This is a genomic window from Gemmatirosa kalamazoonensis (assembly GCF_000522985.1).
Lineage (GTDB): Bacteria > Gemmatimonadota > Gemmatimonadetes > Gemmatimonadales > Gemmatimonadaceae > Gemmatirosa > Gemmatirosa kalamazoonensis.
Genome location: NZ_CP007128.1, coordinates 3,154,606 through 3,267,679, shown reverse-complemented (window position 1 = coordinate 3,267,679; position 113,074 = coordinate 3,154,606). Strand labels below are relative to the sequence as shown.

The 113,074-nt window shown below is 71.4% G+C and carries 112 protein-coding genes, 4 tRNA genes and 2 pseudogenes (2 of these 118 running past the window's edge); 25 read left to right on the top strand and 93 right to left on the bottom strand.

What is annotated here, in order from left to right; genetic code table 11:
- The 5 genes from J421_RS14095 to J421_RS14080 all read right to left on the bottom strand — a co-directional run.
- Positions 1-81, bottom strand: partial view of an SDR family oxidoreductase gene (locus J421_RS14095; RefSeq protein WP_104022616.1) — the start only. It extends 618 nt beyond the left edge of the window; 81 of the gene's 699 nt are visible here — the first part of the coding sequence; it begins with the start codon at positions 79-81; the stop codon falls past the left edge of the window.
- 40 nt (positions 82-121) lie between these two features.
- On the bottom strand, positions 122-646 hold the full coding sequence (locus tag J421_RS14090; RefSeq protein WP_025411821.1) for a hypothetical protein: 525 nt from the start codon (positions 644-646) through the stop codon (positions 122-124).
- A 105-nt stretch (positions 647-751) separates the two neighbouring features.
- Positions 752-2,281 carry a serine/threonine-protein kinase gene (locus J421_RS14085; protein ID WP_025411820.1) on the bottom strand — a complete coding sequence of 510 codons (1,530 nt, stop codon included), beginning with the start codon at positions 2,279-2,281 and terminating at the stop codon, positions 752-754.
- Between the two features lie 70 nt (positions 2,282-2,351).
- Positions 2,352-2,492 carry a hypothetical protein gene (locus tag J421_RS32795; RefSeq protein ID WP_158508794.1) on the bottom strand — a complete coding sequence of 47 codons (141 nt, stop codon included), beginning with the start codon at positions 2,490-2,492 and terminating at the stop codon, positions 2,352-2,354.
- Positions 2,493-2,685: 193 nt separating this feature from the next.
- Positions 2,686-4,056: a glycine--tRNA ligase gene (locus J421_RS14080; RefSeq protein WP_025411819.1), complete on the bottom strand. Its 1,371-nt coding sequence runs from the start codon at positions 4,054-4,056 to the stop codon at positions 2,686-2,688.
- A 340-nt stretch (positions 4,057-4,396) separates the two neighbouring features.
- Here J421_RS14080 and J421_RS14075 point away from each other — a divergent pair, with 340 nt between their 5' ends.
- The gene (locus J421_RS14075) at positions 4,397-5,212 is read left to right on the top strand and encodes a transporter (protein ID WP_025411818.1); all 816 of its coding nucleotides are present in this window, start codon (positions 4,397-4,399) and stop codon (positions 5,210-5,212) included.
- Between the two features lie 73 nt (positions 5,213-5,285).
- Here the strand turns inward: J421_RS14075 and J421_RS14070 are convergent, their stop codons facing one another.
- The 10 genes from J421_RS14070 to trpS all read right to left on the bottom strand — a co-directional run bounded on the left by J421_RS14070 (position 5,286) and on the right by trpS (position 16,424).
- Positions 5,286-6,302 (bottom strand): YpdA family putative bacillithiol disulfide reductase, encoded by a 1,017-nt coding sequence (locus J421_RS14070; protein ID WP_025411817.1) that lies wholly within the window; start codon positions 6,300-6,302, stop codon positions 5,286-5,288.
- A complete protein-coding gene (locus J421_RS14065; RefSeq protein WP_025411816.1) occupies positions 6,302-7,603 on the bottom strand; it encodes an adenylosuccinate synthase in 1,302 nt (433 codons plus the stop codon). Before J421_RS14065 ends, J421_RS14070 begins: the two co-directional genes overlap by 1 nt.
- 128 nt (positions 7,604-7,731) lie before the next feature.
- Positions 7,732-10,035: a sensor histidine kinase gene (locus J421_RS14060; protein ID WP_025411815.1), complete on the bottom strand. Its 2,304-nt coding sequence runs from the start codon at positions 10,033-10,035 to the stop codon at positions 7,732-7,734.
- Between the two features lie 158 nt (positions 10,036-10,193).
- Positions 10,194-11,270 (bottom strand): M28 family peptidase, encoded by a 1,077-nt coding sequence (locus J421_RS14055; RefSeq protein WP_148306316.1) that lies wholly within the window; start codon positions 11,268-11,270, stop codon positions 10,194-10,196.
- A 64-nt stretch (positions 11,271-11,334) separates the two neighbouring features.
- The gene (locus tag J421_RS14050) at positions 11,335-12,255 is read right to left on the bottom strand and encodes a dihydrodipicolinate synthase family protein (RefSeq protein WP_025411813.1); all 921 of its coding nucleotides are present in this window, start codon (positions 12,253-12,255) and stop codon (positions 11,335-11,337) included.
- A gap of 117 nt (positions 12,256-12,372) precedes the next feature.
- Entirely contained in the window at positions 12,373-13,527 is a 1,155-nt protein-coding gene (locus J421_RS14045; RefSeq protein ID WP_025411812.1) for a type IV pilus twitching motility protein PilT, read from the bottom strand.
- Between the two features lie 35 nt (positions 13,528-13,562).
- Positions 13,563-14,687, bottom strand: a complete 1,125-nt coding sequence (locus J421_RS14040; RefSeq protein ID WP_148306315.1) for a D-2-hydroxyacid dehydrogenase — start codon at positions 14,685-14,687, stop codon at positions 13,563-13,565.
- Positions 14,684-15,022, bottom strand: a complete 339-nt coding sequence (locus J421_RS14035) for a hypothetical protein (protein ID WP_025411810.1) — start codon at positions 15,020-15,022, stop codon at positions 14,684-14,686. Before J421_RS14035 ends, J421_RS14040 begins: the two co-directional genes overlap by 4 nt.
- Before the next feature lie 65 nt (positions 15,023-15,087).
- The gene (locus tag J421_RS14030) at positions 15,088-15,438 is read right to left on the bottom strand and encodes a hypothetical protein (RefSeq protein ID WP_025411809.1); all 351 of its coding nucleotides are present in this window, start codon (positions 15,436-15,438) and stop codon (positions 15,088-15,090) included.
- Positions 15,435-16,424, bottom strand: a complete 990-nt coding sequence (trpS, locus tag J421_RS14025) for a tryptophan--tRNA ligase (RefSeq protein WP_025411808.1) — start codon at positions 16,422-16,424, stop codon at positions 15,435-15,437. The genes J421_RS14030 and trpS overlap by 4 nt, the downstream gene beginning before the upstream one ends.
- Between trpS and J421_RS14020 the strand changes: the two genes are divergently transcribed.
- The gene (locus J421_RS14020) at positions 16,418-17,281 is read left to right on the top strand and encodes an inositol monophosphatase family protein (RefSeq protein ID WP_148306314.1); all 864 of its coding nucleotides are present in this window, start codon (positions 16,418-16,420) and stop codon (positions 17,279-17,281) included. The genes trpS and J421_RS14020 overlap by 7 nt on opposite strands.
- A gap of 105 nt (positions 17,282-17,386) precedes the next feature.
- The gene (ftcD, locus tag J421_RS14015) at positions 17,387-18,910 is read left to right on the top strand and encodes a glutamate formimidoyltransferase (protein WP_025411807.1); all 1,524 of its coding nucleotides are present in this window, start codon (positions 17,387-17,389) and stop codon (positions 18,908-18,910) included.
- An 87-nt stretch (positions 18,911-18,997) separates the two neighbouring features.
- Here the strand turns inward: ftcD and map are convergent, their stop codons facing one another.
- The 55 genes and pseudogenes from map to J421_RS13740 form a co-directional block, all read right to left on the bottom strand.
- On the bottom strand, positions 18,998-19,756 hold the full coding sequence (map, locus tag J421_RS14010; protein WP_025411806.1) for a type I methionyl aminopeptidase: 759 nt from the start codon (positions 19,754-19,756) through the stop codon (positions 18,998-19,000).
- 13 nt (positions 19,757-19,769) lie between these two features.
- Positions 19,770-20,411, bottom strand: coding sequence for an adenylate kinase (locus J421_RS14005; RefSeq protein WP_025411805.1), 642 nt, complete (start codon positions 20,409-20,411; stop codon positions 19,770-19,772).
- Positions 20,412-20,499: 88 nt separating this feature from the next.
- Entirely contained in the window at positions 20,500-21,834 is a 1,335-nt protein-coding gene (gene secY, locus J421_RS14000) for a preprotein translocase subunit SecY (RefSeq protein WP_025411804.1), read from the bottom strand.
- Positions 21,835-21,872: 38 nt separating this feature from the next.
- The gene (gene rplO / locus J421_RS13995; protein WP_343123341.1) at positions 21,873-22,340 is read right to left on the bottom strand and encodes a 50S ribosomal protein L15; all 468 of its coding nucleotides are present in this window, start codon (positions 22,338-22,340) and stop codon (positions 21,873-21,875) included.
- Between the two features lie 4 nt (positions 22,341-22,344).
- Positions 22,345-22,599, bottom strand: coding sequence for a 50S ribosomal protein L30 (gene rpmD / locus J421_RS13990; RefSeq protein ID WP_104022614.1), 255 nt, complete (start codon positions 22,597-22,599; stop codon positions 22,345-22,347).
- A 1-nt stretch (position 22,600) separates the two neighbouring features.
- The gene (rpsE, locus tag J421_RS34615) at positions 22,601-23,434 is read right to left on the bottom strand and encodes a 30S ribosomal protein S5 (RefSeq protein WP_104022613.1); all 834 of its coding nucleotides are present in this window, start codon (positions 23,432-23,434) and stop codon (positions 22,601-22,603) included.
- 1 nt (position 23,435) lies between these two features.
- Positions 23,436-23,795: a 50S ribosomal protein L18 gene (gene rplR, locus J421_RS13980; protein WP_025411799.1), complete on the bottom strand. Its 360-nt coding sequence runs from the start codon at positions 23,793-23,795 to the stop codon at positions 23,436-23,438.
- Positions 23,795-24,334 carry a 50S ribosomal protein L6 gene (rplF, locus tag J421_RS13975; RefSeq protein ID WP_025411798.1) on the bottom strand — a complete coding sequence of 180 codons (540 nt, stop codon included), beginning with the start codon at positions 24,332-24,334 and terminating at the stop codon, positions 23,795-23,797. Before rplF ends, rplR begins: the two co-directional genes overlap by 1 nt.
- Positions 24,335-24,348: 14 nt before the next feature.
- Complete coding sequence (gene rpsH / locus J421_RS13970) at positions 24,349-24,750, bottom strand: 30S ribosomal protein S8 (protein WP_025411797.1); 402 nt, start codon at positions 24,748-24,750, stop codon at positions 24,349-24,351.
- Between the two features lie 66 nt (positions 24,751-24,816).
- Positions 24,817-25,122, bottom strand: coding sequence for a 30S ribosomal protein S14 (rpsN, locus tag J421_RS13965; protein WP_025411796.1), 306 nt, complete (start codon positions 25,120-25,122; stop codon positions 24,817-24,819).
- A gap of 14 nt (positions 25,123-25,136) precedes the next feature.
- On the bottom strand, positions 25,137-25,757 hold the full coding sequence (rplE, locus tag J421_RS13960; protein ID WP_343123351.1) for a 50S ribosomal protein L5: 621 nt from the start codon (positions 25,755-25,757) through the stop codon (positions 25,137-25,139).
- 196 nt (positions 25,758-25,953) lie between these two features.
- The gene (rplX, locus tag J421_RS13955) at positions 25,954-26,274 is read right to left on the bottom strand and encodes a 50S ribosomal protein L24 (protein ID WP_025411794.1); all 321 of its coding nucleotides are present in this window, start codon (positions 26,272-26,274) and stop codon (positions 25,954-25,956) included.
- 82 nt (positions 26,275-26,356) lie between these two features.
- Positions 26,357-26,725, bottom strand: coding sequence for a 50S ribosomal protein L14 (gene rplN, locus J421_RS13950; protein ID WP_025411793.1), 369 nt, complete (start codon positions 26,723-26,725; stop codon positions 26,357-26,359).
- A gap of 6 nt (positions 26,726-26,731) precedes the next feature.
- The gene (gene rpsQ, locus J421_RS13945) at positions 26,732-27,040 is read right to left on the bottom strand and encodes a 30S ribosomal protein S17 (RefSeq protein ID WP_104023117.1); all 309 of its coding nucleotides are present in this window, start codon (positions 27,038-27,040) and stop codon (positions 26,732-26,734) included.
- A 159-nt stretch (positions 27,041-27,199) separates the two neighbouring features.
- Positions 27,200-27,412 (bottom strand): annotated as a pseudogene (gene rpmC, locus J421_RS34610) (50S ribosomal protein L29); the annotation flags it as partial.
- The gene (gene rplP, locus J421_RS13935) at positions 27,402-27,830 is read right to left on the bottom strand and encodes a 50S ribosomal protein L16 (RefSeq protein WP_025411790.1); all 429 of its coding nucleotides are present in this window, start codon (positions 27,828-27,830) and stop codon (positions 27,402-27,404) included. The pseudogene rpmC and the gene rplP, both read right to left, overlap by 11 nt.
- 14 nt (positions 27,831-27,844) lie before the next feature.
- Positions 27,845-28,507: a 30S ribosomal protein S3 gene (gene rpsC / locus J421_RS13930; protein WP_025411789.1), complete on the bottom strand. Its 663-nt coding sequence runs from the start codon at positions 28,505-28,507 to the stop codon at positions 27,845-27,847.
- Positions 28,507-28,848 (bottom strand): 50S ribosomal protein L22, encoded by a 342-nt coding sequence (rplV, locus tag J421_RS13925; RefSeq protein ID WP_025411788.1) that lies wholly within the window; start codon positions 28,846-28,848, stop codon positions 28,507-28,509. The genes rpsC and rplV overlap by 1 nt, the downstream gene beginning before the upstream one ends.
- 108 nt (positions 28,849-28,956) lie before the next feature.
- Positions 28,957-29,256, bottom strand: coding sequence for a 30S ribosomal protein S19 (gene rpsS, locus J421_RS13920; RefSeq protein ID WP_025411787.1), 300 nt, complete (start codon positions 29,254-29,256; stop codon positions 28,957-28,959).
- Between the two features lie 19 nt (positions 29,257-29,275).
- The gene (rplB, locus tag J421_RS13915; protein ID WP_025411786.1) at positions 29,276-30,106 is read right to left on the bottom strand and encodes a 50S ribosomal protein L2; all 831 of its coding nucleotides are present in this window, start codon (positions 30,104-30,106) and stop codon (positions 29,276-29,278) included.
- Between the two features lie 5 nt (positions 30,107-30,111).
- Positions 30,112-30,399: a 50S ribosomal protein L23 gene (locus J421_RS13910; protein WP_025411785.1), complete on the bottom strand. Its 288-nt coding sequence runs from the start codon at positions 30,397-30,399 to the stop codon at positions 30,112-30,114.
- Between the two features lie 2 nt (positions 30,400-30,401).
- A complete protein-coding gene (gene rplD / locus J421_RS13905) occupies positions 30,402-31,070 on the bottom strand; it encodes a 50S ribosomal protein L4 (RefSeq protein WP_025411784.1) in 669 nt (222 codons plus the stop codon).
- 4 nt (positions 31,071-31,074) lie between these two features.
- Positions 31,075-31,758 (bottom strand): 50S ribosomal protein L3, encoded by a 684-nt coding sequence (rplC, locus tag J421_RS13900; RefSeq protein WP_025411783.1) that lies wholly within the window; start codon positions 31,756-31,758, stop codon positions 31,075-31,077.
- A 125-nt stretch (positions 31,759-31,883) separates the two neighbouring features.
- Entirely contained in the window at positions 31,884-32,192 is a 309-nt protein-coding gene (gene rpsJ / locus J421_RS13895; RefSeq protein ID WP_025411782.1) for a 30S ribosomal protein S10, read from the bottom strand.
- 94 nt (positions 32,193-32,286) lie between these two features.
- Entirely contained in the window at positions 32,287-33,489 is a 1,203-nt protein-coding gene (gene tuf / locus J421_RS13890; RefSeq protein ID WP_025411781.1) for an elongation factor Tu, read from the bottom strand.
- Between the two features lie 96 nt (positions 33,490-33,585).
- Positions 33,586-35,706, bottom strand: coding sequence for an elongation factor G (fusA, locus tag J421_RS13885; RefSeq protein WP_025411780.1), 2,121 nt, complete (start codon positions 35,704-35,706; stop codon positions 33,586-33,588).
- Between the two features lie 340 nt (positions 35,707-36,046).
- On the bottom strand, positions 36,047-36,517 hold the full coding sequence (rpsG, locus tag J421_RS13880; protein ID WP_025411779.1) for a 30S ribosomal protein S7: 471 nt from the start codon (positions 36,515-36,517) through the stop codon (positions 36,047-36,049).
- Positions 36,514-36,918, bottom strand: coding sequence for a 30S ribosomal protein S12 (rpsL, locus tag J421_RS13875; RefSeq protein ID WP_025411778.1), 405 nt, complete (start codon positions 36,916-36,918; stop codon positions 36,514-36,516). The genes rpsG and rpsL overlap by 4 nt, the downstream gene beginning before the upstream one ends.
- Before the next feature lie 168 nt (positions 36,919-37,086).
- A complete protein-coding gene (rpoC, locus tag J421_RS13870; RefSeq protein ID WP_025411777.1) occupies positions 37,087-41,400 on the bottom strand; it encodes a DNA-directed RNA polymerase subunit beta' in 4,314 nt (1,437 codons plus the stop codon).
- Positions 41,401-41,571: 171 nt separating this feature from the next.
- Positions 41,572-46,104, bottom strand: a pseudogene (gene rpoB, locus J421_RS13865) (DNA-directed RNA polymerase subunit beta); the annotation flags it as partial.
- A 216-nt stretch (positions 46,105-46,320) separates the two neighbouring features.
- The gene (gene rplL, locus J421_RS13860; RefSeq protein WP_025411775.1) at positions 46,321-46,716 is read right to left on the bottom strand and encodes a 50S ribosomal protein L7/L12; all 396 of its coding nucleotides are present in this window, start codon (positions 46,714-46,716) and stop codon (positions 46,321-46,323) included.
- Between the two features lie 74 nt (positions 46,717-46,790).
- Positions 46,791-47,309 (bottom strand): 50S ribosomal protein L10, encoded by a 519-nt coding sequence (gene rplJ / locus J421_RS13855; RefSeq protein ID WP_025411774.1) that lies wholly within the window; start codon positions 47,307-47,309, stop codon positions 46,791-46,793.
- A gap of 15 nt (positions 47,310-47,324) precedes the next feature.
- On the bottom strand, positions 47,325-48,014 hold the full coding sequence (gene rplA, locus J421_RS13850) for a 50S ribosomal protein L1 (protein WP_025411773.1): 690 nt from the start codon (positions 48,012-48,014) through the stop codon (positions 47,325-47,327).
- Entirely contained in the window at positions 48,014-48,436 is a 423-nt protein-coding gene (gene rplK / locus J421_RS13845; protein WP_025411772.1) for a 50S ribosomal protein L11, read from the bottom strand. Before rplK ends, rplA begins: the two co-directional genes overlap by 1 nt.
- A gap of 169 nt (positions 48,437-48,605) precedes the next feature.
- Positions 48,606-49,145 (bottom strand): transcription termination/antitermination protein NusG, encoded by a 540-nt coding sequence (nusG, locus tag J421_RS13840; protein ID WP_025411771.1) that lies wholly within the window; start codon positions 49,143-49,145, stop codon positions 48,606-48,608.
- Positions 49,146-49,159: 14 nt separating this feature from the next.
- Positions 49,160-49,393 carry a preprotein translocase subunit SecE gene (gene secE, locus J421_RS13835; RefSeq protein ID WP_025411770.1) on the bottom strand — a complete coding sequence of 78 codons (234 nt, stop codon included), beginning with the start codon at positions 49,391-49,393 and terminating at the stop codon, positions 49,160-49,162.
- A gap of 2 nt (positions 49,394-49,395) precedes the next feature.
- On the bottom strand, positions 49,396-49,548 hold the full coding sequence (gene rpmG / locus J421_RS13830; RefSeq protein ID WP_025411769.1) for a 50S ribosomal protein L33: 153 nt from the start codon (positions 49,546-49,548) through the stop codon (positions 49,396-49,398).
- Between the two features lie 155 nt (positions 49,549-49,703).
- A tRNA-Thr gene (locus J421_RS13825) sits at positions 49,704-49,776 on the bottom strand.
- Between the two features lie 48 nt (positions 49,777-49,824).
- Positions 49,825-50,451 (bottom strand): hypothetical protein, encoded by a 627-nt coding sequence (locus J421_RS13820; RefSeq protein WP_148306313.1) that lies wholly within the window; start codon positions 50,449-50,451, stop codon positions 49,825-49,827.
- A 100-nt stretch (positions 50,452-50,551) separates the two neighbouring features.
- Complete coding sequence (locus J421_RS13815; protein ID WP_025411767.1) at positions 50,552-51,022, bottom strand: hypothetical protein; 471 nt, start codon at positions 51,020-51,022, stop codon at positions 50,552-50,554.
- 295 nt (positions 51,023-51,317) lie between these two features.
- Positions 51,318-51,390 (bottom strand) — tRNA-Gly (locus J421_RS13810).
- Between the two features lie 52 nt (positions 51,391-51,442).
- Positions 51,443-51,525, bottom strand: a tRNA-Tyr gene (locus J421_RS13805).
- An 81-nt stretch (positions 51,526-51,606) separates the two neighbouring features.
- Positions 51,607-51,679 (bottom strand) — tRNA-Thr (locus tag J421_RS13800).
- A 29-nt stretch (positions 51,680-51,708) separates the two neighbouring features.
- Entirely contained in the window at positions 51,709-53,124 is a 1,416-nt protein-coding gene (gene cysS / locus J421_RS13795) for a cysteine--tRNA ligase (RefSeq protein WP_025411766.1), read from the bottom strand.
- Between the two features lie 39 nt (positions 53,125-53,163).
- On the bottom strand, positions 53,164-54,231 hold the full coding sequence (locus J421_RS13790; RefSeq protein ID WP_158508793.1) for an N-acetyltransferase DgcN family protein: 1,068 nt from the start codon (positions 54,229-54,231) through the stop codon (positions 53,164-53,166).
- 35 nt (positions 54,232-54,266) lie between these two features.
- Positions 54,267-55,451, bottom strand: coding sequence for an AI-2E family transporter (locus J421_RS13785; protein WP_025411764.1), 1,185 nt, complete (start codon positions 55,449-55,451; stop codon positions 54,267-54,269).
- A gap of 53 nt (positions 55,452-55,504) precedes the next feature.
- A complete protein-coding gene (locus J421_RS13780; RefSeq protein ID WP_025411763.1) occupies positions 55,505-56,371 on the bottom strand; it encodes a PspA/IM30 family protein in 867 nt (288 codons plus the stop codon).
- A gap of 2 nt (positions 56,372-56,373) precedes the next feature.
- Complete coding sequence (locus J421_RS13775) at positions 56,374-56,778, bottom strand: YbjN domain-containing protein (protein ID WP_025411762.1); 405 nt, start codon at positions 56,776-56,778, stop codon at positions 56,374-56,376.
- A gap of 147 nt (positions 56,779-56,925) precedes the next feature.
- Entirely contained in the window at positions 56,926-57,807 is an 882-nt protein-coding gene (sdaAA, locus tag J421_RS13770) for an L-serine ammonia-lyase, iron-sulfur-dependent, subunit alpha (protein ID WP_025411761.1), read from the bottom strand.
- Between the two features lies 1 nt (position 57,808).
- The gene (sdaAB, locus tag J421_RS13765; RefSeq protein WP_025411760.1) at positions 57,809-58,483 is read right to left on the bottom strand and encodes an L-serine ammonia-lyase, iron-sulfur-dependent subunit beta; all 675 of its coding nucleotides are present in this window, start codon (positions 58,481-58,483) and stop codon (positions 57,809-57,811) included.
- Between the two features lie 64 nt (positions 58,484-58,547).
- On the bottom strand, positions 58,548-60,428 hold the full coding sequence (locus J421_RS13760; protein WP_025411759.1) for a multicopper oxidase domain-containing protein: 1,881 nt from the start codon (positions 60,426-60,428) through the stop codon (positions 58,548-58,550).
- 75 nt (positions 60,429-60,503) lie between these two features.
- Positions 60,504-61,685, bottom strand: coding sequence for an FAD-dependent monooxygenase (locus J421_RS13755; RefSeq protein ID WP_025411758.1), 1,182 nt, complete (start codon positions 61,683-61,685; stop codon positions 60,504-60,506).
- 75 nt (positions 61,686-61,760) lie between these two features.
- Positions 61,761-64,658: an excinuclease ABC subunit UvrA gene (gene uvrA, locus J421_RS13750; protein ID WP_025411757.1), complete on the bottom strand. Its 2,898-nt coding sequence runs from the start codon at positions 64,656-64,658 to the stop codon at positions 61,761-61,763.
- A 59-nt stretch (positions 64,659-64,717) separates the two neighbouring features.
- Positions 64,718-65,050 (bottom strand): PadR family transcriptional regulator, encoded by a 333-nt coding sequence (locus J421_RS13745; protein WP_025411756.1) that lies wholly within the window; start codon positions 65,048-65,050, stop codon positions 64,718-64,720.
- Between the two features lie 10 nt (positions 65,051-65,060).
- Positions 65,061-67,754: an ADOP family duplicated permease gene (locus tag J421_RS13740; protein WP_025411755.1), complete on the bottom strand. Its 2,694-nt coding sequence runs from the start codon at positions 67,752-67,754 to the stop codon at positions 65,061-65,063.
- Positions 67,755-67,882: 128 nt separating this feature from the next.
- On the opposite strand from J421_RS13740, the gene cutA reads away from it, so the two are divergent.
- On the top strand, positions 67,883-68,233 hold the full coding sequence (gene cutA / locus J421_RS13735) for a divalent-cation tolerance protein CutA (protein WP_025411754.1): 351 nt from the start codon (positions 67,883-67,885) through the stop codon (positions 68,231-68,233).
- Positions 68,234-68,237: 4 nt separating this feature from the next.
- Here cutA and J421_RS13730 read toward each other — a convergent pair whose 3' ends face one another.
- From J421_RS13730 to J421_RS32790, 7 genes are all read right to left on the bottom strand, one after another.
- Positions 68,238-68,780, bottom strand: a complete 543-nt coding sequence (locus tag J421_RS13730) for a zinc ribbon domain-containing protein (protein ID WP_025411753.1) — start codon at positions 68,778-68,780, stop codon at positions 68,238-68,240.
- Positions 68,780-69,394, bottom strand: a complete 615-nt coding sequence (locus J421_RS13725; RefSeq protein ID WP_158508792.1) for a cytochrome c-type biogenesis protein CcmH — start codon at positions 69,392-69,394, stop codon at positions 68,780-68,782. The genes J421_RS13730 and J421_RS13725 overlap by 1 nt, the downstream gene beginning before the upstream one ends.
- Before the next feature lie 14 nt (positions 69,395-69,408).
- Positions 69,409-71,526 (bottom strand): heme lyase CcmF/NrfE family subunit, encoded by a 2,118-nt coding sequence (locus J421_RS13720; RefSeq protein ID WP_104022609.1) that lies wholly within the window; start codon positions 71,524-71,526, stop codon positions 69,409-69,411.
- Positions 71,527-71,529: 3 nt separating this feature from the next.
- The gene (locus tag J421_RS13715) at positions 71,530-72,000 is read right to left on the bottom strand and encodes a cytochrome c maturation protein CcmE (protein ID WP_025411750.1); all 471 of its coding nucleotides are present in this window, start codon (positions 71,998-72,000) and stop codon (positions 71,530-71,532) included.
- A gap of 91 nt (positions 72,001-72,091) precedes the next feature.
- Complete coding sequence (locus J421_RS13710; protein ID WP_025411749.1) at positions 72,092-72,457, bottom strand: YfiM family lipoprotein; 366 nt, start codon at positions 72,455-72,457, stop codon at positions 72,092-72,094.
- A complete protein-coding gene (locus tag J421_RS13705; RefSeq protein ID WP_025411748.1) occupies positions 72,454-73,098 on the bottom strand; it encodes a uracil-DNA glycosylase family protein in 645 nt (214 codons plus the stop codon). Before J421_RS13705 ends, J421_RS13710 begins: the two co-directional genes overlap by 4 nt.
- Before the next feature lie 78 nt (positions 73,099-73,176).
- Positions 73,177-73,323: a hypothetical protein gene (locus J421_RS32790; RefSeq protein ID WP_158508791.1), complete on the bottom strand. Its 147-nt coding sequence runs from the start codon at positions 73,321-73,323 to the stop codon at positions 73,177-73,179.
- A 532-nt stretch (positions 73,324-73,855) separates the two neighbouring features.
- On the opposite strand from J421_RS32790, the gene J421_RS13695 reads away from it, so the two are divergent.
- The 4 genes from J421_RS13695 to J421_RS13680 all read left to right on the top strand — a co-directional run bounded on the left by J421_RS13695 (position 73,856) and on the right by J421_RS13680 (position 78,648).
- Entirely contained in the window at positions 73,856-74,782 is a 927-nt protein-coding gene (locus tag J421_RS13695) for an ABC transporter ATP-binding protein (protein ID WP_025411746.1), read from the top strand.
- A gap of 12 nt (positions 74,783-74,794) precedes the next feature.
- Positions 74,795-77,290: an ABC transporter permease/M1 family aminopeptidase gene (locus J421_RS13690; RefSeq protein ID WP_025411745.1), complete on the top strand. Its 2,496-nt coding sequence runs from the start codon at positions 74,795-74,797 to the stop codon at positions 77,288-77,290.
- A 78-nt stretch (positions 77,291-77,368) separates the two neighbouring features.
- Complete coding sequence (locus J421_RS33625) at positions 77,369-78,229, top strand: lysozyme (protein WP_025411744.1); 861 nt, start codon at positions 77,369-77,371, stop codon at positions 78,227-78,229.
- Positions 78,226-78,648, top strand: a complete 423-nt coding sequence (locus J421_RS13680; protein ID WP_025411743.1) for a lysozyme inhibitor LprI family protein — start codon at positions 78,226-78,228, stop codon at positions 78,646-78,648. Before J421_RS33625 ends, J421_RS13680 begins: the two co-directional genes overlap by 4 nt.
- A gap of 7 nt (positions 78,649-78,655) precedes the next feature.
- Here the strand turns inward: J421_RS13680 and J421_RS13675 are convergent, their stop codons facing one another.
- On the bottom strand, positions 78,656-79,720 hold the full coding sequence (locus J421_RS13675) for a DNA topoisomerase IB (RefSeq protein WP_025411742.1): 1,065 nt from the start codon (positions 79,718-79,720) through the stop codon (positions 78,656-78,658).
- An 87-nt stretch (positions 79,721-79,807) separates the two neighbouring features.
- On the opposite strand from J421_RS13675, the gene J421_RS13670 reads away from it, so the two are divergent.
- Together J421_RS13670 and recF are read left to right on the top strand one after the other, a co-directional pair.
- The gene (locus J421_RS13670) at positions 79,808-80,587 is read left to right on the top strand and encodes an enoyl-CoA hydratase/isomerase family protein (protein WP_025411741.1); all 780 of its coding nucleotides are present in this window, start codon (positions 79,808-79,810) and stop codon (positions 80,585-80,587) included.
- Positions 80,584-81,741, top strand: a complete 1,158-nt coding sequence (gene recF / locus J421_RS13665; RefSeq protein ID WP_104022607.1) for a DNA replication/repair protein RecF — start codon at positions 80,584-80,586, stop codon at positions 81,739-81,741. Before J421_RS13670 ends, recF begins: the two co-directional genes overlap by 4 nt.
- A gap of 66 nt (positions 81,742-81,807) precedes the next feature.
- Here recF and J421_RS13660 read toward each other — a convergent pair whose 3' ends face one another.
- A complete protein-coding gene (locus tag J421_RS13660; protein ID WP_025411739.1) occupies positions 81,808-82,416 on the bottom strand; it encodes a PEP-CTERM sorting domain-containing protein in 609 nt (202 codons plus the stop codon).
- Positions 82,417-82,543: 127 nt separating this feature from the next.
- Here J421_RS13660 and J421_RS13655 point away from each other — a divergent pair, with 127 nt between their 5' ends.
- From J421_RS13655 to J421_RS13645, 3 genes are all read left to right on the top strand, one after another.
- Complete coding sequence (locus J421_RS13655) at positions 82,544-82,852, top strand: DciA family protein (RefSeq protein WP_104022606.1); 309 nt, start codon at positions 82,544-82,546, stop codon at positions 82,850-82,852.
- 171 nt (positions 82,853-83,023) lie between these two features.
- Entirely contained in the window at positions 83,024-84,994 is a 1,971-nt protein-coding gene (gene gyrB, locus J421_RS13650; protein ID WP_025411737.1) for a DNA topoisomerase (ATP-hydrolyzing) subunit B, read from the top strand.
- Positions 84,995-85,282: 288 nt separating this feature from the next.
- On the top strand, positions 85,283-85,723 hold the full coding sequence (locus tag J421_RS13645) for a hypothetical protein (protein ID WP_025411736.1): 441 nt from the start codon (positions 85,283-85,285) through the stop codon (positions 85,721-85,723).
- A 15-nt stretch (positions 85,724-85,738) separates the two neighbouring features.
- On the opposite strand, the gene J421_RS32785 is transcribed toward J421_RS13645, so the two are convergent.
- On the bottom strand, positions 85,739-85,996 hold the full coding sequence (locus J421_RS32785; RefSeq protein ID WP_158508790.1) for an antitoxin Xre/MbcA/ParS toxin-binding domain-containing protein: 258 nt from the start codon (positions 85,994-85,996) through the stop codon (positions 85,739-85,741).
- A gap of 170 nt (positions 85,997-86,166) precedes the next feature.
- A complete protein-coding gene (locus tag J421_RS13635; RefSeq protein WP_025411734.1) occupies positions 86,167-87,903 on the bottom strand; it encodes a pyrroloquinoline quinone-dependent dehydrogenase in 1,737 nt (578 codons plus the stop codon).
- Between the two features lie 220 nt (positions 87,904-88,123).
- Between J421_RS13635 and J421_RS13630 the strand changes: the two genes are divergently transcribed.
- A complete protein-coding gene (locus J421_RS13630; protein WP_104022605.1) occupies positions 88,124-89,422 on the top strand; it encodes a cytochrome P450 in 1,299 nt (432 codons plus the stop codon).
- Here J421_RS13630 and J421_RS13625 read toward each other — a convergent pair.
- The 5 genes from J421_RS13625 to J421_RS13605 form a co-directional block, all read right to left on the bottom strand.
- On the bottom strand, positions 89,311-91,335 hold the full coding sequence (locus tag J421_RS13625) for an outer membrane protein assembly factor BamB family protein (protein ID WP_025411730.1): 2,025 nt from the start codon (positions 91,333-91,335) through the stop codon (positions 89,311-89,313). The genes J421_RS13630 and J421_RS13625 overlap by 112 nt on opposite strands.
- A 104-nt stretch (positions 91,336-91,439) precedes the next feature.
- Complete coding sequence (locus J421_RS13620) at positions 91,440-91,904, bottom strand: OsmC family protein (protein WP_025411729.1); 465 nt, start codon at positions 91,902-91,904, stop codon at positions 91,440-91,442.
- Positions 91,888-94,245, bottom strand: coding sequence for an ATP-binding protein (locus J421_RS13615; protein ID WP_025411728.1), 2,358 nt, complete (start codon positions 94,243-94,245; stop codon positions 91,888-91,890). Before J421_RS13615 ends, J421_RS13620 begins: the two co-directional genes overlap by 17 nt.
- 91 nt (positions 94,246-94,336) lie before the next feature.
- Positions 94,337-94,615, bottom strand: coding sequence for a hypothetical protein (locus tag J421_RS13610; protein WP_148306310.1), 279 nt, complete (start codon positions 94,613-94,615; stop codon positions 94,337-94,339).
- Positions 94,616-94,695: 80 nt separating this feature from the next.
- Complete coding sequence (locus tag J421_RS13605) at positions 94,696-96,027, bottom strand: thymidine phosphorylase (RefSeq protein ID WP_025411726.1); 1,332 nt, start codon at positions 96,025-96,027, stop codon at positions 94,696-94,698.
- Between the two features lie 79 nt (positions 96,028-96,106).
- Between J421_RS13605 and J421_RS13600 the strand changes: the two genes are divergently transcribed.
- Positions 96,107-96,883 (top strand): tetratricopeptide repeat protein, encoded by a 777-nt coding sequence (locus tag J421_RS13600; RefSeq protein ID WP_025411725.1) that lies wholly within the window; start codon positions 96,107-96,109, stop codon positions 96,881-96,883.
- A gap of 13 nt (positions 96,884-96,896) precedes the next feature.
- Here the strand turns inward: J421_RS13600 and J421_RS13595 are convergent, their stop codons facing one another.
- Positions 96,897-97,442: a YtxH domain-containing protein gene (locus J421_RS13595; RefSeq protein WP_104022604.1), complete on the bottom strand. Its 546-nt coding sequence runs from the start codon at positions 97,440-97,442 to the stop codon at positions 96,897-96,899.
- 158 nt (positions 97,443-97,600) lie between these two features.
- Here J421_RS13595 and J421_RS13590 point away from each other — a divergent pair, with 158 nt between their 5' ends.
- The 4 genes from J421_RS13590 (at position 97,601) to J421_RS13575 (ending at position 101,615) form a co-directional block, all read left to right on the top strand.
- Positions 97,601-98,020 carry a response regulator gene (locus tag J421_RS13590; RefSeq protein ID WP_025411723.1) on the top strand — a complete coding sequence of 140 codons (420 nt, stop codon included), beginning with the start codon at positions 97,601-97,603 and terminating at the stop codon, positions 98,018-98,020.
- Positions 98,021-98,086: 66 nt separating this feature from the next.
- Positions 98,087-99,001, top strand: a complete 915-nt coding sequence (locus tag J421_RS13585) for a diguanylate cyclase (protein WP_025411722.1) — start codon at positions 98,087-98,089, stop codon at positions 98,999-99,001.
- A gap of 68 nt (positions 99,002-99,069) precedes the next feature.
- Positions 99,070-101,124, top strand: coding sequence for an NAD-dependent DNA ligase LigA (gene ligA, locus J421_RS13580; protein WP_025411721.1), 2,055 nt, complete (start codon positions 99,070-99,072; stop codon positions 101,122-101,124).
- Positions 101,121-101,615, top strand: coding sequence for a V4R domain-containing protein (locus J421_RS13575; RefSeq protein WP_025411720.1), 495 nt, complete (start codon positions 101,121-101,123; stop codon positions 101,613-101,615). The genes ligA and J421_RS13575 overlap by 4 nt, the downstream gene beginning before the upstream one ends.
- On the opposite strand, the gene J421_RS13570 is transcribed toward J421_RS13575, so the two are convergent.
- Positions 101,584-102,105, bottom strand: a complete 522-nt coding sequence (locus J421_RS13570; RefSeq protein ID WP_025411719.1) for a phosphoribosyltransferase — start codon at positions 102,103-102,105, stop codon at positions 101,584-101,586. The two genes, J421_RS13575 and J421_RS13570, sit on opposite strands and share 32 nt — an antisense overlap.
- Positions 102,106-102,300: 195 nt before the next feature.
- On the opposite strand from J421_RS13570, the gene J421_RS13565 reads away from it, so the two are divergent.
- From J421_RS13565 to J421_RS13545, 5 genes are read left to right on the top strand one after another with little or no spacing between them, the layout of a single operon-like run.
- A complete protein-coding gene (locus tag J421_RS13565; RefSeq protein WP_025411718.1) occupies positions 102,301-102,783 on the top strand; it encodes a tetratricopeptide repeat protein in 483 nt (160 codons plus the stop codon).
- A gap of 23 nt (positions 102,784-102,806) precedes the next feature.
- Complete coding sequence (locus J421_RS13560) at positions 102,807-103,574, top strand: ParA family protein (protein WP_025411717.1); 768 nt, start codon at positions 102,807-102,809, stop codon at positions 103,572-103,574.
- A complete protein-coding gene (locus J421_RS13555) occupies positions 103,571-103,969 on the top strand; it encodes a hypothetical protein (RefSeq protein WP_148306309.1) in 399 nt (132 codons plus the stop codon). The genes J421_RS13560 and J421_RS13555 overlap by 4 nt, the downstream gene beginning before the upstream one ends.
- Positions 103,921-104,532: a hypothetical protein gene (locus J421_RS13550; RefSeq protein ID WP_025411715.1), complete on the top strand. Its 612-nt coding sequence runs from the start codon at positions 103,921-103,923 to the stop codon at positions 104,530-104,532. The genes J421_RS13555 and J421_RS13550 overlap by 49 nt, the downstream gene beginning before the upstream one ends.
- 30 nt (positions 104,533-104,562) lie before the next feature.
- Positions 104,563-106,383, top strand: a complete 1,821-nt coding sequence (locus J421_RS13545; protein ID WP_025411714.1) for an AMP-dependent synthetase/ligase — start codon at positions 104,563-104,565, stop codon at positions 106,381-106,383.
- Here the strand turns inward: J421_RS13545 and J421_RS13540 are convergent.
- The 4 genes from J421_RS13540 to J421_RS13525 form a co-directional block, all read right to left on the bottom strand.
- The gene (locus J421_RS13540) at positions 106,355-106,999 is read right to left on the bottom strand and encodes a hypothetical protein (protein ID WP_025411713.1); all 645 of its coding nucleotides are present in this window, start codon (positions 106,997-106,999) and stop codon (positions 106,355-106,357) included. The two genes, J421_RS13545 and J421_RS13540, sit on opposite strands and share 29 nt — an antisense overlap.
- Before the next feature lie 62 nt (positions 107,000-107,061).
- Positions 107,062-107,790 carry an SDR family oxidoreductase gene (locus J421_RS13535; RefSeq protein ID WP_025411712.1) on the bottom strand — a complete coding sequence of 243 codons (729 nt, stop codon included), beginning with the start codon at positions 107,788-107,790 and terminating at the stop codon, positions 107,062-107,064.
- Positions 107,787-108,422, bottom strand: coding sequence for a GTP cyclohydrolase I FolE (gene folE / locus J421_RS13530; protein WP_025411711.1), 636 nt, complete (start codon positions 108,420-108,422; stop codon positions 107,787-107,789). Before folE ends, J421_RS13535 begins: the two co-directional genes overlap by 4 nt.
- Positions 108,400-108,786, bottom strand: coding sequence for a 6-carboxytetrahydropterin synthase (locus J421_RS13525; protein ID WP_236646248.1), 387 nt, complete (start codon positions 108,784-108,786; stop codon positions 108,400-108,402). Before J421_RS13525 ends, folE begins: the two co-directional genes overlap by 23 nt.
- A gap of 195 nt (positions 108,787-108,981) precedes the next feature.
- On the opposite strand from J421_RS13525, the gene J421_RS13520 reads away from it, so the two are divergent.
- Positions 108,982-109,170 carry a lmo0937 family membrane protein gene (locus J421_RS13520; protein WP_025411709.1) on the top strand — a complete coding sequence of 63 codons (189 nt, stop codon included), beginning with the start codon at positions 108,982-108,984 and terminating at the stop codon, positions 109,168-109,170.
- On the opposite strand, the gene J421_RS13515 is transcribed toward J421_RS13520, so the two are convergent.
- Positions 109,154-113,074, bottom strand: partial view of a diguanylate cyclase gene (locus J421_RS13515; protein ID WP_148306308.1) — the 3' portion only. Its footprint extends 933 nt past the window's final position; only the last 3,921 of its 4,854 coding nucleotides appear in the window; the start codon falls outside the window, past its right edge; its stop codon occupies positions 109,154-109,156. The two genes, J421_RS13520 and J421_RS13515, sit on opposite strands and share 17 nt — an antisense overlap.

The following is a 113,074-nucleotide window of genomic DNA, read 5'->3' as shown; positions in this document are numbered from 1 at the left end:
GTTCGCGAGGCGCAGCGCGATCGCGCGGCCGATGCCGCGGCTCGCGCCGGTCACGAGGGCAGTGGGAAGGGAAGCGGTCATCGGGGGGTGTCGTCGGGCGTACGGAGGCGTCGCGAGGCCTTCAGAGTAACAGCGTTCCCCGCCCCATCAGGAGGTCCGCCACGAGCTGCAGCGCGAGCAGCGCCGCGAGCAGCGCCCACGGGACCGGGCCGCGCGGATCGCGGAGCGAGCGGCGCCACAGCCACCAACCATACGTCACGACCGCCGCCTCGAGCACGAGGTCGCGCCCGGGGAACGCGTACCACATCTCGCCCACCCACGGACCGCCCGGCCACGTCGGCTTGATCCCCGTGAGATAGTCGGCCGGCCAGTGCGACGCGTAGGCCACGGCGGCGAGCAGCGCCGGGGCGCCGGCGCCGCGTCGGCGCGTGATCATCGTCGCGAGCAGTGCGGCGACCGCGGCGCCCGCGGCCACGAGCGGCAGCGAGTGCGGGCTCAGCCCGCCGTCGCCATATCCGACACGCAGGACGCCGCGCACCACGTCGCCCCAGTCGCACCCCTGCGCCGCGAACACCAGGAGCCAGAGCGGCGGCGCCCGACGGTGGGCGCCTAACGCGAGCGCCAGGCCGACGTGTCCGACGTACACGTCAGCGCCGCCGCTGCCACCTGTCGGCGGCGATCGCGGCGAGCGCCGGCAGCAACAGCGCCGCCACGAGCGCGAGGTGGGTGAACCGCTCGATCAGCTCTTCCTTCATGCGAGCACCGCCTCCACCGAGCGTACGACCGGCGCGAACGACAGCGGGATGCCCGCGACGCGCAGCGCCAGCTCGTCGCCGCGCTCCCGCTGTCCCTCGCCCCACAGCTCCGTCACCACGAACGGCCCCGCGCGCGGGTTCCGCCACCAGTCCTCGTCGAACCGCTCGCGCAGCGTGCCGGTGAGCGCCGCCTGCAGCTGCCACGCGCGCAGGTAGCGCGCGGCGTAGAACCGCGGGTCGACGTCCACCAGCGCGTCGGCCTCGCGATACCGCACGCCGGTCGCCGCGCCTAACGTCGTCACGTACAGGTCGGCGAGCGCGTCCCACGAGAGGCCGCCCTCGTAGAGCGCGAGCTCGTAGCGCAGCTTCGCCGCGTAGCGCCGCAGGAAGTGCAGCTCCTCGAACGCCATGGCCCGGCGGAACTCGGCGGTGCGGGCGCGGCCGAGGTCCGTGTAGCGCAGCAGCCACCCGGGGTCGTGCAGCAGGTGGTCGAACAGCATCGCGTACCCTTCCGTCACCGTCGCGTCCCCCGCCCAACGGAACTCGAACGGCAGGTCGGCGCGCGTGTACGCGAAGTGGAGTGTGTGCCCCAGCTCGTGGAGCAGGGTGCGCCAGTCGCCGGCGCCGCCCTGCGGCCGCAGCACGAGATACACCTCGTCGGGCACGCGCACCGGCGCACAGAAGGCGCGCGCGCGCTTCCCCGGGCGCTCGCCCACGTCGAGGATCGCGCGCCCGCCCGCGCTCGGGTCGACGCCCATCGCGTCCACCTGCGTACGCACGGTGGCGACCATCGCGCCGCCCGGGAAGAACGGGTCGAACTCCGGCGCGCGGAACAGCGCCAGCACGTCGGCGCGCGTGAGCTCCGCGGCCGGCACGCCGAGCCGCCGGCGCGCGAACGTGGGCAGCACGTCGTCCCACATCGCCGCCGTATCGCGTAGCAGCGCGTCGCAGTCGGCGGCGAGCGCGCGCACGTCGATGCCCGTCAGGCGCACGAACGCGTCCACGTACGCGCCGAGGCCTAACGACTCCGTGGCATCGCGCTCGCGCGCGATCCGCTCACGGCGGAGCGGCGCGAGGTCGCGCGCGACGAGCGTCGCGCGCGCCTCGTCGAGCGCGAGGCGCTCGGCCCGGTCGGTGGCGTTCGCGATCGCCTGCGCGACGCCGGAGTACTCCACGCGCCGCCCGTCGGGCGTCGTCACCACCGCGGCGTGCTCCCACGCGATCTCCCGCTCGTCGATCGACGCGAGCGCACGCCCCGTCTGCGCCTCCACCTCCCACTCGGCCAGCAGCCGGGCCGAGCGCGCCGCGTCGTCGTGCGGGGTCGTGGTGCTCGCCTCGGATTCGGCGAACGCGCCGAGCGCGACCTCGAGCGCGGCGGGGCTCACGGCGTCGGCGTGGCGCGCGTAGATCGGCGCGAGGTCGGCGCCGGACGCGAGCCCGGCGTGCGCGCGGTGCAGCGCGCGTGCGACGTCCACGGTGAGCGCCTCGCCGGCGCGGCGGAGGTCGTCCAGCGAGGCTACGGACATGGTGGGCGGCCGCGGCGTTCGGGCATCGGACCGGATGCTCGCCAGCGAGCGGCCGCCCGTCAACTCCGCGTCAGGCGCGGTACACCGGGAGGCCGTCGACCGTCACCTGCCGGATCGACGAGTGCTGGGCCGGGATCTCCTCGAACCCGTTCGCCAGCCAGCGCAGCCCGCGCACGCGCTGCGACAGCACATTGTCGTACTCGCGCTTCACGATCGCGTGGAACTCGGTGCACGCCTTCGACTCGCCGAAGCACGCGACGAGGTCGCGCCGAGCTCCGGGTACGCGCTCGCCTCCCCGCCCGCGCGGCTCGCCTGCACGCTGCCCGTGGCGCGGTCCGCCTGCGTCCGCCGCGACTGTCGCTACCGCTGCTCCCGAGCCGACGTTCCCCGACTGGTGCCGGCGCTCACGCCGGCGCCGTCGCCTCCAGCCGCGCGCCGATCACCTCGCGCACGCGGTCCATCGCGATGCGGTCCTGCTGCAGCGTGTCGCGGTCGCGCACGGTGACGGTGCCATCCTCCGCGGTCTGCCCGTCGATCGTGAGGCAGAACGGCGTGCCCACCTCGTCCTGCCGGCGATAGCGCCGGCCGATCGCGCCGGAGTCGTCGTAGAACACCGGGAAGTGGCGGCGCAGGTCGTCGGCGAGGCGGTGCGCGGTCTCCGGCATGCCGTCCTTCTTCACGAGCGGGAACACGCCGGCCTTGATCGGCGCGATCGCCGGCAGCAGCCCGAGCACCACGCGCCCCTCCTGCTCGCCCGGCACCTCCTCCTCGCGGTACGCGTTGACGAGCGTGGCGAGCGTCACGCGGTCCGCGCCGACCGACGTCTCGATGACGTACGGCACGAAGCGCCGGTTCGTCGGCTGGTCGAAGTACTCGAGCTTCTTGCCGGAGTACTCCTGGTGGCGCGTCAGGTCGAAGTCGCCGCGATGGTGCACGCCTTCAATCTCCTGGAAGCCGAGCGTGCCGCCGAAGTCGAACTGGATGTCGAACGCGGCGCGCGCGTAGTGCGCGAGCTCCTCGGCCGTGTGCTGGTGGAAGTGCAGCCTCGCGTCGGCGAGGCCCAACGCGTGGTGCCACCGCATGCGCTCCGCCTTCCAGTACTCGAACCACTGCATGTGGTCCCCGTCCGGATCGACGAAGAACTGCATCTCCATCTGCTCGAACTCGCGCGTGCGGAAGATGAAGTTCCCCGGCGTGATCTCGTTGCGGAACGCCTTGCCGATCTGCGCGATGCCGAACGGGATCTTCTGACGCGTCGACTCCAGCACGAGCTTGTAGTCGACGTAGATCCCCTGCGCGGTCTCCGGGCGCAGGTAGACGACGCTGGCCGAGTCCTCGAGCGCCCCCATGAACGTCTTGAACATGAGGTTGAACTGGCGCGGCTCGGTGAGCTGACACTGCTCGGCCTCGCCGGGGCGCTTGCTCGGCTTCTGCAGGCAGCGCGCGTCCTCGAGCTTGTCGGCGCGGAAGCGGCCGCGGCACGTCTTGCAGTCGACGAGCGGGTCGACGAAGCCGGCGACGTGGCCGGAGGCCTCCCACACGCGCGGGTGCATGAGGATCGCGGCGTCGAGGCCCTCGATGTCGTCGCGCATGCGGACCATGGCGTGCCACCAGCGGTCCTTCACGTTCTTCTTCAGCTCCACGCCTAACGGGCCGTAGTCCCAGACCGAGCCCGTGCCGCCGTAGATCTCGGAGGACTGGAAGATGAAGCCGCGTCGCTTGCACAGCGACACGAGCTTGTCCATGACGTCGGGCTGGGTACTGGCGGGCGGCATGACGGTCTCGGGCAGGGTTCGCGTGAACCGGGAAAGGTAGTCGGCCCGCGGCGTCGGCGGAGGCGGCGCGGGGCGGCCCGGGCCCAGAGCACAGATTCGTGCAGAAATCGCACGATTGCGATGACATCCTGTCGATCGAACCCGTCTAATTCGACGTTGTGTATTTGTACAATTGCGAAATTTACACGAAAGTATTGACACTGCGACGAGAACGGCTATTCATCCCCAGCGAGTCGATCCGGGATCGGTCGCCACGTGCGCGCTCCGGCGCGCCGTCGACGCGTTAGGCACCTGCGCCGCGGTACGTTAGGCCGCGCGCCACCCTCGCCAGGGAGGATCCATGCCGCCCATCGCCAGCCTCGAGGCCCCACGTGCGCCCACGCACCGCCTCGCGGTCGCCCTGCCCCTCGCCGCGCTGCTCCTCGCCGGCTGTGCGGCCGCCGCGTACCACACGCCGCTCACCGGCGCCGATCGGCCCGGCTACACGTTCGGCACCGCGACGGTCCCCGCCGGCGGCCTGCAGGCGGAGCTCGGCTACACCGACACGCGATTGGGATCGCTGACGTACCAGTCGCTCGGCGAGGGACTGCTCCGCGTGGGCGTCGGACCGAGCACCGAGCTGCGCGTGTTCGGCAACTCGTACGCGCTGCGCAGCGACGGCGGGCTGCACGACGACGGCATGGAGGACGCGAAGATCGGGATCAAGCACCGGCTCTGGGCGGGCCGCGCGTCGTCCGGCATCGGCGGCGCCTCGCTCGCCCTGCTCCCCGGCATCTCGGTGCCGATCGGGAGCGCGGGCTTCGGCGCGAAGGCCTGGCAGCCCGAGCTCCTCGTCGCCGGCGCGCTGCCGCTCTCGCCGCGGCTGTCACTCGTGTCGAACGTCGGCGACGCCTACGTGAAGCTGGGCGACGAGCGCGCCCACAAGCTGTTAGGCACCCTCGCCGGCTGGTACACGCTGTCGGCCAAGCTGAGCGCGTTCGCCGAGTACGGCGGCAGCCGACTGGCCGACGACGCGAAGAGCCACATGCAGTACGTCGACGCCGGCATCGCCGTCGTCCCGCTCCCCGCCGTGCAGCTCGACGTGCGCGTCGGCCACGGCATCAACGGCGTCGCGAACGACAACTACGTGGGGCTCGGGATCTCGCGACGCTGGTGACCGGAGAGGGCAGGAGGGCAGGAGGGCAGGAGGGCACGAGAGGCGAAAGCTCGTGCCCTCCTGCCCTCCTGCCCTAGCTGTCCGGATCCGCGCTCACCAGCACCTCGCCCACGCGGCCGCTTCCCGTGAGATGCGCGACGATGCGGTCGCCGTGGAAGCGGCCGTTCTCGATGAAGACCTGGTTCGCGTCGTACCCGGCGACGAGCACGCCGACCATGTAGACGCCGCGCACGTTCGTCTCGAACGTGGCGGGGTCGTGCGCGGGAATCCCCGTCGCCGGGTCGATGCGCACGCCCGTCGACGCGAGCAGGCTCGTGTCGGGCGCGAAGCCGGTGAGCAGGTACACGTGATCGGCCGGCAGCTCCTGCGCGCCGTCGGCGCTCTGGACGATCACGCTCTCCGGGCGGATCTCCGCGACGCGCGAGTTCCAGCACGCGGCGATGCTGCCCTCGTGGATGCGGTTCGTGATGTCGGGGAGCACCCACGGCTTGATGCGCTTGTCCCACGACGGCCCGAAGTGCACCACCGTGACGCGCGCACCCGTGCGGTACAGGTCGAGCGCCGCTTCCGCCGCCGAGTTGCCGCCGCCGACGACCACGACGTCCTGCTCGAACGCCTCGTGCGCCTCGTGGTACGTGTGCGTGACGTGCGGCAGATCCTCGCCCGGCACGCCGATGCGGTTCGGCGTGCCGAAGTAGCCCGTCGCGACGATCACCGCGCGGCAGCGCGTGGTGCGCTCCGTGCCCGAGCGCTTGCGGCTCCGCACCACGAGCTGCGGCGCCTTCCCCTCGATGGCCAGCGCCGTCTCGTACTGCCGTACCGGGATGGCGAAGTGCCTGACGACGCCGCGGTAGTAGGCGAGCGCTTCCTTCCGCGTCGGCTTCGTCTCCGCGAGGATGAACGGCAGCCCGCCGATGGAGAGCTTCTCCGCCGTCGAGAAGAACGTCGCGTACGTCGGGTAGTGCGTGATGGTGCTGCACACCGGCCCCTTGTCGAGCACCGCGACCGACATCCCTGCCCGCATCGCGCTGATCGCCGCCGCCAGCCCGCACGGTCCGGCCCCCACCACCACGACGTCGACGAAGTCCATCACGCCGCCCCGGTCATCGCATCCACACCGATGATCTGGTCGCGCCGCGTGCCGACGCTCACGAACTGGATCGGCGCCTCGACGAGCGCCTCGATGCGGTCGAGGTAGCGGCGCGCCTCCGTCGGCAGATCCTCGAGCCGGCGGGCGTCGGCCGTCGAGCGGCGCCACCCGTCGAACCACTCGTAGACCGGCGCCGCACGCTCCAGCGCGTCGACGTCGCCCGGGAACTCGGTGTACAGCCGGCCGTCCACCTCGTAGCCGGTGCACAGCGCGATGCGGTCGAGCGTGTCGAGCACGTCGAGCTTCGTGACGGCGAGGCCCGTTAGGCCGTTCACGCGCGTCGCGAAGCGCACCACCACCGCGTCGAACCACCCGCACCGCCGTGCGCGTCCGGTCGTCGCGCCGAACTCGTTCCCGAGCCGCCGCACCTCCTCGGCCAGCGTGCCCTCGAGCTCCGTCGGCAGCGGGCCGTTGCCGACGCGCGTCGTGTACGCCTTCACCACGCCGAGCACCGCGTCGATCTCCGTGGGCGCGATGCCGACGCCGATCGCCGCGCCGCCGCTCGTCGTGGAGCTCGACGTCACGTACGGGTACGTGCCGTGGTCGATGTCGAGCAGCGAGCCCTGTGCGCCCTCCAGCAGCACGGCGGCGTCGCCCTTGATCGCGCGGTGGATCGAGAGCCCGACGTCTTCGGCCAGCGGCAGCAGTCGCGGCGCGAGGCGCTCGAGCAGCGCCACCGTCTCGTCGACGTCGGCGCGGCGCTCGGAGCCGAAGCGCGCGAGCTGTCCGTTCGCGTGCGCGGCGCCTGCTTCCACGAGCTCGCGCACGCGCGACGGGTGCCGCAGGTCGAGCACGCGCACGCCGCGCCGCGCGATCTTGTCCTCGTACGCGGGACCGATGCCGCGCCCCGTCGTGCCGATCGCCTTGCTCGCGGCACTCTCCGCGTCCACGAGCTTGTGGTACGGCAGCACGAGGTGCGCGCGCTCGCTGACGTACAACCGCCCCTCCACGTCGACGCCGTCCTGCACCAGCTCGTCGATCTCGTGGAACAGCGTGTCGGGGTCGAGCACCACGCCGTTGCCGATCGCGCATCGCACGCCCGGGTGCAGGATGCCGCTCGGGATCTGGTGCAGCACGAACGACGTCTCGCCGATGTGCACCGTGTGGCCGGCGTTGGCGCCGCCCTGGTAGCGCACGACCCAGTCGGCTCGCTCGGCCAGCACGTCGACGAGCTTGCCCTTCCCCTCGTCGCCCCACTGCGCGCCGACGACGACCAGTGTGCGCGTCTTCGAATCGAACATCGTGACCCTCGGGCCCAGTAGCGACGCCCCTCGTGGGCGTCGAGCAGCCCAGGCACCCGGGCACGAAAAACGCCCCGGGCGGCGGGGCGTTGACAGAATCTACGCCGCCGGACGGCCGGTCGGAAGCGCTACGCCGCCTCCTCCGCCGGGACCGGTGCGTCGTCCGCGGCCGGGAGCGAGACCGAGAACACCGACCCCTCGTCCGGCGCGCTCGACACGCTCACGCGCGCGTCCAGCCGGTCGGCGAGCTTGCGCACGATGGAGAGACCGAGCCCCGTGCCGCCGTACTCGCGAGTGCGCGACTGGTCGAGCTGCCGGAAGTCGTCCCAGATCGCGCCGAGGTCCTCCGTGCGGATGCCGATGCCCGTGTCCGCGACGTCCACGCGCACGCGGTCGGCCTCGCGCCTCGCGCGCACGACGATGCTGCCGTTCGCGGTGAACTTCAGCGCGTTCGACAGCAGGTTGCCGAGCACCTGGCGGAACTTCTCCGGATCCGTGCGCACGACGAGCGGCTCGCCCGGGATCTCGAGCCGGAACTCGAGCCCCTTGCCGCGCGCCAGCGTCTCGGTCTGCATCGTCGCGTCCCGCAGCAGCGGGCCGATCGCCACGCGCTCCAGGCTCACCGCGATCTTCCCCGCCTCGATGCGCGCGAGGTCGAGGATGTCGTTGATGAGGGCGAGCAGGTGCTCCGCCGACGTGTGGATGCGCCGCAGCCCGTCCTCCTGCTTCGGCGTGAGGTCGCCGTACACGTGGTCGCGCAGCAGCGCGGTGTAGCCGATCAGCGCGTTGATCGGTGTGCGCAGCTCGTGCGACACGCTCGCCAGGAACTCGCTCTTCAGCCGATTCGCGCGCTCCAGCTCCTCCGACTGCCACTGCAGCTGCGCGTTCTGCTCGGCGAGATCGGCGGTCGCAGCCCGCACGCGGGCCTCGAGCACGGCGCTGAACCGCTTCAGCTCCTCGTACAGCCGCTCGTTCTCGACGTGCGTGGTGAGGTCGTGCAGCACCGAGACGACGACCGGCGGCTCGCCCTCCGGATCCAGCACCGTGCCGGCGACCACCTCGACGGGCAGCGGGTTTCCCGTCGCCGGCTGCACGAGCGTTAGGCGCGCGCGCGACGTGGCGCCGGCGTCGGGGAGCGCGCGCACGAACGCCGTGAACGCCTGCAGGTTCGCGTCGCGTCGCACGCGCGACTCCTCGTCGTCCCCTTCGGCGGAGGCCCCGGCGAGGAGGAGCTTCTGCGCCTGCTGGTTGCACTCCACGACGTGCCCCGCGTCGTCGGTCACGATGATCGGATCGGCGACGTAGTCGAGGATGCGGTTCAGCCGGTCGCGCTCGCGCGTCGCCTCGCGCTCCGCGGAGCGCGCGCGCTGCACCTGGCGCTGGAGCTGCGCGTCGGCGCCGCGCAGCGCCGTGACGTCGCGCAGCACGAGCAACCGCGCGCCGTTGCGGTCCGGCGCACCGTGCAGCGCGTGGTCGCACAGCTCGAACCGGAGCTCGGCGCCGTTCTCCGGATCGCGCAACGACAGCTCGCGTGCATCGTGCGTCGCGTCCTGGGCCACCGCGGCGCCTAACGCGGCGTTGTTCGCGGCCACGACGCGGCGCCGCTCCTCGGCCGCCGCCTCGTCGATGGGCTCCGTGACGGCGTCGCGCGGCGGCGACGCGTCGAGCAGGCGCGCCGCGCGGCGGTTCTGCACCAGCACGGGCGTCTCGGCCCATGGCCCCGGCGGCGCGAGCACCACCGGATCGGGGAGCGAGTCGATGAGCTGCGCCAGCAGATCGTGCTGCCGATCGAGACGTTCGGCCGTCTCGCGGTACTGCTCCACGGCGAGCCCGCGCGACACGATCGGCCCGGCGAGCGTCGCCGCGGGCAGCAACGCTTCCACCACCTCGCGCGCGTCGCTCGCGTCGGCCAGCTCCAGCGCGGCGACGCCGAGTGGCGCGAGTCCCACGCGCCCGCGCCGTTCCCCGTGCGACGGCATGACCGGACGCCAACCCGTGCTCGCGCGCTCCATCGCGATCTCGACGGGCAGCGGCGGCGACGACCAGCTGAGCCGCGGCTGCGGCAGCGGCACCGCCAGCCACGCGCCGCGCCCGAGCGCCGACGGCTCGGCCGCTTCGTCGCCGGCCATCGGCAACAGGGAGAGCGCCGCGGCGAACAGTGGCTGCGTGGCCGCGTCGTCGCGCACGACGCGAGCGGGCACGCCCTGGGCGTCGTCGCGTCGCGGCGTCGCAGCGAGGAGGCGCAGCGCGCCCTCACCCTCCTCGAGCACGTAGAGCAGCACGCGGCGTACACCGGTCTCCGCGGCGAACGTGTCCGTTAGGCACTGCGCCGCCGCCTGGGCCCCCGGCGCGGCCGCGAGCTCGGCGAGGAACGCCTCCAGCCGGTCGCCGCGCAGCGCGGTGTCGGAGCCGCTCGTCGATGATTCAGCCATCTCGACGGTCGGAGGGGTCGCGCATCGCGTCTCGCATCGGTGAATGCGGGCAACGGCGCTCCGCGACGAGGTCCGCGGGCCGCGCGCCCGGCGTCGTGACCTTAGCCCGCGACGCAGGAGAGGTCAAGCGCTTGGCACTCCACGAGATGCGCGGCGCCTCACGCCCGCGCCGCGAGTCTTCGCACGAGCGCGGCCGCCTCCACGACGCCGATGCCGCGCAGCTCGTCGACCGCGTCGCGCGACGTGTGTATGCGCGACAGCGAACGCACCGTGGCCTTGCTCACCGTGAGCGCGGCGAAGCCGGCGTCGGCGAGCGCGATCGCATCCACGAGCACTCCGGGCGGCAGACGGCGACGTCGCACGTGCGCCTCGTCGTCGAGCGCGCGCTCCAGCGACACCGGCAGCGCCGACGCGCGCATGACGCGCAGCGCACCCTCGTCGTCGACGCTGTCGACGTTGAGCGCGACCGGACGCGTGGGCGCGGAGGACGACACGATGCGCGCGCCTTCCGCCGGTGCGCGCCCCCACGCGCGCGCACCGGCGAGACCGACCTCCTCGGCGCTCGTGACGAGCACGCCGATCCGCTCCGGGAGCGGCGGCCCGAGCGACGGCGCCTCCACGGCGAGCAGCACGGTCGCGACGCCCGACGCGTTGTCGAGCGCGCCCGGCGATGCCGCGCCGATCACACTGCCGATCACCGGCAGCGCCGCGAGCACGCCGACGATCGCGAGCGGCGTCCACGCCGCGTCGGACGCGGCGCCGAGCAGCTGCGCCACCGCGAGCATGACGGCGAGCGCCCACGCGACGAGCGAGCCGCCCACGCCCGCGACGCGCGCCGCCATCGGCACCGGCTGCGACTTCGCGTCGACGTGCGCGACGAGCCACAGGGTCGGTGCGTTCGTGCCGCGCGTCGCGACGAGGTTCACCGCGCGCCGTCGCGCGATGGGCAACCGCGCCACGCCGTCGCCGAGTGCGCGCGGCGCCACGAGCACGAGCAGCGCCCCGAGTGTGACGAGCGTCACGAGCGCGAGCCCCGCGTGCCCGCGCGTACCCGCGCGCGCCGCCCCCACCAGCGTGACCCCGGCCAACGCGCCCGCCGTCGGCATCCCCCACCGACCCGGCGCCGACGAGTACGAGAACGGCACCTCGCGCACGTCGAACCCCGCGGCGCGCAGCACGTTCGCGCAGTGCTCCCGCGCTCGCGCCTCGGCGGCGCTTCCCGCCGGACGCGGCACGCGTGCGATCGCCTCGAGGTGTCGCCGCGCCGCCTCGGGCAACGAGTCCGCGGTGCTCGGCTCGTTAGGCGTAGGCGCCCGCCGCGCGCGCCTCCGGCACGTCGCACTCGGCGAGCACCGCCGCGGTGCGGGCGCGCTCCGCGTCGTCGAGCGGCAGCAGCGGCGAACGCGGCACCCCGCCGTCGAGCCCCACGAGGTCCATCGCCGCCTTCAGCCCCGGCGGTCCCTGCTCGGCGACGATCGTCTTCGCGAGCGGCGTGAGGCGCGCCTGCACCGCGCGCGCGGCTGCGTCGTCGCCCGCACGCATCGCGCGCTCCAGCTCCATCACGAGCGGCGCCGCGAACAGCGCCACGGCGACGATCGCGCCGCTCGCGCCCATCTCCAGCGCGTCGCGGGTCGTCTGGCCGTTGCCGGTGAGCACGCGGAAGCCGTCGCCCTGCGCGCGCAGGTACTCGGCGAGCACCGGCAGGTTGCCCGCGCTGTCCTTCATGCCGATCACGTTCGGATGCTCGGCCAGCGTCGCGACGAGCGACGGCGCCAGCACGAGGTGCGCATACGCCGGCACGTTGTAGAGCAGCACCGGCAGCGGGCTCTCGTCGGCCACGCGGCGGAAGTGCGCCTCGAGCGCGGCGTCGCTCATGCGGCGCTGGTAGTAGTGCGGCGCCACGACGAGCACCGCGTCGGCCCCCGCGCGCGCCGCGTCGTGCGCGCGCCTAACGGTGATGCGCGTCGACTCGCCGCCCACGCCGGCGACGACCCACCGGTCGTCGGGCACCGCCTCGCGCGCCCACGCCACCAGCTGCGCGCGCTCTCCCTCGTCGAGCAGCGCGGACTCGCCGCTCGACCCGGCGACGACGACCCCCGACACGCCGAGGTCGACGTAGTAGCGCACGTGGCGCGCGTAGCGCTCGGGCGCCAGCTCGCCCGTGGTCGCGTCGAACGGGGAGACGAGCGGCACCATCATGCCGCCTAACGTGCGGGGCATCTCGATCCTCGCGGGTGGGAGTGCGCTGCGTAGCTGCGTTGGGCGTGGCTGCGTGCTGCGTGCCCGCGTAAGTCGCGGTGACGCAGCCACGCAGCCACGCAGCCACGCAGCAGTCCGTCACCCGTTCAAGAAGTCGAACCCGCTGCCGCCTTGCAACCCCGCCCCGGCCGTCGCGGCCTCCGGCGCCGGGATCGCGGGTGCGGCCACGCCGCGCTCGAGCACCTTGAACTTCAGCGCGAAGTCCGACGGGCGTGTCGCCGCGCCGAGCGCCACCTCGTAGGTGATGTCGCCCGCGCGCACGAGATCCGCGAGGTGCTGGTCGAACGTCTGCATGCCGTACTGCGTCCGCCCTTCCTCGATGAAGTCGCGGATCTCGCCCACGCGCCCCTCGGAGATGAGATCGCGGATCGCCGCCGTCACGAGCATCACCTCGGCGGCCACCACGCGCCCCTGCCCCGACGCGCGCGGCAGCAGGCGCTGCGACACCACCGCGTGCAGCGACTCCGCGAGACGCAGCCGCACGACCTGCTGCTCCTCGGGCGGGAACATCGCCATCACGCGGAGGATCGTGCTCTGCGCGTCCGGCGTGTGCAGCGTCGACACGAGCAGGTGGCCCGTCTCGGCCGCCTTCATCGCCGTGTCCACCGTCTCCGCGTCGCGCATCTCGCCGATGAGGATGACGTCCGGATCCTGACGCAGCGCGGCGCGCAGCCCCGAGCGGAAGCTCTCCGTGTCGACGCCGATCTCGCGCTGCGTCACGGAACTCTTCGCGTCCGCGTGCAGGAACTCGATCGGGTTCTCGAGCGTCACGATGTGCTTCTCGGTCCGCTCGTTGATGTGGCGGATCATCGCCGCCATCGTGCTCGACTTACCGGACCCGGTGACGCCGGTCACGAGCACCATCCCGCGCTCGGCCCCCGCGATCCCGGCGAGCGCCGGCGGCAGCCGCAGCGACTCGAGCGACGGCACATCGAACGGGATGAGGCGCATCACGATCGACAGCACGCCGCGCTGCCGCATGATGTTCACGCGGAAGCGGCCGAGCCCCGCCGCGGTCCACGAGCAGTCGTGGTCCGTGAGGTCGTCGATGCGTGCCCGGTCGGCCTCCGTCGGGAGCAGCCCGAGCGCGATCGACCGCGTCTGCTCGTGCGTGAGCACCTGCCGCGTGAGCGGCACGAGGCGGCCGTCGATGCGGGCGCGGAACGCGTCGCCCGCCTTGATGTGGAGGTCGGAGGCGCCCCGCTCGACGGCGGCGCGGAGGATCTTTTCCATGGGAGCTCCGTTGCGTCGGAGCTCACCGCTCCGACTCAGTAGCCGGCCGACGCGTCGACCAGGTTCAGCAGCCGCTCGCCCCGCCGATAGCGCCCCCAATTCTCGAGGAAGAGCGCCAGCATGCGGTCCCAGAATCGTGCAGGCGACACCGCCGAGACGTGCGGCGTCGCGAGCACGTTCGGCAGCCTCCAGAGCGGGCTGGCGGCGGGGAGCGGCTCCTGGGTGTAGACGTCGAGCACCGCGCCGCGCAACCGCCCGGCGGCGAGCGCCTCGGCCAGCGCCGTCTCGTCGACGAGCGTGCCGCGCGCCACGTTGACGACGATCGCCCCCGGCTGGAGCAACCCCAGCCGTCGCCCGTCCAGCACCCGCTCGGTGCTCGCCGTGGCCGGCGCCGAGAGCACGACCACGTCGGCCCGGCGCAGCTCGTCGTCCAGCGCCTCGTCCCCCACCACGCGCTCGAACCCGGCCGGGGCGCCGAGCTCCGGCCGCCGGCGCACCCCCACGCAGCACGCGCCGAGCGCCGCGAACCGCCGGGCGACCGCCTGGCCGATCCCTCCGGCGCCGAAGATGAGCACCCGGCAGTCGGCCACCTCGCGGGGCCGTACGTCGACCGCGCCGGCGGCCGGGTTCACCCACGGCTCGCGCACCCACTGCGCCTCGCGTTGCTGGGCGACGGCGACGTCGAACCCGCGCAGGAAGTGGATCACACCGCCGAGCACGAGGTCCGCCATCGGCGCCGCGTGGATCCCCGCCGCGTTCGTGAGCAGGATCCCCTGTTCCGGGAGGCCGAGGCCGAGGAGGCTCTTCACCCCCGCCGCGGCGCTCTGCACCCACCGCAGCTGCTGCGCCGCCGCGAGCAGCGGTGCCGACATCCCGAATCCGAAGTAGACCTCCGCGTCGGCTATCGCGTCGACGACCTCGGGGCTCGGCGCGGGATTCCCGTCCCCATCGCTGATCGTCTCCGCTTCCACGAGGTGGAGCGCCCACCCCTCGGGCACCGCCGCGCGGAGCCTCGCCTCGGCCTCCGGAGTCAGCGTCCAGGCCGGCGCCCGCGCCCGGACGTCGGCGACCACGAGACGGGATTCGGGACTCGGGACTCGGGACTCGGGACTCGACTCCTTCCCGAGTCCCGAGTCCCGAGTCCCGAGTCCCGAGCTCACTGCATCTCCAGGTCGCGCACGTCCTCCGGCGCGGTCTGCGGCGACGCGTCGCCGTACTGGACGGAGCGCGCCTCCTCCTCGAGGTGGGCGATCGTCGCCTCGTCGCGCTCGGTGGGCGTGTCGAACGTGCGGAAGACCGAGCTCCCGCAGCGCGGGCACTTCAGCCCCGCCGGCACGCCGCGCTCGAAGAACTGCTCCGCGCCGCACGTCAGGCACACCATCGTGGTGACCGACGCGATGGTGGGCTTCGCCATCTCGCGCCGCAGCGCGTCGCCGCGCGCTTCCTGCGCCGGCTCAGGCTGCCGCGCGCTGTCGTTGTCCTGTTTCCGGGCCATGTCGTGCTCTCGCCGTGGTTGAGTCGGGGAACCGGGGTGCAAGAGCCATGCGCCGCGCGGCCGCCTCAGCCGCCGCCGACGCGCACCGGCACCGAGCTCGTGAGAGTCTGTCCTTGCACCCTGATCGTCGCGTTCAGCTGCGCCGTGCCGGGGCCCTTCGCGCGCACCCGCGCGGGGTCGTTCAGCCCGACGATCGAGTCCACCGTCACCACGCCCGTGTTGCTGCTCCCCCAGCGCACCGTTCCCTCGGCCGTCGAGTTCACGGTGATGATCGAGCTGTCCCCCTGCACGAGCACGAGGCTCGTCGGGTTGATCGAGAGCCGGAGCCCCCCGTCCGTCGCGGCCGGGTCCGACGACGACGAGCACGCCGAGGCGAGCGCCGCCGCGGCGACGAGGGCGAGCGCTCCACGTCTCATCCGAGCATCCCCATCGCTTCCTTCACCTCGCGCATCGTCTGCCCCGCGATCTCGCGGCACCGCTCGGCGCCCGTCGCGAGAATCTCCGTCACGCGCTCCGGCGCGTCGCGCAGCTCGCTCGCGCGCCGCCGGATCGGCACGAGCTCCGTCTCCATGTGCTCGAACAGCACCTTCTTGCACTCGATGCAGCCCCACCCCGCCGTGCTGCACTTCACGGCGACCTCCTCGACCACCGGCGGCGGGCTGAACGCCTTGTGCAGGTGGTAGATGTTGCACACCTCCGGCGTGCCCGGGTCGGTCTTCCGCACGCGCGCCGGGTCGGTGACGGCGGGACGCAGCTTCGCCCACACGCTGTCGGAGTCCTCGAGCAGTCCGACGGTGTTGCCCATCGACTTCGACATCTTCGCCTGGCCGTCGAGCCCCATGATGCGCCGCGTCGGCGTGAGCAGCGCCTTCGGTTCCGGGAAGTACGGCGCTCCTTCCGGTGAGAACCGCGTGTTCCACTTCCGCGCGATCTCCCGCGAGAGCTCCAGGTGCTGCACCTGGTCCTCGCCGACGGGCACGGCGTCGGCCTTGTACAGCAGGATGTCCGCGGCCTGCAGCACCGGGTAGTTCAGGATGCCCGCGAGCACGCTCTCCTGACGCGACGCTTTGTCCTTGTACTGCGTCTGCCGCTCGAGCTCTCCCACGGGCGTGATCGTGTTGAAGATCCACGCCAGCTCGGTATGTTCCGGCACCGCGCTCTGCACGTACAGCGTGGCGTGCGCGGGGTCGATGCCGGCGGCGAGCAGCGAGACGGCCATGTCGTACGTCCGCTTGCGCAGCGACTGCGGCTCGTAGATGCCGGTGAGGGCGTGATAGTCGACGATGCAGAAGATCGCGCCGGGGTGCTGGGTCTGGAGCTGCACCCAGTTCTTCACCGCACCGAGATAGTTCCCGATGTGCAGTTCCCCCGACGGCTGGATGCCGCTGAAGATCCGTGTCATTCGCGCAAGGTAGAAACGCCCCCGAGGAGCATCAAGGCGACTCCTCCGGCACGGTCGCGCCGACGGCGCTGCTGCCGCACATGCGCGACGCGGCGGAGCGCGCGGCGGAGTTCATTCGTCGCCACGTCACCGGCGTCGGCGAGCTGACGTGGGAGCACAAGGGTCCGGCCGACTTCGTGAGCCTCGTCGACCGCGGGGCCGAGGAGACGATTCGCGAGCGGCTGCTCGGCGCGTTCCCGAACGCGGTGTTCCTCGGTGAGGAGACGTACGACCCTGCGGCCTCGCTCGGCGCCGACCTCGCGTTCGTCGTCGATCCGCTCGACGGGACGACGAACTTCCTGCACGGTTTTCCGTGGTACGCGGTGTCCATCGCGGCGACGCACGCCGGCGAGCCGGTCGCGGGCGTCGTGCTGAACGTCCCGACCGGCGAGGAGTTCTCGGCCGCCGCCGGCGGCGGCGCGTGGCGCGAGGTCGACGGCCGGCGCGAGCACATTCGCGTCTCGGCGAACGACGCCCCCGCGCGCGCGCTCGTCGGCACCGGCTTCCCGTTCAAGGGGATCGACCGCATCGACGAGTACCTGCGGCAGTTCGCGGCGATCACGCGCCAGGCCGCGGGCATCCGCCGTCCCGGCGCCGCGGCGCTCGACCTGTGCGACGTGGCGTGCGGGCGCTTCGATGCGTTCTGGGAGCTCACGCTCGCGCCGTGGGACATCGCCGCGGGCATCGTCATCATTCGAGAGGCCGGCGGCATCGTCACCGACCTCGCCGGCGCGCCCCCGCGCGTGGCGCACACGGGCCTCGTCGCCGGCGGCCCGGCGATGCACGCGTGGCTGATGGACACGCTGCGGAACGCCTAACGGCCGCTGCGTGGCTGCGTGGCTGCGTGAGACCGACGCGCCCACGCAGCCGCGCAGCCACGCAGCCACGCAGCCACGCAGCACGTCACCCTTCGGTCTCGGTTCATGAAACTCGTCGAGTGCGTCCCGAACTTCAGTGAGGGGCGCCGCCCCGAGGTCGTCGCCGCCATCCGCGACGCCATCGCCGCCGTCGACGGCGTCACGATCCTCGATGTCTCGTCCGACGCGTCCCACAACCGCACCGTCGTCACGTTCGTCGTCACCGCGGAGTCGGCCGTCGCCGCGGCGTACGCGGGGATCGCGAAGGCCGCGGAGCTGATCGACCTCACGACGCACCAGGGCGAGCACCCACGCCTCGGCGCCACCGACGTCGTGCCGTTCGTGCCGCTCGAGGCGTGGGGCAGCACCATGCAGGACTGCGTCGCCCTCGCGCGCGAGCTCGGCGAGCGCGTCGCGCGCGAGCTGTCGATCCCCGTGTACCTGTACGAGCGCGCCGCGACGCGTCCGGACCGCGAGAACCTCGCCGACGTCCGTCGCGGCGAGTTCGAGGGGCTGCGCGCCGAGATCGAGACGAACGCGTCGCGTGTGCCCGACTTCGGCGCGCCACGCGTGCATCGAACGGCCGGCGCCACCGTCATCGGCGCGCGTCCGTTCCTCGTCGCGTACAACGTATACCTCGGCCCCGCGACGAACCTGCAGGTCGCGAAGGACGTCGCGAAAGCGGTGCGCGGCTCGTCGGGTGGGCTGCGCTACGTGAAGGCGTTAGGCCTCGAGGTCGACGGGCAGGCGCAGGTGTCGATGAACCTCGTCGACACCGAGCGTACGCCGATGTACCGCGCATACGAGATGGTGCGGAGCGAGGCCGCGGCGCACGGCGTGGCGCCGACGTGGAGCGAGCTGGTGGGACTCGTGCCGGAGCGTGCGCTGCTCGAGGCGGGCGCGCGTCACGTGCAGCTGCGCGGCTTCGGGCCGTCGATGCTGCTCGAGCACAAGGTGCGCGAGGCCGTGCAGGGCGGCACGTCGCTCAGCGGGTTCGTCGCGTCCGTCGCGTCGGCCACCCCCACGCCCGGTGGCGGCTCCGTCGCCGCGCACGCCGGCGCCCTCGCCGCGGCGCTCGCCCAGATGGTCGCCGGCCTCACGGTGGGCAAGAAGAAGTACGCCGCGGTCGACGACGAGATGAAGGAGACCGCGCTGCGCGCCGCGTCGTTAGGCAACCGCCTCGCCGCGCTCGTCGCCGAGGACGCGACGGCGTACGAGCGCGTCAGCGTGGCGTACAAGCTCCCGAAGGACTCCGACGAGCAGTCCGCCGCGCGCGCCGCCGCCGTCGCCGATGCGCTGCTGGGCGCCGCGCGCGTGCCGCTCGAGACCGCGCGTGCCGCCACCGACGTCGCGGAGCTCGCCGCCGCCGTGGCCGAGCGGGGGAACACGAACGCCGTGACCGACGCCGGCGTCGCCGCGCTGCTCGCCGAGGCCGCGTGCCGGGGCGCCGTCTACAACGTCCGCGTCAACGTCGCCGCGCTCGACGACAAGACGCCCGCCGAGCCGCTCGTCACCGAAGCGGCCGCGCTGTTAGGCCGCGCGCAGCGCGCCAGCCAGGTCGCCCAGGCCGCCGTCGAGCGCGCGCTCTGAAAAAGGGCAGGAGGGCAGGAGGGCAGGAGGGCAAGAGAGCTCATGACTCTCCTGCCCTCCTGCCCTCCTGCCCTCCTGCCCTCGCCGTTAGGCGGACAGCGCGGTCAGCACCCGCGGCCCGTCTTCCGTCACGGCGACCGTGTGCTCGAAGTGGGCCGAGCGCTTGCCGTCGATGGTCACGACGGTCCACTTGTCGCCGAGCGTGCGCGTCCCCGGCAGCCCCGCGTTCACCATCGGCTCGATGGCGATCGTGAGCCCGGGGGCGAGCTTGGTCCCGCGCTTCGGCTTGCCGTAGTTCGGCACCTGCGGGTCCTCGTGCGGCCCGACGCCCACGCCGTGGCCCACGAGCTCGCGCACCACGCTGAACCCCGCGCGCTCGACGATCGTCTGCACGGCGAAGCCGATGTCGCCCACGTGGTTGCCGAGCCGCGCCGCGTCGATGCCGGCGGCGAGCGCCTCGCGCGTCACGTCGAGCAGCCGCTGGTGCTCCGGCGCGATCGCGCCGACCGCCACGGTCTCCGCCGCGTCGGTGTAGAAGCCCTCGAACTTCACGCCGACGTCGAGCGACACGATGTCGCCCTCCTCGAGCACCCGCTTGCGCGACGGGATCCCGTGCACGATCTCGTGGTTCACCGACGTGCAGACGCTCCCGGGAAAGCCGTACAGTCCCTTGAACGCCGGCACCGCGCCCGCATGCGAGCGGATGAACTCCTCGCCGATCTTGTCGAGCTCCCCCGTGGAGACGCCCGGGCGCACCTCGCCGCGCAGCAGCGCGAGCGTCGCGGCGAGAATCTTCCCGCCGCGCGCCATCGCGTCGATCTCGCGCGCGCTCTTCAACTGGATCACCGGCACGGGCGGGTCAGGAGAGGCAGCCTAACGCGCGGCGGGTGACGTCGTCCACCGCGCCCACCGCGTCGATCTCGCACACTTTCGCGCCGTGCTGCTCGTACCACGCCAGCACCGGCAGCGTCTGGTCGCGATACACCGACAGGCGGTTGCGGACCGCCTCCGGCTCGTCGTCCTTGCGGCGCACGAGGTGGCCGCCGTCGCGCTCGGGCTTCGGGCACGGCTCGCCCGGCTCGCGCCCCATGAACGGCGTCTGGCAGACGTCGCACACCACGCGTCCGCCGATGCGCCGCACGATCTCGTCGTCCTCGATGTCGAACACGAGCACCGCGTCGAGCCGGCGACCGAGCTCGCACAGCACCCGCTCGAGCCCCTCCGCCTGCGGCACCGTGCGCACCACGCCGTCGAGCACCGCGCCGCCGGCGTACTTCGGCGTCGCGAGCGCCTCCTTCACGATCCCGAGGATCACGTCGTCCGGGACGAGCGCGCCGCGGTCCATGTACGACTTCGCCTGGAGCCCGCGCGTCGTCCCTTCCTTGACCGCCGCACGCAGCACGTCGCCGGTGGCGAGGATCTGTGCGCCGAGCGCCTCCGCGAGGCGCGGCGCCTGGGTCCCCTTGCCCGCGCCGGGCTTGCCGAACAGAACGATGTCCATATGTGAAGAATAGGGCAGGAGGGCAGGAGCGCAGGAGGGCAAGAGAACTCTCCTGCCCTCTCGCGCTCCTGCCCTCCTGCCCTCGCCGTTAGAAGCCGCCCGTCGCCTGACGCCCGCGGAAGCGCACGCGGCCCTTCTTCATGAAGCCGTCGTACTTCCGCAGCAGCAGATGCTGCTGCATCTGCGTCATCGTGTCCAGCGCGACGCCGACCACGATGAGCAGCGAGGTGCCTCCGAACTGGAACGGCACGTTCACGAGCTTCGCGATCGCGATCGGGAGGAGCGCGATGATCGCCAGGAAGACCGCGCCCGGGAACGTGATCCGGGAGATCACCTGGTCGATGTACTCCGCCGTCTTCGCGCCCGGCTTCACGCCCGGCACGAACCCGCCCTGCTTCTTCAGGTTCTCGGCGAGGTCCACCGGGTTGAAGATGATCGCCGTGTAGAAGTACGTGAACACGATGATCAGGATCGTCATCAGCACGTAGTACAGCCACGTGCCCGGCTGCAGGTACTCGGCGACGTCGCGCATCGACTGGATGCCGCTGAACTGCGCGAACGCGCCCGGCACGACGATCACCGACTGGGCGAAGATGATCGGCATCACGCCCGCCGTGTTGATGCGCAGCGGGATGAAGTTCTTCGTCGCCTCGCGCATCCGGCCACGCGCCATCGTGCGCTGCGGGATCTGCACCATCACGCGCCGCGCTGCGACCGTGATCGCGACGACGCCCGCGACGACGCCGACCATCACGATGCCGAGCACCACCAGCGCCAGCGGCGCCACCGCGCCCGTCGACACGAAGCGGATCGTGTCGAGGATGCCCGGCCAGAACCGCTCGATGATCGAGAAGAAGATCAGCAGCGACGCGCCGTTGCCGATGCCGCGCTCCGTGATCTGCTCGCCGAGCCACATCACGAAGATCGCGCCCGTCGTCAGGAAGACGATCTCCTGCATCAGGAAGCCGAACCCGGGGTGCGACACCGCGTTGGGCAGCGACTGCGTGAACAGCGCGAAGCCGTACGCCTGCACCGCGGCCAGTCCGACCGTGATGTAGCGCGTCCACTGGTTGAGCCGTTTCCGGCCCTCCTCGTCCTTCTGCATCTTGTCCACCGTCGGCACCACGGCGCCGGCGATCTGGATGAAGATGCTGGCCGAGATGTACGGCATGATGCCGAGGGCGAAGATCGTCGCCCTCGACAGCCCGCCGCCGACGAACAGGTCGTACAGCCCGAGGAGGCCGCCGCCCCCTCGCTGGCTCGCGAAGTAGTCGGTGAGCGCCTGCACATCGACACCCGGCGCCGTCACGTGCGCGCCGACCCGGTAGATCAGCAGGCAGACGAACGTGAAGACGATCTTCTGCCAGAGCTCCGGTGTGCGATAGATGTTGGCGAGCGCTGCCGCCGGGTTGGACTGGGCCATGGTGCCGTTGAGAGTCGCTGTGCTACGGGTGCGTGCGCTTACTCTTCGACGCGGCCGCCGGCCGCCTCGATCTTCGCCCGCGCGCCGGCGCTGACCTTCAACCCACGAACCGTCAGCGCACGCGACACGTCACCGTTCGAGAGGACCTTGATCGGCCCCTTCGCCCCGTGCGCGAGCCCCGCGGCAACGAGCGCCTCGGTCGTGATCTCGTCGGCGCCGAGCAGCTCCAGATCGCCAAGTCGCACGACCTGGTTCTCGATCCGGAACTGGTTGTTGTTGAAGCCGCGCTTCGGCAGCCGGCGCGCGAGCGGCATCTGACCGCCCTCGAAGCCCGGCTTGCCGCCGCCCGGTCCGCCGTGACCGGCGCGGGCCATGGAGCCCTTGTGCCCCTTGCCCGACGTCTTGCCCTGGCCGGAGCCCGGGCCGCGCCCGAGGCGCTTCCGGTCCCGGTGCGAGCCGGGCGCGGGGCTCAGGTTGTCGAGCCCCAACTTCATGGTCTCGGCCACGATCTCACTCCTCCACGGGCGTCACCTCGACGAGGTGACGCACCTGCTTGAGCTGTCCACGCAGCGACGGCGTGTCCGGCTTGATCACCTCCTGCTGGTGGTGACGCAGGCCGATCGCCTGAAGGGTGCGCCGCATCGCCTCGGGATGCCCGATGGCGCTGCGCACCTGCTTGATCCGGAGCTGCCCCAGCGTCGGCGGGAGCGGCCTCGGGGTCGTCTTCGGCCCCTTTCCAGGGTGCCACACGAACGTCCGCGGCATGTTACACGGCCTCCACGGCGGCGAGCCCCGCACGCGGCGCGCGCTGGCGCACCTCGGCGCGCGAGCGGTACCCGATCGACTCCGCCTCCACACCGCGCTCGCGCGCGATCTGGTCCACCGTCGTGAGCTGCCGCAGCCCGTCGAGCGCCGCGAGCACGAGGTTGTGCGGGTTCGTCGAGCCGAGGCTCTTCGCGATGATGTCCACGATGCCGGCGCACTCCATCACGGCGCGCACCGCCCCGCCGGCGATCACCCCGGCGCCGGGCGCCGCGGGCTTGAGCAGGACGCGACCCGCGCCGTGCTCGCCGATCACCTCGTGCGGGATCGTGCCGCCCGTGAGCGGCACCGGCACCATCTTGCGGCGCGCGGCGTCGACCGCCTTGCGCACCGCCTCCGACACCTCGTTCGCCTTGCCCGTCGCGAAGCCGACACGGCCCTGACCGTCGCCGACCGCCACGAGCGCGTTGAACGAGAAGCGACGGCCGCCCTTCACGACCTTGGCCACGCGGTTGATCGCGATCACGTTCTCGACGAGATCGCTCCCCTCGCGCTCCTGACCGCGGTTGTCGCCGCCACGGCCGCCGTCACGGCCACCGCCGCGCCGATCGCCGCCCTGGCCGCCCGGACCACCGGGCCCACGCCCCTGGCCGCCGGGCCCGCGCCCGCCGCCCGGACCGCCACGCCCGCCGCCCGGACCGCCGCGCCCGCGCCCGCCACCCGGGCCGCCACGACCGCCGCCGCCACCGGGCCCGCGACCGCGGCCGCCGCCCGGGCCGCCGCCGAAGCCGCCGCCGCCGCCGCCGCCCTGCTGTCCACTCGTCTGATTGTCAGCCATGTCAGAACTCCAGACCGCCCTCACGGGCGCCGTCGGCCACCGCCTTCACGCGGCCGTGGTACTTGTAACCGGCGCGGTCGAACACGACGCGCGTGATCCCGGCCTCCTTGGCCCGCTCCGCGACGCGCTTGCCGACGGCGGCCGACTTCTCGGTCTTCTTCCCCTCGCCGACCGAGGCGCTGGTGACCGTGAAGAGGGTGCGCCCCTGCGTGTCGTCCACGAGCTGGGCGGTGATGTGCTTCAGCGACCGGAACACCACGAGGCGCGGACGCTCGGCGGTGCCGGTCAGCGTGTTCCGCACGCGCAGATGGCGCCGCTGGCGCTTCTCCTGGCGCGTCTTCGGAATGGCAATCTTCGGCATTACTTACCTCCCGCCTTGCCCGCCTTGCGGCGGATCGTCTCGCCCTGGTACTTCACGCCCTTCCCCTTGTACGGCTCGGGCTTGCGCAGCTTGCGGATCTCCGCCGCCACGCGCCCGACGACCTCCTTGTCGGCGCCCGCGACGACGACCGTCGTCGGGTTCGGCGCCGTCAGCGAGATCCCGGCCGGTGCGCGCACTTCCACCGGGTGCGAGAAGCCGAGCGCGAACTGGAGGCCGTACGGACGGACCTCCGCCTTGAAGCCGACGCCCGTGATCTCGAGCGTCTTCGAGAAGCCCTTCGTCACGCCCTCCACCATGTTCGCGACGAGCGAACGCGTGAGGCCGTGGAGCGCGCGGTGATTGGGCTCGTCAGAGGGACGCGACACCGTCACGGTGCCGTTCTCCTGCGCCAGCTGCATCTCCGCCGGGAGCGTGCGCGAGAGCTCGCCCTTGGGGCCCTTCACCGTGACGCGGTTGCCGTCGATCGTCACCGTGACGCCGTTGGGCACCGTGATCGGAAGCTTGCCGATACGCGACATTGTCGGGGCCTCCGTTACCAGACCAGGGCGAGGAGCTCGCCGCCGGTGCGGCGCTGCCGCGCCTGCTTGTCGGAGAGCAGCCCCTGCGACGTGCTGAGGATCGCCACGCCGAGGCCGTTGCGCACGCGCGGGATCTCGCCCACGCCGACGTACTTGCGCAGCCCCGGCGTCGAGACGCGGTGCAGCTCGCGGATCACCGGCGTGCCGCCGGCGGCGTACTTCAGGATGACGCGCAGCACCTTGCGCCCTTCCTCGGTCTCGACCACGCGGTAGTCCTGGACGAAGTTCGTCTCCTTCAGGATGCGCGCGATCTCGACCTTCATCTTCGACAGCGGCATGTCCACGCGGCGGTGCTTGCTGACGCAAGCGTTCCGGATCCGCGTGAGCATGTCGGCGATCGGATCGGTCATGCTCATGTAATACCTACGCTCCTATCGTATCCTTGCGGACGTTTAGGAATGGGGGATGGGTTGCGAGCTGGGTTACCAGCTCGCCTTGCGCACGCCGGGGATGAGCCCCTGCAGCGCCATCTCGCGGAACGTGATGCGCGAGAGTCCGAACTGGCGGAGGTACGCGCGGGGACGCCCCGTCATCGAGCACCGGTTGCGGATGCGCGTCTTCGACGAGTCGCGCGGCAGCTTGCGCAGCTTCGCGTACGCCTCCTGCTTCTCGGCGTCGCTCGTCGTCACGCTGTCGATCGTCGCGCGGAGCGCCGCGCGCTTCTCGGCGTAGCGCGCGACGATCTCCTTGCGCTGCTCGTTCTTGACGATCTTGCTCGTCTTGGCCATGGGTCTGCTGTGTGTTAGGCGGCCGCGCCGGCCTCGGTGAGCTGCCCGTCGAGGCGGTCGGGGCGCGGCACCACGGGCTTCTGCTCGCCGCGGAACGGCATGCCGAGCTCCCGCAGCAGCGCCAGCGCGAGGTCGTCGCGCTCCGCCGTCGTCACGATCGTGATGTCCATCCCGTGGACCTGCTCGACCATGTCGTAGTTGATCTCCGGGAAGATCATCTGCTCCTTCACGCCGAGCGAGTAGTTCCCGCGCCCATCGAAGGAGCGCGTGGACAGCCCGCGGAAGTCGCGCACGCGCGGGAGGGCGACCGCGATGAAGCGGTCGAGGAACTCCCACATGCGCGCGCCGCGCAGCGTCACCATCGCGCCGATCTCCTGCCCCTCGCGGAGGCCGAAGTTCGCGATCGACTTCTTCGCCTTGCGGCGCACCGGGCGCTGTCCGGTGATCAGCGCCAGCTCGTCCACGACGGTGTCGAGGACGCGCGGCTGCTTGATCGCCTCGCCCACGCCGCAGTTCACGACGACCTTCTCGAGCGTCGGGATCTGGTGCGGGTTCTCGAGGCCGAACTGCTGCGCGAGGCGCGCACGGACCTGCGTGTCGTAGAACTGCTTGAGCCGCGGCGCGGCCACCGGCAGGCCGGCGCCCGCGTGTCCCTTCGGCTGGAGGGGACCGCGCTTCTCGCCGCCCTTCGCCGCCTTGCCGCCGCCCTGCGGGGCACCCTTGCCGGACGGCTTCGCGGCGGGCTTGCCGCCGCCCTTGGCGCCGCCCTTGCCCGCGGCGCCCTTGCCGCCCTTTGCGTTGTCGTTCTTCGCCATGTCGCTCGTCTCCTGCTCAGCGCGGGGTGGTGATCGGCTCGCCCGTCTTCACGCCCACGCGCTCCTTGGTCCCGTCGGCGTCGATGCGCGACCGCGTCCGCGTCGGCGCACCCGTCTTCGGGTCGAGCAGCATCACGTTCGACGCGTTGACCGGCGCCGGCATCTCGATGATCCCGCTCTGCTCCTCCGGGCGGCGCGCCCGGCGGTGCTTCTTCACGATGTTGACGCCCTCGATGAGGACGCGGCCCGTCTTCGTGTAGACCTTGATGACGCGCCCTTCCTTGCCCTTGTCGTCGCCGCGCATCACCCGCACGGTGTCGCCCTTGCGGACGTGCACCGGCTGGCGCTCGGCCTTCCGCGCGTGACGGCCGGCGCCGAGGCGCTCCTTGTCCGTCGCGCGGTACTTGAGCACGCGCATGTTACAGAACCTCCGGAGCGAGCGACACGATCTTCATGTAGCGCTTCTCGCGGAGCTCGCGCGCCACGGGACCGAAGATGCGCGTCGCGCGCGGCTCGCCGTTGTCGTTGATGATGACGACGGCGTTCTCGTCGAAGCGGATGTAGCTCCCGTCCTTGCGGCGGGTCTCCTTCACGGTGCGCACGACGACCGCCTTCGCGACGTCGCTCTTCTTCACCGTGCCGTTGGGCAGCGCGTCCTTCACCGCGACCACGACCCGGTCACCCAGGCCGGCGTAGCGGCGGCGCGTCCCGCCCAGCACGCGGATCACGAGCGCCCGCTTGGCACCCGAGTTGTCCGCGACCTTGACCATCGACTCTTGCTGGATCATGGCCCGTTACCTCGCGCGCTCGACGATCTCGACCACGCGCCACCGCTTGTCCTTCGACAGCGGGCGGGTCTCCATGATGCGCACGGTGTCGCCCTGCTTCGCCGAGTTCTCCTCGTCGTGAGCCTTCAGGCGCGTCGTGCGCGTGACCATCTTGCCGTAGACCGGATGCGGCACGCGGCGATCCACCGCCACCACCACGGTCTTCTGCATCTTGTCGCTGACGACCACGCCCACGCGCGTCTTCCGCGCGCCTCGCTTGCGCGAGGCGGCGTTCGCGCCGGCATTCCCGCCGGTGGGGGTCGTCCCGTTGTTCATCGTCTCGGCCATTGTCTCTCGCGCTCCGGCTTAGCGGGCGGTCTTGGTGCCGGCCGTCTTGGCCGCCCGCTTCGACGCGCTCTTCGTCGTCGCGGTCTTCGCCGTGCCCTTCGTCGCAGTCTTCTTCGTCGCCGTCTTGGCGCCCTTCGCGGTCTTCGCCGTCGCCTTCGGCGCCGGCTCCACGCCGCGGTCCTTCTCCCCCAGCACGGTCAGCGCGCGCGCGATGTCGCGGCGCACCTCACGCAGGCGGAGCGGGCTCTCCAGCGTCTCGGTGGCGCTCCGGAAGCGCAGGCGGAACTGCTCCTCGCGGAGCTCGTTCACGCGCGCGCGGAGCTCGTCCGCGCTCAGCGACCGGATGTCTTCACGCTTCATCGGTGTGCGCCTCCTCGCGAACCACGAACTTGGACTTCACGCTCAGCTTCGCGGCGGCGAGCGCGAACGCGGTCTCGGCGACCTCGCGCGTCACCCCCTCGAGCTCGAACATCATGCGCCCCGGCTTCACCACGGCCACCCACAGCTCGGGCGAGCCCTTGCCCTTCCCCATGCGGGTCTCGGCGGGCTTCTTCGTGATCGGCTTGTCGGGGAAGATGCGGATCCAGACCTTGCCGCCGCGCTTGATGTGACGCGTGAGCGCCACGCGGGCCGCCTCGATCTGCCGCGCCGACACCCAGCCCGGCTCGAGCGCCATCAGGCCGAAGTGGCCGAAGGAGATCTCGCTGCCGCGGTGGGACAGGCCGGTCATCCGGCCCTTGAACATCTTGCGGAACTTGACGCGCTTGGGACTCAGCATGTGTTAGGCCCTCCTCACGCGCCGGTCGAGTAGGTCTTGCCGCGGCGATCCTCGACGATGTCGCCCTTGAAGATCCACACCTTCACACCGATGGTGCCGTAGGTGGTCTTCGCCGTCGACGTCGCGTAGTCGATGTCCGCGCGCAGCGTGTGGAGCGGCACCCGCCCCTCGTGGTAGCCCTCGACGCGCGCGATCTCCGCGCCGCCGAGCCGGCCGCCCGCCTTCACCTTGATGCCCTGCGCCCCGGCGCGCATCGCGCTCTGCACCGCGCGCTTCATCGCGCGGCGGAACGAGACGCGCCCCGCGAGCTGCTGGGCGATGCTGTCGGCGACGAGCTGCGCCTCGACCTCCGGGCGCTTGATCTCCTCGACGTTCACGCCGACTTCCTTGCCGGTGAGCTGCGCGAGCTCGTCACGCAGCTTGTCCACCTCGGCGCCCTTCTTCCCGATCACGACGCCGGGGCGACCCGTGTGGATCGTCACGACGACCTTGCCGGGCTTGCGCTCGATGCGCACGTCGGCGATCGCCGCGTGGCCCATGCGCTGCTTCAGGTACTTCCGCAGGAGGGCGTCCTCCTGCAGGAGCTGCGGCATGTTCTTGCCGCCCGCGTACCACGTCGACCGCCACGGCTTCGAGACGCCGAGCCGGAAGCCGATCGGATTCGTCTTCTGTCCCATTATCGACCTTCCTTCTCGGCGACCACGATTTCCACGTGGCTCGTCCGCTTCTGGACCGGGGTGGCGCGCCCCATCGCGGCCGGCGTGAAGCGCTTGAGCTTGGGGCCCTCGTTCACGATGGCATGGATCACGTACAGCCGGTCGACGTCGAGCGAGCGGCCATCGCGCCGCGCCGCGTCTTCCGCGTTCGCGACCGCGCTGGAGAGCACCTTCTCGACCTCGGTGGCGGCGTGCTTCTTCGAGAACTTCAGCAGCGCGAGCGCGTCGTTCACGCTCAGGCCGCGGATCTGATCGACGACGAGCCGCACCTTGTAGGGCGACTGGCGCGTCGAGCGCTGCATCGCGCGCGCGCGCCGTTCGTCAGCGCCTGCGCCCGCACGGCGTTCAGCGCCTTCGCGAGGCCCGGCTTGCGATGCGTCGGAGTGGTGTTAGGCATGGGCGGCGTCTCCTTACTTCTTCACGGGCGCGCCGGCCGCCTTCTTGTCCGTCTTCCCGGCCGTGTGGCCGCGGAACAGACGCGTCGGCGCGAACTCGCCCAGCTTGTGGCCGACCATGTTCTCGGTCACGTACACCGGGATGAACTTGTTGCCGTTGTGCACGGCGAACGTGTGCCCCACGAACTCGGGGAGCACCGTGCTCGCGCGCGACCAGGTCTTCATGACCTTCTTCTCGCCGCGGGCGTTCATCCCCGTCACCTTGTCGAGCAGGGCCTCCTGAATGAACGGGCCCTTCCGAATGCTTCTGGCCATGTGTTAGTCCCCGTCCGCGTTACTGCGTGGCCTTGCCGCGGCGACGCCCGCGGACGATGAGGCGCTGCGACGCCTTCTTCTTGTTGCGCGTCTTCACGCCCTCCTTCTTGCCCCACGGGCTGACGACGTTGCGTCCGCCGCGCGTGCGGCCGCCGTGCGGGTGGTCGACGGGGTTCATCACCTCGCCGCGCACCTTCGGGCGCCGGCCCATCCAGCGCGTCTTGCCGGCCTTGCCCCACGACACCAGCTCGTGCTCGGCGTTGCCGACCTCGCCGATCGTCGCCAGGCAGCGCCCGTGCACGAGACGCATCTCGGTCGACGCCATGCGGAGCGTGACGTACTCGCCCTCCTTCGCGACGACCTGCACGCTCGTGCCGGCCGAGCGGGCCATCTGACCGCCCTTGCCCGGCTTGAGCTCCACGTTGTGCACCGCGGTGCCTAACGGAACCTCGCGCAGCGGCAGCGCGTTGCCGACGCGCACGTCCGACCCCGGGCCGCTCACGATGGTATCGCCGACGGCGAGCCCCTTCGGGTGCAGGATGTAGCGCTTCTCGCCGTCACCGTACTCGACGAGCGCGATGCGCGCCGAGCGGTTCGGGTCGTACTCGATGTGGCGGACCGTCGCCGGCTCGCCCTGCTTGTTCCGCTTGAAGTCGATCACGCGGTACTTCCGCTTCTCGCCGCCGCCGCGGCGGCGCATCGAGATGTGGCCGTGGTTGTCACGGCCGCCCGACTTCTTGAGCGGCTCGGTGAGCGACTTCTCGGGCGTCGTGCGCGTGATCTCCGAGAAGTCGGCGACCGACCGGAAGCGCGAGCTCGCCGTCACCGGCTTGAATTGACGAATGGCCATCTGGGTCAGCCCTCGAAGATCCCGATCGTATCGCCCTCACGGAGCGTCACGATCGCCTTTTTCCAGTGCGGGCGACGCCCGGTCGTGGTGCCGACGCGGCGCGCCTTCCCGCGCACGTTCATCGTCCACACGCCCGTGACCTTCACCCCGAACAGGCGCTCGACCGCCTGCTTGATCTCCTGCTTGTTCGCGTCCGGCGCCACCTCGAAGTAGTACTCGCCGCGCTCCTGATAGGCGGCGGACGTCGCTTCGGTGACGATCGGACGCACGATGGTGCGGTGCAGCGTCGGCATCGTCAGCCCTCCGCGGTGTCAGTGGTCTCGGCGCGCTCGCTCTCCGCCGCGCGCGACAGCGCCGCCGACTCGACGATCACGACGTCCGACCACAGGATGTGGTAGGTCGACGCGTCGGAGTACGGCATCGCGTGCACGTTCGGCAGGTTGCGCGCGCTCAGGTACACGCCCGGCTTCGCGCCGTCCGTGAGCACGAGCACCTTCTGCTCGCTCACGCCCAGGCGCGCGAGCAGCGCGGTGATCTGCTTCGTCTTCGGCGACTCGAACGCGAGCGAGTCGACGACGAGCAGCGCATCCTCGCGGGCGCGCGCGTTCAGCGCGCTCTTGCGCGCGAGCGCCTTCACCTTGCGCGGGAGCTTCTGGTCGTAGTCGCGCGGCTGCGGACCGAAGACCGTGCCACCGCCCACCCAGTGCGGCGCGCGCGTCGAGCCCTGACGGGCGCGGCCCGTGCCCTTCTGGCGCCACGGCTTCTGGTTGCCGCCCGTGACGTACTTGCGGATCTTCGTCGCCGCGGTGCCCTGGCGCTGGTTCGCCAGATACGCCTTCACGGCCTGGTGCATCACCGGCACGTTCACCGTGCCGTCGAACAGCGCCGCCGGCAGCGAGACGGGCGCCTTCTTCGCGCCGTCCGCGCCGAACGCGGCCGCCTGGAGAGTCGTCGTGTCAGCCATGGCGTCAGCCCTGCTTGCGGACGAGCACGATCCCGTTCGTCGGGCCGGCCACGCTGCCGCGGATGTAGATCAGATTGCGCTCGGCGTCCACGCGCTCCACGCGCAGGCCCACCGACGTGTGCCGTTCGGCGCCGTAGTGCCCGGGCATCTTCTTGCCCTTGATGACGCGCGACGGGTCCGTGCCCGGGCCGATCGAGCCCGGCTTGCGGTGCTTCGTGTTGCCGTGCGTGTTCGCACCGCCACCGAAGCCCCAGCGCTTTACGACGCCCTGGAAGCCGCGTCCCTTCGTCGTGCCGGTGACCTTCACGCGCTCACCCGCCGCGAAGATCCCGACGCCCACCGTGCCGCCGACCTCGAACGACGGGATCTCGGGGTTCTTCCCCGGCGCGTCGTCGAGGCGGAAGCTGCGCAGCACGCGCGGCGCGTAGTCGAGCCCCGCCTTCTTCGCGTGGCCGAGCTCCGCCTTGCTCGCGCGCGCGCCCTTCGGCGTGCGCTCGCCCTTCGCGTTCGCTCGAGCGGTCTTCAGCTTCCCGTAGCCCAGCTCGACGGCCGCGAACCCGGCAGCGGTCTTGTCGACCACCTTCGTCACCGGATTCGGCTCGGCCTCGATCACCGTGACCGGGACCTGCTGCCCCTGCTCGTTGAAGATCTGGGTCATGCCCAGCTTCTTCCCGATGATGCCGATCATTGGTACTCCTGCTCGTTAGTCGCGGCCCGCCGGCGACCCCTGTGTCGCCCGTGCGTTACCGGCCGTTGGACTGTGGACCGCGGCGCCGCGTGGGAACCGCTGCCCGTCGCGCGCGAACGCGCGAACTACTCGACCTTGATCTCGACGTCGACGCCCGCCGGGAGGTCGAGCTTCGTCAGCGCGTCCACCGTCTGAGCGCGGCTGTCGAGGATGTCGATGACGCGCTTGTGCGTCTTCAGCTCGAACTGCTCGCGCGACTTCTTGTCGACGTGCGGCGAGCGCAGAACCGTCCACCGCTGCGTCTTCGTCGGCAGCGGGATCGGCCCCGACACCTGCGCGCCCGTCTTCTCCGCCGTGCGGACGATGTCGGCCGACGCCTGGTCGATCACGGCGTGGTCGAAGGCCTTCAGGCGGATGCGAATGCGACCGGCCATTGAGTGTTACCGAGAGTGATGTTGCGTATCTGCGTGGGTGCGCGGCTGCGTGGGGCTGGTACGCCGCCACGCAGCCACGCAGATACGCAGCGTGTTAGGCGATGATCTTCGTCACGACGCCGGCGCCGACCGTGCGGCCGCCCTCGCGGATGGCGAAGCGCAGCTGCTCCTCCATCGCGACGGGCGTCTGCAGCTCGATGGTCATCGCGATGTTGTCGCCCGGCATCACCATCTCGGTGCCCTCGGGCAGCTCGATGGACCCGGTGACGTCCGTCGTGCGAAGGTAGAACTGCGGGCGATAGCCCTTGAAGAACGGCGTGTGACGGCCGCCCTCTTCCTTCGTGAGGACGTAGACCTCGCCCTGGAACTTCGTGTGCGGCTTGATCGAGCCGGGCTTGGCGAGCACCATGCCGCGCTCGATCTCCTCCTTCTGGATGCCGCGGAGCAGGAGGCCGACGTTGTCGCCCGCCTGGCCCTGATCGAGCAGCTTGCGGAACATCTCGACGCCCGTCACGACCGTCTTCTTCTCGGCGCCGAAGCCGACGAGCTGCACTTCCTCGCCGACCTTGATGATGCCGCGCTCGATACGACCCGTCGCCACCGTGCCGCGGCCCGTGATCGAGAACACGTCCTCGACGGGCAGCAGGAACGGCTTGTCCGTCTCGCGGACGGGCTCCGGGATGTACGTGTCGAGGGCGTCGTACAGCTCCTCCATCTTCTCGACCCACTGCGGCACGCCGTTGATGGCGTTGATCGCGGAGCCGCGGATGACGGGCGCGCCGTCGCCGTCGTAGTCGTACTTCGAGAGCAGGTCACGCACCTCGAGCTCGACGAGGTCGAGGAGCTCGGGGTCGTCCACCAGGTCGCACTTGTTGAGGAACACCACCACGCGCGGCACGTTCACCTGACGGGCGAGCAGGATGTGCTCGCGCGTCTGCGGCATCGGGCCGTCGACCGCGGAGACCACGAGGATCGCGCCGTCCATCTGCGCGGCACCCGTGATCATGTTCTTCACGTAGTCGGCGTGACCGGGGCAGTCGACGTGGGCGTAGTGACGATTCTTCGTCTCGTACTCCACGTGCGACGTGGCGATCGTCAGGATCTTCGTCGCGTCGCGACGGCCCTGCGACTCGGACGCCTTCGCGACCTCGTCGTACGCCACGTACTTCGTGCCGTAGCCCTTGTCGGCCGAGATCTTCGTGAGGGCCGCCGTCGTCGTCGTCTTGCCGTGGTCGACGTGGCCGATCGTGCCGACGTTCACGTGCGGCTTGGTGCGCTCGAATTTGGCCTTGGCCATGGTACTGAGTCTCTGACTGAAGTGTTCTGTCGCGCTGCGGCCCCGGGACGCGGGCTGCGGATCCGCAGCGCGCGTCCGCAGCCCAGAGCGATGGTGTTAGCCCTTCACCTTGGAGATGATCTCCTCGGCCTTCGACTTCGGCACTTCCTCGTAGTGCGAGAACTCCATGGAGTACACCGCACGCCCCTGCGACATCGAGCGGAGCTTCGTCGAGTAGCCGAACATCTCCGAGAGCGGGACGCTGGCCGCGATCACCTGCGCCTCCCCGCGCTGCGTCATCCCGCCGATCTTGCCGCGGCGCGACGACAGGTCGCCGAGCACGTCGCCCATGTAGGGCTCCGGCGTCACGACCTCGACGTTCATCATCGGCTCGAGCAGCACGGGGCTGGCCTTCGCGGCCGCCTCCTTGAACGCCATCGAGCCGGCGATCTTGAACGCCATCTCGCTGGAGTCGACGTCGTGGTACGACCCGAACACCAGCTGCACCTTCACGTCCACCATGGGGTAGCCGGCCAGGACGCCGTTCTCCAGCGCCTCCTTGATGCCCTGCTCCACCGGGCCGATGTACTCACGCGGCACCACGCCGCCGACGATCTTGTCCTCGAACACGAAGCCCTGGCCCGCCTCGGCCGGCTCCATGTTGATCACGACGTGGCCGTACTGACCCTTACCGCCCGACTGCCGGATGAACTTCCCCTCGACCTTCTCGACCTTGCGCTTTATCGTCTCGCGGTAGGCCACCTGCGGACGGCCCACGTTCGCGTCGACCTTGAACTCGCGCATCATGCGGTCGACGATGATCTCCAGGTGCAGCTCGCCCATGCCCGAGATGATCGTCTGCGACGTCTCCGCATCCGTGTGCACGCGGAACGTCGGATCCTCCTCGGCCAGCTTCGCCAGCGCGATGCCGAGCTTGTCCTGGTCGGCCTTCGTCTTCGGCTCGATCGCCACGTCGATGACGGGCGCCGGGAACTTCATCGCCTCGAGGATGATCGGCTTGTCGTCGTCGCACAGCGTGTCGCCCGTGCGCGTGTCCTTCAGACCGATCGCGGCGGCGATGTCGCCGGCGCGCACCTCGGGGATCTCCTCGCGCTTGTTCGCGTGCATCTGCAGCAGACGGCCGACGCGCTCGCGCTTGTCCTTCGTCGAGTTGTAGACGTAGGAGCCCGAGTTCAGCACGCCCGAGTAGACGCGGAAGAACGTCAGCTTACCGACGAACGGGTCCGTCGCGATCTTGAACGCGAGCGCCGAGAACGGCGCCTCGTCGCTCACCTCGCGCGTGTCGAACGTCTCGTCGTGGTGCGGCAGGTGCCCCTGGATCGCGGGCACGTCCACCGGCGCCGGCAGGTAGTCGATCACGGCGTCGAGCAGCGCCTGCACGCCCTTGTTCTTGAACGAGGCGCCGCAGAGCACCGGCACGAACGCCATGGCGATCGTCGCCTTGCGGATCGCGCGGCGGATCTCGTCCAGCGAGAGCTCCTCGCCCTCGAGGTACTTCGCCATCAGCTCGTCGTCGTGCTCGACCGCGGCCTCGATCGCCTCGTGGCGGGCCAGCTCGACGGCGTCCTTCATGTCCGCGGGGACGTCCACGACCGTGAACGTCTTGCCCATCGTCGCGTCGTCGAAGATGTACTGCTTGCGCTCGAGGACGTCGATGTGGCCCGTGAACAGCTCGCCCGAGCCCACGGGGAGCTGGAGCGGGAACGCGCGCTTCGAGAGGCGGTCGCGGATCATCGCGAGACACCGGTCGAAGTTCGCGCCGACGCGGTCCATCTTGTTCGCGAAGATCATCCGCGGCACGCCGTAGCGGTCGGCCTGACGCCACACCGTCTCCGTCTGCGGCTCCACGCCGGCGACGGAGTCGAGCAGCGCGACGGCGCCGTCGAGCACGCGCAGCGAGCGCTCCACCTCGACGGTGAAGTCGACGTGGCCCGGCGTGTCGATGATGTTGATGCGGTACTCCGGCCCCTCGCCCTTCTCGTGGCTCTGGCCGTGCCGGCGCCAGAAGCAGGTCGTCGCGGCGGACGTGATCGTGATGCCGCGCTCCTGCTCCTGCTCCATCCAGTCCATCGTCGCGGCGCCGTCGTGCACCTCGCCGATCTTGTGCGACTTGCCGGTATAGTAGAGGATGCGCTCGGTCGTCGTCGTCTTACCGGCATCGATGTGCGCCATGATGCCGATGTTCCGGTAATGCTCGAGCGGAGTCGTCCGTGGCATGCTGTTATCTCGTCAGCGGCAGGAGTGCCTTTCAGCAAAAACGCGGGTGGACCAGGCGCCCCTCGCTCGGGACCGGTATCCATCCGCCCTCGCCGGGTGTGCTCGCCACTGCTGCGCGAACCGGGACCCATGGCGCGTCGAGGCCGCGCGGCAGCGCGTATCTCGCCTCGACGTCTGATTGTCTGAACGGCACCTGATCCGTCCTGCGGGACGCCGACACCGCGCCGGTGCCCCGTAGCCTTCCAAAGCTAACCGCCCCGTGACCGAAGTCAACGGGGCGGTTCGACTTAGCGCGTCTATCCACATCGCCGACACGCGTCGGCGATGCGTCGAGCCGAGCTTACCAGCGGTAGTGCGCGAAGGCCTTGTTCGCCTCGGCCATGCGGTGCGTGTCTTCCTTCTTCTTCACCGCGTTCCCCTCGCCGCGCGACGCCGCGATCACCTCGCCCGCGAGCTTCTCCGCCATCGACTTCTCGTTGCGGTCGCGCGAGTAGGAGATCAGCCAGCGCATCGCGAGCGCGTTGCGGCGCTCCGGACGCACTTCGACCGGCACCTGGTACGTGGCGCCGCCGACGCGGCGGCTCTTCACTTCCACGACCGGCTTCAGGTTCGCCAGCGCCTGCTTGAACACGTTCACGCCAGGCTGGCTCGTCCGCGCCTCCACGAGGTCCATCGCGCCGTAGAAGATGCGCTCGGCGGTCGACTTCTTCCCCTGGTACATCAGCGAGTTGATGAACTTGCTGACGGTCTGGCTGTCGTACCGGGCGTCGGCGAGTACCGGACGCTTCACGGCAGTCTTTCGGCGGCTCACTTCTTCTTACCTCCCGCCGCAGCCTGACCCGGCTTCGGCCGCTTGGCGCCGTACTTGGAACGGCTGCGGTTCCGGCCGTTGACGCCCGAGGCGTCCAACGTGCCGCGCACGATGTGGTAGCGGACGCCCGGCAGGTCCTTCACGCGGCCGCCGCGCACGAGCACGATCGAGTGCTCCTGCAGATTGTGCCCCTCGCCCGGGATGTAGGCGATGACCTCGAAGCCGTTCGTGAGACGCACCTTGGCGACCTTCCGGAGCGCCGAGTTCGGCTTCTTCGGCGTCGTCGTGTACACGCGCGTGCACACGCCGCGCTTGAAGGGATTCGCCTTCAGCGCGGGAGACTTGTTGACGCGCGCCAGCGACTCGCGGCTCCGGCGCACCAGCTGATTGATTGTCGGCATTAACGATGGATCGACAACGGACTCTGGCGTTCCAGCCTGGAACGCCTCAGACCTAGGAACGTAGCGGCCTCGGGATCGAGGGTCAAGTCGGTCTGTGGAGCGAAGATACGTGAACGGGGCGGCCCGCCAGGGCCGCCCCGTTCACGTGCCGACCTGAAAGCTCGACGGTCAGCGGTCGTCGCCCAGCCCACCGACGCCCAGCGACGCGAGCAGCGATGCCGCGCTCGCGCTGGACGGGCTCGCCGGCTCGGCCTCGACGATCGGCTCCGCGGGGAAAGCCGCGTTCTCGACGTCGATGTCGTTGTACCGGTACATGCCCGTGCCGGCCGGGATGAGGTGACCGATGATGATGTTCTCCTTCAGGCCCAGGAGGTCGTCCTTGGCCCCGCGGATCGCCGCATCGGTCAGCACGCGCGTCGTCTCCTGGAACGACGCCGCCGAGACGAACGACTGCGTCGTGAGGCTCGCCTTCGTGATGCCGAGCAGCAGCGGCTCCGACGTGGCCGGCGTCTGCCCGGCCTCCTTCGCCGCCTCGTTCACCTCGCGGAACACGCCGCGGTCGGTGTGCTCCGCCTCCAGCAGCTCCGTCTCGCCCGGATCGACGATCCGGACCTTCTGGAGCATCTGCTTCACGATCACGCCGATGTGCTTGTCGTTGATCTTCACGCCCTGCAGGCGGTAGACCTCCTGCACCTCGTTCAGCAGGTACTCCTGCACGGCCCGCGCGCCCTTGATGCGCAGGATGTCGTGCGGGTTGACCGGGCCCTCCGAGAGGCGATCGCCCGCGCGCACGCGGTCGCCCTCGTGCACGCGCAGGTGCTTGCCCGACGGGACCTCGTACAGCGACGGCTCGGCCCCCTCGATCACGGAGCCGTTGGACTCCACCGGCTGCACGAAGATCTCGCGCTTGCCGCGCTTGATCTCGCCGAACCGCACGACGCCGTCGATCTCCGTGATCGTCGCCGGATCCTTCGGCCGGCGCGCCTCGAACAGCTCGGCCACGCGCGGCAGACCACCGGTGATGTCGCGGGTCTTGTACGCCTCTCGGTTCACCTTCGCCAGGATGGTGCCCGCCGTGATGTGCTCGCCGTCCTCCACCGTGAGCACGGCGCCCACCGGGATGACGAAGTCGCGCACGCGGCGCTCCTTGCCGCCCGAGTCCTGCCAGATCTCGACGTGCGGGTGGAGCTTCTTCTCGCGGTCCTCGATGACGACGCGCTGACGGAGGCCGGTCAGCTCGTCGAGCTCCTCGGACACCGTCTCGTCCTCCACGAGGTCGACGAAGCGGATCGTGCCCTCGACGTCCGCGATGATCGGGTTGGTGTACGGGTCCCAGGAGAAGATCACCTGGTCGCGCGCCACCGCCTGCCCGTTGTCCACCATCAGGATCGCGCCTAACGGCACCTGCAGGCGCGCGCCGACCGTCGCGTGGATGTCGGCCGTCGTGCGAATGGCGATCTCGCCCTCGTACGACGTCACGATGCGCTGGCCCTCCGCGTTGGTCACGTAGACCAGGCGGTCGCCGAACTCGATCGTGCCCGCGACCTTCGACTTGCGTGCCGTCTGCTCCGCGATACGGGCTGCCGCGCCGCCGATGTGGAACGTGCGCAGCGTGAGCTGCGTGCCCGGCTCGCCGATGGACTGCGCGGCGATGATGCCGACGGCCTCGCCCAGGTCGACCATCTCCATGGTCGCCAGGTTGCGGCCGTAGCACATGCGGCACAGCCCGCGCTTCGCGTCGCAGGTGAGCACGGAGCGGATGCGCACCGTCTCGATCCCCGACTCCTCGACCTCCTGCGCGGTCTCCTCGTCGATCATCTGCCCCGCCTCGACGAGCACGCGCGGACGCCCGCCCTCGTCGATCATGTGCGGGTCGACGATGTCCTCGGCGGCCACGTGGCCGACGATGCGCTCGCCGAGCGGCTCGATGACGTCCTCGCCTTCCTTCAGCGCGCCGACCTCGAGCCCCATGATCGTGCCGCAGTCCTCCTCGGTGATCGTCACGTCCTGCGCGACGTCCACCAGGCGGCGCGTGAGATAGCCGGCGTCGGCGGTCTTCAGCGCCGTGTCGGCCAGACCCTTCCGCGCACCGTGCGTCGAGATGAAGTACTCGAGCACCGACAGCCCCTCGCGGAAGTTCGACTTGATGGGGCTCTCGATGATCTCGCCGATGCCGCCGGTGAGCTTCTTCTGCGGCTTCGCCATGAGGCCACGCATGCCCGCCAGCTGACGGATCTGATCGCGGCTACCGCGCGAGCCGGAGTCGAACATCATGAACACCGGGTTGAACCCGCCCTTGTCCTTCCGGAGCGAGCTCACCATCGCGTCGGCGATGTCGGTGTTGGCGTGCGTCCAGGTGTCGATCACCTTGTTGTACCGCTCGCCGTTCGTGATGTTGCCCGTCTGGTACGCGCGCTGGAAGCGCTCGACGCGCTCCTCGGCCTCGCGCAGCAGCGTGGTCTTCTCGTCGGGGATGTGCAGGTCCTCGATGCCGATGGAGACACCGCCGCGCGTCGCGTTGCGGAAGCCGAACTCCTTCAGACGGTCGAGGTACTGCACCGTCTCCGCGAGACCCGCGCGACGGTAGCTCTCGAAGACGCTCTCGCCGAGCGCCTTCTTCTTCATGTCCTTGTTCATGAAGCCGAGCGCCTTCGGCGTGATCGCGCTGAACAGCACGCGCCCGGCGGTCGTCGTCACGAGGCGGCGCCCCTCCTGGTCGTCGACCAGGAAGCGGATCGCCGACGAGTACTGCAGCCGGCCTAACGCCATCGCCATCTCCACCTCGGCGAACGTCGCGTAGGCCTTCAGCCCCGCCACGCGCTTCGGATCCTTGGCGATCGCGTCGAAGTCCGACGGCGCCTTCGTGGCGAAGTAGCAGCCGAGCACGATGTCCTGCGACGGCTCGGCCACCGGACGCCCGTCCGACGGCTTCAGGATGTTGTTCGACGACAGCATCAGCACGCGCGCCTCGGTCTGCGCCTCGTAGCTGAGCGGCACGTGCACGGCCATCTGGTCGCCGTCGAAGTCGGCGTTGAACGCCGCGCAGACGAGCGGATGGATGCGGATGGCCTTGCCCTCGACGAGCACCGGCTCGAACGCCTGGATGCCCAGGCGGTGGAGCGTCGGCGCGCGGTTGAGCAGCACCGGGTGGTCGCGGATGATCTCCTCGAGGATCTCGTACACCTCGGGGCTCTCGCGCTCGACGATCTTCTTCGCGCGCTTGACGGTCTCCGCGATCCCCTTGTCGACGAGCTTGTGGATGATGAACGGCTTGAACAGCTCGAGCGCCATCAGCTTCGGCAGGCCGCACTGGTGGAGCTTGAGCTCCGGCCCGACGACGATGACCGAACGGCCGGAGTAGTCCACGCGCTTGCCGAGCAGGTTCTGACGGAACCGGCCCTGCTTGCCCTTCAGCATGTCCGACAGCGACTTCAGCGGACGCTTGCCGCGGCCGCGGATCGCCTTCGAGCGGCGCCCGTTGTCGAACAGCGCGTCCACCGCCTCCTGCAGCATGCGCTTCTCGTTGCGGAGGATGACCTCCGGCGCGCGATGCATGATGAGCTTCATCAACCGGTTGTTGCGGTTGATGACGCGGCGGTACAGGTCGTTCAGGTCCGACGTCGCGAAGCGGCCGCCGTCGAGGGGCACGAGCGGACGCAGGTCGGGCGGGATGACCGGGATCACGTCCAGGATCATCCACTCCGGCCGGTTGCGCGTGTCGCCCGACTGCCCCGAGTTGCGGAACGCGTCGACGATCTTCAGGCGCTTGAGCGTCTGCTTCTTCCGGTGCTGCGAGTTCTCGCCGACCAGGGCGGCACGGAGCTCCTCCGCCACCTTGTCGACGTCGATGCGGCGCAGCAGCTCGCGCACCGCCGGCGCGCCGATGTCGGCGAGGAACGCGGCGTCCCCCTCCTCGCGCGCCTTGCGACGCAGATCGAGATACTCGTCCTCGTCGAGCAGCTGGTTCACCCGGACGTCCTGGTTCCCCGGCTCGACGACGACGTAGTTGCTGTAGTAGATGACCTTCTCGAGATCACGCAGCGTGAGATCGAGGAGGTTGCCCATCGGGCTGGGCAGGGTCTTGAAGAACCAGATGTGCGCCACGGGCACCGCGAGCTCGATGTGGCCCATGCGCTCGCGCCGGACCTTCGAGAGCGTGACCTCCACGCCGCAGCGGTCGCAGATGACGCCGCGGTAGCGGATGCGCTTGTACTTGCCGCAGTGGCACTCCCAGTCCTTCACCGGCCCGAAGATGCGCTCGCAGAAGAGGCCATCCTTCTCCGGCTTGAACGACCGGTAGTTGATGGTCTCCGGCTTGAGCACCTCGCCCCACGACCACCAGGTGCGCAGGCCGGCCATCTCGAGCCGCTCGCGCTCCTTCGGATCCTTCGGGCCGCGGATCTCCTCCGGGGAGGCGATCCGCACCGAGATGTAGTCGAACGCCGAGGCGCGCGTCTCGCGCGTCGAGCGGAAATCGATCATGAGTTACTCCTCGTCTCCGATGCCGATGTCGCCTGCCCCTGCGTTCCCGAGGCGGCCGTCGCCGGCCGGTTCCGCGCCGAACGGCCCGCCGAACGCGGCGCCGTCTCCGTCGCCCGCGCCGAACTGCGCGCCGGCGGTCGGATCTCCGAGCCCGCCGTACGACGAATCGTCGGTGGACCCGAGCGTGACCTTGATGCCTAACGCCTGGAGCTCCTTCACGAGCACGTTGAACGACTCGGGGATGCCGGGCTCCGGCAGGTTCTGCCCCTTCACGATCGCCTCGTAGACGCGGCTGCGGCCGTTCACGTCGTCCGACTTGACCGTCAGGATCTCCTGCAGCACGTGCGCGGCGCCGTACGCCTCGAGCGCCCACACCTCCATCTCTCCGAAGCGCTGGCCGCCGAACTGCGCCTTGCCGGCGAGCGGCTGCTGCGTGACCAGCGAGTACGGCCCGATGCTCCGCGCGTGGATCTTGTCGTCCACGAGGTGCGAGAGCTTCAGCATGTAGATCTCGCCGACGGTGACCGGGCTGGCGAAGCGCTCGCCCGAGCGACCGTCGCGCATCCAGATCTTGCCGGCCGGCGTGAGCCCGGCGAGGCGCATCAGCTCCGCCGCCGCGGCGTCGAGATCGCCCTCGCTCTTCTTCGCGCCGATGAGCGCGGCGAGCGCGGGCAGCTCCTGCTGCTGGAGCATGTCCGCCTCCCCGCGGCCGGCGGCCGACTGCAGGTCCTTCTGCACCGCGTCGCGGCCGACGAGCGCCGCGGCCTCCTCGCTCTCGTGGAACGAGGTCTGGTTGCCGATCTCCTCGCGCTCGCGGCCGGCGAGCTGCTTGGCCGCCGCGACGAGGAAGTCGCGCACCTGCGTGCCGATCGCCCGCACGCCCTCCGACATCTTCTTGCCGGCGAGGTCATTCAGGTTCGCGTCGCTGAGCAGGAAGACCTTGTCGCTCTCCTCCATCGACGGCTTGACGTCGGCGAGGATCTGCCGGATGTCGGCGTCCGTGACCTCCGGCGCCGGGTGCGACAGGTTGAGCGTGCGCGAGGCCATCTTGAGCGCGCCGAGCTTCAGCAGGAGCCCGATCTCGCGCTCGTTCGCGCCCTGGAACACCGGCGTCTTCGCGTAGAAGCCGAGCAGCCGCGCGGCCCACCCGAGGTGGGTCTCGAGGATCTGCCCGACGTTCATGCGCGACGGCACGCCTAACGGATTCAGCACGATGTCGACCGGACGCCCGTCGGGGAGGAACGGCATGTCCTCCTCGGGGACGATGCGCGCCACGATACCCTTGTTGCCGTGGCGGCCGGCCATCTTGTCGCCGACCGAGATCTTGCGCTTCTCGGCCAGGTAGACCTTCACGAGCTGGATCACGCCCGGCGGCAGCTCGTCCGGCTGCAGGATGCGGTCGATCCGCTCCTCGGCCTTCTCCTCGATGCGCGCCTTCTCCTCGTTGGCGGCGTCGATGATGACACGCACGCGGTCGTTGACCTGCTTGTTCTCGACGCGGAACGTCTTCAGGTCCATGTTCGCGAAGCGCACGCCGCGCAGCACGTCGCGCGTCAGCGCGGTGCCCGCGGGGATCGCCTCCTCGACGGTGCCCGCCTTCAGCGCCAGCGCCACGGTCTCGCCCTCGAGCGCGTCGCGGAGCTCCTCGTCGCGCACCTCGTTCACGCGGACCTTCTCCTCGCCCTCCAGGCGGCGGACCTCGCCGATGCGCTCGCCGCGGTCTTTCTCGACGACCTGGTCCTCGATGCGGCTGAAGATCTTGACGTCGATGACGACGCCCTCCATCCCCGGCGGCACCTTGAGCGAGCTGTCCTTCACGTCCTTCGCCTTCTCACCGAAGATCGCGGTGAGGAGCTTCTCCTCGGGGGAGAGCTCCGTCTCGCCCTTCGGCGTGATCTTGCCGACGAGGATGTCGCCCGGCTTCACGTGCGCACCGATGCGCACGATGCCGCGCTCGTCGAGGTCCACGAGCGCGTCTTCCGACACGTTCGGGATCTCGCGCGTGATCTCCTCCTGGCCGCGCTTCGTGTCGCGGACGTGGAGCTCGAGCTCCTGGATGTGGATCGACGAGTACACGTCGTCCTTCACCAGGCGCTCGGAGAGCACGATGGCGTCCTCGAAGTTGTGCCCGTACCACGGCATGAACGCCACGGTCACGTTCGCGCCTAACGCGAGCTGTCCCTGCTCGGTGGCCGCGCCGTCGGCGAGCACGTCGCCCGCCTTCACGCGCTGGCCGAGCCGGACGACCGGGCGCTGGTTGATCGCCGTGTCCTGGTTCGTGCGCCAGTACTTCTTCACGCGATAGCGGTCGAGCTGCGTGAGGCGCTGCAGCGGGCGGTTGCCGCCGCGGCGGTCCTCGCCGGCCTGCCGCTCCGCCGGCCCCGCGTCGACGATGATCTCGTCGGCCGTGACGGCCGTGACGACGCCGGCCCGACGCGCGATGATCACCGCGCCCGAGTCCTTCGCCACCTTCTCCTCGAGCCCCGTGCCGACGAGCGGCGTCCGCGGGTTGAGGAGCGGCACCGCCTGGCGCTGCATGTTCGAGCCCATGAGCGCGCGGTTCGCGTCGTCGTGCTCGAGGAACGGGATGAGCGCCGCCGCGATGGAGACCATCTGCTCCGGGGCGACGTCCATGTAGTCGATGCGATCCGGCGCCACGAGCGGCAGGTCGCCGCCGTCGCGACAGAGCACCAGCTCGTCCACGAACGTGCCGTCCGGGTTGAGCTTCGCGTTCGCCTGCGCGACGATCGCGCCCTCCTCGCGGTTCGCGTCGAGCCAGGCGATGTCGCCCGTGACGCGGCCGTTCTTCACGACGAGGTACGGCGTCTCGATGAACCCGAGGTCGTTCACCCGCGCGAAGCACGCGAGCGACGTGATGAGGCCGATGTTCGGACCTTCCGGCGTCTCGATCGGGCACATGCGCGCGTACTGCGAGTAGTGCACGTCGCGCACCTCGAAGCCCGCGCGCTCACGCGTCAGACCGCCCGGGCCTAACGCCGAGAGACGACGCTTGTGCGTCAACTCGGCCAGCGGGTTGGTCTGGTCCATGAACTGCGACAGCTGCGAGCTCCCGAAGAACGCCTGGATGACCGCGCTCACCGTACGCGCGTTCACGAGGTCGTCGAGCGAGATCTTCTCCGGGTCGGTGTTGATCGACATGCGCTCCTTTACCAGGCGCGCCATGCGGGACAGACCGACCGAGAACTGGTTCGCGATGAGCTCACCGACCGACCGGATGCGGCGATTGCCGAGGTGGTCGATGTCGTCGGTGTAGCCGCGCCCCTCGTGGAGCTCCACGAGATAGCGCACGATCGCGACGAAGTCCTCCTTCGTCAGGACCGTGACGCCGGCAGGCGTCGTGAGGCCCAATCGCTGATTGATCTTGTAGCGGCCGACGCGCCCGAGATCGTAGCGCTTCGGGCTGAAGAACAGGCGCTCGAGCGCCTGCTTCGCCGTCTCCTTGTTCGGCGCGTCGCCGGGCCGGAGCAGCGCGTAGATCTGCTTCAGCGCCTCGTCCTCGGACTTCGTCGGGTCCTTCGCGAGCGTGTTCTTGATGAGCAGCGACTCGGCGCGGCCGCTCGCGACGAACACGAGCACCTTGTTGACGCCGCCCTTACGGAGCTTCTTGACGAGCGCCTCGGTGAGCTGCTGCCCGGCCTCGGCGACCACCTCGCCCGTCTCCGGGTCGACGGCGTCGTGCGAGAGCGTGCGCGGCTCCGGCCGCTCGCCGCGCTCGAACGCATCGAGCTCGTCGCGCAGATCGATCGCCGTGTAGCTGGCGAACACCTTGATGGCGTCGATGCCCTGCCGGCGAAGGCGGTTGTACACCTCCTCGGTGAGCTCGTCGCCCTCCTTCACGAGCAGCTCCGCCTCGCGGCGCTCCTGCTCGGCGCGCGCCTTCTTCGTCTTCGCCTTCGGCGCGTCCGGGTCCGTCGCCTCACCGGCGAGCGTGATGTCCTCGGCGACGATGGCGCCGATGACCTCGCGCACGTCCGTGCGGCTCTCGCGCTTCTTCGTCAGGTCGAGCTCGCGCTCGGCGAAGAAGAGGCGGAGGATGTCGCGGTTCTCACCGAAGCCGAACGCGCGGAGCAGCGCAGTGGCCGGGAACTTCTTCTTCTTGTCGATGTGGACGTAGACCACATCGTGGATGTCCACCGTGAACTCCACCCACGAGCCGCGGAACGGGATGATCCGCGAGCTGATGAGACGCTGACCGTTCGGGTGCGTCGACTCCTCGAACACGACGCCCGGCGACCGGTGGAGCTGCGAGACGATGACGCGCTCGGCCCCGTTGATGACGAAGGTGCCAAGGCTCGTGATGAGCGGCAGCTCACCGAGATAGACCTCCTTCTCGATGATGTTGCGCGGCCGCTTCTCGCCGTTGACCTCCTCGAAGATGACCAGCTGCAGCGTCGCCTTCAGCGGCGCCGAGTAGGTCATGTCGCGCTCGATGCACTCCTCGACCGAGTACTTCGGCTCACCGAGCGTATAGCGAACGAACTCCAGCGAGAAGTTCTCGTGGACGTCCGTGATGGGGAAAAGGTCTTTGAAGACGCGCTCCAGCCCCACGTCCTCGCGCTCCTGCGCGGCGGCGTCGGTCTGGAGAAGCGCCTCGAACGCGCGCGTCTGAATGTCGAGCAGGTGGGGCATGCCCATGCCCTGCCCGAGCTTCGCGAACGAGATTTCCTTTATCGTCTCAGCCATGTCTCACCCGCGGGGTAGCCGCTGGCAGGCGAAAAGAGCCCCGACCCCGGCATCCTGCGATTTCGACGCGGATGCGGGGCGGAGCAGCGAACCTGCTATTGAATTGTGCGGCGAACTGTAATCACGATCGCGGCGAGGTAGAAGTGAGCGGGGAGCGAGGAGCGCGGAGCGACGAGAGCGCTTGCCTCTCGTCGCGCCACGCTCCACGCTCGCCGCTTACTTCACCTCGACGCCGGCGCCCTGCTCCTCGAGCTTCGCCTTGATGGTCGCCGCCTCGTCCTTCGAGACGCCGGCCTTCACGGTCTGCGGCGCGCCGTCGACCATGTCCTTCGCCTCCTTCAGGCCGAGGCCGGTGATCTCGCGCACGACCTTGATGACCTGGATCTTCTTCGCGCCCGCATCACGCAGCACGACGTCGAACTCGGTCTTCTCCTCGACGGCCGGAGCCGCCGCGCCACCGGCGCCACCGCCGGCCGGGGCCGCGCCGCCCACCGGGGCGGCCGCGATCGTGACGTTGAACTTCGTCTTGAACGCCTCGATCAGATCGGCCAGCTCGAAGACCGTCTTGTTGCCGATCGCGTCCAGGATCTCGTCGTTGCTCAGCGTAGCCATGATTCCGTTTCTCCGTAGAAAACCCAGGCGGTGTACGACCGCTGGGGCAGGTTGAACAGGCAAACCGCCTGGATTTACTGCGCGCCTTCCTTCTGAGCCCGGAGGGCCTCGAGCGCGCCGACCATCTGGTAGAGCATGCCGTTGAGCGCGCCGGCGAAGCTCGCCAGCGGCGCCATGAAGCCGGCGCCCAGCTCGCTGAGCAGCTGCTCGCGCGAGGGCATGTTCGCCAGCCGCTTGACCTGCTCCGCGTCGATGGCACGGCCGTCGAACATGCCGCCCTTCACCGCCGGACGCTGGTCGTTCTCCTTCGCGAAGTCGGTCAGCACCTTCGCCCCGGCGAGCGCGTCGTGGGCGACGACGATCCCCGTCGGGCCCTTGAGGCGCTCACCGACCAGACCACTCTCGTTCACCGCACGGAGCGCGAGCGTGTTCTTGATGACCACGTACTCCACGCCGGCCTTCCGGAGGCGACGGCGGAGGTCGGTCATCCGCTTCACGTTCAGCCCGGTGAAGTCGGTGTAATAGAGCGCCTGCGCGCCCTTGATCTTGCCACTCAGCTCGTTGACGAGCTGCTCCTTTTCGGTTCGCTTCATCGCGCCGGCTCCCGGTTAACGGTAGGGCGTGGTATCGACGGCGACGCCCGGGCCCATGGAGCTCGAGACGGCGACGTTCTTGATGTACACACCCTTGGCCGCCGCCGGCTTGGACCGGACGAGCTGGTCCATGAGCGCGGCGAAGTTGGTCTCGAGCGCCTCGGCCGCGAACGAGACCTTGCCGATCGGGGCGTGCACGTTGCCGCCTTTGTCGACACGGAACTCGATCTTACCGGCCTTCAGCTCGCGCACCGCACGGCCCACGTCGAACGTCACCGTGCCCGCCTTCGGGTTGGGCATGAGGCCGCGGGGACCGAGGACGCGGCCGAGCTGGCCGACCTGGCCCATCTGATCCGGCGTCGCGACCATGACGTCGAAATCGAGCCAGCCGTCCTTGATGCGCTGGACGTACTCGAGCCCGACGAAGTCGGCACCCGCCTCCTCCGCCTCGGCCGCCTTCGGGCCGACCGCGATGACGAGCACGCGCACCGACTTACCGGTGCCCGCCGGCAGCACGACCGTGCCGCGCACGACCTGGTCGGCGTGGCGCGGATCGACGCCGAGGCGGACCGCCACCTCGACCGTCTCGTCGAACTTCGCGAACGCACCGCCCTTCACGAGGTCGATCGCCTGGCGCGCCTGATACGCCTTGTCGGCGTCGATCTTCTGCGCCGCGGCGCGATACTTCTTTCCGTGGGTCTTCATCAGTCCACCACCGTGACCCCCATCGAACGAGCGGCTCCGGCCACCATGGCCATCGCGCTCTCGACGTTGTCGGTGTTGAGGTCCGGCATCTTCACCTCGGCGATCTTGCGGACCTGCGCCTTCGTCACCTGGCCGACCTTGTTCTTGTTCGGCTGGCCCGAGCCGCTCGCGAGCCCGATCTCCTTCTTGATCAGCTCCGCGGTCGGCGGGGTCTTCAGGATGAACGTGAAGGACTTGTCCGCGTAGATCGTGACCTCCACCGGGAGGATCATGTCCTGGCCTTGCGTCCGAGCGTTGAACTCTTTGACGAAGGCCATGATGTTGATCCCCTGGGGGCCGAGCGCCGTACCGACCGGCGGGGCAGGCGTCGCCTTCCCGGCCGGGATCTGGAGCTTGACGAACCCGGTTACCTTCTTGGCCATGGTTCTCCTTGGCGTGGTGGCCCCGCCGTCGCGAGGCCGTCACTCCCACGGATATTTTCCGTCGCCGTGGTCCGCGACGTCGTGCGGCCGCCCGCAAAGCGAGCGAGCCTAGGAACTTATCACGATCGGGCGCGGAGGTGAACCCGCGCGGCACGATTCGTGGGGCGACTCAGTACGCCTTCAGCTGGAGGTAGTCCAGCTCGACCGAGGTCGGCCGACCGAACAGGGAGACGCTGACGCGCACCTTGCCCTTGTCCGCCATGACTTCCTCGACGGTGCCGTTGAAGTCGGTGAACGGCCCTTCGGTGATCGCGACGGCCTGACCGATGAGGAACGGGATCTCCTCCTTCGGCGCCGCCTCTTCCGCCTCGGCGATGCCGAGCAGGCGGTTGACCTCCTCCGGGCGCAGCGCCATCGGGAACCGGTCGTGACCGACGAACTTGATCACGCCCTGGATGCCGTTGATCGTGTGCAGCGTGTCCTGGTTCATGACCATCTCCACCAGGACGTAGCCGGGATAGATCTTCCGCTCGACGGTGACCTTCTTCCCGCTCTTGATCTCCACCGCTTCCTGCGTCGGCACGAGCGCCTGACGGATGGAGCGCTCCTCGGGCGAGTGCGGATCGGCGTCGATCTTCCGCTGGATCAGCGAGCGAACCTTGTTCTCGTGCCCGGACGTCGTCTGGATGGCGTACCAGCGGTGTTCCACGTTCGGTCTCCGGTTCAGCGTCCGAGAAGAAGCTGCGGGAGCCGCACGAGGATGAACTGCAGGCCGATGTCCATGAGCGCGATGATCGCGCCGATGAAGAGCACGAAGATGATGATCTTGATCGTCGCGTCCTGGAGCTGAGGACGGTCGGGCCAAGTCACCTTCTTCATCTCGGTCATGACGTCGTGATAGAACTGGAGCGTCCTGGCCGGGAAGGACTGCCGCTGAGGGACGACGGGCGTCGTCATGGCTACTTCGTTTCCTTGTGCAGCTGATGCTTGTTGCAGCGGGGGCAGTACTTCTTCCACTCGACGCGCTCGGGGTGCAGGCGCTTGTTCTTCGAGGTGAAGTAGTTCCGGCTCTTACACTCGGTGCAGCCGAGGATGATCTTGTCGCGAGGCATGACGCCGCCCTCTGGTACGTGTTCGCTCGAGGCGGCCCCGGCATAGGGGCGAGCGCTCGATGGACGTGCAACGTGCGCCGCAACTCCCACGGATGGGGCCGCGGCGCATCGATTCCAACTGCGGGACGGGGCGACGCGTCACCCCGCTACTCGAGAGCTCGCGACCGGGATTGAACCGGTGACCTCACCCTTACCAAGGGTGTGCTCTACCGACTGAGCTACGCGAGCGGGAAGCTCTGCCCCATGCGGCGCGGGACAGACTCGGAACCTAGTGGCTCACGAGTGGACGTGCAAGTCGCGCTGTGACAGCGGATTGTCCGCCCCCGCCCGACGCCCGCCCCAGTCCCGCTCGCCGGCCGGCTCCGCCTCCTGCATCTCCTTCTTCAGCGCCGACTCGAACTTCTCCGCCTGCTTCCGCTGCTTCTTCTCCAGCAGGCCGAACGCGTCGTCGCGACCCTGCTTCAGCACGGCACGGTACGCCATCATGGCCTCGCCGCGCGCCTGCATCCGGTCGCGCGCGGCCATCGGATCGCCCCCCTCGGCCGCGCCGCCACGGCGTCCCGGCAGCGAATCCAGGCGGAGCTTCACGACCTCGATCGCGCTGTCCTGATGCGACTTGACGCGCTGCAGCCGTACGACCTGGCTATCGGTCAGGGCGAGCTCGGTGCCGTGCTTCAGGATCAGGTCGACCGAGTTGACGAGCGGCTCGGTGCGGCGGGCCGCGCCGGGCATCCCCTCGCCGCGGCCTCCCATACCGCCGCGCCGGCCCATGCCGCCGCGGCCGGCGCCTCCGAGTCCCCCGCGGCCCCCGAACTGGGCGCGAGCCGACGATGGAAGCGCCACGATCGCGCCGAGCAGCGCGGCGACCATGACGAGACGGAGGGGACGGCGAGGAGCGCGCATGGCAGCGAGGTGTCGTGGGCGTGGCGACGAACGGGCGCGCGGTAGACGCACCGCACGCCCGTCCGTTAAGCACGCCGGCGCCAGTCGGCCCCACGCGGGATCACTGCCGACGGAACACCAGCAGGTCGCCGTCGCTCGCGACGGTCAGCTGGGTCCCGTCTAGGACGCCCTCGGCGGGGGGGTCGTCGTCGAGCGTGATCGTGACGTGCAGGCCGCTCGACGCATAACGGCCCGCGTACGCGTCCGTCCCCTGATCGAGCACCTCGCCCGAGTCGTCCGTCTCGCGCCACGCCAGCGATACGGCGACCGATCCATCGGCGCCGAGCGTCAGGAGCATGGAATCCCACACGGAGCCCTCCCGGCTGTACGGGACCGGGCGGCCGTTGACCTCCTCGAGCACGTAGGTGCCGGCGACGGTCATCGCGACGGGCGGGGCCACGGACGGACCGGTCGGCGCATCGGTCCCGTCGTGACACGCCGTGACTCCGGCGGCGGCGGCGAGGAGGAGAGTGGTGCCGACGGCGGTGAGCGTCCTCGCCGCCTTCGTGCGCAGCGCATGCGTGCGGGACATGGGGTCGTCTCCACCGCGTCGCCGAGTCGACGACGCGAAGCTGGTGATGCCATGCGTGGCGACGAGCGGGTCCCGTCGCGCGCCGACGTGGCCAGCCGCCGAACGGGGTCCGCCGCGAAAACCTCAGGCGTCCGGCCGCATCACGGCTGCGAGTGGAGGGTACCGGCACGGCGTCCGGAGACCGTGGCCGGCGCGTTCCGTCACCGTTCTTCGTGCAGGTCGGCCGCGGGTCGCCGCCGAAACGCGTGCGGCCCCGGAGCCAGACCAGGCTCCGGGGCCGCATGCATTTCGTGAGAGCGGGAGACGGGACTCGAACCCGCGGCCACAAGCTTGGAAGGCTCGTGCTCTACCAACTGAGCTACTCCCGCGACGCCTACAAGAAACCGGCGGGGCCTCGTTGCAGCAAGGCCCCGCCGGCAGTGGTGGGGGAAGGATTCGAACCTTCGAAGGCTGTCGCCGGCAGATTTACAGTCTGCTCCCGTTGGCCACTTGGGTACCCCACCAGGGTACGACGCGCTCGGCGAACAGGCACCGAACGAGCCTCCAATTGTACCAGCCCCGCGAGCCGAAATCAATCGGGCCCAAGCTGACGGGGGGACTCGAACCCCCAACCGCCTGATTACAAATCAGGTGCTCTGCCAATTGAGCTACGCCAGCGACGGGCGAAAGCTAGCGCTGCCGAAGGGCTACCGCACCTTGGTCCACTTCGTCCCCTGCGGCGTGTCCTTCACCTCGATGCCGCGCGCGTCGAGCTCCGCGCGAATGGCGTCGGCGGCGGCGAAGTCGCGGCGCGCGCGCGCGTCCTTGCGCGCCTGCAGCCGCTCCTCGACCCACGCGGCGAGCTGGGGGTCGTCGACGGTACGCTCGGGGACGAGATCGAGCACCCCGTCGATGGCGGCGAACGCGCGGCGCGCGGCGTCCAGCGCCGCGGGGTCGTCGCCGCCGCGGTCGAGCTCCGCGTTCGCGCGCTTCAGGAACGTGAACAGCGCGCCCAACGCCTCCGGGGCATTCAGGTCGTCGAACAGCGCGTCGCGCACCGCCTGCTCGGCGTCGCGCGCGGCGGCCGCGAGCTCCGGCGTACCGCCCGTCGCCGCGCGCAGCCGCTCCGCGAACTCGCCGACACGGTGCACGGCGTTGCGCGACGCCTCGAGCGCCTCGTCGGTGAGGTTGAGCTGCTTGCGGTAGTGCGTCGAGAAGACGAAGTGCCGCAGTGCGGCGGCGGAGAAGCCGTCCTCGCGCAGCATCTTCACGGTGACGACGTTGCCGACGCGCTTCGCCATCTTGGAGCCCTCGACGAGCAGGAACTCGCCGTGGCACCACAGGCGCGAGAACGGCTTCCCGCTCGCGGCCTCGCTCTGCGCGATCTCGTCCTCGTGGTGCGGGAAGATGAGATCGATGCCGCCGCAGTGCAGGTCGATGGTCTCGCCCAACAGCGCCATCGCCATGGCCGAGCACTCGAGGTGCCAGCCGGGGCGGCCGCGTCCCCAGGGCGAGTCCCACGCCGCGCCGGCGCGCTCGTCCTGCTCGGTCGCGGCCTTCCAGAGCGCGAAGTCCTGGGCGTTCTCCTTCGAGTAATCGTCCTGTGCGACGCGCGCACCGGCCTTCAGCTCGCGCGTGTCGAGGCGCGACAGGCGGCCGTACTGCGGGAAGCGCGCGATGGCGAAGTACACCGAGCCGTCGTCGGCCTGGTAGGCGACGCCGCGCTCCTCGAGCCGCCTAACGAGCTCGATCATCTCGGCGATGTAGGCCGTCGCGCGAGGGTAGTGCTCGGCGGGCTGGATGCGCAGGAACTCGCGGTCCTGGTGGAAGACCTCGACGACGGGATCCGTGACCTCGCCGATCGTCTTGCCCTGGTCCTCGGCGCGCTTGATGATCTTGTCGTCGACGTCGGTGAGGTTCATCACCTGCTCGACGTCCCACCCGGCGAGGCGGAGCGTGCGACGCAGCAGGTCCTCGAACAGGAACGTGCGGAAGTTGCCGAGGTGCGCCGGGTTGTAGACCGTCGGGCCGCACGTGTACATGCGCACGCGCTGCCCGTCGGCGGGGGCGAACGGCTCGACCTGGCGGGACAGCGTGTTGTGGAGACGGAACTGCTCGGTCACTTCCTGTTCCTCTGAGCGATTCGACAAGCAGGTCCCTCGCTACGCGCGGGACGCGAACTGCGGCGTACGCGAGCGGTGGAACGCCTCGATGGCCTCGGCGATCGGCGCGGCGTCGTAGCGCACGGGATCCGTCGCCGGCAGACCGGTGAGCGACTCGGTCTCGCGGATGGCCGCGCGGGCGTCGGCGTCGGATAGGTCGGACGTGTTCAGGGCGACGGCGATCGTCGGCGCGGGACGGAGCGGCGCGGCGAGCGTGTCGTGCATGCGAATGAACTCGTCGAGCGGCGGGATCGGCACCCACTCGCGGTTGCGGATCCTCGTGCGCGACGGCTGCGCGCAGAGCACGAACGCGTGCGGCAGCGTGCCATGGATGAGCCCCACCGTGACGCCGGAGAACGAGGGGTGGATGATGCTGCCCTGCCCCTCGACGAGCACGATGTCGGCATCCTTCGCCGCCTGGAGCGTGAGCTGCTCGGCCGCACCGCCGATGAAGTCGGCGACGACGGCGTCGACGGAGATCCCCCATCCCTCGATGAGGATGCCGGTCTGCCCCGTGGCGGCGAACGCGACGCGGTTGCCGCGCTGCTTCAGCACGTCGCGCAGCTGCAGCTGCGCGGTCATCTTGCCGATGTTGCAGTCGGTACCGACGGTCAGCACCACGGTCGCGTCGATGTCGCGCGTCTTGCCCGTGGAGACGTCGAGACCCGCCGGCGGACGACGGAGATCGAAGATGCGCGCACTGCCGCGGCGCGCGGCGGCGGACAGCTGCTCGTCGTCGGCAAGGAAGAAGTGCAGGCCGCTCCACACGTCGAGCCCGCGCTCGAGCGACGTCACGAGCATCTGCCGCCACTCGGCGGGAAGCTGCCCGCCGGCGGGCGCGATGCCGATGAGCACCGCGTTAGGCCGATGCGCGAGCCCTTCCTCGAGCGTGGCGACGATCGGAATGTCGCCGCCGAAGCCAAGGAAGTCCTGCACGACGCGACCCGCCTTCGTGGAATCGATGACGGCGGCGACGCGGTCGGGGGTGTAGCGAATGCAGGCGCTGGCGGTCTTGGAGCTGTGCGGGCCGAGGAGCCCTTCGGCCAGCACGAGAAAACGTTCGGACACGATGGAAGCGGGAGCGAGGATCGGAAGGCGGCCGCTCAGGCGGTGCGGCGCACGCGCTCGGTGATCGCGATGAGATCGACCTGCGGCGCGGCGGGGACGAGCACCCCCTCGCCGTCGGCGGGGGGCACGCGAAGGAGGAGCGGCTGGTCACGCGTGGCGCGCCGGAACCCCTGCCCCTCGTAGATGCGATTGATGAGGATGCGGCGCACCACCACCATGAGCGTGGCGAGCGTCGGCACGGCGACGATCAGCCCGACGCCGCCGAGCAGCTTGCCGACGACGAGCACCGCCATGATGGAGAGGACGGGCGGGATCTCCACGCGCTTCGACGCGATGTACGGCCCGACGAAGTTGCCCTCGATGAGGTGGATGACGACGCCGAGCAGCACGACGAACAGCGCCTTCGTGCCGCCGCCGGGCAACGCCAGCACGAACAGCGCGGGGAGCAGCGTGGAGAGCAGCGTGCCGAAGAACGGCACGATCGCGACCGCGCCGGTGAACACGCCGAACGTGAGCCAGTAGGGCACGCCGAGCGCGTAGAGCCCGATGGCGGTGAGCACCGCGAGCACGAACATGGCCGTGAGCTGCCCGACGATCCACGACCGGAGCTGCGACGCCGCCTCGCCGAGCACGTCGCGTACGAGCTCGCGGTGCACGGGCGGGAACAGCGCGATGAGCCACTCGCGGTAGAGGCTCGGGTGCATCGCGAGGTAGAGCGCCATGACGGCGACCGAGAAGACGTCGATCGACGCGTGCACGAACGAGAACAGCTTCGGCACGACGTCGTTCAGCAGCCCCTCGCCCTGCTTGTAGAACGCCATGAGCGCCTGGTGCTGCCCCGGCTTCACGACGCCGGAGAGCGCGGGGATGCGCCGCACGAGCTGGTCGATCTTCGCGTCCCACGCCGTCATGTAGTTCGGCAGGACGCGGAAGAGCGCCTGCGTCTGGCTCACGACCGGCGGCACGAGGAGCCAGAACAGCCCCGCGACGGCGAGGAGCGTGAGCAGCACCGCGAGCACCAGCGCGAGCTTGCGCGGCAGCCGCGTGCGACGCGACACGGCGTCGGCAACGGCGCCGAGGTAAAGCGACAGCAGGATCGCGATGAACAGCAGGAGCAGGACGTCGGCGACGCTCCCGAACAGCCAGAGCAGCAGGACGGTGAGGACCGTCGCCGTGAGGATCGGCGCGAAACGGAAACGGCGCGGCGCGCCCACCGTCACCGGAGACGGTGACGCGGGCGCGCCGACAGGTGCCGAAGTGGTGGTGGCCGCCGTCACCCTTTGTGCCGCTCGAGCTCCTCGAATTCGGCGAGCAGCTCCTCTTCCGTGGGATGCTTCGCCGGCTCGCCGTTAGGCGCCGGGGCCGGCGCCGCGTCGGACTTGCCGGGGCCCAACGCCTTCGCGCTCGCCGGCGCGCCGCCGGCGCCAAGCTGCCGGTCCGCGGCCGGCGCGGCCGCGGGCAGCATGCCCATCTTCTGCTTCAGGGCGAGCAGCTTCGAGTCCGCGTCGCCGGTGCCGACGGCGCGCTCGAGCTGCTTGAACTGGCCGGCGAGCTGGTCGCCGCCGATCTCCTCGTCGATCTCCTGCGCGGCCTTCAGCTGCCGCTCGTTCTGCTCGATGCGCTCCTCCATGCGGGCGAACGCCTCGAACGCGCTCTTCTCGGAGAGCGAGGACATCGTCTGCTGGATGCGCTTCTGCGCCTCGGCGCGGCGCTGGCGCGCGAGCAGCAGGTTCTTCTTGCGCTTGGCCTCCTCGATCTTCTCGGCGAGGTCGCGCAGCGACTGCTTCAGCTTCTCCGTCTCGCCGCGCTGCGCCGTCCACGTCGCCTCGATCTCGCGCCCGTGCTCGGCGTGCTGCGAACCGCGGAGCAGTGCCTGCTTCGCCAGCTCGTCGTTCGCCTGGTTCACCGCGAACATGGCGCGCTCTTCCCAGAGCTGCGCCTGCTTGAACTCCGAGTCGGCCTGATCGCGCAGGCGCTTCTCGTCGGCGATGGCCGCGGCGACCTGCTGCTTGGCCTTGATCAGCTGGCCGTTCATGTCGGCGATCAGCTGATTGAGCATCTTCTCGGGGTTCTCCGCCGAGGAGATGAGGTCGTTGATGTTCGACCGGATGAGGGTCGAGAAGCGATCGAAGATGCCCATGATCAGCGGGCCTCGCGGTACGTGGCCAGCTCGCGAAGATGCGAGGTGAGCGCCAGGGTCATGCTCTCGTAGGCGGCGAGGAACTCCTCGTAGTCGAGGTGCGAGAGCTCCAGCGCCTCGGTGAGGACGACCGCCTCCTGCTCGATGCCGTACGAGCCGTGCACGAGGTCGGACGCGTTGAGCTGCAGCAACCGCCGCGCGAGGCCGTTGCACGCGTTGTCGTCGGCCGGCAGGTCCATGACCTTCACGCGGAGCACGACGACCGGCGGGTTGTAGTGGCAGACGACGTCGAAGTCGATCACGCCGCCGGGGTGAATGATCCACAGCCCGGGCTCGACTTCCTGATACGCAGTGCCTTCGGTGGCGAGTCGGTCGAGGAAGCTCTCGATGTCGTCGCGTGTGACCATGTGCCGCACCTGTCGGAAGGGATGGTTGCCCTACGGCTCAGTGCGGCCCCGAGTTTTGCCGGACCGCTCTCGCGAATTTAGGGCAGGAGGGCAGGAGGAAGGGAGGGCATGAGCCCTCCCTTCCTCCTGCCCTCCTGCCTCGCGCCCTCACTCCCCTCTCTTGATCTGGACCAGCCGCTCCCGCGCGAGACGGCGGCCGGTGGGCGTGGCCGCGAGGCCCCCGCCGGCGGTCTCGCGGTAGCGCACGTCCATGCCGCGGCCGATCTCGCCCATGGTGTCGATCACCTCGTCGGCGGGGATGGCGAACTCGATGCCGGCGAGCGCCATCTCGATCGCGGCGAGCGCGATCGCCGCACCGGTGGCGTTCCGGAACACGCACGGCAGCTCGACGAGCCCGCCGAGGGGGTCGCAGACGAGGCCCAACGTGCCCTGCTGCGCGAGCGCCACGGCGTGGCCGGCCTGGCGCGGCGTGCCGCCGAGCATCTCCGTGGCGGCGCCGGCGGCCATCCCCGCGGCGGCGCCGGTCTCCGCCTGGCATCCCCCCTCGGCGCCGGAGAGCGACGCGCGGTCGGCAACGACGGCGCCGATGAGCCCCGCCGTCGCGAGCGCGTCCACGAGCGCGTCGTCGCCGATGCCGCGCGCGTCGGCGAGCCCGGTGAGCACCGCGGGAAGGACCCCGGCCCCGCCCGCGGTCGGCGCGGCGACGATGACGCCCATCGCGGCGTTCACCTCCTGCACGGCGAGCGCGCGCGCGAGCACGTCGCGGAACGGCGTGCCGGCGAGCGGCCCCGGGGGACCCTCGCGCAGCTTCGCCGCGTCGCCGCCGACGAGGCCCGAGGCGGAGCGCAGATCGCCGCGCAGCCCCTGCGCGACGGCGCCGCGCATCACCTCGAGCGCGCGGCGCAGCGACGCGCGGATGTCGTCGACCGGCCGGCCGGAGTCGGCGCTCTCGGCGTCGAGCGCGACTTCGTGCAGCGTGACGCCGCGCGCCTCGGCGTCGCGGATGGCGTCGGCGAGCGAGCGGTACATGTCAGGCGCTCACCTTCTCGAGGCGGAACGCCCACCGCACCCAGGGCAGGGCGCGCAGCGTGTCGCGCACCTTCTCGTCGGGGCGCTCGTCGACCTCCCACACCATGAACGCGTCGCCGCCGCGCTGCTGCCGCGAGACGCGGAGCGTGGCGATGTTCACGCCGTTCGTGGCGAGGATGGTCGCGATGGACGCGATTGATCCCTTCACGTCCTCGGCGACGAGCACGATCGTGTGATAGTTGCCGGTGATCTCGACCGGGTAGCCGTCGATCTCCGTGACGAGCACGCGGCCGGCGCCGAGCGAGGAGCCGACCATGACCGCCTCGCGGTCGCCGCGCGTGACGGTGAAGCGCGCGGTGTTCGGGTGCGTCGTCGCGTCCTCGCCGAGCGTGGTCTTCTCGAAGCGGTAGTCGAGCCCTTCGCGCTCGGCGATGTCGAGCGCGTCGCGCAGGCGCTCGTCGTCGGGGCGGAAGCCCATGAGGCCACCGACGATCGCCTTGTCGGTGCCGTGCCCCTCGCCGGTGCGGGCGAAGGATCCGTGCAGCTCGATGCGCGCGTGCTCGGGCGTGCCGCCGACGAGATTGCGCGCGAGTAGACCGAGGCGACACGCGCCCGCGGTGTGCGAGGACGACGGCCCCACCATGACGGGGCCGATGATGTCGAGCAGACTGACCACGGCGGATCGGGCCGAAGCGTGAATCCCGGCGCGCCGGGACAGTCGAACGGTGAGGACGGGAATTCTAACGGACGTCAACGTCGATGAGGACGTTGCTGTAGCCGCGCACGAGCAGTGCGTAGCGCCCCGGCTTCGGCACGATCTCCACGTCGACCGTCTCACCGGGACCGAGCGAGAGACGCGCCGGACGCTCGGTGCGCTGCGCGACCGGGAGGTCGGCGCCGTCCTTCGCGACGGCACGCCAGACGAGCGGCGCATTCGCGCTGTCGACGAGCGAGACCTCGGCGTCGTCGTCGATGAGGACGTTGAGCAGCCGGAAGCGGTGCGGCTTGCCCGCGGCGAGGTGCATCGGCCTCGCGCCCGCGGCGCCGTTCACGCCGACCACGCGTCGGCCGCTCGACATCGTCTCGCCGATCACCACGAGATGGTCGGTGGACGCGTCGAACGTCTGCCCGGGCTCGAGCACGACGAGCGGCCCGTAGAGGCCGAGCACGAGCTGTCGCACCTCGTCGTTGTGCGTGTGGTACATGAACGTGCCGGCGCGCGGCGGCGTGAAGCGCACGACGAACGAGTCGTTAGGCGCGATGCGCGGCGCGAGGTGGGCGCCGGCGCCGCTCCATCCTCCCACGCCGTCGTAGTAGCTGTCCAGCTCTATTCCGTGCCAGTGCACACCGGTCTTCACGTCGAGATGATTGACGACGGTGATCTCCACCGGCTCGCCGCGCGTGAGCACGATCGGCGGCCCGGGCACGCGCACCGAGTCGCGCGCGGGCGCGGAGTCCCCGCCCTGCACGACGTACCCATGCACGCCGAGCGCTCCGGGAAGCCGCTGCGCGAGCAGGCGGATGCGCCTCGGCGCGACCGGAGCCGGCGGCGCGGTCGACGACACCGCGATCGCGGCGGGCACGGCGCTCGGACGCGGCGCGACCTCGATGCCGAGCACGAGTCCGCCCATGCCGGACGCGATGTGCTCCGCGTCGGTGGTGTGCGCGTCGTGCGTCGTGTCGCGGATCGGGTCGACGCGCTCCTCGGCGAGGTGCGCGTGCTGGAAGCCGCCCATGTGCACGGCCTTGTGGCAGTGGAAGATCCAGTTCCCCGACCGCTGCGGCACCCAGGTGAGCGTGAACGCTCCGAGCCGCGGCGGCTCCTCGGTGACCGCCCAACGCCGCTGCGCGGCCGAGTAGATCGTGTCGGTCGCGCCGTCGCCGCGCGAGTCGACGCGGAAGTAGAAGCCGTGCAGGTGCATCGGGTGCGTGTCGCCACTCGCGTCGACGATGCGCCAGTGCACCGTGTCGCCGACGGTGAGGTGGAGGCGCTCCGTGTGCGGCCACATGCGCCCGTTGATCGTCATCACGAGCCGCTCGTCGTCGCCCACCTTCGTCGTGTCGAAGCGCTGGATCCACTCGGCGATGACGAAGACGCGGTCGGGGGGCGCGCCCGCGGAGTCGACGACGATCGCGCCACCGGTCTGGGTGGCGGCCGCGCTCTCGAAGTACGGGTGGCCGCCGCGGTACAGGAACGACGCGTACGAGTACGTGCCGGGCCGGCTCGTGCGCACCGGCAGCGCGCGCGTCTGCCCCGGCGCCACGAACAGGCTGTCGCGGCAGTCGATGCCGCACTGCGCGAAGAAGACGATCGTGTCGGCGAGCGTGTTGCGCACCGTCGCATCGACGCGCGTGCCGACGAGCACGCGGATGAGCGGCGCGGGGATCATCGGCGTCTTCCCTTCCTCGCCGAGCACCTCGGTGACGAGCGACGGCCCGTCATCGGCGTCGGGGTGCCACACGGCACGCTGCACGACGAGACGGATGCGCCGCACGCCCGCGACGGTCACGCCAGCCGGCACGCGGTTGTCGTTAGGCAGTGCGACGGGCGCAGAGCGCGAGGGCGGATCCTTCGCTGCGCTCAGGATGATGGCGGCGAGGAGCGGGGCGAACCACGTCACGGCCCGACCTCCGGTGCGGAAAGGGTGCGAGACGATGCGCCCCGCCTCCGAACCGCACAAGCCCCGCCCGCCGCGTCAGTAGTCGAGCACGTACACGCGATCGAGCTGTCGGCGCGCCACCGATGCGGGCGTACAACGGAGCGCGAGGTTTCGCACCGCGCGTCCGACCGGATTGGAGAGGTGCGCGAGGCGGCCCACCTGCCACGAGCGATCGACGACGAAGCGCGCCTTCGGCTTGCGGATCGCCTCGTACTCGCGCAGCGCGGCCTCCACGGAGACCGACCGCGCGAGACGGTCGGCGAGCACCCACGCATCCTCGATCGCCTGCGCCGCGCCCTGTCCGAGATTCGGCGTGGTGGCGTGCGACGCATCGCCGAGCAGCGCCACGCGGCCGCGATGCCAGGTCGCGAGGCGCGGCAGGTCGTGCAGATCGGTGCGGACCAGCCGCGCGTCGTCGGTGGTCTCGATCAGATCGGAGACGGGCGGCGGGAAGCGGTCGAACAGCGCGTGCAGGTGGTGCGCGGACTCGGCGGGCGGCTCGGCGATGCCGGGCGGCGCGTCGAACGTCGCGAACCAGTACACCTCGCCGGGCGCGACGGCGGAGAAGCCGAAGCGTCGTCCGGGCGCCCAAATCTCGCGCGACACGCCGGCGAGCGACGGCGGCAGCGCGAGCGACGCGACGCCGCGCACCGACGTCTGCCCGGAGTAGCGCGGTGCGACGCCGGGCGACACGTACTCGCGCACGACCGAGCGCAGGCCGTCCGCGCCGACGAGCAGGTCCGCGTCGATGGTGCGGCCGTCGGCGAGATGCGCGCGCACCCCGTGCGTCGTCGTGACGGACACGCACGGCGCACCCACGTGCAACCGGTCGTTCGGCAGCCGCGCGGCGAGGATCGCGTGCAGGCGGTGGCGGAGGATCGCGACGGTCGGCACGCCGAAGCGCTGCGAGGCGTCGGAGAAATCGAGCCGCTGCAGCAGCCCACGCTCGGCGTCGTGCACCTCCGCGCGGCCGAGGGGCACGCCGGCGGCGATGACGGCGCCGGCGAGGTCGAGCCGCTGCAGCAGCTGCATCGCGTTAGGCGAGATCCACAGCCCGGCGCCCGCCGTGCCCAGCGCCGACGCGGCCTCGAAGACGTGCGCGTCGATGCCGCGCTGGCGCAGCGCGATGGCGGCCGTGAGACCGCCGATGCCGCCGCCGATGATCGCGACGCGGCCGACGCTGCTCGTCGCGGTGGAGCTGCGCGATGGGATGGACATGATGGGATCCGCCGTGGTTGCGCTCCATCATGCGGCGGCCGCCGAACGGCGCCCAGGGTCGGTCGACCCGGGTGCCTACCCCGCCTTGCGACGACGCAGCTTCGGCAGGAGCGCCTTCAGGTAGTGCCCGGTGTACGAGGCGTCCACGTTCGCGACGTCCTCCGGTGTGCCGGCGGCGACGATGGTGCCGCCGCGCGCGCCGCCCTCGGGGCCGAGGTCGACCACCCAGTCCGCGGTCTTGATGACGTCGAGCGAGTGCTCGATGACGAGCACCGTGTTGCCGCGGTCGACGAGCCGGTGGAGCACGTCGAGCAGCAGCCGCACGTCCTCGAAGTGGAGCCCCGTCGTCGGCTCGTCGAGGATGTAGAGCGTGCGTCCCGTGTCGCGCTTCGACAGCTCGGTGGCGAGCTTCACGCGCTGCGCCTCGCCGCCGGAGAGCGTCGTCGCGCTCTGGCCGAGGTGGATGTAGCCGAGCCCCACGTCGCGCAGCGTCTCGAGCTTCTGCGAGATGCGCGGCTGGTTCTCGAACGTGGAGCACGCGTCCTCGACGGTGAGATCGAGCACGTCGGCGATGGAGAGGCCGCGGAAGCGCACCTCGAGCGTCTCGCGATTGAAGCGCTTCCCCTTGCAGACGTCGCACGGCACGAAGACGTCGGGGAGGAAGTGCATCTCGATCTTCACGAGCCCGTCGCCCTGGCACGCCTCGCAGCGGCCGCCCTTCACGTTGAAGCTGAACCGCCCCGGCCCGTAGCCGCGGATCTTCGCCTCCGGCAGCTCGGCGAACAGCTCGCGGATGGGGGTGAACAGGCCGGTGTACGTCGCGGGGTTGGAGCGCGGCGTGCGGCCGATGGGGCTCTGGTCGATGTCGATGACCTTGTCGATGTGCTCGAGCCCCGTGATGCGGTCGTGCGTGGCCGGGATGACGCGCGCGCGGTAGAAGTGGCGGGCGAGCGCGCGGTGCAGCGTGTCCTCGATGAGCGTGGACTTGCCGGACCCGGAGACGCCGGTGATGGCGACGAAGGTGCCTAACGGAATCTCCAGCGTGACGCCGCGCAGGTTGTGCTCGCGCGCGTTCACCACGCGCAGCACCCGGTTCGGGTCGTACGGCCGGCGCTCGGCGCGGACCGGGATCTCGCGCGTGCCGTTCAGGTACTTCGCGGTGAGGGAGTTCGGGTTGCGCAGCACCTGGTCCACCGTGCCGGCGGCGATCACCTCCCCGCCATGCTTCCCCGCCCCGGGTCCGAGGTCGAGCAGGTAGTCGGCCTCGCGCATCGTCTCCTCGTCGTGCTCGACGACGATGACCGTGTTGCCGAGATCGCGGAGCTGCTTCAGCGTCGCGAGCAGGCGCCCGTTGTCGCGCTGGTGCAGGCCGATCGACGGCTCGTCGAGGATGTACAGCACGCCGACCAGGCGCGAGCCGATCTGCGTCGCGAGCCGGATGCGCTGCGCCTCGCCGCCCGACAGCGACTCGGCGGAGCGGTTCAGCGTGAGGTAGTCGAGGCCCACGTCGACGAGGAAGCGGAGCCGCTCGCGCACTTCCTTGAGGATCGGGCCGGCGATCTCGGGGTCGAGCCCCGGCTTGCCGTTGCCGCGCACCGGCACCGCATTGAAGAACTCGAGCGCACCGACGACGGAGAGATCGACGACCTCGCCGATGTTGCGGTCCGCGAGCGTGACGGCGAGCGACGCGGGCTTGAGCCGCGTGCCGCCGCACGCGGAGCACGGCCGCGCGACCATGAACTCCTCGAGCTCCATCCGCACGGCGTCGCTCGACGTCTCCTGATAGCGGCGCTGGATGTTCGAGATGATGCCCTCCCACTGCATCCCAGCCGAGCGTGGAGCGGGGAGCGTGGAGCGTGCGGCCTTCTTCTTGGGCGTCTCCACGCTCCCGGCTCCCCGCTCCCCGCTCTCCGTGCCGTGGAGCAGCGCGTTGCGCGCGGCCGGCGGGATCTTCCCCCACGGCGCGTTGAGGTCGAAGCCGAGCGCCTTCGCGAGGCCGGGGAGGATCGTCTTGCGGAGATAGCCGTCGGGCTCTCCCCACGGCAGCACGACGCCCTCGAGGATGGAGATGCTCGCGTCGCCGAGGATGAGCTCCTCGCTCACCTCGCGCCGCGTGCCGAGCCCACCGCACGCGGGGCACGCGCCGAACGGCGAGTTGAACGAGAACTGCCGCGGCTCCAGCTCGGGGAGCGAGATGCCGCACACCGGGCAGCCGTAGCGCTCGCTGAAGAGGTGGATCTCCGGCTCGCCGGCGCCGTACTCCACGACCTCCACCAGCCCCTCCGCGAGGCGCAGCGCGGTCTCCAGCGAATCCGTTAGGCGCCCGCGATCCTCGGCGCGCACGACGAGGCGGTCGACGACGACCGAGATGCTGTGGTTCTGCCGGCGGTTCAGCTTCGGCGGGTCGGCGAGCTCGATCAGCTCCCCGTCGACGACGGCGCGGATGAACCCCTGCTTTCGCGCGCCCTCGAACAGCTCGCGGAACTCGCCCTTGCGCCCCTGCACGAGTGGCGCGCGCACCTCGATGCGCGTGCCGTCGCGCCACGTGAGCACGGTCTCGGCGATCTGCGCGGGACTCTGGCGCTGCACCGGGCGGCCGCAGTTCGGGCAGTGCGGCGTGCCGGCGCGCGCGAACAGCAGGCGCAGGTAGTCGTAGATCTCCGTGACCGTGCCGACGGTCGAGCGCGGGTTGTTCCCGGCGTTCTTCTGCTCGATGGAGATCGCGGGGGAGAGCCCCTCGATCGCGTCGACGTCGGGCTTCTCCATGAGCCCGAGGAACTGGCGCGCGTACGCGGAGAGCGACTCCACGTAGCGCCGCTGCCCCTCGGCGTAGATCGTATCGAAGGCGAGCGACGACTTCCCCGATCCGGACAGCCCCGTGATGACGGTGAGCCTGTCGCGTGGGATGGTGACGTCGACGTTCTTGAGGTTGTGCTCGCGGGCACCGCGGACGATCAGCGACTCTTCGGCCATAACATCCTAAGCTGCGCGGGAGATGGCCCGAAGACAAGCCGGCAGGTAGGAGCGCGGGCTCAGCCGCGGCCGAGCGCCGCCAGCCGCCGCAGGTCGACCCCCTGCCAGAGCCGGTCGCGCATGGCGCGCGTGTCGGCCAGCGCCTGCGCCCCGGCCGCGGTGAGCGCGAACAACCGCCGCGGCGAGATCTGCGAGCGCGGCCGGCTGGAGACGAGGAGCCCTTTCGCCTCCAGCCGGTCGAGCGTGGCGTACACGGCGCCGATCGCCACCTCGCGCTCGGTGACGCGCTCGATCTCGCGGCGCACGTTCATGCCGTACGCGTCCCCCTGCACGCGGAGCACGGCGACGAGGATCTGCTCCTCGAACACGCCGAGCGGCGACTGATCGCTCATCGCACGGCCCTCACTGCTCACGGAGCGCGATGGCGGGGTCGGTCATGCCGGCCCTCCACGCGGGCGCGGCCGCGGCGAGGAACCCGACGACGAGCAGCGCGACGCCGGCGCCGGCCAGCGCGAGCGGGTCGAACGCGCTCACGCCGAACAACAGCGCCGAGAGCAGGCGCGCGAGGACCGACGCGGCGGCGACACCGATGACGATGCCGACGGCGACGAGCGCGGTACCGTGGCCGAGCACGCGCGCCACCACGCGCCCGCCGGGCAGGCCGAGCGCGACGCGGATGGCCCAGTCGCGCCGACGGCGCGCGGCGAAGTGCGCGATGACGCCGTAGATGCCGATGGCGCCCAGCACGAGCGCGAGCCCGGTGAGCAGCGACAGCAGCGTCATCACCTGCCGCGCGGGGCCGACGGCACGATCGAGCACGCGCTGCATCGTGGTGAGCTCCTGCACCGCGAACCCGGGCGCGAGACGCGACACCGTCCGGCGCGCCGCGTCGAGGACCGACGTGGGGTCGATGCCGGGCGAGACGCGGAGCGCGAGCGTGTACGTGCCGTGGCGCATGGGCACCTCGTCGGCCAGGAAGTAGCGCGCGGGCTCGGGCGCGTCGGTGAGCTTGCCCTCGGCGACGTCGACGACCACGCCGATGATGCGCTCCGCGCCGCGGAACGTGCCGCCCATGCGCCGGCCGATCGGGCTCTCGCCGCGGAAGTACTTCTTCGCCAGCGCCTGGTTGATGACGACCACACGCTCGGGGGGCGTGCTGTCGCGGCGCTCGCCGCGCTGCGTCTCCGCGCGGACGCTGTCCGCGGCGCGACGGTCCGTGAGCTCGAACGTGCGCCCGGTGAGCCGGCGGATCCCCAGCGCGGCGAAGTACTCCTGCGTCACAATGCGCATGTACGTCGTCGAACCGTCGTCCGTGTCCTTCAGCCCCTCGATGGTGAAGCCGTAGCTGTCGCTGCCGCCGCGAAGCGGGAGCTGCGTGGTCGCGGCGACGGCGCGCACGCCGGGGAGTGCGTGCAGCGCGGTCACCACCTCATCGACGGCGCGCCACTGCGCGACGCCGCCGATATCGTTGGGCGCGACCACGTCGACGACGGCGACCTGCTCGGCGCGGAGGCCCGGGTCGAGCGCGTAGAGGTTGCCCACGCTGCGCACGAGCAGCGCGGCCCCTGACGCGATGAGCACCGCCAGCGCCACCTCGGCCACGACGAGGCCGTTCTCCAGCCGACCGCCGCGCCCCTCGAGCCCCCCGGTGCGCGCGCGTCCCAGCACCCCGCGCAGGTCGCCGCGCCACAGCGAGACCGTGGGCACGGCGACGACGAGCAGCGCCGCGGCGATCGCGAGACCGAGCGCCGCCACGAAGACGCGCCAGTCGGGAGAGACCGTCTCGCCCCAGGCGCCTAACGGCAGCGCGTGCGCCAGCACCCGGAAGCCGCCGGCGGCCAGCCCCGCGCCCAGCGCGCCCGCCGCGATCGCGATGAGCAGCGCCTCGACCACGAGCTGCTGCGTGAGACGACGCTGGTTCGCGCCGAGCGCCGAGCGCACCGCGAGCTCCGTGAAGCGCGCGTCGACCTGGCCGAGCATGAGCGCGGCCACGTTGGCGCAGGCGATGAGCAGGATGAGCCCCATCGCGCCGAGCGTGGCGAGCAGCGCCGGACGCATCGTGCCGGTCATCGACTCGCGGATGGGCGTCACCCTCGCGTTCTTCGTCTTGTCCCACTTCTCGGGATAGTGGAACCGCTCGCCGAGCATCGCGGTGAGCCGCGCGACGTAGGGACCCATGTTGCCGGGGTCGAGGCCGGGCGCGACGCGACCCACGAGCGTGTAGTTGCCGGCGCCGTTGTCCGGGCGCATCGGCGTCGAGGTCCACACGCGTACCGAGGGGTCGGGAAACCAGAAGCCCCGCGGCATCACGCCGACGACCGTCGTCGGCGCGCCGTCGAGGACGAGGCTCCGGCCGACGATCGACGGGTCGGCCCCGAGCTCGCGCCACAGACCGTCGCTGAGCACCGCGACCGGCGCCGTGCCCAACGCATCGTCGCCGGCGCGGAGCGGGCGGCCGAGCGCGGGGCGCGCGCCGAGCACGTCGAACAGCTCGGCCGACGCGGCGATGCCGGGAACGAAGCGCGCCGGCGCGTCGCCCACGCGCAGCGTCACGTCCCGGTTGCGGTAGGCGGCGACCTGGCGGAAGCCCGGGAAGCGGCCGCGGAGGTACGAGAACTCCTCCTCGCTCCACGAGAACGTCGACCAGAACGTCGCCAGCTCGGGCGCGTTCGCGTACGGGAGCGGGTCGAACAGCAGCCCGCGCGCGACGCCGTACACGGCGGCGGTGCCGCCGACGCCGAGGGCGAGCGTGAGCACGGCGAGGACGGTGTAGCCGGGGCGCGCGCGCAGGCGGCGCGCCGCGTAGCGAGCGTCCGAGATCCAGCTCTTGAGCATGGGCCCTCCGGGGCGGTACGCGTTCGCGCGGGGCTCGAAGCCGGTCCACCCGCGCCACCATCTCCAGCGCAGCACGGCCGGCGCGGAGCCGACGAGCTGCGCCCACAGCCACCGCCGCGCCGCCGGCGTGCCGGCGGCGCGCGACCGCTCGCCGAACTCCTCGACGACATCGGCGAGCAGCTCGTCGCGCTCCGCGCGCGGGAGGAGCGCGCCGAGCAGGACGAGCGGCAGTCGCGGGAGGCGGGGCTCGGACGGTGCCATGGCTTCTACAATGTAGAAATATCGCGCGCCGCGATAGCACGCGCTGATAGATCGTTGGATGGATCGCTCGATCGTTCCGCGTTAGACGCTGGCTGCGCCCGGAAGGTTGACTCGGCTAGAATTACGGCATGTCTTCCGACGCCACCGTCGTTCTCACCACGCTCGCCTCCGAGGACGAGGCAGTCGCGTTCGTGCGCGCGCTGCTCGATCGGCGCCTCGTCGCCTGCGGCACGATCCTCCCCGGCGCCCGCTCGCTCTATCGCTGGGAGGGCCAGCTCGCCGACGAGCGCGAGGTCGTCGTGCTGCTGAAGAGCGCGGCCGGCCGGCTCGGCGACCTCGCGACCGTGTTCGCCGAGCTGCACCCGTACAAGGTGCCGGAGCTGCTCGCGCTCCCCGTAGCGGCGGGGCTCGAGAAGTACCTCGGCTGGATCGCCCGCGAGACGGGCGAGGGGCGCGACGAGGAGATCGTCGCGCCCTGACGCGTCAGGCCGCGGCCGCGTCGAGCGGCACGCCGCACGCGCCGCAGAACCGCTGCTCCGGCTGGTCGCACGCCGCGCCGCAGCGCGGACAGACCGCCGGCAGGTAGCGGCCGCACGCGGAGCAGAACACCGCGTCCGCCTCCGGGCGCGGGCCGTCGACCGGGCAGACCGCGGCGTGGGCGGACGAGGCGCGATAGCGACGGATCGTGCGCTCCACGATGTCGTCCGAAGCGGCGGCGGCCGCGCGAGTGCCTAACGCCGCGGCGGCGTCGCGGGCGCGCAGCTCGGCGAGCGCCTCGCGGGTGTACGTCGCCTTCAGCGCATCGTAGTCCGCGTCGGAGAGCTTGCCCGTCGCGCGGTCGAACTCGATCTCGCGCAGCGCGTCGACGGCGCCGGTGGTCGCCTCCCTCGCGCGCGACGGTACCGGACGCCGCGCGCGCGGTGCGTCGGTCTCGTCGCGCAGCAGCGGGCCGAGCACGAGCGCCGCGGCGCCCAGCGCGAGCACGGTGCCCGCGCCGAGCGCGATGACGCCATCGGGGAGCGCCATCAGGCTTCCTCCGCGCGCACCGCGGCGTCGAGGCGCGCGAGCTCCTCGGGCGTGGCGTCGACGTCCGCCTGGACGTCGCCGCGCGACGCGGGCGTGACGACGGCGGCGCGCGCGCGCCACCGCCGAAGCGTGGTGGCCACCACGGCGCCCGCGGTGCCGATGGCGACGAACGGCGCCACGTAGCCCGCCCAGTTGAAGCCTTCCTTCTTCGGCACCATCAGCACGCGCTCGCCGTACACGTCGGTGAACGCGGCGACGATCTCGTCGGCCGAGTAGCCGCCCTCGACGAGGCGCTGCACGTCGCCGTGCATGGCGGGCGACACGGAGCACGAGAAGTCGGTCGTGCGGCAGGTGAAGACGTCGAGCGTGCAGCCGCACTGACAGTGGATGCGGTGCTCCAGATCGTCGCGCTGCTGCGTCGTGAGCACGGGCCGCGCGCCCGGCTTCACCGGCAGGCGCACGGGACGGATCGCGCTCTGGTTCATCACCATGTTGGACGCCGCGGACTGCGACTGCGTCGTGTCCGACGAGGTGCCCTGCACCTCGCCCTGCGCCAGCAAGCGGCGACCGGCCGCCAACGACACGGCCGCGGCGACGAACTGTCGGCGATGCATGGACATCGTGCGCGTCACGTCGCGCGGAGGTTCGCGCCGGCGGGCACCGGCTCGGGCGCGACGAGCGGCCGCGGCAGCTCGACGTGCTCCGGCGGCAGCACGGCGACGTAGCCGCTCTGCGAGCGCTTGCGCTCCGCCTGCGGCCACATCACGATCAGCCCACCGATCGCCATGAAGAGGCCGCCGATCCACACCCACTCGACGAGCGGGTTGAACTGGATGCGCAGCTCGGCCGTCTCGCTCTGCGTGACGCCGGCGAGGACGACGTACACGTCCTGCTTCAGCGACGCCCGGATGCCGACCTCGGTGGACGGCTCGAACGTGGGCTGGTCGCGGCTGTCGACGTGCTGCCGCTTCTCGCTCGTGATGATCCCCATCGGCTGGCCGTCGCGCTCCGTCTCGAGCGAGATCGCGGTGACGTAGCGGTTGAGCGCCTTGTACTGCGACGCGCCGGTGCTCGTGAAGCGCCAGCGGTGCCCCCACGGGTCGACGGTCGCGTAGCTCTCGCCCGGCTTCAGCGTGACGTCCATCTCCTTCTTGAACGCGAGGCCGGCGAACGCGGCGAACATGGTGATCATGCCGAAGTGCACCACGTAGCCGCCGTAGCGCCGCCGGTTGCGCGCGACGAGCCGCACGAACGCGCGCGGCGGGGCCTCGCCGTGCATGCGCATGCGCGCCGCGACCCCCTTCTGAAACTCCTGCAGGATGGTGCCGAGCACGAACGCGGCGAGCGTGTAGCAGACCACGGCGTAGAAGTCGCGCATGCCGGCGGCGACGAGCACCGCGCCGGTGACGAGGCCGATGGCTCCGGGCACGGTGAACTGGCGCCGCAGGTTCGCCACCGACGCCCGCCGCCACGCGATGAGCGGCCCGATGCCGGTGAGCGCGAGCAGCAGCAGGCCTAACGGGACGTTCACCGTGTTGAAGAACGGCGGCCCGACCGTGATCTTCTCGCCGCGCACCGCCTCGGAGATGATCGGGAACAGCGTGCCCCACAGCACCGAGAACGCGATGCCGACGAGGGCGACGTTGTTGTAGAGGAACGCCGCCTCGCGGCTCAGCATGCTCTCCAGCTCCGCGTGTGCCTTGAGGTCGCGGAGGCGCGTCGCGACGAGGTACCCGGTGGTCGCGATGCTGAGCGCGAGGAAGCCGGCGAACCAGTTGCCCACCGGCGACTGCGCGAACGAGTGCACGCTCTGGATGACGCCGGAGCGTGTGATGAACGTGCCGAGGATCGCGAGCAGGAACGTCGACACGACGAGCGTGACGTTCCACTTCCGCAGCATGCCGCGCTTCTCCTGGATCATGATCGAGTGGAGGAACGCGGTGCCGGTGAGCCACGGCAGCAGCGACGCGTTCTCGACGGGATCCCACACCCAGTAGCCGCCCCACCCGAGCTCGACGTACGCCCACCACATGCCGAGCGTGATGCCGATGGTCAGGAAGAACCAGCTCAGGAGCGACCAGCGGCGCACCGGCGCGAGCCACGAGGCGTCGAGCCGCCGCGTGACGAGGGCGGCGATCGCGTAGGCGAACGGCACCGCGGTGGCGACGTACCCCAGGTAGAGCATCGGCGGGTGGACCGCCATGCCCGGGTTCTGGAGCTGCGGGTTCATGCCGCGGCCGTCGGCGGGGATCCAGTCGAGCCGCTCGAACGGGTTCGCGCCGAAGCACATCGTCAGCAGGAAGAACAGCGTGACGACGCTCAGCGTGCCCGTGACGTACGGCAGCAGCTCCGCGGCGCCACGCTCACGGTTCGCGCGCACGCGCCCGGTCGCGACGGCGGTCGCCGCGTACGCGGAGAGGATCAGGCACCAGAACAGCAGCGACCCCGCCTGCCCCGCCCAGAACGCGGTGAACGTGTAGACCTTCGGCAGGTTCGCGCTCGTGTAGCTGGCGACGAACTTCACCGAGAAGTCGTGCGAGAAGAGCGCCGCCCACAGGCCGACGCTGGCGAGCGCCACGAAGCCCGTGGTCGCGTACAGCGCCCGCTCGCCGCTGTGAATCAGGTCACGCCGACCGTTCGTGGCGCCGGCGAAGGAGACGGTCGCGCTCCACGCGGCCATGAGCAGCGCCACCCACAGCGACAGCTCCCCGAGCAGGACCAGCCCGGGGGCGATGCCGGAGCCCACGGCTCAGGCGCGCGCGCCGGGCACCGGCGCGCGCTGGGTGCCGGGTGCCTGATACCCGGGCGTGCTCTTGTACTTGTCGGGCGCGTTCTCGTAGCGCGACGCGCACTTCGCGAGCAGCGTCGTGGCCCGGAACGTCCCGTCGGAGCCGAGGCGACCCTCGACGATGACGTCGACCCCGTCGGTGAACGTGTCGGGGGCGATGCCGCGGTACGCCACGGCGTAGGTCTGCTGGCCGTCGGTCATGTCGAACGTGAGCGAGCGCCCACCGGGATCGCGCTTGATGCTCCCCGGCACGACGCGCGCGCCGACCTTCACGCCGCTCTCGCGAAAGCTCGGGTCGCGGGAAACCTTCGCCGCGAGCTCGCCGGGCGTGAGGTAGTACTGGCCGGTCTCCTTGATGGAGCTGGCCATGAGGAAGCCGGCACTGCCGAGGACCAGCAGGCCCCCGATGAGAAACTTGGTCCGCGCTTTCACGAATGCGTGTCCTGCTGGAGTGTCCGACCGGGACGGCCGACTACCACAATAATACCATGCGGCATAATGCGATGCGGGCGGTCACGGCGGGTCATCGCGCCGTCCGCGCGAGCAGCGCCGCGTACGCCGCGGCCCCGAGGGCGTCGGCGACGAGGTCGCGCGCGCTGAACCGTCCCGTGACGCGCCGGTCGCGAACTTCCTTCCCCATGGAGATCGTCGCCGCGAGCCCGGCGGCCATTCCGAGCGCCGGCCGCCGGTCGAGCCCCGCGAGCCGCGCTGCCGAGAAGCCCGCGGCCGCCGTGAACCCGGCCATGAAGAAGTGCTTCGCCTTGTCGGCGCCGAGCCATCGGTCGGGAGGGAGCACGGGTCGGACGGCGCGGGTGGAATCGCGCGGCGGCTGGGCCGCAACGGGGGCAGCGGCGAGCAGCAGCGCGACGAGCGCCGAGCACCGCGTCACGCGGCGCTCCGCACGCCCTCGCCGATGCCGAGCGCGGCGAAGCGCACGGCGAGCAGCTCGAGCGCGCGCTGCAGCAGCGCCTGGTGCTCCGCCGCGTGCACCCAGGAGCTCGCGCCGGAGGGATGCGGCAGGGGCACGGCGACGGCGCGCCCCCCGTCATACGCAACCTCGTGCTCGCGCCCGACGAGCGCGTCGAGCGGGCGCGGCCCGAAGAAGCGGTCCATCGCCAGCCGGCCGACGGGGATGATCAGCTCCGGCCGGATGATCCGCAGCTCCGCGTCGAGCCACCCCGCGCACGCGGTCCGCTCCGACGGGTTCGGCACGCGGTCGCCGCGGCCGGAGGGATGGGCGCCGGGAAAGCACCGCGTGACGGCCGCGATGTAGACGTGCTCGCGCACAACGTCCTCGGTGAACCCGGCGCGCTCGAACCACCGGAACAGCGTCTTCCCCGCGCGCCCCGAGAACGCGCGTCCGTTCGAGACCTCGGCCCGGCCGGGCGCCTGGCCGACGAGCACGATGCGCGGTTCGCGGGCGTGGGAGACGACGGGGCGGACGTCGGGCGGGAGCGTGCAGCGGCGGCAGGCCGCGAGCGCGGCGCGGTGCGACTCGAGCGCGGCGGAGATCGGGAGACGGCGTGACATGGCGACCGGGGATTCGACGAGCGGACCCGGAGAGTAACCCGATCCATCACGTCCGGTTCCCCGCGCGGGCCGCGCCGCCTAACGCGCCAGCCCCGGCGCGCCGAGGATCACCCAGCTCCGCGGGCCGGGGTGGAACCCCCGGGGGCCCTCGCCCGTGCGCGCGGTGGTCATCGCGGACGGCGGCGACGCGCCGGCGCTCGCCGCCGCGCGCAGGCTGGTCAGCATGCGGTCGATGATCGTGTGCAGGCGCGCGTCCTCCTCGGCGCGGCTCCGTCCGGGCGACCGGTCCTCGAGGGCGCGCAGGGCGTGCGCGAGCGCCGCGTCGCGCCGGCGCGCCGCGTCGAGCCGCGCACGACACGGGGCACGCGGCGAGATGTGTGCGCGCGTCGGCGCTCGCCGAGCCGCCGACGTCGAGGAGCTGCAGACCGGTGAGATGGCTGTTGGGCGACATCGTGTGGCGGGGCGACGGGGGACGATGGCGTGGGCTCGCATCATCTCACCGATGACGGCGAGTCGGTCCATCGTCATTTCGGCGCTCGGCGACCGCCGGTCAGCACGAACGGCGCCCAGTAGTGCGGCTCCGCCCAGCGCCGGACGACGTCGCGATCCCGGACCTCGCGCCGCGCGCATTCCGTTAGGCGGCCACGTTTCGCCGTGGACCGCGCCCGGCGGGCATGCCCCCGCGCCGTCGCCGTTGCCGGAACGAGCTCCAGGCCGCATCGTGGCGGTCCCACCCTTCTTCGCCCCGGAGCGCCCCGTGCAGCTCGAGATCCGCCACCTGTCGAAGACCTATCCGAACGGCGTCCGCGCGCTCGACGACGTGTCGCTCAGCATCCCGCCCGGGATGTTCGGGCTCCTCGGCCCCAACGGCGCGGGCAAGTCGTCGCTCATGCGCACGATCGCGACGCTCCAGCAGCCCGACACCGGCACCATCACGCTCGGCGACCTCGACGTCCTGAAGTCCGCGGACGCCGTGCGGCGGCTGCTCGGCTACCTGCCGCAGGAGTTCGGGCTCTACCCGAATCTCTCGGCGGAGATGGTGCTCGACCACTTCGCCACGCTGAAGGGCCTAACGGAATCGAAGGCGCGCCGCCGAGTCGTCGACGCGCTGCTCGAGCAGGTGAATCTCGCCGACGCGCGCAAGAAGGCGGTCGGCGGCTTCTCGGGCGGCATGAAGCAGCGACTCGGGATCGCCATCGCGCTCGCCGGCGACCCGCGGCTCATCATCGTCGACGAGCCGACGGCGGGACTCGATCCGTCGGAGCGCTACCGCTTCCTCAACCTGCTCGCCGAGATCGGACAGGAGCGCATCGTGATCCTGTCGACGCACATCGTCGACGACGTGCGCGAGCTGTGCCCGCGGATGGCGATCATCAACCGCGGGCGCGTCGTGCTCGCCGGCGAGCCGACGCAGGTGCTCGCCGGCGTGGCGGGGCGCATCTGGCGGCGCGAGATGTCGCGCGACGAGCTGGAGGCGACCCGGGCGACGCACGAGGTGATCTCGGTGCGACTCGTCGCCGGACGGCCGGTGGTGCACGTCTTCGCCGATGCGTGCCCCGATCCGCGCTGGGTGCCGGTCGATCCGGATCTCGAGGACGTGTACTTCCACACGCTCGCCGGCGGCACGATCGACGGTGCGTCGGGCTCGCCGAGCGCCGACGCCCCCGCCCTGCAGTCCGTCTGACGGGAGGCGCCCGTGCTGCGACAGATTCTCTTCTTCGAGATCCGGTATCAGCTGCGCCGCCCCGCGACGTGGCTGTACTTCGCGATCCTGTTCCTGCTCGCGTTCGGCTTCCTGTCGTCCGACGCGGTGGAGATCGGCGGCGGCCGCGGCAAGGTGCTGAAGAACGCACCGTGGGTGCTCGCGAACACGACGATCATCCTCACCGCCATCGGCCAGGTCATCACCTCGGCGCTCGTCGGCACGTCGATCCTGCGCGACTTCCAGACCCGCACGCACGAGCTGCTGTTCACGACGCGCATCAGTCGAGTGGGCTACCTCGCCGGCCGGTTCGGCGGCGCGTTCGTCGCCATGCTCGTCGTGTATCTCGCGATCCCGCTCGGCGCGCTCGTCGGCAGCGTGATGCCGTGGATCGACCACGACAAGATGCTGCCGATCCACCTCGCGAACTACCTGCACCCGTTCCTGCTGTTAGGCCTGACCAACGTGCTGTTCATCAGCGCGGCGTTCTTCGCGGCGGGCGCGCTCACGCGCAACCAGTTCGTCGTCTACACGATGGGGATCTTCCTCCTCGTCGCGTGGTCGGTCACGGGGCAGCTCACGCGCGACCTGCGCAACGACTGGATCGGCGCCCTGCTCGATCCGTTCGGCATCCAGCCGTTCACGCTCGCCACGCGCTACTGGACGGTGGCCGACAAGAACACGCTGCTCGTGCCGCTCTCCGGATTCGTCCTGTGGAACCGGCTCGCGTGGCTCGCCGTGTCCGGTGGGCTCGTCGCGCTCACGCTGGGCGCGTTCCGCTTCCGCGCGCAGCCGGCGTCGCTCGGGCTGCGCTGGCGGCACCCGAAGCTCGCCGTCGCCGGCGTGCCCGGTGGCCTCGGCGGCGACGATCGTCCAGGGATCACGATCGGCTCGCGCGCGGCGCACGCGGCGGCCGAGCGACTGGCGACGGCGTGGGCCGGCGTGAGCGGTGCGGCATCGCGCGGCCGCCAGCTCCTGGCCGTCACGCGGCTCGCGTTCGCGTCGATGACGCGGCAGGTGAGCTTCCTCGCCATCGCCACCGTCGGCGCGGTGAACGTGATCATGTCCGCCTGGTTCGCGAATCGCATGGACCAGGTCACCGTCTATCCGCGCACCTATCTCATCGCCGACGCGGTGGTGGGCGGCTTCGGGCTGTTCTTCGTCATCCTGCTCACGACGTTCGTGGGCGAGCTGGTGTGGCGCGAGCGACAGCTCGGCGCGGACCAGATCCAGGACGCGCTGCCCGTGAGCCCGGCGCTGCATCTCGTGGGTCGCGCGGCGGGGCTCGTGGGCGCCATGGCCGTGCTGCAGGCGGTGCTCATCCTCGCCGGCATCGCCGTGCAGACGGTGAAGGGGTACCACGAGTACGAGCTGTCGGTGTACCTCCGCACCGTGTTCCTCATCGAGTTCCCGTTCGTGCTGCAGTACGCGCTGCTCGCGTTCGTGGTGCACACGGTGGTGAACAACAAGGCGGTGGGCCACGTGCTGCTGCTCGCGTGGTGGGTGTCGCTCATCACGCTCGACACGCTCGGCTTCGAGCACCTGCTCTACCAGTTCGGGGTGCGCATCCTCGAGTTTCCGCGCTACGCGACGTTCGCGCAGTCGTTCCCGAACACGATCCCGTTCTCCGAGGGGATCGGCTTCATCACCGAGGCGGACAAGGACGACGCGGGGCGCGACCTGCCGTTCATGGTCACCGCGCACGAGGTCGCGCACCAGTGGTGGGGACACCAGGTGATGCCGGCCGGTGTGCAGGGCGAGACGATGCTCGTCGAGTCCATGGCCGAGTACTCCGCGCTCATGACGACGGAGAAGGAGTACGGGCGCCACGCGATGGAGAAGTATCTGCGCGCGGAGCTCGACTGGTACCTGCGCGGCCGCGGCACCGAGGACAAGCGCGAGCTGCCGCTCGCCCTCGTCGAGGGCCAGGGCTACATCCGCTACGGCAAGGGCGGGCTCACGCTGTACGCGCTGCGCGACTACATCGGCGAGGACGCGATGAACCGCGCGCTGTCGTCGTACGTGCGCAAGGTCGCGTTCCAGGAGGCGCCGTTCACGACGACGAAGGATCTCCTCGCCGAGTTCCGCGCCGTCACGCCGGACTCGCTGCAGTACCTCGTGAAGGACCTGTTCGAGACGATCACGCTCTGGGATCTCAAGACCGACACCGCGACCGCCGTCCGGCGCGCCGACGGCAAGTGGGTGGTGACGCTCGGCGTCGCGGCGAAGAAGGTGCGCGCCGACACGGCGGGCGCCGAGAGACCGATCCCGATGGGGGACTACGTGACCGTCGGCGTGTTCGGCCCGAAGAAGGCGAAGGACGATGCGCTCGGCGAGCCGCTCTACCTCGGCAAGCACCGCATCACCGCGGCGACGTCGCGCATCGAGGTCGTCGTGGACCGGCCGCCCGAGCGCGCGGGGATCGACCCGTACCACCTGCTGATCGACCGCAACCACAAGGACAACGTCCGCGACGTCGAGCGCCACTGAGCGGATCCCGGCGCGGGTTTCGTACGGTGAGTCGGCACCCACGTCGGTCCCGTCGCCGTCCGATCCCCAGGAGACACCATGGCACAGAGCAACCTCACCCTCAGCGCCGACGGGCTCGCGGCGCTCATCGCCCACGAGGCGCTCATCGACGGGCTGTACGACGACGATTCGGGATACGCGACGTTCGGCGTGGGGCATCTCGTGCACCCCACGCACAAGTGGCCGAGCTTCCTGCTGAAGGCGGCGCGCGCCGACCCTGCGTGGTCGTCGAGCGTGAAGGAGCGCAAGTGGTCGAAGACGAAGTCGACGTTCTACCTCGAGCGCGCCGCGGTGGCGGTGACGGGCTTCGACCAGCTCCAGACCAAGGCGGCGGAGCTCGGGCGCGACATCGTCGCCGGGCGAAAGCAATTCGGCGGCAAGACGTACGCGCAGCTCAACGCCGCGCAGCAGGCCATCGTCGACGGTGTGCTCGACGACGCCGTGCGTGTCGAGGTCGACATGCTCGCGCGCAAGGCCGACCAGGTGCTGGCGCAGGACGCGCAGCGGTTCGAGCAGGCGGTCCGCGACAAGGTCACGCGCAACCTCGACCAGGACGAGTTCGACGCGCTCGTGTCGTTCACGTTCAACGTGGGCGTCGGCAACTTCAGCGCGTCCACGCTGCTGAAGCGGATCAACGACGGCAGCTACCGGTGCGGCACGCCCGCCGTGCGTCGCGCGGCGATCGTCGACGTCGAGGCGCAGTTCAAGAAGTGGAACAAGTCGGGCGGCGTGGTGCTGAAGGGCCTCACGACGCGCCGCCAGGACGAGGCCGACCTGTTCCTCGGGCCCGCCCGTCAGGAGCTCCAGGAGCTGGAGGACAAGGAGCGCATGCGTCGGCAGGCGCCGCAGCCGCCGCTGCTGATGAACAACGCGCCGTCGTGGCGGGTACCACTGCCATGAGCTCGCGCGCACGCATGGCCCACCTCGGCCCGCTCTTCGCTCTGGCGCTCGGCGCCGCGCCGCTCCGGGCGCAGCCGGCGCGCGACGGCGACGCGCCCTGCGCCGAGGCGAGCACGCAGCTCGAGCTCACCGGCTGCTGGTCGGACGCGGCGAAGCATCGCGAGGCCGCCGCCGCCGCGACGTACGACAGCGTGCGCGCCCGGCTGCGTGGTCGCGAGCGTGCGACGACGCTGCGGCTCGTGACGCAGAGCCGCGATGCGTGGCGGCGTGCGCGCGATCTGCAGTGCGCGGCGGCCCGCTCGCTCTACGGCGCCGGCTCCGCGGCGCCCATGGTGGCCGCACGCTGTCGCGCGGCGCTCGCCGATCAGTGGGCGACGTGGCTGCGCGCCGAGTTCCTGTCGGACGACGACGGAAAGTAGCGCGCCGTTAGGCGGCGCGGAGCGCTCGCCGATCGGCGTCGTCGCGACCGCGGCGGCGCCGATCGCGTTTGTGGCGCCGGCGCTCGGGGAAGAACTTGTCGAGGAAGCGGATGAGCGCGCGCTCCTCGGGCCGGTGCGCGTCGCGCGCCGGACTGATGCCGTTGGGCAGGAACGGCGCGATCGTCGTTCCGGCGTCGAGATAGCGCGCGATGACGAGCGGATGCACGTACGACGCGCGGCACACCGTGGGCGTGTTCCCGAGCTCCGCGGCGACGAGGCGCACCGCCGTCACGACGTTCTTCTTCGCGTCGCGGTCGCTCGCCGGCTCGCCGAGGTCCGCGAGGATCGTCGCGACGCGCAGCGTGCCGCCCCACGTGCGGAAGTCCTTCGCCGTGTACGGCACGCCGAGCAGCTCGTGGAGGTACTCGTTCACGTCGCGCGCGGTGAGGTCGTGCCACTCGCCGTCGTCGTCGACCCAGCGAAACAGCCGGTACCCCGGCGTGAGCGCGAGCGCGCGCACGAACTCCACCAGCGCCGGCTCGCACACCGTCTGGTGCTGCTCGATGGACTTCTTGCCCACGTAGTGGAACACCGCGCGGTCGTCGTGCAGCACGACGTGCTCCTTGCGCAGCGTCGCGATGCCGAACGTCGCGTTCTCCGCGGCGTAGCGCTCGTTGCCGACGCGGAAGAACCCCTCCGAGATGAGGCGCACCACGCCGGCGGCCACGTGGCACCGGTCGAGCGTGCGCTTGCGCAGGTCGCGGTCGAGCGCGGCGCGGATGCCCGGCAGGTCGTGGGCGAGCCGCCGCACGCGGTAGTACTTCCGCAGCTGCCCGCGCGCGACCTCGCGGTCGTGGTAGCGGTACTGCTTGCGCCCCTTCGCGTCGAAGCCCCATGCCTGGATCGCCGACGTCGGCGACGCGGCGACGTGCACGTCGGTCCACGCGGGCGGGATGCGGAGCGCGTCGGCGCGTGCGAGCGTCGCCGCGGCGCGCACCGGCGCCCCGGCCTCCGTCACGTACCGGAACCCGCTCCGTTTGCTTCCCTTTCGGAGGATCCACCGCTCGGCCATGGCACGGCTCGTCAGGGCAAATCCTGGTCCCCGGCGAGTAGATTGGCGACCGATCCGAGCGCCCGCCCTCATGCCCTCGCCTCTCGCATGGCCTACAGCACCCTGACCTTCGATGTCGCGGACCGCATCGCGACGATCACCGTGAACCGGCCGGACAAGCTCAACGCGCTGAACGCCGCCACGATCGGCGAGCTCGGTCAGGCGATCGACGAGGCGATCGGTCGCGACGACGTCGGTGGCCTGATCCTCACCGGCGCGGGGCGCGCGTTCGTCGCCGGCGCCGACATCTCCGAGATGAGCGGCCAGAGCACGCTCGAGATGCAGCGCATGGCGCGCCGAGGGCAGCTCGTGTTCCGCCGCTTCGAGACGTCGCCGAAGCCGACGATCGCCGCCGTGAACGGCTTCGCGCTCGGCGGCGGCTGCGAGCTGGCCATGGCGTGCCACGTTCGCCTCGCGTCGGACGCGGCGAAGTTCGGGCAGCCCGAGGTGAAGCTCGGCCTCATCCCGGGGTACGGCGGCACGCAGCGGCTCCCGCGCCTGGTCGGCAAGGGGCGCGCGCTGCAGCTCCTGATGACGGCCGAGATGATCGACGCGAACGAGGCGTACCGCATCGGCCTCGCGAACGCGGTGGTGCCGGCCGCCGAGCTGCTCGACCGCGCGCGCGCCATGCTCCAGCAGATGCTCGCGAACGCGCCCGTCGCGCTCGCGCTCTGCATCGAGGCGGTGAACGCGGGCTACGACCTGCCGCTCGAGGAGGCGATGCAGATGGAGGCGCACCAGTTCGGGCTGTCCGCGAGCACCGACGACATGCGCGAGGGGACCGGCGCGTTCCTCGCCAAGCGCGCCGCCCAGTTCACGGGGCGGTGACGTCGCCCGACGCGGCGCGGCCGCGTGTGCGGCTGCTCCGGCTCGCCCTGCGTGACTTCCGCAACTTCGAGCGGCAGGACGTGCCGTTCCCCGCCGACGGGCTCGTGGTGATCGGCGAGAACGGCCACGGGAAGAGCAACCTGCTCGAGGCGATCTACTACCTGCAGCTGCTCCGCTCCGTGCGTGGCGCGCGCGACCAGGACCTCGTGCGGTTCGGCGCGCCGGGCTTCCACCTCGGCGCGACGGTGGCGCGTCCCCCGGGGTCGGTCGGCGCGCACGAGATCGGCGTCGGCTTCGAGCGCACGGGAAAGAAGAAGCGCGTCCGGCTGGACGGCGCCGAGCCGCCCCGTCTCAGCGACGCGCTCGGGGCGGTGCCGAGCGTGATCTTCTCGCCGGTGGACGTGGCGCTCGTGGCGGGCAGTCCCGCCGAGCGTCGGCGCTACCTCGACGTCGTGCTGGCACTCACGTCGCGACGCTATCTCTCGGCGCTGCAGTCGTACCGCGGCGCGCTCGTGCGCCGCAACGCCGCGCTGCGCGACGCGGCGCGCACCGGTCGCGGGGAGAGCCGCGCCGCGGTGTGGGAGCCCGCGCTCGCCGAGCACGGCGCGGTGCTCTGGGTGGAGCGGCGCGCGTGGTGCGCGGCGCGGGCGGACGCCTTCGCGGCGCTGTGCGCGGCGATCGGCGAGCGCGCCGCGGCGCGCATGCGCTACACCTCCGCGCTCGTCGTGGACGACGCGGCCGATCCGGTCGCGGCGGCGCGCACGGCGCTGGAGCGCGCGCTCGCCGAGAAGCGGCTGCTCGACGTGAAGCGCGGCGTGACGCACGCCGGCCCGCACCGCGACGATCTGGAGCTGACGTTAGGCGGGCGCGATCTGCGGCTCTACGGCTCGGCGGGGCAGCAGCGGACCGCGGCGATCGCGCTCCGGCTGCTCGAGGCGGCGACGCTGCGCGACGCGAGCGGCTGCGAGCCGCTGTTCCTGCTCGACGACCCGTTCGCCGAGCTGGATGCGCGCCGGGCGCACCGCATCCTGGAGCTGTTGGGCGACGCGGGGCTCGGCCAGACGGTGCTCGTCGTGCCGCGCGCGACCGACATTCCCGCGGAGCTCACGCGGCTCGAACGGACCACGATCCGCGACGGCGTGCTCGGTGCGTGAGGGCCTGACGAGACGAGCGCCCGGAGCCGATCGGCTCCGGGCGCTCGATCCGAGTCGGCGACGGCGTCAGGTCGTGCGGCGGCGCCGCGCCGCGCCGGCGACGCCCAGCATGCCGGCCGCCGTGAGCAGCAGCGTCGCCGGCTCGGGCACCGACGATGTCGCGGCGATGACCTCGATGTTGTCGAGGTTGAACGACGTCGGCTGGCCGATCGGGTCGATCGCGATGGAGAGCCCGTCGATGAGCGTCGCCGGGTTGGTGCTGAAGATCGTCTCGAACGTCGTGCTCGAGCCGAGGAAGCCGTTCATCGTGAAGACAGAGTTGATCCCCGAGTAGCCGATGATCTGATAGCTGCTGCGGCCGTTCTGGCTCACGAGATCGACGCTGCCGAACGTGAACGCGCCCCCGCCGCTGCGGGTGACGAAGAGCGACGAGAGCGACGGGCTCCCGATCGGACCACCGAAGATCGACGGGACCGGGTTGCCGAACACGTGCGCTTCGAACCAGGCGCCACCGGTGGTGGCCACGTCGAAGCCGTTCTCACTGTGGCCCGCGTACGCGGCACCGTTGCCGCCGGACAGGTTGTCGAAGTGGACCTGAGCGCGGGCGGCGGCCGGGAGCAACGCTACGGCGGCGGCGAGGCAGCGCACGGCGACGGCGACGGGACGGCGGAGCATGGCGGCGGTCTCCGGGAGGGATAGAAGAAGCGGGACTGGTGCTGCCAGCTGCCGGGCGACTATGGCTCAGTACGGCTGTTCTGTCAATGCTCAGTACGGCCGCGGACACACCGACTAGCTTCCACCGATGCCCGATCGCCCCTCCCGTCCCACCCCACTCGGTGACGTGCTCGCGTCGGTGCTCGCGCAGGCGGGCATCACGGACCGGGTGGCGCAGGCGTCGGTCGTGCCGGAGTGGGCCTCGCTGGTGGGGGCGCAGATCGCGGCGGTGACGGAGCCGCTGTCGGTGGCGCCGGACGGCACGCTGTTCGTGGCGGTGACCACGCACGCGTGGATGACGGAGCTGTCGCTGCTCGAGCCGGAGCTGCTGAAGCAGCTCAACGGGGTGCCCGGCCGTCCCCCGATCGGGCGGCTGCGGCTGGTGCTCAAGCGCTGAGATCGGCAGGCCGGCCGGGGCCGCCGGAACCTCGGCCGTAATTCGTTGTAAAACAATAGGTTACAGCGGTGTCGGCGAGTTGCGTTCGGGGTCCTCTCGGGTTACATTCAGAGGCTTCCCTCGGCGCGCACGAATGCGCCGCGGCGGCACGGCATCACGACTGGAGTGATCATGGCGAAGACGATCGAACCGCCCGCCGCGGCGACCGGCGCGGCGTACGGCGCGGGTAGCATTCAGGTCCTGAAGGGGCTCGAGGCGGTGCGGAAACGCCCGGGCATGTACATCGGCTCGACCGGGCCGCGCGGGCTGCACCACCTCGTCTACGAGGTGGTCGACAACTCGATCGACGAGGCGCTCGCCGGCTATGCCGACACCGTCTCGGTCACGATCCACGCCGACAACTCCATCACCGTCGACGACAACGGCCGCGGCATCCCGGTCGACATCCATCCCGTGGAGCGGAAGCCGGGGCTCGAGGTCGCGATGACCGTGCTCCACGCCGGCGGCAAGTTCGACAAGAACAGCTACAAGGTCTCCGGCGGCCTGCACGGCGTCGGCGTCTCCGTCGTGAACGCGCTCTCGGAGCGGCTGCGCGTGTGGGTCAAGCGCGACGGCAAGGAGCACTACATGGACTTCGTCCGTGGCGACACGAAGACGAAGCTCAAGGTGCTCGGCGACGTGCCGAAGAAGCAGACCGGCACGAAGGTCTGGTTCAAGCCGGACCACGAGATCTTCACCGAGACGACGGTCTTCACGTACGAGACGCTGCGCGACCGGCTGCGCGAGCTCTCGTTCCTGAACAAGGGCGTGAAGATCACGCTGCGCGACGAGCGCGAGACGCCGGCGAAGGAGGAGCTGTTCCACGCGAAGGGCGGCCTTCGCGAGATGGTGCAGTACCTCAATGGCCTCGGCACGAAGAAGACGCTGCACCCCGAGGTCGTCTACATCGAGACCGAGCGCGACGACATCGGCATCGAGCTCGCGCTGCAGTACAACGACTCGTACTCCGAGTCGGTGTTCTCCTTCGTGAACAACATCAACACGCACGAGGGCGGGACGCACCTCACGGGGCTCAAGAGCGCGCTCACGAGCGTCATCAACAAGTACATCGAGAAGTCGGGCGCGCTGTCCAAGAAGGACAAAGACATCCGCCTCTCCGGTGACGACGTGCGCGAGGGGCTCACGGCGGTGCTCTCGGTGAAGATCCGCGAGCCGCAGTTCGAGGGACAGACGAAGACGAAGCTCGGCAACTCCGAGGCGGAGGGCGCCGTGCGCTCGGTCGTCAACGAGCTGCTCACGCAGTATCTCGAGGAGCACCCGCGCACGGCGAACGGGATCATCGAGAAGGCGGTGAGCGCGGCGCGGGCGCGCGAGGCGGCCCGCAAGGCGCGCGACCTGACGCGCAAGAAGAGCGCGCTCGACGTCGGCAACCTGCCGGGCAAGCTCGCCGACTGCTCGCTCTCCGACCCGAAGATGTGCGAGCTCTATCTCGTCGAGGGCGACTCGGCCGGTGGCTCGGCGAAGCAGGGGCGCGACCGCATGTTCCAGGCGATCCTGCCGCTGCGCGGCAAGATCATCAACGTGGAGAAGGCGCGCATCGACAAGGTCCTCTCGAACGAGGAGATCCGGACGATCATCACGGCGATCGGCTCCGGCATCAAGGAGGAGTTCGAGCTCGAGAAGACGCGCTACCACAAGGTCATCATCATGACGGACGCGGACGTCGACGGCGCGCACATTCGCACGCTGCTGCTGACGTTCTTCTTCCGGCAGATGCCCGAGCTGATCGAGGCCGGGATGATCTACATCGCGCAGCCGCCGCTCTTCCGCGTCGCCAAGGGCAAGGAGGAGTACTACGCCTACGGCGCCGAGGAGCGCGACGCGATCGCCTCGCGCCTCATGAACGGCGACGGCAACAAGGCGAACCTCAACATCCAGCGCTACAAGGGGCTCGGCGAGATGAACCCCGAGCAGCTCTGGCGCACGACGATGGACCCGGAGACGCGCACGCTCCTCAAGGTCACGCAGGAGGACGCGCTCATGGCCGATCAGATCTTCCAGACGCTGATGGGCGACGCGGTCGATCCGCGGCGCGAGTTCATCGAGGCGAACGCGAAGTTCGTGTCGAACCTGGACGTCTGAGCTCGATCCGGCGGCGCTCCCGCCGATGCAAGGAGGGCGGTCCCTTACCGGGGATCGCCCTTCTTTGCATCGGCCGCTGGCGGGCTCGCGGACCCGGGCATATGGTAGCGCACGGTTCGCCCCCTTCCACCGGTCCTCGGCGCGCGCAGCCACCGCGCTCGAGTCCCTCCTCCGCCCCCCCGCCTCCGGAGGTTCGCAGATGCGGCTCGTCCCCGCCGTGATCGCCGCGCTCGCGCTCGCGGCCTGCAGCGCGTCCCCCGATCTCACCGCGCCCCCCGGCCGAGCGCCGTGCGCCCTGCGCTCGACGTCGCACCGACGGTGCAGACCTTCCAGATCGGCATGCGACTGTTCGTCAGCGTGTGCGCGGTGCCGACCGGTGTCGTGCAGATCCCGCTCTCCGGCACGGTCCAGTGGGTGGTCCGCATGGTGCCCGTCGGGGACCGCCTCAGCTACGGCGTGCACACCAATCTCCAGGGCCTCACCGGCACGCTGCCCGACGGATCGAGCGTCGTCGCCAACGGCGCCGGGAACACGGTGTACAACGCGTTCGACGTGTCGGACCCGAGCGCCCCGTTCACCTCGACGTCGGTCAACCGGCTGTATCTCGTGCAGCCCAGCACGGGGATCGTCTACGGGACGCAGTACCGCTACCGGGTGACCATCACGCCGGACGGCGCCACCGCCGTGAGCCTGGAGAGCGTACCCGGCGATCTGCCGACGTGCGTCTGACGGCGCGCGGCGCGGTCAGATCCGGTGCGTGGACTCGGCGCGCGCGGCGTCGATCACGTGCCCGGCGCCGTCGCTGAGCCACACCTCGAGCGGCGAGCGGTCGCCGAGCCGCGCGTTAGGCCCGAGCATCCACCGCGTCGCGGCGCTCGCCGAGAGTCGGTGGCGTCCGCCGAGCAGCCCCGCGAGCTCCGCGAGGCCGGTGAGGGCCGTCGCGTGGGCGCCGTGCTCCAGGAGCACGGTGCGCAGGGCGGAGTAAGTGCTGCTGTGGAACATGACGTTCACGGCTCGCGTAGCTCCTGGCGACGTGGACGGACGCTGGGTGGCGGCGACCGGCCTGCGCGGTCGCCGCACCGCATACGTCCTCGACGATAGGCGCCGGAACGACGCTCGACTGTGCGCCACGTCGCAATCGGCGCGCATTCCGCGCCGTGCGACCGCTCGGATCAGCGGAGCGTGAACGCGACGAGCGCGCCCTGCGTCGCGATGGCCACGTACTGCCGCCCGCCGCGGCTGAACGTCATCGGCGCGGCGTCGATCGACGGACGCCCGGTCCAGTGCCGCCAGAGCCGTGCGCCGCTCCGCGCGTCGACGGCGTTCAGGTAGCCGTCCGCATCGCCGAAGAACACGAGATCGCCCGCGGTCGCGAGCGTGCCGCCGCTGTAGTTCTTGAGGTTCTTCTCGGTGAGCTGCCAGCGGATCTTGCCGGTGCTCGGGTCGACCGCGTTGAGCCGCCCGAACGCGCCGCGGCCGCGGTTCGCCACCGTCATCTCGCCGCCGAACCACTGCGCGCCCTGCGAGAGCGGAGCCGGGACGAGCTTGAAGACCGAGGGCTCGTGGTTCGCGAGCACGTACATCAATCGCGTGCGCGGCGAGTACGCCGACGGCGCCCAGTTGGCGCCGCCGTGTCCCCCCGGCGCGACCTCGATCCCCTCCGCCGTCGCGCTCATGAACAGGTTCTTCTGCGGAACGAGCGCCTCGGTGCGCACGAGCCGTCGGCCGTCGCGGCGGTCGAGCACGTGCACCCAGCCGGCCTTGCCGGCGTGCGCGATCGCCGGCACGGTCGCGCCGTTCACCGTCGCGTCGAGCAGCACGACCGGGTTCGCGGCGTCGTAGTCCCACCGGTCGTGGGGCACGAGCTGGTGGTACCACTTCAGCGCGCCGGTGCGCACGTCGAGCGCGGCGATGGACGACGTGTAGAGATTGTCGCCCGGCCGCTTCGACTCGTCGATGTCCGGCGCGGGGTTGCCGATGCCGATGAAGACGAGGCCGAGCGCCGCGTCGAACGCGGGCGTCATCCACACCGGTCCCCCGCCCGTGCGCCACGCGTCGGCATAGCGCGCGCTGTCGGCCCGCTCGCGGGCGAGGTCGCGATGGAGGTCTTCCCCGTCCGGCGTCGTGGCGGCCCACCGTCCCCACCAGCCACCCTCGTCGGGCGACGGCACGGTGTAGAACCGCCACGCGCGCTGGCCCGTGCCCGCGTCGTACGCGTCTACCCAGCCGCGGATGCCGAACTCTCCGCCCGCGGTGCCGAGTATGACCTTGCCGTCGGCGAGGAGCGGCGCGGCCGTGAACGAGTAGCCCTTCATCGGCTCCGCGACGCGCACCTCCCACGCCACCGCGCCGGTGCGCCGGTCGAGCGCGACCAGCCGCGCGTCGAGCGTCGCGAGATAGACGCGCGCGCCGTCGACGGCGACGCCACGGTTGTGCGGGCCGCAGCACAACACGAGGGAGTCGCGCGCGAGCCTCGGCGTGTAGCGCCAGAGCTCACGGCCGGTGCGCGGGTCCATCGCGACGACGACGTCGTACGGCAGCGTGTATAACAGCGCGTCGCCGTCGACGACCGGCGTGCTCTGCTGGGTCTCGAGGCCGACCTGCGCGCGATGCAGGCATACCGGCACGAGGCGGCGCACGTTGCCGCTGTCGATCTGCGCCAGCAGCGAATATCGCTGACCGGCGTCGTTGCCGCCGTACGTGGGCCAGTCGACGTCCGGCACCGCGGCAGCGCCGGGCGCGGGGAGCGAGTCGATCCGGGCGGGGCCCGACGACGCGAGCTCGCCGCCGGCGGCGCAGATGGCGGGGCGCTCGCGGCGCATGCACCCGAACGTGAGCACCGCGACGGCGCCTAACGCGACGACGGACGAGCCGAGCGAAGGACGTGACGGCCGAGCGCGTCCCTTCACGCGCGTGCGGGCATCCGGGGCGGCCTGGGGTCGATCGGCATGCGGACACGCTAATCGGCGTGTCGCGCGGGAGTCAAAGCCGGCCCTGCGACCCGCGCGGCAATTACGATCCGCTTGCGTTTCGTATTTAGACGCCGCAGATTCGTCGATGATCGAACGCTCGCGTCTCGTAACCCGCGCGCGGCGTCGTCGACCCGGCGCTGCGAGGACTCGCCCCGTGATGCGCTTTCTCTTCTCCGACGACGTGCGGCGCGACCCGTATCCGTGGTACGCCGAGCTGCGTCGCGCCTCGCCCGTGCTGCGCGACCCGCGCACGGGCACGTGGATGGTCTTCGACTACCACGGCGTGCGCCGCGCGCTGGACGACCACGACGCGTTCGGCTCCGACGTCTCCGCCGCCGGCTACGGGAACCTGGGCTGGTTCATCTTCTTCGATCCGCCGCGGCACACGAAGATGCGCGCGCTGATCTCGCGCGCGTTCACGCCGCGGACGGTCGCGGGGCTGGAGCCGCGGGTGCGCGAGATCGCACGCGGCCTGCTCGACACCACCGCGGGGCGCGACGCGTTCGACGTCGTCGGCGACTTCGCGGTGCCGCTGCCGCTCATGGTGATCGCCGAGCTGTTAGGCGCTCCGGCGGACGACTGGTCGCGCTTCCGGCGCTGGAGCGACGTCATCCTCGAGCTCGCGCTCACGCTGCAGGGAGGCGCCGAGGCGCAGCACGCGGTCGCGGCGTTCACCGCGGTGCGCGCGGAGATGGCGCGCTACCTCGCCGAGCTGCTCGACGTGCGACGCGACGCGCCGCGCGACGACCTGCTCTCGCGACTGCTCGCCGCGGAGGTGGACGGGAGCCGTCTCAGCGACGGCGAGATCCTCGCGTTCTTCCAGCTGCTGCTGCTCGCCGGACACGAGACGACGACGAACCTCATCGGGAACGCCGTCATCTCGTTCGCCGAGCATCCCGAGCAGCTCGCGCGGCTGCGCGCGGATCCGACGCTGCTGCCCTCGGCCGTCGAGGAGGTGCTGCGCTACCGGTCGCCGGTGCAGGCCGTGTTCCGCGTGACGCGGCGCGACGTGACGCTCGGCGGCCACGCGATCCCGGCGCGTTCGCTCGTGCTGGCGATGATCGGCTCCGCGAACCGCGACCCGTCGCGCTTCCCCGCTCCGGACGCGTTCGACGTCGCGCGCGCGCCCAACGCGCACGTCGCGTTCGGCCATGGCATCCACTTCTGCCTCGGCGCGCCGCTCTCCCGGCTCGAGGCGCGCGTCGCGCTCGGCGAGCTGCTCGCGCGCACCGAGACGATCGCGCTCGCGGATGACCAGCCGTGGGAGCCGCGCGCCGCCTTCCACGTGCACGGCGCGACGCGGCTGCCCATCCACGTCACGCCGCGCAGCGCATCAGCCACCACTCAGGGCAGCGCGAACACGAACACCGTGGGCGATCCCACCTGCTCGCTCACGAACAGGCCCGACGGGCGACCCGAGGCGACCGCGACGTACTGCTTGCCGTCGACGGCGTAGGTCACGACGCCGCCGGCGATCGGGCCGCCGGTGTTGAATCGCCACCGCTCCGCGCCGGTGCGCGCGTCGAACGCCACGACGTCGCCCGTGAGCTCGCCGGTGACGACGACGTCGCCCGCCGTCGCGACGACGCCGGCGAGCATCGGCATGGGCGAGCGATAGCGCCAGCGCACCTCGCCCGTGGCCGCGTCGACCGCGGTCAGCCAGCCGCCCCACTTCGGCGGGGCATCCGGCTGCACGGTGCCGCCGAGGTACACCTGACCGGGGACGTGGCGGATCGTCTCGGCGAGCTTGAACGTGGAGCACCAGTCGACGGCGTTCACGTAGATCATGTTCGTGCGCTCGGAGTACGCGGGGCCGCTCCACTCCACGCCGCCGAGCACACCGGGACAGGCGTGGGTGCCCTGCACCGTCACCGGCGCCTCCACGTTCTCGCGCGTGGTGACGGGCGCGCTCCACAGCTCCGCCTGCGTGCGCCGGTCGAGCGCGCGCAGCAGGCCGTCCTTGCCCGCCGTGGCGACGACGTCGCGCGTCTGCCCGCCGATCGTCGTGGTGTAGAGCGGACCCGCGTGCGTGACGTCCCAGTCGTGGTCGTCGTTAGGCACCGTCTGCTTGTGCCACCGGAGCGCCCCCGTGCGCGCGTCGAGCGCGACGACGGAGTTCGAGTACAGGTTGTCGCCCTGCCGCACGCTGAGCGCGAAGTCGGGTGCCGGGTTCGTCGTCGCGACGAACAGCGTGCCGGTCGCCTCGTCGAGCGTGAACGGCGTCCAGGTCGCGCCGCCGCCGATGGGGATGGAATCGGGACCGACCCACGTGCGCCGGTCGGGGATGACGTCGAAACGCCACACCGGCGCGCCGTCGCTCAGCCGGAACGCGCCCACCCAGCCGCGGATCGCGTTCTCGCTCCCCGCGGGGCCGATGAACACGAGATCGTCGTAGACGAGCGGCGGCATGGTGAACACCTCGCCCTTGTCGGTGTCCGCCACCTTGCGATGCCACAGCTCCGCGCCCGTCGCCGCGTCGAGCGCGACGAGGTTCCCGTCGAGCGTTCCGCGCACGACGCGGCCGTCCTTCACCGCGACGCCGCGATTGTTGGGCACGAAGCGGATGCCGTCGAGCTTCCACTCGTGCGTCCAGCGCGGCCGGCACGTCCGCGCGTCGAGCGCGATGGTGGACGAGACGGTGGTGACGTACATCGTGCCCGCATACACGACGGGGATCGTCTGGAACGTGCCGGCGCCGGTCTGGCCCACCTGGTACGCGCACACCGCGCGGAGCTGTCCCGCGTTCGCGCTCGTGATCTCCGCCGCCGGCGAGTAACGCCGTCCCGCGTAGTCGTGCGTGGCGACGAGCCAGTTCGACGCGTCGCGGTCCGCGGCGCTCAGATCGCGCTGCGCGACGAGCGCCGAGGTGGGCGCGCGTGTCGGCGTATCGGCGACGGGAACGGCGAGCGGTCGCCCGGTGGGCGCCGCGGCGCTGGCGACGCGTGCGCTGCCGTCGCCGCGCATGCCCCCGGGCGGCGCGATCCTCAGTGCGCGGAGCGCCGCGCGGTCGGCGCCGAGCTCCGTGCGCCCGGCGGCGAAGCCGTTGCGCGCCAGCAGGTAGGCCACCACGTCGGCGACCTCGCGCGCGGCGAGCTTCTGCGACGCGCCGCGCGGCATGGTGGTGCCGACGACGAACAGCAGGTCGTCCGCGGTGAGCCCGCGGCGTCCCCAGCTCGCGACGAACGCCGCGCCCAACGTGGGGGCCGAGACACCCTCGAGCGCGCGGCCGTGGCACGACGCGCAGCTGGCGTCGTAGACCGCGCGCCCACGCTCGGCCTGTGCCGTCGTGTAGGCCGCCGGCTGCGCCGGCGCGAGCCGGGCGAGCGACGCGAGGACGAGCGCACCGCGGAATGCGTGTCGCAGCGACATGGCAGGCTCCGACGAGAAGGGCCATCGACGGGCTGGGGACGTGCCGGCCCATGACGATACGCCGCCCTTCGCGCGCCGTCCAATCGCGCCGTCGCGCGGTGCCGCTACTCCGCGTCGATCACGGACAGGCCGCCGCGCAGCACCTGCTTCACCGGGCAGCGGCCGGCGATGTAGCGCAGCCGCGCGCGCTGCTCGTCGCTGAGCGGGCCATGCAGCTCGACCTCGCTGACCACGGCCGGCGCGCTCACCGCGCGGTCCACGCACTCGGCGCAGTCGGCGGCGTGCGAGCGGCCGCCGGCGCGCACGCGCACCACCACGTCCTCCAGCGGCCATCCCTTGCGGCGCGCGTACATGCGCACGGTGATCGCGGTGCACGCGCCGACGGCGCCTAACAGCAGGTCGTACGGCGTGGCTCCCTCGTCGGCGCCGCCGGCCGCGACCGGCTCGTCGACGACCAGGGCGTGTGCGCCGGCGGTCAGCGTGGTGGTGAACCCCGGGCCCGCGTTGCGGGCGACGACGGTGCCGCGGTCGGGGGTCGCGGCGGCGGCGGGATCAGGCGGGACGCCCATCGGCGCGGGGGAGCGAGAGGGTGAAGGTCGAGCCCTCGCCGATGCTGCTCTCGACCGTGAGGTCGCCGTCCATCGCGCGGGCGAGGTCGCGGCTGATCGCGAGCCCCAGGCCGACGCCCTGCTGGCTCGCGTGCGTGAGGTGGCGGTCCACCTGCACGAACGGCTCGAAGATGTCCACGAGGCGGTCGCGCGGGATGCCGCGGCCGCTGTCCGCGACGCGCACGCGCACCACGGCGTCGTCGGTCGCGTCGCACGAGACCGTGATGCGCCCGCCCTCGTCGGTGAACTTCAGCGCGTTGGTCAGGAGGTTCGTCATGATCTGCTTCAGCCGGTCCGCATCGGCGCGTACGCGCGGCGCGTCGCCGCACGGGCGGTACTCGTAACGGATCGCCTTCTGCTGCAGCTGCGGCGCGACGAGCGTCTCGAGGTCGGCGAGCGCCTGATCGACGCGCACGGGCTCGATGTCGAACTCCACCTGCCCCGCCTCGATGCGCGCGAAGTTCAGCACGTCGTTCACGAGCGACATGAGCACGGTCGCGCTGCGGCGGACGCGCGCGAGGTCGTCGAGCTGCGCGGGCGAGACCGGGCCGCGCACGCCCATCTCCAGCAGCTCGGCGTAGCCGAGGATCGCGTTGAGCGGCGTGCGCAGCTCGTGGCTCATCGTCGACAGGAACTGCGTCTTCGCCAGGCTCGCCGCCTCCGCCTCGGCGCGGGCGCGCTCCGCGTCGCGATACAGCCGCGCGTTGTCGACCGCGACGGCGGCGCGCTGGGCGAGATCCTGGGCGAGCGCGAGGTCGGCGTCGTCGTAGCGCCGCCCGGACTGCGTCATGCACAGCGTGAGCGCGCCGAGCGTCACGTCGCGCGCGACGAGCGGCACGACGATGATCGACGCGAACTGCAGCGCGCGCATGAGTCGCAGCTGCTCCGCGTCGCGCGCGCCGCCGGCGAGCAGCTCGTCGGTGACGACGGGGATGAACAGCGGCACGCGCTCGCGCAGCACGCGCGGGATCCCCTCCGCCTGCGACCAGTCGGTCGGATAGCGCCGCATCAGCTCGAGGCCCAGCGCCATCTTCTCCGGATCCCGATGCACGATGGCGACGCGCTCGAGATCCGGCGGCCAGTCGCCGCGCGTGGGGTCGCGCACGACGTCGACGGCGCACCAGTCGCCGAGCACGGGCACCGCGGCGGCGGCGACGGCGCGCAGCGTGGTCTCGTACTCCAGCGACGCGGAGAGCACGCGGCTCGCCTCGGAGATGAACTGGCTCGCCTCGCGCGCGCGCCGCTCGGCTTCGTACGCCAGCGCGCGGGCGAGCGCGAGCCCGCACTGCTCGCCCAACGTGGCGAGGAACGTGCGCGTCCCCTCGTCGAACGCCACGCGCTGACGGAAGCTCGCGCTGACGGCGCCCAACGTGCGCCCGCCGCTCGTGATGGGGATCGTGGCGAGCGCCTCGTACCCCAGCTCGTCGAGGTTCACGAGCCGTTCGGCGTAGCGCGCGCGCCACTCGTCGCGCGACGCGAGGAGCACCGGTGCGCCGGTGAGGAGCGCGTCGGAGAGCGGGCGCCCCGCACGCAGCGGGAAGCGGCGGAACGCGTCGACGATCGGCGCCGCGTAGCCGTGCGTGCGCACGACCTCCAGCCAGGCGTCGTGCAGATCCGCGTCGTTCGCGGCCGAGCGCGCGTGCCTAACGAGCGCGAGGGAGCCGGCGTCGGCACCGGCGGCGGAGAGGCCCTCGCGGAAGATGACGTCCGCGACCTCCTCGACCGTCATGGCGCGGCTCAGCCCCGACGTGACGGCGAGCAGGCGACGCGCGCGATCCGCCGCGATCTGCTCCGCGGAGCGTGCGTCGTCCGCCTCGCGGAGCGCGCGCTCCAGCGAGGTGTTCGTGGCGCCCAGCTCCTCGCTCATCACCTGCGCTTCCTCCATCTGCGCCTCGAGCTCCGCGGCCTGCTCCTGGAGCTGCAGCGTCTGCTCGTCGGACAAACGCTGCGAGCGCGCGAGCGACGCGGCCAGCGCGCTGACGAGGCCCGACGCGCCGACGAAGATCGCGAACGTCACCACGCTCGACAGGGCCGGGACCGCGAACTCGAACACCGGCGGCGACAGCACGTACTCGACGGCGATCAGCGAGAGCAGGGCGGCACCGAGCGCCGCCCTGAACCCCGCGTACCACGCGGCGTAGAGCACCGCGATCCAGAAGATCGCGAAGTTCGCGCGATGCAGGTACGCGCGCAGCACGATCGTGCCGACGAGCGCGAGCAGCCACACGCCGGCCGACGCCGCGACCCGGCGCCACGCCGGCGCCGCGCGCGCGGCCCGGAGCTCGCGCGTGACGAGGTTCACGCGACGACGCGGGGGCCCGCGGTCGACCAGACCACGGGCCCCCGGAGACGTGAGCGACCGACGTCGCGGCGCCGTCCGCGCCGCCGCACCGTCACCAACTCTTCACGCCACGGCGCACGCCCTTGGCTTCACCGAAGAGCTGGCGCGCGAAGATGTAGTGGATGAGCGCCAGCGCGAGCAGCACGACCGTGAACGCGATCCACGTGATGGTCACGTTCGTCGTGTCGATCCCACCGTGCGTCTGCAGCGGATGGTTCGGACGCGTGCCCCAGAGCAGGAAGGCCCACAGCACCACGAGGACGCCGATGACGACGACCATCTGCGCGGCGAGCAGCCGGGCGACCTTGGAGGGAAGACGGGGAGACGGCATGCGACGCTTGCCTCTTCGTGACGTGACGGGATCGGGAACCAGGAAAAGTCTAACGGGCGACGCGGCGCACGCCAGCGGTCTCAGGCCAGGGTCTCGACGCCGGCGAGCGTGACGCGGTGCGACACGAGCGGCAGCGGCGGATCGGCCATCGCGTCGGCGAGCACGATCGCCTCGTCGAGCGCGGCACGGCCGGCCGCGAGCCCCGCGGCGTCACGGGCGTACGTCGTGGCGAGCGGGGTGCCGGCGCGCACGACGTCGCCCGGTCGTGCGGTGATGACGAAGCCGACGGCCGGGTCCACCGTGTCCTCGACGCGCGTGCGGCCGCCGCCGAGCGCGATGACGCCGCGCCCGATCGTCTTCGGCTCGATCCGCGCGACGACGCCGGCGCGCGATGCGACATAGACCTCGCGCGCTGGCGCCTGCGGAAGGATCGACGGGTCGTCGAGCACCGACGGGTTGCCTCCCTGCGCGTCGACGATCTCGCGGAACTTCTCGGCGGCGCGCCCGTCGGCGATCGCGCGCTCCATCGCGCCGCGCGCCTCGCGGTGGTCGCGCGCCGCGCCGCCGAGCACCAGCATCTCGGCGCCGAGCGCGTAGGTCACGTCCATGAGATCGTCCGGGCCCTCGCCACGGAGCGCGGCGATCGACTCCTCCACCTCGAGCGCGTTGCCGCACGCGCGGCCGAGCGGGCGGTCCATCGCGGTGAGCAGCGCGACGACGGGGCAGCCGTGATCGTCGCCCAACGCGACCATGGTGCGCGCCAGCTCGAGCGCGCGATCGAGCTGCGGCATGAACGCGCCCGATCCGTTCTTCACGTCGAGCACGAGCCCCGTCAGTCCCTCCGCGAGCTTCTTGCTCATGATGCTCGCCGAGATGAGCGGGATCGATTCGACGGTGCACGTGGCGTCGCGCAGCGCGTACATCTTGCGGTCGGCGGGCGCGATCTCGCGCGACTGTCCGATCAGCACGCAGCCGATGTGCTCGAGCTGCTGCGTCGCCTCGTCGAGCGGGATGCTCGTGCGGAAGCCGGGGATCGACTCGAGCTTGTCGAGGGTACCACCGGTGTGACCGAGTCCGCGGCCCGACATCATCGGCACGGCGACGCCGAGACAGGCGACGAGCGGCGCGAGCACGAGCGACACCTTGTCGCCGACGCCGCCCGTGGAGTGCTTGTCGACGCGGCCGACGTGCAGGTGATCGAGGCGCAGCGTCTCCCCGCTCGTCAGCATCGCGTCGGTGAGCGCGGCGGTCTCCGTGCGATCGAGCCCGCGCCAGAAGACCGCCATGAGGAACGCGGCCATCTGGTAGTCGGGGACGTCGCCGGCGGCGTACGCGCGCGCGAACGTGCGGAACTCGTCGGGGGAGATCCGACCGCCGTCGCGTTTCCGCTCGATGAGCTGTTTTGCGAGCATTGACCCGGGTTGAGACGTGCCTCTATGCTAGTCGGCGCGTCACCCGCTACCCACCCCGACGCACCGCCGGAGTTCCACCATGACGCTTCGAGCCGCGCTGCTGGCGCTCGCCCTCTGGACCGTCCCGGCGCTGCATGCGTCCGTCGCGCGCGCGCAGTCGGTGGCGGAGCACATCGCGGCCGGGGACCGCGACCGGGACACGAACCCCGCGAGTGCGCTCGCGCACTTCGACGCCGCGCTCGCGGCGGAGCCGAACAACTTCGACGCGCTGATCAAGGCCGCCGACGCGGCGGTGGAGGCGGGACAGCTGTCGACGAACGACCGCGACGCGCGCACGGCGATGTACCACAGGGCCGAGCAGTACGCGCGGCGCGCCGTGCAGGTGAGCCCCGACAGCGCGGAAGGCCACTTCCAGCTCGCGCGCGCGGTCGGCCGCAACGCGCAGACGATGGGCGCGCGCGACAAGGTGAAGTACGCCGGCGAGGTGCGCGCGCAGGCGCTCGAGGCGCTGCGTCTGAACCCGCGGCACGACGGCGCGCTGCACGTCATGGGCGTGTGGAACGCGGAGGTCATGCGCATCAGCGGCATCGAGCGCTTCATGGCGAAGAACTTCCTCGGCGGGAAGATCTTCAACTCCGCGAGCTGGAACGACGCGCAGCGCTACCTCGAGGAAGCCGTGCAGATCGCGCCGACGCGTCTCACGCACCGGATCGATCTCGCCGAGGTGTACGCGGACCGCGGCGACAAGGCGAAGGCGCGCGAGCAGATCGACTACATCCTCCGCGCGCCCATCACCGAGTCGAGCGATCCCGCGTTCAAGCGCGAAGCCTCCGCGCTGATGGCGAAGCTTCGCTGAAGGCCGGCCGCGATCAGGCGTCGCCGTAGCGTTTCCGCTCCCAGGCGTCCTGGGCCCGCCAGCGGGCCATGGTGAGGCGCCGGGCCAGCCGACGCTTGCCCTGGCGGGCGGCGTGGCGGGCGCGGTCCTCGAGCGACTCCCAGCGATCGGCGGCCTGGTGCCGCGCGCGGCGCGCGCCGCGGGCCAGCCGCATGCGCGTCTCGAAGCCGCTCGCCGGCGCCATCAGGAGCGCGGCACCGGCACCGAGCAGCGCCCCGAGCGCGACACCGGCGCCGAACAGGCCGACCGCGCGCCAGTCGACCTCGCCCCCCTCGTCGGCGGGCTCGGGAACGTCGGGGGCGGCGGAGAGCCGGCGGGGCGCCTCGGGGCGTGCGGCCGAGCGCGCGGCGGCGCCGTGGCGGAGGGTGAGCCGAGGCGGCGGGAGCCGACCATCGGCGCCCGTGGTGCCCGTGGTGCCCGTGGTGCCCGCGGTGCCCGCGGTGCCCGCGGTGCGGGACTCGCCGGATCGCTCGGCGGTCGGTCGAGGGGTGCCGCCGAGGGGCCCCTGCGGAGCATGCATCGTCGATACTCCCGTGTGCTGGTAAGAAACTTGCGACGGCCTGAAGCAGATCACTTCGGATCCTTCCGCGTCGCGCTCGTCACGAGCGTCGTCGTCGAGTGGCGCATCCGGACCCGCGTCACCGCCTACCTTCCCGCCCGCCCGTCTCGAGGAGCGACATGAGCGCGAACGGCAAGACCGTGCTTCTCGTCGAAGACAACGAGGACAACCGCATCGTCTATTCCACCATCCTCCGTCACTTCGGCTACAGCGTCAGCGAGGCGCTGAACGGCGAGGAAGGGATCGCCAAGGCGAAGGCGGAGAAGCCGGATCTGATCCTGATGGACATCTCCATCCCGATCATCGACGGCTGGGAAGCGACGCAGGTGCTGAAGCACGACCCGGCAACGAGCTCCATCCCGATCATCGCGCTGACCGCGCACGCCCTCGCGTCCGACCGCGAGAAGGCGATGGAGGTCGGCTGCGACGGCTACCTGGCGAAGCCGTGCGAGCCGCGCGCGGTCGTCGCCGAAGTGCAGCGCTTCCTTGGCAAGGGGAACGTCGGCGCGGGGAGCGGCTCGGCGAGCGGCGCCGCGTGACGCCATCGGCATCGTCGGCATCATCGGCATCCACGGCATGACGCGTACGGCCGGGCGGGCACGGCAGTGAGTCGCATCCTCGTCGTCGACGATCATGAAGACAACGTCGAGCTGCTGCGCGCGCGCCTGGAGGCGCGTGGCTACGACGTCGACTGCGCGATGGACGGACAGGAGGCGCTGGACAAGGTCCGCGCCACGCCGCCGGATCTCATCCTGCTCGACGTGATGATGCCGCGCATCGACGGCATCGAGGTCACGCGGCAGATCAAGGGCGACTCCTCCCTGCCCTTCATCCCCATCATCATGCAGACCGCGCTCGAGACCACCGAGGACAAGGTGGAGGGACTCGACGCGGGCGCCGACGACTACATCACGAAGCCGATCAACTTCGCGGAGCTCGAGGCGCGCGTGAAGTCGCTGCTGCGCATCAAGGAGCTGCAGGACGAGCTCGCGCGCGCGAACGAGGCACTGCTGAAGGCGTCGCAGACCGACGGGCTGACGGGACTCGACAACCGCCGGCACATCGAGGAGCGGCTGTGCGAGATGTACGTGCACGCGACGCGGCTCAACGAGCCGCTCGGCTGCGTGATGTGCGACGTCGACCACTTCAAGAGCGTCAACGACACGTACGGCCACCAGGCCGGCGACGCGGTGCTGCGCCAGGTCGCCGAGATCCTGAAGGACTCGGCGCGCGAGATCGACCGCGTGGGTCGCTACGGCGGCGAGGAGTTCATCGTGCTGCTGCCGAACGCGAACATCGACGACGCGCGCGCGTTCGCGGAGCGCGTGCGGCAGGCGGTGGAGGCGCGCGAGTTCACGTACGACGGCGGCTCGCTGCGCCGCACCCTGAGCGCCGGCGCCGCCGCGTGGCCGCACCCCGAGATCCGCCACCAGGAGGGCCTCGTGAAGGCGGCCGACGACGCGCTCTACGAGGCGAAGCAGCACGGGAGAAACCGCGTCGAGGTGTTCGACGGAGAGTGACCGCTGCGTGGCCGCGTGGCTGCGTGAGCCCTTACGCGGCCACGCGGCCACGCAGCTAGATTCTCGCCATGCCGACCCGGAACGAGGAGGAGGAACTCGCCGCGCTGGCCGCGCGCGCGGGCACGTTGCGCGAGCAGATCGAGCAGGCGTCGTACGAGTACTACGTGCTCGATCGGCCCACGCTCTCCGACGCCGAGTACGACCGGCTGTTCCGCGAGCTGCAGACGCTCGAGCGCGAGCACCCGGAGCTGCGCACCGAGGACTCGCCGACGCTGCGCGTGGGCGCCGAGCCGCAGTCCGTGCTCCCGAAGCACACGCACCTCGTGCCGATGCTGTCGCTCGGCAACGCGTTCAGCGACGAGGAGCTCGCGGAGTGGGAGGAGCGCATCGTGCGACTCGCCGGCGACGAGGTGCGACACGCCGGCTACACGGCGGAGCTGAAGATCGACGGCGCGGCGGTGAGCCTCACGTATCGCGACGGGGTGCTGGCGACCGGCGCGACGCGCGGCAACGGCACCGTGGGCGAGGACGTCACGCCGAACCTGCGCACGATCCGCGAGATCCCGCTGCGGCTGCGCGGCAAGGTGCCGGCCGGCGTGCTCGAGATCCGCGGCGAGGTGTACATGACGTACACCGGCTTCGAGAAGATGAACGCCGAGCGCGTGGCGGCCGGCGAGCCGGTGTTCGCGAACCCGCGCAACTCCGCCGCCGGGGCGCTGCGTCAGCTCGACCCGAAGATGACGGCGAAGCGTCCGCTCCGCTTCTTCGGCTACGCGGTGGCGGTGCCGGAGGGCGCGCGCGCGCTGCCGTTCGCGTCGCAGTGGGAGCTGCTGGAGACGCTCGCGTCGTGGGGCATTCCCGTGGCGCCGCACCGCCGCCGCTGCGTCACGCTCGACGACGTGCACGCGTGGGCGCACGACGTGGAGCAGGTGCAGCGCGCGACGCTCGACTTCGCGATCGACGGCGCGGTGGTGAAGGTCGACTCGCTCGCGCTGCAGGGCGAGCTCGGCGACGTGGGGCGCGAGCCGCGGTGGGCCATCGCGCGCAAGTTCGCGCCCGACATCGCGGAGACGACGCTGCTCGACATCAAGGTCAACGTCGGCCGCACGGGCAGCGTGAACCCGTACGCGGAGCTGGAGGCGGTGGAGATCGGCGGCGCGACCGTTAGGCTCGCGACGCTGCACAACTTCGAGCTGATTCGCGAGAAGGACTTGCGCCCCGGGGACCGCGTGCAGGTGAAGCGCGCCGGCGAGGTGATCCCGCAGGTCATCGGGCCGGTGCCGGACAAGCGCGACGCGACGCATCCGCCGGCGCCGTACGAGCCGCCGACGCACTGCCCCGCGTGCGGCACGCCGCTCGAGCCCGGGGAGGACCGCGGCATGCTCTACTGCCGCAACTTCCACTGCCCCGCGCGGCAGCTCGAGGGGCTCGTGCACTTCGCGTCGCGCGGCGCGATGGACATCCGCGGCCTGTCGTACGCACGCATCCAGCAGCTGCTCGAGGCGGGGCTCGTGCACGACGCGGCGGACCTGTACGACCTCACGGTGGAGCAGCTCGTGGCGCTCGAGCGGTTCGCCGAGAAGAGCGCGGAGAACCTCGTGCAGGCGCTCGCCGAGTCGCGCGCGCAGCCGCTGTCGCGCCTCCTGTTCGGGTTAGGCATCGACTTCGTGGGCGAGGTGGCGGCGCGACTGCTCGCGCGGCACTTCGGCACCATGGACCGGCTCCTGAACGCGTCCGTGGACGACGTGCTCGAGGTGCGCGGCGTCGGCGAGACGATGGCGCGCTCGGTGGTGGACTGGTTCGCGGACCCGGAGGCGCGACAGCTCGTCGCGCGGCTCGCCGAGCGCGGACTCACGATGCACGAGCCGTCGGCCGCGGCGGGGACGGCGCTGAAGGGCTGCACCGTCGTCATCACCGGCACGCTGCCGACGCTGACGCGCGAGCAGGCGACGGAGCTCGTGGAGGCGCACGGTGGACGCGTGACGAGCTCCGTGTCGCGCAAGACGAGCTTCCTGCTCGCCGGCGCCGACGCGGGCAGCAAGCTCACGAAGGCCACGGAGTACGGCGTGGAGATCATCGACGAGGCGGAGCTGCTGCGCCGCGTGGAGGCGGGATCCGAATGAGCCGACTCGTGCTGCCGGCCGGCGCGCTGCAGTCGCTGCGCGCCGCGGTGCTCGACACGCCGCGCGGCGCCGAGCGGCTGCGCGAGGCGGGATCGGTCGCCGGGCTCGCGCTCTACGACGACTTCGCGGCGCGCGTGCGCGAGCGCACCGGCGCCGAGCCGGAGGCGATGCCGCTCGACGAGTTCACCGCGGCGCTCGCCGAGCACCTCGCGCGCGGCGGCTGGGGCGACGTGACGATCGACGCGCGCCGCGACGCGGACGTGATGCGCCTCACGTCGGCCGACTGGGTGGAGGGCGAGCCCGACGCCGACGCCGAGTCGCCCGCGTGCCACTTCTCCACCGGCCTGCTCGCCGGGTTCTTCGGCCGCGCGGCGGGGACGGCACTCGCCGTCGAGGAGGTCGCGTGCCGATCGACCGGGGCGCCGCGGTGCGAGTTCGTCGTCGGCAGCGCCGACGCGGTCAGGCGATCAGCCCTTCGTACGCCGGGTTAGGCAGCAGCTCGCCGCGCACGAGCACCTCGCGGTCCCACGGCAGCACGATCGTGCTCTCGGTGGCGAGCGCGTGGAAGTCGGGCACGTAGCTCCCCGTCTTGAAGCCGACGGCGGTGCGGACGGTGTGCGCGCCGGCGTTCACGATCGCGCCGACGGCGAGACGCAGCGTGTCGCCCGAGTCGCACGTCTCGTCGACGATGAGCACACGCTTGCCGCGCACCTCCTGCGGCGCCGCGCCGATGACGGCGGGCGTCTGGCGCACCGTCTCGGCGCGAAAGCGGCGACTCACGGTGATCGCCGCGAACGGGCGGTCGAGGATCGCGGCGATCACCGCACCGGGAACGACGCCGGCCGTCGCCACGCCGACGACGATCTCGGGGTCGTACTCGCGCGCGACCTTCAGCGCGAGGGCGCGCGACAGCTCGCCGAAGAGCGGCCACTCGACGACGAGAATTCCCTTGTTCGGATCGATGCTCCTGCGCGCCGGCATGAGGGCGTAAGGTAGCCGCGCGACCGTGGAGCGGTACCCCGCGAATCGGCTTGTTGGCGTCGAACGCACCCGATAGCTTGCCCTCCCTGGGAGCGCCCCCGACGACCGGCGAACGGATCACGGGCGACCGGTTCGCGGCCGCGCCAGCGCGGCCGCAGCGTGGGCCCAGCCTCATCCTCGCGCACCCTCGACCGCATGTCCTGGTGGAGTCGCCTCACGGGCGGGAAGTCGGAGAGCGATGCGAAGTCCTCGAAGTCGGGGCGCGTCGACTACCTGAACGAGGCGCTCGCCCTCGAGCGGCAGGGCGACTACGACGCCGCGCTGACTTCGTACCGGCTCGCGCTGCGCGATCGCCCGAACGACCAGCGCGTGCTCCAGAACATGGCGATCGCGTACAGCAAGCTCGGCCAGCAGGACGAGGCGATCCGCTGCTATCGACGGGCGCTCGACCTCGATCCGTCGCTGTCCGGCGCGCACTACGGGCTGGCGTTCCTGCTGCTGAAGCGCGGCGACCGCGGCGAGGCGCAGCGGCATCTCGAGGAGTTCCTCGCGCGCGCGCCGCGCTCGCCCGAGGCGCAGCGGTGGGTGGAGCACGCGTCGAGCACGCTCGAGCAGCTGCGGCTGGAGGACGAGACCGACGTTCGGAACGAGTGGCCCGACGGCGGGCCGCGCGGGTGACGCGCGACCACGCGGCGTAACCCGTGGGCCACGTTCTCTCGATCGTCAGCCAGAAGGGGGGCGTCGGCAAGACGACGACGGCGGTGAATCTCGCCGCGGCGTTCGCCCGCCGAGGGCTGAAGACGCTGCTCGTCGACGTCGATCCGCAGGGCTCCGTGCGCTACGGCGCCGGGCTGCGGCGCGGCCACGAGACGTTCGGCTTCGCGGACTACCTGAACGGCTCGCGCCAGCTGCGTGACGTCATCCTCCCGACGTCGCTGCCGTGGCTGCGCGTCATCCTCGCCGGCACGGTGAGCGACGAGGCGGAGCACGCGTTCTACCAGCAGCTCGTGGCGGAGACGACCATCCTGCGCGACCTGCTCGGGATGGCGCGCGAGCGCGCGAACGTGGTGATCGTCGACACGCCGCCGGGGCTCGGCCCCATCACGCGCCGCGCGCTGGAGTCGAGCCAGCACGTCATCGTGCCGCTGCAGGCGGAGCCGCTCGCGCTCCAGACAACCCCGCAGATCCTGCGGGGTATCCAGGACGTCGTGCGCGTGAACGAGGAGCTCACGCTGGACGGGATCCTGCTCACGATGTTCGAGCCGGGCAATCCGGCCGCGGAGCGCACGGTGCAGTACGTGCGACGTCATCTGCCTCACAACATGGTGTTCGATCTCGTGGTTCCCCGCTCTCCCGCCGCCGCCGACGCATTCGCCGCCGGACAGCCCGTCGTCGTGCGCGAGCCCGGCGACGCGGCGAGCCAGGCGTACGTGAACCTCGCCACGCTGCTCGCGGAGCGCTTCCGGTGAGGGTGCGTCGTCTGCTGCCGCTCGCGATCGCGCTCGCCATCGGCGCGTGCGTGGAGATCGCCGTGGGACCGAGCGGCATCGCGTCGATCCGCCTGCTCGGCGTGCCGCCGTCGATCATCCTCGGCGACACGCTGCGCGACTCGACGGGCGCGGTGGTGAGGCTGCGCGCCGTCGCGTTCGGCGAGCGCGGGGACACCATCGGCGACGCGCCGTTCCGCTTCACCGCGCTCGCGCTGCCGCGCGACACGACCGAGGCGCAGCGCGCGATCCCGCTCGTCGTCGACTCGCTCACGGGCTTCGTGGTCGCGAAGCCGACCGCTGCGAACTCGCGCGCGCGCGCCTCGCGGTGCGCGTCGGCGACCGGCTGCAGGTGCTCGACACGATCACGCTCGTGAAGCGGCCGACGCGGCTCGCGCGCGAGGGCGAGGACAGCGTGCTGCTGATGGGCTTCGTGTGCAACCAGGACACGGCGCGCGCGGCGGCGCCGATCAGCCTCAGGGTCGGCCAGGCGCCGGATACGTCGACCATTCCCGTCGGCAACGCGCAGCCGATGGCCGTGACGCTCACCGCCGACTCCACGGGCACGCTGCGGGTCGCGGTGCCCGACTACTTCGTGCGGTGGGAGATCGTGTCGCCGACGTCGATCCCGACGACGCAGTACCGCGGCGTGACGCGTCCGGCGATCAGCATCATCGCGGACCTCGGCACCGACCGGCCGACGAACAACGACACGACGTCCAGCAGCGGCACGGCGACGGCATATCTCCGCGTGGTCCCGAGCGGACTGCCGCCGAGCGGCGCGTTCGCCGACAGCATCGTCAGCGTGCGGGTGCGTGCGACGGCGCGCACGCGGCCCGACAGCGTCGTCCGCAGCCCCGTCGAGTTCGTCGTGCGGCTGCGCCGGGTCACGTCCCTTCCGACTTCCGGCGCGCTCACCGGCACCGGCTGCGGCCGTTAGGCACCCATGCTCACCGAGGCTCCCCGCACCATGTCCGCCGCCGTCGCCCGCGGCGGCCCGCGCCCCGAGCCGGGGACGCTCACGCGCATGTTCTTCGACGCGGTGCGCGACCACGACCGCGCCGACGCGCTGCAGCACCAGGTCGAGGGCGCGTGGGTGCCGATCTCGCATCGCACGGTGGAGCAGCGCGTCCGCCGGCTCGCGCTCGCGCTGCTCGACCTCGGCGTGAAGCCCGGCGACCGCGTGGCGATCCTGTCGGAGAACCGTCCCGAGTGGGCGATCGCCGACTACGCGTGCCTCACGATCGGCGTCACCGACGTGCCCGTGTACCCGACGCTCCCGGCCGAGCAGCTGCCCTACCTGTTCGTCGACTCAGGGGCCGTGCTCGCGTTCGTGTCCACCGCCGCGCAGGCGCAGAAGCTCGCCGCGGTGCGCGCGCAGTGCCCCGCCCTGCGCCACGTCATCGGCATCGACGCGACGGCGGGCGACGGCTGCGACGGTACGCTCGCCGAGCTCGAGGCGCGCGGCACCGCGCTGGACACGCCGGAGCGCGCGGCGGAGTATCGGCGCGTCGCCGACGCGGTGCAGCCCGACGACCTCGCGACGATCATCTACACGTCGGGCACGACGGGCGAGCCGAAGGGCGTGATGCTGACGCACGACAACTTCCACTCGAACGTGATGGCCGCGCGGCGTGCCGTGCCGTTCGCGTCGTCGGACGTCGCGCTCAGCTTCCTGCCGCTGTCGCACGTGTTCGAGCGGATGGGCGACTACATGTTCTTCTCGTGCGGCACGTCGATCGCCTACGTCGCGTCGCTCGACGACGTGGGGGCCGCGCTGCAGTCGGTGCGGCCGACGATGGCGATGTCCGTCCCACGGCTGTACGAGAAGATGTACGCGCGCGTGCTCGAGAACGCGCAGGGCGGCGGCGCGGTGAAGTGGCGCATCTTCCGATGGGCGCGCGCGGTCGCGAACCGGTGGGCCGACGAGCGGCTCGCCGGCCGCACGCCGGCCGGGCTGCTCGCCACGCAGTACGCGCTCGCGCAGAAGCTCGTGTTCTCGAAGCTGAAGGAGCGCACCGGCGGACGGCTGCGCTACTTCGTGAGCGGCGGCGCGCCGCTGTCGCCGGAGATCAACAAGTTCTTCTTCGCCGCCGGCATCACGATTCTCGAGGGCTACGGCCTCACGGAGTCGTCGCCGGTGATCGCGGTGAACACGCCCGACGGCTTCCGCATCGGCACCGTGGGGCGGCCGATCGACGGCGTGGAGGTGGCGATCGCGGCCGACGGCGAGATCCTCACGCGCGGCCCGCACGTGATGAAGGGCTACTTCAACAAGCCCGGCGCGACGGCGGAAGCGGTCGACGCGGACGGGTGGCTGCACACGGGCGACGTCGGCGCGCTGGAGGACGGCTTCCTCCGCATCACCGACCGCAAGAAGGACATCGTGATCACCGCGGGCGGCAAGAACATCGCCCCGCAGCCGATCGAGAACGCGGCGAAGACGTGCAAGTTCGTCGCGCACGCGGTGCTCATCGCCGACCGACGCAAGTACCCGATCCTGCTCGTCGTGCCCGAGTGGGAGACGCTGGAGCGCTGGGCGCGCGAGGCCGGGCTGTCGTGGGCGACGCGCACGGAGCTCGTCGCGCTCGCGCCGGTGCGCGAGAAGATGGACGCCGAGGTGCGCGCCACGCTGGGCGGGCTCGCGCCGTTCGAGACGCCGAAGAAGATCGCGCTGCTCGACCGCGAGTTCACGATCGAGCGCGAGCTGACGCCGAAGCTGAGCGTGCGGCGCCGCGTCGTCGATCAGCAGTACAAGGACGTCATCGATCGGATCTACGCGGCCGACTGAGCGCGATCGGTCGCGACTCCGAGGACGCATCGCGCTCGGCCACCCAGTGCCGCGCGTCGCGCGCGAGCTCCGTCAGCCCCGCCGGCACGGGCACGTCGGCGGGAGCGACCAGGCGGCCACGCGGCGCGAGCGCGCGCACGGCGGCGGCGACGCGCGGCTCGTCGGCCGTGTAGGCGTCGAGCGCCACGCCGCGCAGCGCGTTCGCGGCGACCGGGAGCCCGCCGCCGCCGCGCAGCGCCGAGACCTCCTCGCGCAGCGGCTCGGCGTGCACGGGGTCGAGGAGCAGCACGCGCGTTCCCGCGAGCTCGGCGAGCGGCGCGGCGACGGCCTGCCACGCGCCGCCCAGCACCACCGTCGTGCCGGGCGCATCGAGGCCCAACAGCGCCGCAGCGCGCATGGTGTCGTCGGCGGTGATCGCATCGGCCGCCGAGCCGGCGACTTGCGCCTCACCGAAGTCGGCGACCGCATCGACGACGGGATACTCAGCCTCGCACAGCGGGCAGCCGAGCGTGCCGCGCACGATGTGCCGGCCCACCGTCTCCTCGGCGGCGGCGACGAGCCACGTGTCCTCGTGCGGGCGCGGGCAGCGGAGCAGGTCGATCAGCTCGACGAACATGAGAGAGTTCTGCGTGACTGCGTGGCTGCGTAGCGCCGTCACGCAGCTACGCAGCCACGCGGCTACGTCGGTGTCAGTCTGACGAGATCCACGTTCACGTTAGGCGGCGCCGTCACCGCGTACAACACGGCGTCGGCGACGTCGGCGGCGCGCAGCATCTTCGCGCGCGGCGTGAAGCCGGGGCGCGCGTCGGGGTCGATCGCGTCCCACAGGGCCGTGTCCACGGGGCCGGGCGAGACGAGCGTCGCGCGCACGCCGGTGCCGCGCAGCTCGGCGCGCAACACTTCGTGCAGCCCGCGCAGCCCGAACTTGCTCGCCGCGTATGCGCCGTTCTCCGGGAACGTCGCATGGTCGGCGATGGAGCCGATCGTCACGACGTGGCCGGTCCCCCGAGCGCGCATGCCGCCGACGAACGCGTGCAGCATGCGGAACGGCCCCACGAGGTTCGCGTCGACCGCACGCGCGAAGTCGTCGGGATCCGTCGCGTCGATCGGCGCGAGCGCGAACACGCCCGCCGCGTTCACGAGCACGTCCGGTACGCCGCCGAACGCGGCCGCCGCACGCTCCGCGGTCGCGCGCACCTGCACCGCGTCGTGCACGTCGCACGGCAGCACGAGCGGCGCTTCGCCGTGCCGCGCGAGCTCGTCGGCGAGCACCGCGAGCCGCGCCTCGCTCCGCGCGACGAGCGCGACGCGCGCGCCGGCCGCGGCGAGCGACTGCGCCACCGCGCGTCCGATGCCGCGCGACGCGCCGGTGACGACGGCCGAGCGTCCGGCGAGCGCGCCGCTCACCGGTGGTAGGATCCGCCGTTGTGCGCGAGGCGCAGGAACTCGTCGCGCGTGCGCCCGTCGTCGCGGAACGCGCCGCGGAGCGCGCTCGTGATCGTCTGCGAGTTCTGCTTCTCCACGCCGCGCATCATCATGCACAGGTGCACCGCCTCGATCACCACGCCGACGCCGGCCGGGCGCAGCACGTCCTCGAGCGCGTCGGCGATCTCCTCGGTGAGCCGCTCCTGCACCTGCAGCCGGCGCGAGAACACCTCGACGACGCGAGCGAGCTTGGAGAGGCCGACCACCTTGCCGTTGGGCAGGTAGGCGATGTGCGCCTTGCCGAAGAACGGCAGCATGTGGTGCTCGCACAGCGAGTACAGCTCGATGTCGCGCACCATCACCATGCTCTCGCTGTCCACCTCGAACAGCGCGTCGCCGATGGCGTCGTGCACGTTGAGCGAGTAGCCGCGCGTGAGCCAGGTGAGCGACTTCGCCACGCGCTCCGGCGTCTTCAGCAGCCCGTCGCGCTCGGGGTCCTCGCCGAGCAGCTCGAGCTGACGCCGCACGACCGCGGCCATGTTCGCGCACGCCTCGCCCGCCGCGACGGTGTCCGACGCGAACAGCGCGATGCTACCGTCCTTCGTACTCGACATAGTTGTTCTCCGTCTCCCACAACCGCAGCCTCGTGAGCCGCGCCGGCGCGACGTGGGACTCGATCACGCGCCAGCACTGGACGACGATGTTCTCCGCCGTCGGGATGACGCCGCGCATGAAGTCGACGTCGATGTTCATGTTCCGGTGGTCGGCCCGCTCGATCACCTCGCGCTCGACCACGTCGCGCAACGCGCCGAGGTCCATGACGTAGCCGGTGCGCGGATCGACCTCGCCGGCGACCGACACCTCGAGCACGTAGTTGTGCCCGTGCCAGTTCGGGTTGTTGCACTTGCCGAACAGTCGCCGGTTCTCCTCGTCGGAGAGCTCGGGGTTGTGCACGCGGTGCGCGGCGTTGAAGCGCATCCGCCTCGTTACGGTGACGTGGGGCATCGGCAGCCTATTCCGTCCAGGCCGAACGCGACGCGCCCCGCGCGGGTGGGCGCGGGGCGCATCCTCGGCGGGCACGTGGTAAGTTACCCGGAGCCACCCGGGGGGCGCCACGGGTACGACGCGAGGCGCCGCCGACTCTCTCCGTCCTCTCGCGCCCCGCTCGCGCCCATGGATCTCTGGACCGTCGCCGCCCTCGTCCTGCTCGTGCTGTGGGCCGTGGGCACGTTCGCGCTCGCCGCCGGCGGGTGGATCCACGTGCTGCTCACGGTGGCGGTGTTCGTGCTGATCTGGCGCATCGTCGTGCGCGGCACGCCGACGCCGCCCGACTCGCCGCCGAGCGCTACTCCGCGGCGCTGACGGTCAGCAGCTCGGCGCCGGCGAAGCGCTCGAGCAGCGGCGCGTAGCCGCGGGCGCGCACGCGCACGAGGTGGCGCTGCGCGAGCGGCTCGAGCGCGGCGCGCATCGCGGGGCCGGCGGCGACGAGCGGACGCGCGCACGTCGCGAGCAGCCACGCCGCGGCGTAGCCGTCGAGCGCCGCGGCGCGCTCCACCGCCTTCGACAGCCGCGCGAACGCGGCCTCGGGCTCGCGCTCCGCGGTGAGGCGCACCTGCAGCGCCTCGTACAGCTCCGCGCCCTGGAACCACCACCCGTCGCGCGACGCGAGCAGCGCCGCGACCTCGCCGCAGCGCGCCTCGGCCGACGCACGCGCGCCGAGCTCCAGCTGCGTGAGCGCGAGCCCGGAGAGCGCGCCGGCGTGCACGTCGAGCTGCCCCATCGCCGCGGCGAGCGATGCCGCGCGCTCGTAGAGCGGCACGGCGGCCACCGTGTCGCCGCGCTCGCGCGAAAGGTTCGCCTGGTTGTAGATCGCGGCGAGGCGCAGCGGCTCGTTCTCGATCGCGGTGAAGTGGCGCAGCGCCTCGTCGAAGCATGCCGCCGCGCGCTCGTAGCGGCCGGTCTTCATGAGGAGCACGCCGAGGTTGAGCGACGCGCCGCCGGCCATGTCGGGGGCCTTCACGCGGCGCGCGAGCTCGAGCGCCGCCGCGTACGACGTCTCCGCCGCGGGCTGGTTCTCGGCGCGGTCGTTCGCGACGCCGGTGTTGATGTGACAGCGCAGCTGCCCGCGCACGTCGTCGAGCGCGGCGTAGATCTCCAGCGCGCGGCGGAAGTGCCGCACCGCGTCGCTCGGGCGGTGCGTGATCTGCGCGGTGCCGAGGCGCATGACGAGCTGCGCGAGCAGCCGCTGCTTGCCTAACGATTCGGCGACGCGCACGCCCTCCGCCGCGACGCGCTCGGCCGCCTCGGCGTCGCCGACGCGGCTGTACGACTGCGACAGGAGGCCGAGCAGCTCCACCGTCTCCACCTCGTCGCCCGCCGATTCGGCGTCGGCGAGCAGCGTCTCGGCGCGGCCGCGCACCCCCGCCGCGTCGTCGCCGCGCAGCAGCCGCGCGTTCTCGCGCAGGCGACGCGCGGGGCGCAGCAGCCCCGCGTCCGCGGCGCCCTCGACGAGCTCCGTGGCCAGGCGCGCGCAGCGCGTCTCCACCTCGGCGTAGCGGGCGCGCGAATCGGCGAGGCGCGCCTGCTCCCACTCCGCGGCCGCGGCGTCGGCGGGCGCCGGCGCGTGCTTCGCCGCGAGCTCGAAGAACACCGCCGCCTGCTCGTGCGCGTACACCGCCGCGGCGCGCGCGCCGGCCGCCATCGCCGCGTGGAACGCCGGCTCGGCGCAGCCCGCGCGGTCGTAGTGCAAGGCGATCTCGCTCACCGCGTCCGGGTTGCGGTCGGCGAGCACGCGCGCCACACGCTCGTGCGTGCGCCGCAGCCGCAGCGGGTTCACGCCGCGTCGCAGCGCGTCGACGAGCAGCGCGTGCGCGAAGCCGTAGCGCGTGCCGTCGTGCGTCCCCGCCTGCTTCAGCACCGCCGCTTCCATCCCCGCGTCGAGCGCGTCGAGCACCGCGTCCTCGGTCCCCTCGGTCGCTTCGACGAGCACCTCGGCGTCGAACTCGCGGCCGATCACGGCCGCCACGGTGAGGATGCGGCGCGCGTCGTCGGAGAGGCGATCGAGGCGGCGCGTGAGGAGGTCCTCGACGGCGACCGGGATCGCCGTGGCGGTGCGCGACTCGAACTGCCACCGGTCGCCCACGCGCCGCACTGCGTCCTCCTCGAGCAGTGTGCGGAGCATCTGACTCGTGAACAGCGGGTTCCCCTCGGCCGTGTCCGCGAGGTGCGCGAGCAGATCGTCGCCGACGAGCTTCCCCTCGAACACGACGTCGAGCCACTGCGCGACCTCCTCGCGCGACAGGCGCCGCAGCGCGAGCTCCTCGTAGCGCGGCTGGCGCGAGAGCCGGCGGCGGCGGTCCGCGCCCTCGCCGCGCAGGTCCTCGACGCGGACCGTGAGGCAGATGAGCAGCCGCTCCGACTCGAGCCGCGAGACGACGAACTCCAGCGCGTCCCACGTCGGTCCGTCGGCCCACTGCATGTCGTCGAGCACGAGCACGAGGGGCCGCTCGGCGCTCGCCGCGCGCAGGTAGTCGCTGATCTCCTCGAGCAGCGCGTAGCGGCTGCCTTCCGCCGTCTGCAGCGGCGCGGCGGGATGGCGGAGCGCGGGCACGAGGCGCGGCAGCTCGCGCCACGCGCGCGGGGCCACGGCGCCTAACGCGTGCAGCGCCGCGATCACGTCGGCCCACGGGCCGTACGGCGGCCTGACGTCGGCCTCGAGGCACGCCGCGCCGACGAGCGCGCCGCTGCGCACGCGGGCCGACGGGCCGAGCTGGCGGACGAGCGTCGACTTGCCGACGCCGGCCTCGCCGACGACGGCGAGCACGCGCGGATCGCCCGCCGCGCTCGTCGTGAACAGCCGCTCGACGCGCTGCCGCTCCTCGCGCCGGCCGGCGAACCGCTCGATCTGCAGCTCCGCCTCGCGCGCCCCCGCGCCCGCCGCCGGCGTGACCGCGTTGCGGCCGCGCCGCTTCGCGCCGTACAACGCGCTGTCGGCGGCCGCGAACAGCGACTCGAAGCTGTCGCCGTGCGTCGGCGCGAACGACAGGCCGATCGACAGCGTGACGCCGACGCTCTCGCCCGGCTCGTCGCGCCGCGGGCAGCGACGCAGCTCCACCGAGCGGCGCAGGCGCTCGGCGACGGTGTGCGCGGTCTCCGGATCGCACTCCGGCAGCAGCACGACGAACTCGTCGCCGGCGTAGCGCCCCACGACGTCGCCCACGCGCACGCCCTCGCGCAGCGCGTCGGCCACGGTGCGCAGCACGTCGTCGCCCTGCAGATGGCCGAAGCTGTCGTTGACGAGCTTGAAGTAGTCGACGTCGATGACGAGCAGCGCCGACGGCGCGGACGCGCGCCCCGCGGCATCGAGCAGCCGCGCCGCGGTGTCGCCGAACGCCTTGCGCAGCGGCAGCCCGGTGAGGTCGTCGAGCGCGTCCGTCTCGACGGCGGCGTGGCCACCCGTCGGCCGGTGCGCGCCGGGCGGCTGCGGCGCGAACGCCGGCGCGTCCTCCTCGATGCCACGCCGCGGACGGCGCCCCGTGAGACGCGGCTCGACGCGCGGCGACTGGCCGGGGACCGGCGGCCCGTGCCTAACGATCTCCTCGAACAGCGAGAACAGCGCCGGGTCGAACGCGTAGCCGATGTCGCGGCGCATGAGCTCCACCGCCGCGTCGTGCGACAGCGCCGGCTTGTAGCTGCGGTGCGTGGTGAGCGCGTCGTACACGTCGGCAATGGCGAGCATGCGCGCCGTGAGCGGGATCGCCTCGCCGGCGGCCGCCCTCGGGTAGCCGGTGCCGTCCCACCGCTCGTGGTGCGACTCGATCATCGGCCGCACGTCCCACGGGAAGTCGATGCCGGCGAGCATCTCGACGCCGGCCTCGGGGTGGCGCCGCATGAGCGCCCACTCCTCTTCCGTCAGGCGCCCGGCCTTGTTCAGCACGTCCGACGGGATGACGAGCTTCCCGACGTCGTGCAGCAGCGCGCCGATGCGGAACCACACGAGGTCGCGCGCGCCGAAGCCCGCGCGCGCCGCGATGAGGCACGCGAGGTCGGCCACGCGCACGCAGTGACCCTGCGTGTACTCGTCCTTCGCCTCGATCGACTCCGACCAGCGGCGCGCCACGGTCTCGAACTCCGACTCGAGCTCGTCGAGGCGGCCGTCGATGTCGGCGAGGTGGCGACGCGCGCGGAGCTGCGTGAACAGCTTGTGGGCGCGGTTCAGGTACTGCAGCGCCTCGCGGCTGCGCCCCTGCCGGCGGTACATCGCCGC

Coding starts and splice junctions, on each gene's coding strand:
- J421_RS14085 (WP_025411820.1), bottom strand. CDS start 2,281: ATGTCCGTAGCCTCGCTGGACGACCTCCGCCGCGCCGGCGAGGCGCTC.
- J421_RS14080 (WP_025411819.1), bottom strand. CDS start 4,056: ATGCCGCCCGCCAGTACCCAGCCCGACGTCATGGACAAGCTCGTGTCG.
- J421_RS14075 (WP_025411818.1), top strand. CDS start 4,397: ATGCCGCCCATCGCCAGCCTCGAGGCCCCACGTGCGCCCACGCACCGC.
- J421_RS14070 (WP_025411817.1), bottom strand. CDS start 6,302: ATGGACTTCGTCGACGTCGTGGTGGTGGGGGCCGGACCGTGCGGGCTG.
- J421_RS14065 (WP_025411816.1), bottom strand. CDS start 7,603: ATGTTCGATTCGAAGACGCGCACACTGGTCGTCGTCGGCGCGCAGTGG.
- J421_RS14060 (WP_025411815.1), bottom strand. CDS start 10,035: ATGGCTGAATCATCGACGAGCGGCTCCGACACCGCGCTGCGCGGCGAC.
- J421_RS14050 (WP_025411813.1), bottom strand. CDS start 12,255: ATGCCCCGCACGTTAGGCGGCATGATGGTGCCGCTCGTCTCCCCGTTC.
- J421_RS14045 (WP_025411812.1), bottom strand. CDS start 13,527: ATGGAAAAGATCCTCCGCGCCGCCGTCGAGCGGGGCGCCTCCGACCTC.
- J421_RS14035 (WP_025411810.1), bottom strand. CDS start 15,022: ATGGCCCGGAAACAGGACAACGACAGCGCGCGGCAGCCTGAGCCGGCG.
- J421_RS14030 (WP_025411809.1), bottom strand. CDS start 15,438: ATGAGACGTGGAGCGCTCGCCCTCGTCGCCGCGGCGGCGCTCGCCTCG.
- trpS (WP_025411808.1), bottom strand. CDS start 16,424: ATGACACGGATCTTCAGCGGCATCCAGCCGTCGGGGGAACTGCACATC.
- ftcD (WP_025411807.1), top strand. CDS start 17,387: ATGAAACTCGTCGAGTGCGTCCCGAACTTCAGTGAGGGGCGCCGCCCC.
- J421_RS14005 (WP_025411805.1), bottom strand. CDS start 20,411: ATGGACATCGTTCTGTTCGGCAAGCCCGGCGCGGGCAAGGGGACCCAG.
- secY (WP_025411804.1), bottom strand. CDS start 21,834: ATGGCCCAGTCCAACCCGGCGGCAGCGCTCGCCAACATCTATCGCACA.
- rpmD (WP_104022614.1), bottom strand. CDS start 22,599: ATGCCGCGGACGTTCGTGTGGCACCCTGGAAAGGGGCCGAAGACGACC.
- rpsE (WP_104022613.1), bottom strand. CDS start 23,434: ATGGCTGACAATCAGACGAGTGGACAGCAGGGCGGCGGCGGCGGCGGC.
- rplR (WP_025411799.1), bottom strand. CDS start 23,795: ATGCCGAAGATTGCCATTCCGAAGACGCGCCAGGAGAAGCGCCAGCGG.
- rplF (WP_025411798.1), bottom strand. CDS start 24,334: ATGTCGCGTATCGGCAAGCTTCCGATCACGGTGCCCAACGGCGTCACG.
- rpsH (WP_025411797.1), bottom strand. CDS start 24,750: ATGAGCATGACCGATCCGATCGCCGACATGCTCACGCGGATCCGGAAC.
- rpsN (WP_025411796.1), bottom strand. CDS start 25,122: ATGGCCAAGACGAGCAAGATCGTCAAGAACGAGCAGCGCAAGGAGATC.
- rplN (WP_025411793.1), bottom strand. CDS start 26,725: ATGATCCAGCAAGAGTCGATGGTCAAGGTCGCGGACAACTCGGGTGCC.
- rpsQ (WP_104023117.1), bottom strand. CDS start 27,040: ATGAACAACGGGACGACCCCCACCGGCGGGAATGCCGGCGCGAACGCC.
- rplP (WP_025411790.1), bottom strand. CDS start 27,830: ATGCTGAGTCCCAAGCGCGTCAAGTTCCGCAAGATGTTCAAGGGCCGG.
- rpsC (WP_025411789.1), bottom strand. CDS start 28,507: ATGGGACAGAAGACGAATCCGATCGGCTTCCGGCTCGGCGTCTCGAAG.
- rplV (WP_025411788.1), bottom strand. CDS start 28,848: ATGCAGCGCTCGACGCGCCAGTCGCCCTACAAGGTGCGGCTCGTCGTC.
- rpsS (WP_025411787.1), bottom strand. CDS start 29,256: ATGGCCAGAAGCATTCGGAAGGGCCCGTTCATTCAGGAGGCCCTGCTC.
- rplB (WP_025411786.1), bottom strand. CDS start 30,106: ATGGCCATTCGTCAATTCAAGCCGGTGACGGCGAGCTCGCGCTTCCGG.
- J421_RS13910 (WP_025411785.1), bottom strand. CDS start 30,399: ATGCCGACGCTGCACCGCACCATCGTGCGTCCGATCGTCACCGAAGCG.
- rplD (WP_025411784.1), bottom strand. CDS start 31,070: ATGGCTGACACGACGACTCTCCAGGCGGCCGCGTTCGGCGCGGACGGC.
- rplC (WP_025411783.1), bottom strand. CDS start 31,758: ATGATCGGCATCATCGGGAAGAAGCTGGGCATGACCCAGATCTTCAAC.
- rpsJ (WP_025411782.1), bottom strand. CDS start 32,192: ATGGCCGGTCGCATTCGCATCCGCCTGAAGGCCTTCGACCACGCCGTG.
- tuf (WP_025411781.1), bottom strand. CDS start 33,489: ATGGCCAAGGCCAAATTCGAGCGCACCAAGCCGCACGTGAACGTCGGC.
- fusA (WP_025411780.1), bottom strand. CDS start 35,706: ATGCCACGGACGACTCCGCTCGAGCATTACCGGAACATCGGCATCATG.
- rpsL (WP_025411778.1), bottom strand. CDS start 36,918: ATGCCGACAATCAATCAGCTGGTGCGCCGGAGCCGCGAGTCGCTGGCG.
- rpoC (WP_025411777.1), bottom strand. CDS start 41,400: ATGATCGATTTCCGCTCGACGCGCGAGACGCGCGCCTCGGCGTTCGAC.
- rplL (WP_025411775.1), bottom strand. CDS start 46,716: ATGGCTACGCTGAGCAACGACGAGATCCTGGACGCGATCGGCAACAAG.
- rplJ (WP_025411774.1), bottom strand. CDS start 47,309: ATGAAGCGAACCGAAAAGGAGCAGCTCGTCAACGAGCTGAGTGGCAAG.
- rplA (WP_025411773.1), bottom strand. CDS start 48,014: ATGAAGACCCACGGAAAGAAGTATCGCGCCGCGGCGCAGAAGATCGAC.
- rplK (WP_025411772.1), bottom strand. CDS start 48,436: ATGGCCAAGAAGGTAACCGGGTTCGTCAAGCTCCAGATCCCGGCCGGG.
- secE (WP_025411770.1), bottom strand. CDS start 49,393: ATGACGACGCCCGTCGTCCCTCAGCGGCAGTCCTTCCCGGCCAGGACG.
- rpmG (WP_025411769.1), bottom strand. CDS start 49,548: ATGCCTCGCGACAAGATCATCCTCGGCTGCACCGAGTGTAAGAGCCGG.
- J421_RS13820 (WP_148306313.1), bottom strand. CDS start 50,451: ATGCGCGCTCCTCGCCGTCCCCTCCGTCTCGTCATGGTCGCCGCGCTG.
- J421_RS13815 (WP_025411767.1), bottom strand. CDS start 51,022: ATGTCCCGCACGCATGCGCTGCGCACGAAGGCGGCGAGGACGCTCACC.
- J421_RS13780 (WP_025411763.1), bottom strand. CDS start 56,371: ATGGGCATCTTCGATCGCTTCTCGACCCTCATCCGGTCGAACATCAAC.
- J421_RS13775 (WP_025411762.1), bottom strand. CDS start 56,778: ATGGTCACACGCGACGACATCGAGAGCTTCCTCGACCGACTCGCCACC.
- sdaAA (WP_025411761.1), bottom strand. CDS start 57,807: ATGTACCGCTCGCTCGCCGACGCCATCCGCGACGCCGAGGCGCGCGGC.
- J421_RS13755 (WP_025411758.1), bottom strand. CDS start 61,685: ATGTCCATCCCATCGCGCAGCTCCACCGCGACGAGCAGCGTCGGCCGC.
- uvrA (WP_025411757.1), bottom strand. CDS start 64,658: ATGGCCGAAGAGTCGCTGATCGTCCGCGGTGCCCGCGAGCACAACCTC.
- J421_RS13745 (WP_025411756.1), bottom strand. CDS start 65,050: ATGAGCGATCAGTCGCCGCTCGGCGTGTTCGAGGAGCAGATCCTCGTC.
- J421_RS13740 (WP_025411755.1), bottom strand. CDS start 67,754: ATGGCACCGTCCGAGCCCCGCCTCCCGCGACTGCCGCTCGTCCTGCTC.
- cutA (WP_025411754.1), top strand. CDS start 67,883: ATGTCTTCCGACGCCACCGTCGTTCTCACCACGCTCGCCTCCGAGGAC.
- J421_RS13730 (WP_025411753.1), bottom strand. CDS start 68,780: ATGGCGCTCCCCGATGGCGTCATCGCGCTCGGCGCGGGCACCGTGCTC.
- J421_RS13725 (WP_158508792.1), bottom strand. CDS start 69,394: ATGCATCGCCGACAGTTCGTCGCCGCGGCCGTGTCGTTGGCGGCCGGT.
- J421_RS13705 (WP_025411748.1), bottom strand. CDS start 73,098: ATGTCACGCCGTCTCCCGATCTCCGCCGCGCTCGAGTCGCACCGCGCC.
- J421_RS32790 (WP_158508791.1), bottom strand. CDS start 73,323: ATGCTGACCAGCCTGCGCGCGGCGGCGAGCGCCGGCGCGTCGCCGCCG.
- J421_RS33625 (WP_025411744.1), top strand. CDS start 77,369: ATGGCACAGAGCAACCTCACCCTCAGCGCCGACGGGCTCGCGGCGCTC.
- J421_RS13680 (WP_025411743.1), top strand. CDS start 78,226: ATGAGCTCGCGCGCACGCATGGCCCACCTCGGCCCGCTCTTCGCTCTG.
- J421_RS13675 (WP_025411742.1), bottom strand. CDS start 79,720: ATGGCCGAGCGGTGGATCCTCCGAAAGGGAAGCAAACGGAGCGGGTTC.
- J421_RS13670 (WP_025411741.1), top strand. CDS start 79,808: ATGGCCTACAGCACCCTGACCTTCGATGTCGCGGACCGCATCGCGACG.
- J421_RS13660 (WP_025411739.1), bottom strand. CDS start 82,416: ATGCTCCGCCGTCCCGTCGCCGTCGCCGTGCGCTGCCTCGCCGCCGCC.
- J421_RS13655 (WP_104022606.1), top strand. CDS start 82,544: ATGCCCGATCGCCCCTCCCGTCCCACCCCACTCGGTGACGTGCTCGCG.
- gyrB (WP_025411737.1), top strand. CDS start 83,024: ATGGCGAAGACGATCGAACCGCCCGCCGCGGCGACCGGCGCGGCGTAC.
- J421_RS32785 (WP_158508790.1), bottom strand. CDS start 85,996: ATGTTCCACAGCAGCACTTACTCCGCCCTGCGCACCGTGCTCCTGGAG.
- J421_RS13630 (WP_104022605.1), top strand. CDS start 88,124: ATGCGCTTTCTCTTCTCCGACGACGTGCGGCGCGACCCGTATCCGTGG.
- J421_RS13625 (WP_025411730.1), bottom strand. CDS start 91,335: ATGTCGCTGCGACACGCATTCCGCGGTGCGCTCGTCCTCGCGTCGCTC.
- J421_RS13620 (WP_025411729.1), bottom strand. CDS start 91,904: ATGGGCGTCCCGCCTGATCCCGCCGCCGCCGCGACCCCCGACCGCGGC.
- J421_RS13610 (WP_148306310.1), bottom strand. CDS start 94,615: ATGCCGTCTCCCCGTCTTCCCTCCAAGGTCGCCCGGCTGCTCGCCGCG.
- J421_RS13605 (WP_025411726.1), bottom strand. CDS start 96,027: ATGCTCGCAAAACAGCTCATCGAGCGGAAACGCGACGGCGGTCGGATC.
- J421_RS13600 (WP_025411725.1), top strand. CDS start 96,107: ATGACGCTTCGAGCCGCGCTGCTGGCGCTCGCCCTCTGGACCGTCCCG.
- J421_RS13595 (WP_104022604.1), bottom strand. CDS start 97,442: ATGCATGCTCCGCAGGGGCCCCTCGGCGGCACCCCTCGACCGACCGCC.
- J421_RS13590 (WP_025411723.1), top strand. CDS start 97,601: ATGAGCGCGAACGGCAAGACCGTGCTTCTCGTCGAAGACAACGAGGAC.
- ligA (WP_025411721.1), top strand. CDS start 99,070: ATGCCGACCCGGAACGAGGAGGAGGAACTCGCCGCGCTGGCCGCGCGC.
- J421_RS13575 (WP_025411720.1), top strand. CDS start 101,121: ATGAGCCGACTCGTGCTGCCGGCCGGCGCGCTGCAGTCGCTGCGCGCC.
- J421_RS13570 (WP_025411719.1), bottom strand. CDS start 102,105: ATGCCGGCGCGCAGGAGCATCGATCCGAACAAGGGAATTCTCGTCGTC.
- J421_RS13565 (WP_025411718.1), top strand. CDS start 102,301: ATGTCCTGGTGGAGTCGCCTCACGGGCGGGAAGTCGGAGAGCGATGCG.
- J421_RS13545 (WP_025411714.1), top strand. CDS start 104,563: ATGTCCGCCGCCGTCGCCCGCGGCGGCCCGCGCCCCGAGCCGGGGACG.
- J421_RS13540 (WP_025411713.1), bottom strand. CDS start 106,999: ATGTTCGTCGAGCTGATCGACCTGCTCCGCTGCCCGCGCCCGCACGAG.
- folE (WP_025411711.1), bottom strand. CDS start 108,422: ATGTCGAGTACGAAGGACGGTAGCATCGCGCTGTTCGCGTCGGACACC.
- J421_RS13525 (WP_236646248.1), bottom strand. CDS start 108,786: ATGCGCTTCAACGCCGCGCACCGCGTGCACAACCCCGAGCTCTCCGAC.
- J421_RS13520 (WP_025411709.1), top strand. CDS start 108,982: ATGGATCTCTGGACCGTCGCCGCCCTCGTCCTGCTCGTGCTGTGGGCC.